The organism is Jatrophihabitans sp., assembly GCA_036389035.1.
In the GTDB taxonomy this organism is placed as follows: domain Bacteria; phylum Actinomycetota; class Actinomycetes; order Mycobacteriales; family Jatrophihabitantaceae; genus Jatrophihabitans_A.
Map to the genome: position 1 here is coordinate 1 of DASVQQ010000027.1, position 114,716 is coordinate 114,716.

At 70.2% G+C, this 114,716-nt stretch carries 108 protein-coding genes and 1 pseudogene (1 of these 109 running past the window's edge); 54 read left to right on the forward strand and 55 right to left on the reverse strand.

The window, feature by feature from the left end; translation table 11 throughout:
• The first annotated feature begins 1 nt into the window (after nt 1).
• The 5 genes from gap (at nt 2) to VF557_15595 (ending at nt 3,929) form a co-directional block, all read left to right on the forward strand.
• Nucleotides 2-1,003, forward strand: a complete 1,002-nt coding sequence (gene gap / locus VF557_15575) for a type I glyceraldehyde-3-phosphate dehydrogenase (protein HEX8081630.1) — start codon at nt 2-4, stop codon at nt 1,001-1,003.
• A 112-nt stretch (nt 1,004-1,115) separates the two neighbouring features.
• Complete coding sequence (locus VF557_15580; GenBank protein HEX8081631.1) at nt 1,116-2,342, forward strand: phosphoglycerate kinase; 1,227 nt, start codon at nt 1,116-1,118, stop codon at nt 2,340-2,342.
• A complete protein-coding gene (gene tpiA, locus VF557_15585) occupies nt 2,343-3,146 on the forward strand; it encodes a triose-phosphate isomerase (protein HEX8081632.1) in 804 nt (267 codons plus the stop codon).
• A 106-nt stretch (nt 3,147-3,252) separates the two neighbouring features.
• Nucleotides 3,253-3,489: a preprotein translocase subunit SecG gene (gene secG, locus VF557_15590; protein ID HEX8081633.1), complete on the forward strand. Its 237-nt coding sequence runs from the start codon at nt 3,253-3,255 to the stop codon at nt 3,487-3,489.
• Nucleotides 3,490-3,584: 95 nt separating this feature from the next.
• A complete protein-coding gene (locus VF557_15595) occupies nt 3,585-3,929 on the forward strand; it encodes an RNA polymerase-binding protein RbpA (GenBank protein ID HEX8081634.1) in 345 nt (114 codons plus the stop codon).
• Between the two features lie 345 nt (nt 3,930-4,274).
• Here the strand turns inward: VF557_15595 and pgl are convergent, their stop codons facing one another.
• From pgl to VF557_15635, 8 genes are all read right to left on the reverse strand, one after another.
• On the reverse strand, nt 4,275-5,057 hold the full coding sequence (gene pgl, locus VF557_15600; protein ID HEX8081635.1) for a 6-phosphogluconolactonase: 783 nt from the start codon (nt 5,055-5,057) through the stop codon (nt 4,275-4,277).
• A 5-nt stretch (nt 5,058-5,062) separates the two neighbouring features.
• Nucleotides 5,063-6,037, reverse strand: coding sequence for a glucose-6-phosphate dehydrogenase assembly protein OpcA (locus tag VF557_15605; protein HEX8081636.1), 975 nt, complete (start codon nt 6,035-6,037; stop codon nt 5,063-5,065).
• 25 nt (nt 6,038-6,062) lie between these two features.
• Nucleotides 6,063-7,661, reverse strand: coding sequence for a glucose-6-phosphate dehydrogenase (zwf, locus tag VF557_15610; protein HEX8081637.1), 1,599 nt, complete (start codon nt 7,659-7,661; stop codon nt 6,063-6,065).
• A 9-nt stretch (nt 7,662-7,670) separates the two neighbouring features.
• On the reverse strand, nt 7,671-9,419 hold the full coding sequence (locus VF557_15615; GenBank protein ID HEX8081638.1) for a glucose-6-phosphate isomerase: 1,749 nt from the start codon (nt 9,417-9,419) through the stop codon (nt 7,671-7,673).
• A complete protein-coding gene (tal, locus tag VF557_15620; GenBank protein HEX8081639.1) occupies nt 9,416-10,597 on the reverse strand; it encodes a transaldolase in 1,182 nt (393 codons plus the stop codon). Before tal ends, VF557_15615 begins: the two co-directional genes overlap by 4 nt.
• 44 nt (nt 10,598-10,641) lie before the next feature.
• Complete coding sequence (gene tkt, locus VF557_15625) at nt 10,642-12,762, reverse strand: transketolase (GenBank protein ID HEX8081640.1); 2,121 nt, start codon at nt 12,760-12,762, stop codon at nt 10,642-10,644.
• 432 nt (nt 12,763-13,194) lie between these two features.
• Nucleotides 13,195-14,580 (reverse strand): hypothetical protein, encoded by a 1,386-nt coding sequence (locus VF557_15630; GenBank protein ID HEX8081641.1) that lies wholly within the window; start codon nt 14,578-14,580, stop codon nt 13,195-13,197.
• Nucleotides 14,580-15,080 carry a sigma-70 family RNA polymerase sigma factor gene (locus tag VF557_15635; protein ID HEX8081642.1) on the reverse strand — a complete coding sequence of 167 codons (501 nt, stop codon included), beginning with the start codon at nt 15,078-15,080 and terminating at the stop codon, nt 14,580-14,582. The genes VF557_15630 and VF557_15635 overlap by 1 nt, the downstream gene beginning before the upstream one ends.
• 180 nt (nt 15,081-15,260) lie before the next feature.
• Between VF557_15635 and VF557_15640 the strand changes: the two genes are divergently transcribed.
• The 4 genes from VF557_15640 (at nt 15,261) to VF557_15655 (ending at nt 20,482) form a co-directional block, all read left to right on the forward strand.
• On the forward strand, nt 15,261-16,190 hold the full coding sequence (locus VF557_15640) for a heme o synthase (GenBank protein HEX8081643.1): 930 nt from the start codon (nt 15,261-15,263) through the stop codon (nt 16,188-16,190).
• A gap of 97 nt (nt 16,191-16,287) precedes the next feature.
• Nucleotides 16,288-17,163: a hypothetical protein gene (locus tag VF557_15645; protein HEX8081644.1), complete on the forward strand. Its 876-nt coding sequence runs from the start codon at nt 16,288-16,290 to the stop codon at nt 17,161-17,163.
• Nucleotides 17,163-18,548 carry a DUF445 domain-containing protein gene (locus VF557_15650; protein HEX8081645.1) on the forward strand — a complete coding sequence of 462 codons (1,386 nt, stop codon included), beginning with the start codon at nt 17,163-17,165 and terminating at the stop codon, nt 18,546-18,548. Before VF557_15645 ends, VF557_15650 begins: the two co-directional genes overlap by 1 nt.
• 164 nt (nt 18,549-18,712) lie before the next feature.
• Complete coding sequence (locus tag VF557_15655; GenBank protein HEX8081646.1) at nt 18,713-20,482, forward strand: serine/threonine-protein kinase; 1,770 nt, start codon at nt 18,713-18,715, stop codon at nt 20,480-20,482.
• Between the two features lie 62 nt (nt 20,483-20,544).
• Here VF557_15655 and VF557_15660 read toward each other — a convergent pair whose 3' ends face one another.
• From VF557_15660 to VF557_15675, 4 genes are all read right to left on the reverse strand, one after another.
• On the reverse strand, nt 20,545-21,537 hold the full coding sequence (locus VF557_15660) for a COX15/CtaA family protein (GenBank protein ID HEX8081647.1): 993 nt from the start codon (nt 21,535-21,537) through the stop codon (nt 20,545-20,547).
• A gap of 13 nt (nt 21,538-21,550) precedes the next feature.
• Complete coding sequence (locus VF557_15665) at nt 21,551-22,315, reverse strand: ABC transporter permease (GenBank protein ID HEX8081648.1); 765 nt, start codon at nt 22,313-22,315, stop codon at nt 21,551-21,553.
• Entirely contained in the window at nt 22,312-23,253 is a 942-nt protein-coding gene (locus VF557_15670; protein ID HEX8081649.1) for an ABC transporter ATP-binding protein, read from the reverse strand. Before VF557_15670 ends, VF557_15665 begins: the two co-directional genes overlap by 4 nt.
• A 74-nt stretch (nt 23,254-23,327) precedes the next feature.
• Nucleotides 23,328-23,999 (reverse strand): lysophospholipid acyltransferase family protein, encoded by a 672-nt coding sequence (locus tag VF557_15675; protein HEX8081650.1) that lies wholly within the window; start codon nt 23,997-23,999, stop codon nt 23,328-23,330.
• Nucleotides 24,000-24,188: 189 nt separating this feature from the next.
• Here VF557_15675 and VF557_15680 point away from each other — a divergent pair, with 189 nt between their 5' ends.
• The 8 genes from VF557_15680 to VF557_15715 all read left to right on the forward strand — a co-directional run bounded on the left by VF557_15680 (nt 24,189) and on the right by VF557_15715 (nt 31,016).
• On the forward strand, nt 24,189-25,028 hold the full coding sequence (locus VF557_15680; protein ID HEX8081651.1) for an HTH domain-containing protein: 840 nt from the start codon (nt 24,189-24,191) through the stop codon (nt 25,026-25,028).
• Nucleotides 25,012-26,442 carry a Fe-S cluster assembly protein SufB gene (gene sufB / locus VF557_15685; protein HEX8081652.1) on the forward strand — a complete coding sequence of 477 codons (1,431 nt, stop codon included), beginning with the start codon at nt 25,012-25,014 and terminating at the stop codon, nt 26,440-26,442. The genes VF557_15680 and sufB overlap by 17 nt, the downstream gene beginning before the upstream one ends.
• 77 nt (nt 26,443-26,519) lie before the next feature.
• The gene (sufD, locus tag VF557_15690) at nt 26,520-27,665 is read left to right on the forward strand and encodes a Fe-S cluster assembly protein SufD (GenBank protein HEX8081653.1); all 1,146 of its coding nucleotides are present in this window, start codon (nt 26,520-26,522) and stop codon (nt 27,663-27,665) included.
• Nucleotides 27,665-27,973 carry a non-heme iron oxygenase ferredoxin subunit gene (locus VF557_15695; GenBank protein ID HEX8081654.1) on the forward strand — a complete coding sequence of 103 codons (309 nt, stop codon included), beginning with the start codon at nt 27,665-27,667 and terminating at the stop codon, nt 27,971-27,973. Before sufD ends, VF557_15695 begins: the two co-directional genes overlap by 1 nt.
• Nucleotides 27,974-28,057: 84 nt before the next feature.
• On the forward strand, nt 28,058-28,813 hold the full coding sequence (gene sufC / locus VF557_15700) for a Fe-S cluster assembly ATPase SufC (GenBank protein HEX8081655.1): 756 nt from the start codon (nt 28,058-28,060) through the stop codon (nt 28,811-28,813).
• A gap of 88 nt (nt 28,814-28,901) precedes the next feature.
• Entirely contained in the window at nt 28,902-30,161 is a 1,260-nt protein-coding gene (locus VF557_15705) for a cysteine desulfurase (GenBank protein HEX8081656.1), read from the forward strand.
• Nucleotides 30,158-30,622, forward strand: coding sequence for an SUF system NifU family Fe-S cluster assembly protein (locus tag VF557_15710; GenBank protein ID HEX8081657.1), 465 nt, complete (start codon nt 30,158-30,160; stop codon nt 30,620-30,622). The genes VF557_15705 and VF557_15710 overlap by 4 nt, the downstream gene beginning before the upstream one ends.
• Nucleotides 30,623-30,671: 49 nt before the next feature.
• The gene (locus VF557_15715) at nt 30,672-31,016 is read left to right on the forward strand and encodes a metal-sulfur cluster assembly factor (GenBank protein ID HEX8081658.1); all 345 of its coding nucleotides are present in this window, start codon (nt 30,672-30,674) and stop codon (nt 31,014-31,016) included.
• Between the two features lie 142 nt (nt 31,017-31,158).
• On the opposite strand, the gene VF557_15720 is transcribed toward VF557_15715, so the two are convergent.
• A complete protein-coding gene (locus tag VF557_15720; protein HEX8081659.1) occupies nt 31,159-32,496 on the reverse strand; it encodes a hypothetical protein in 1,338 nt (445 codons plus the stop codon).
• Nucleotides 32,497-32,696: 200 nt separating this feature from the next.
• Nucleotides 32,697-33,623: a neutral zinc metallopeptidase gene (locus VF557_15725; protein ID HEX8081660.1), complete on the reverse strand. Its 927-nt coding sequence runs from the start codon at nt 33,621-33,623 to the stop codon at nt 32,697-32,699.
• Between the two features lie 186 nt (nt 33,624-33,809).
• On the opposite strand from VF557_15725, the gene VF557_15730 reads away from it, so the two are divergent.
• The 7 genes from VF557_15730 (at nt 33,810) to VF557_15760 (ending at nt 40,794) form a co-directional block, all read left to right on the forward strand.
• Entirely contained in the window at nt 33,810-35,192 is a 1,383-nt protein-coding gene (locus VF557_15730; GenBank protein ID HEX8081661.1) for an MFS transporter, read from the forward strand.
• Nucleotides 35,193-35,281: 89 nt separating this feature from the next.
• Nucleotides 35,282-36,886, forward strand: a complete 1,605-nt coding sequence (locus tag VF557_15735; protein HEX8081662.1) for an ABC-F family ATP-binding cassette domain-containing protein — start codon at nt 35,282-35,284, stop codon at nt 36,884-36,886.
• A gap of 119 nt (nt 36,887-37,005) precedes the next feature.
• On the forward strand, nt 37,006-37,221 hold the full coding sequence (locus VF557_15740) for a helix-turn-helix domain-containing protein (protein HEX8081663.1): 216 nt from the start codon (nt 37,006-37,008) through the stop codon (nt 37,219-37,221).
• 59 nt (nt 37,222-37,280) lie between these two features.
• Nucleotides 37,281-38,030 (forward strand): enoyl-CoA hydratase/isomerase family protein, encoded by a 750-nt coding sequence (locus tag VF557_15745; GenBank protein ID HEX8081664.1) that lies wholly within the window; start codon nt 37,281-37,283, stop codon nt 38,028-38,030.
• Between the two features lie 200 nt (nt 38,031-38,230).
• Nucleotides 38,231-40,147 carry an ABC transporter ATP-binding protein gene (locus VF557_15750; protein HEX8081665.1) on the forward strand — a complete coding sequence of 639 codons (1,917 nt, stop codon included), beginning with the start codon at nt 38,231-38,233 and terminating at the stop codon, nt 40,145-40,147.
• Between the two features lie 90 nt (nt 40,148-40,237).
• The gene (locus VF557_15755) at nt 40,238-40,516 is read left to right on the forward strand and encodes a type II toxin-antitoxin system Phd/YefM family antitoxin (GenBank protein HEX8081666.1); all 279 of its coding nucleotides are present in this window, start codon (nt 40,238-40,240) and stop codon (nt 40,514-40,516) included.
• Nucleotides 40,513-40,794, forward strand: a complete 282-nt coding sequence (locus VF557_15760; GenBank protein ID HEX8081667.1) for a type II toxin-antitoxin system RelE/ParE family toxin — start codon at nt 40,513-40,515, stop codon at nt 40,792-40,794. The genes VF557_15755 and VF557_15760 overlap by 4 nt, the downstream gene beginning before the upstream one ends.
• Before the next feature lie 42 nt (nt 40,795-40,836).
• Here the strand turns inward: VF557_15760 and VF557_15765 are convergent, their stop codons facing one another.
• From VF557_15765 to VF557_15790, 6 genes are all read right to left on the reverse strand, one after another.
• Nucleotides 40,837-41,265 (reverse strand): hypothetical protein, encoded by a 429-nt coding sequence (locus VF557_15765; GenBank protein HEX8081668.1) that lies wholly within the window; start codon nt 41,263-41,265, stop codon nt 40,837-40,839.
• 17 nt (nt 41,266-41,282) lie between these two features.
• Complete coding sequence (locus tag VF557_15770) at nt 41,283-42,494, reverse strand: ROK family transcriptional regulator (GenBank protein HEX8081669.1); 1,212 nt, start codon at nt 42,492-42,494, stop codon at nt 41,283-41,285.
• Nucleotides 42,495-42,538: 44 nt separating this feature from the next.
• Nucleotides 42,539-43,912: an ABC transporter permease gene (locus VF557_15775; protein HEX8081670.1), complete on the reverse strand. Its 1,374-nt coding sequence runs from the start codon at nt 43,910-43,912 to the stop codon at nt 42,539-42,541.
• Nucleotides 43,909-44,706 carry an ATP-binding cassette domain-containing protein gene (locus VF557_15780; protein ID HEX8081671.1) on the reverse strand — a complete coding sequence of 266 codons (798 nt, stop codon included), beginning with the start codon at nt 44,704-44,706 and terminating at the stop codon, nt 43,909-43,911. The genes VF557_15775 and VF557_15780 overlap by 4 nt, the downstream gene beginning before the upstream one ends.
• A 130-nt stretch (nt 44,707-44,836) precedes the next feature.
• A complete protein-coding gene (locus tag VF557_15785) occupies nt 44,837-46,030 on the reverse strand; it encodes a substrate-binding domain-containing protein (protein ID HEX8081672.1) in 1,194 nt (397 codons plus the stop codon).
• A gap of 162 nt (nt 46,031-46,192) precedes the next feature.
• Nucleotides 46,193-49,036 (reverse strand): aconitate hydratase, encoded by a 2,844-nt coding sequence (locus VF557_15790; protein ID HEX8081673.1) that lies wholly within the window; start codon nt 49,034-49,036, stop codon nt 46,193-46,195.
• A 230-nt stretch (nt 49,037-49,266) separates the two neighbouring features.
• Between VF557_15790 and VF557_15795 the strand changes: the two genes are divergently transcribed.
• The 8 genes from VF557_15795 (at nt 49,267) to VF557_15830 (ending at nt 57,837) form a co-directional block, all read left to right on the forward strand.
• Nucleotides 49,267-50,784 (forward strand): NlpC/P60 family protein, encoded by a 1,518-nt coding sequence (locus VF557_15795; protein ID HEX8081674.1) that lies wholly within the window; start codon nt 49,267-49,269, stop codon nt 50,782-50,784.
• Between the two features lie 33 nt (nt 50,785-50,817).
• Entirely contained in the window at nt 50,818-51,867 is a 1,050-nt protein-coding gene (gene moaA, locus VF557_15800; protein HEX8081675.1) for a GTP 3',8-cyclase MoaA, read from the forward strand.
• A gap of 97 nt (nt 51,868-51,964) precedes the next feature.
• Complete coding sequence (locus VF557_15805; protein ID HEX8081676.1) at nt 51,965-53,131, forward strand: MoxR family ATPase; 1,167 nt, start codon at nt 51,965-51,967, stop codon at nt 53,129-53,131.
• Nucleotides 53,128-54,168 (forward strand): DUF58 domain-containing protein, encoded by a 1,041-nt coding sequence (locus tag VF557_15810; GenBank protein ID HEX8081677.1) that lies wholly within the window; start codon nt 53,128-53,130, stop codon nt 54,166-54,168. Before VF557_15805 ends, VF557_15810 begins: the two co-directional genes overlap by 4 nt.
• Nucleotides 54,168-55,124 (forward strand): VWA domain-containing protein, encoded by a 957-nt coding sequence (locus tag VF557_15815; protein HEX8081678.1) that lies wholly within the window; start codon nt 54,168-54,170, stop codon nt 55,122-55,124. Before VF557_15810 ends, VF557_15815 begins: the two co-directional genes overlap by 1 nt.
• A gap of 64 nt (nt 55,125-55,188) precedes the next feature.
• Nucleotides 55,189-55,893 carry a 3-oxoacyl-ACP reductase FabG gene (gene fabG, locus VF557_15820; protein ID HEX8081679.1) on the forward strand — a complete coding sequence of 235 codons (705 nt, stop codon included), beginning with the start codon at nt 55,189-55,191 and terminating at the stop codon, nt 55,891-55,893.
• 41 nt (nt 55,894-55,934) lie between these two features.
• On the forward strand, nt 55,935-56,702 hold the full coding sequence (gene fabI / locus VF557_15825) for an enoyl-ACP reductase FabI (GenBank protein ID HEX8081680.1): 768 nt from the start codon (nt 55,935-55,937) through the stop codon (nt 56,700-56,702).
• A 25-nt stretch (nt 56,703-56,727) separates the two neighbouring features.
• The gene (locus VF557_15830; GenBank protein HEX8081681.1) at nt 56,728-57,837 is read left to right on the forward strand and encodes a ferrochelatase; all 1,110 of its coding nucleotides are present in this window, start codon (nt 56,728-56,730) and stop codon (nt 57,835-57,837) included.
• Here the strand turns inward: VF557_15830 and VF557_15835 are convergent.
• Complete coding sequence (locus VF557_15835) at nt 57,823-58,578, reverse strand: hypothetical protein (GenBank protein ID HEX8081682.1); 756 nt, start codon at nt 58,576-58,578, stop codon at nt 57,823-57,825. The genes VF557_15830 and VF557_15835 overlap by 15 nt on opposite strands.
• A gap of 78 nt (nt 58,579-58,656) precedes the next feature.
• Here VF557_15835 and VF557_15840 point away from each other — a divergent pair, with 78 nt between their 5' ends.
• Entirely contained in the window at nt 58,657-59,481 is an 825-nt protein-coding gene (locus VF557_15840; GenBank protein HEX8081683.1) for a DUF3097 domain-containing protein, read from the forward strand.
• Nucleotide 59,482: 1 nt separating this feature from the next.
• Here VF557_15840 and VF557_15845 read toward each other — a convergent pair whose 3' ends face one another.
• From VF557_15845 to VF557_15870, 6 genes are all read right to left on the reverse strand, one after another.
• On the reverse strand, nt 59,483-60,748 hold the full coding sequence (locus VF557_15845) for a GNAT family N-acetyltransferase (protein HEX8081684.1): 1,266 nt from the start codon (nt 60,746-60,748) through the stop codon (nt 59,483-59,485).
• Between the two features lie 116 nt (nt 60,749-60,864).
• Nucleotides 60,865-61,761 (reverse strand): CPBP family intramembrane glutamic endopeptidase, encoded by an 897-nt coding sequence (locus tag VF557_15850; GenBank protein HEX8081685.1) that lies wholly within the window; start codon nt 61,759-61,761, stop codon nt 60,865-60,867.
• A complete protein-coding gene (locus VF557_15855; protein ID HEX8081686.1) occupies nt 61,762-62,253 on the reverse strand; it encodes a DUF4395 domain-containing protein in 492 nt (163 codons plus the stop codon).
• A gap of 76 nt (nt 62,254-62,329) precedes the next feature.
• The gene (locus VF557_15860; protein ID HEX8081687.1) at nt 62,330-62,956 is read right to left on the reverse strand and encodes an MBL fold metallo-hydrolase; all 627 of its coding nucleotides are present in this window, start codon (nt 62,954-62,956) and stop codon (nt 62,330-62,332) included.
• A gap of 165 nt (nt 62,957-63,121) precedes the next feature.
• The gene (locus VF557_15865) at nt 63,122-64,219 is read right to left on the reverse strand and encodes an S-(hydroxymethyl)mycothiol dehydrogenase (GenBank protein ID HEX8081688.1); all 1,098 of its coding nucleotides are present in this window, start codon (nt 64,217-64,219) and stop codon (nt 63,122-63,124) included.
• A gap of 77 nt (nt 64,220-64,296) precedes the next feature.
• Nucleotides 64,297-65,595 carry a citrate synthase gene (locus tag VF557_15870; protein HEX8081689.1) on the reverse strand — a complete coding sequence of 433 codons (1,299 nt, stop codon included), beginning with the start codon at nt 65,593-65,595 and terminating at the stop codon, nt 64,297-64,299.
• A 93-nt stretch (nt 65,596-65,688) separates the two neighbouring features.
• Here VF557_15870 and VF557_15875 point away from each other — a divergent pair, with 93 nt between their 5' ends.
• Both VF557_15875 and VF557_15880 read left to right on the forward strand, forming a co-directional pair.
• On the forward strand, nt 65,689-66,162 hold the full coding sequence (locus VF557_15875; GenBank protein HEX8081690.1) for an SRPBCC family protein: 474 nt from the start codon (nt 65,689-65,691) through the stop codon (nt 66,160-66,162).
• Between the two features lie 12 nt (nt 66,163-66,174).
• Nucleotides 66,175-66,648, forward strand: coding sequence for a DUF5709 domain-containing protein (locus tag VF557_15880; protein HEX8081691.1), 474 nt, complete (start codon nt 66,175-66,177; stop codon nt 66,646-66,648).
• Between the two features lie 94 nt (nt 66,649-66,742).
• Here the strand turns inward: VF557_15880 and VF557_15885 are convergent, their stop codons facing one another.
• The 4 genes from VF557_15885 to VF557_15900 all read right to left on the reverse strand — a co-directional run bounded on the left by VF557_15885 (nt 66,743) and on the right by VF557_15900 (nt 70,821).
• Nucleotides 66,743-67,474 (reverse strand): hypothetical protein, encoded by a 732-nt coding sequence (locus VF557_15885; GenBank protein ID HEX8081692.1) that lies wholly within the window; start codon nt 67,472-67,474, stop codon nt 66,743-66,745.
• 254 nt (nt 67,475-67,728) lie between these two features.
• Nucleotides 67,729-69,240 (reverse strand): M4 family metallopeptidase, encoded by a 1,512-nt coding sequence (locus VF557_15890; GenBank protein ID HEX8081693.1) that lies wholly within the window; start codon nt 69,238-69,240, stop codon nt 67,729-67,731.
• Nucleotides 69,241-69,587: 347 nt separating this feature from the next.
• Nucleotides 69,588-69,974 (reverse strand): DUF3037 domain-containing protein, encoded by a 387-nt coding sequence (locus tag VF557_15895; GenBank protein ID HEX8081694.1) that lies wholly within the window; start codon nt 69,972-69,974, stop codon nt 69,588-69,590.
• Nucleotides 69,975-70,056: 82 nt separating this feature from the next.
• On the reverse strand, nt 70,057-70,821 hold the full coding sequence (locus VF557_15900; GenBank protein HEX8081695.1) for a HipA family kinase: 765 nt from the start codon (nt 70,819-70,821) through the stop codon (nt 70,057-70,059).
• A gap of 170 nt (nt 70,822-70,991) precedes the next feature.
• Between VF557_15900 and VF557_15905 the strand changes: the two genes are divergently transcribed.
• The 3 genes from VF557_15905 (at nt 70,992) to VF557_15915 (ending at nt 74,124) form a co-directional block, all read left to right on the forward strand.
• Nucleotides 70,992-72,602 carry an alpha-amylase family protein gene (locus VF557_15905; GenBank protein HEX8081696.1) on the forward strand — a complete coding sequence of 537 codons (1,611 nt, stop codon included), beginning with the start codon at nt 70,992-70,994 and terminating at the stop codon, nt 72,600-72,602.
• Between the two features lie 146 nt (nt 72,603-72,748).
• Nucleotides 72,749-73,609: a hypothetical protein gene (locus VF557_15910; GenBank protein ID HEX8081697.1), complete on the forward strand. Its 861-nt coding sequence runs from the start codon at nt 72,749-72,751 to the stop codon at nt 73,607-73,609.
• Nucleotides 73,606-74,124: a hypothetical protein gene (locus VF557_15915; protein HEX8081698.1), complete on the forward strand. Its 519-nt coding sequence runs from the start codon at nt 73,606-73,608 to the stop codon at nt 74,122-74,124. Before VF557_15910 ends, VF557_15915 begins: the two co-directional genes overlap by 4 nt.
• A 39-nt stretch (nt 74,125-74,163) precedes the next feature.
• On the opposite strand, the gene VF557_15920 is transcribed toward VF557_15915, so the two are convergent.
• Nucleotides 74,164-75,096 carry a hypothetical protein gene (locus VF557_15920; GenBank protein HEX8081699.1) on the reverse strand — a complete coding sequence of 311 codons (933 nt, stop codon included), beginning with the start codon at nt 75,094-75,096 and terminating at the stop codon, nt 74,164-74,166.
• 168 nt (nt 75,097-75,264) lie between these two features.
• Here VF557_15920 and VF557_15925 point away from each other — a divergent pair, with 168 nt between their 5' ends.
• On the forward strand, nt 75,265-76,437 hold the full coding sequence (locus VF557_15925; protein HEX8081700.1) for a 5'-3' exonuclease H3TH domain-containing protein: 1,173 nt from the start codon (nt 75,265-75,267) through the stop codon (nt 76,435-76,437).
• A 1,107-nt stretch (nt 76,438-77,544) separates the two neighbouring features.
• On the opposite strand, the pseudogene VF557_15930 reads toward VF557_15925, so the two are convergent.
• The 7 genes and pseudogenes from VF557_15930 to VF557_15960 all read right to left on the reverse strand — a co-directional run bounded on the left by VF557_15930 (nt 77,545) and on the right by VF557_15960 (nt 85,123).
• Nucleotides 77,545-77,967 (reverse strand): annotated as a pseudogene (locus VF557_15930) (SRPBCC family protein).
• A 12-nt stretch (nt 77,968-77,979) separates the two neighbouring features.
• A complete protein-coding gene (locus tag VF557_15935) occupies nt 77,980-78,837 on the reverse strand; it encodes a xanthine dehydrogenase family protein subunit M (GenBank protein ID HEX8081701.1) in 858 nt (285 codons plus the stop codon).
• Complete coding sequence (locus tag VF557_15940; protein HEX8081702.1) at nt 78,834-81,338, reverse strand: xanthine dehydrogenase family protein molybdopterin-binding subunit; 2,505 nt, start codon at nt 81,336-81,338, stop codon at nt 78,834-78,836. The genes VF557_15935 and VF557_15940 overlap by 4 nt, the downstream gene beginning before the upstream one ends.
• Entirely contained in the window at nt 81,335-81,874 is a 540-nt protein-coding gene (locus VF557_15945; GenBank protein ID HEX8081703.1) for a (2Fe-2S)-binding protein, read from the reverse strand. Before VF557_15945 ends, VF557_15940 begins: the two co-directional genes overlap by 4 nt.
• A gap of 99 nt (nt 81,875-81,973) precedes the next feature.
• The gene (locus VF557_15950; GenBank protein HEX8081704.1) at nt 81,974-83,104 is read right to left on the reverse strand and encodes an XdhC family protein; all 1,131 of its coding nucleotides are present in this window, start codon (nt 83,102-83,104) and stop codon (nt 81,974-81,976) included.
• On the reverse strand, nt 83,097-84,218 hold the full coding sequence (locus VF557_15955) for a VWA domain-containing protein (GenBank protein ID HEX8081705.1): 1,122 nt from the start codon (nt 84,216-84,218) through the stop codon (nt 83,097-83,099). The genes VF557_15950 and VF557_15955 overlap by 8 nt, the downstream gene beginning before the upstream one ends.
• Nucleotides 84,215-85,123, reverse strand: a complete 909-nt coding sequence (locus VF557_15960; protein HEX8081706.1) for a MoxR family ATPase — start codon at nt 85,121-85,123, stop codon at nt 84,215-84,217. Before VF557_15960 ends, VF557_15955 begins: the two co-directional genes overlap by 4 nt.
• A gap of 146 nt (nt 85,124-85,269) precedes the next feature.
• Between VF557_15960 and VF557_15965 the strand changes: the two genes are divergently transcribed.
• From VF557_15965 to VF557_15985, 5 genes are all read left to right on the forward strand, one after another.
• The gene (locus VF557_15965; GenBank protein HEX8081707.1) at nt 85,270-86,034 is read left to right on the forward strand and encodes a lysophospholipid acyltransferase family protein; all 765 of its coding nucleotides are present in this window, start codon (nt 85,270-85,272) and stop codon (nt 86,032-86,034) included.
• A 71-nt stretch (nt 86,035-86,105) separates the two neighbouring features.
• Nucleotides 86,106-87,824 carry a hypothetical protein gene (locus VF557_15970; GenBank protein HEX8081708.1) on the forward strand — a complete coding sequence of 573 codons (1,719 nt, stop codon included), beginning with the start codon at nt 86,106-86,108 and terminating at the stop codon, nt 87,822-87,824.
• Between the two features lie 100 nt (nt 87,825-87,924).
• Entirely contained in the window at nt 87,925-88,398 is a 474-nt protein-coding gene (locus VF557_15975; protein ID HEX8081709.1) for a transcriptional repressor, read from the forward strand.
• Nucleotides 88,399-88,955: 557 nt separating this feature from the next.
• Complete coding sequence (locus VF557_15980; GenBank protein ID HEX8081710.1) at nt 88,956-89,657, forward strand: helix-turn-helix domain-containing protein; 702 nt, start codon at nt 88,956-88,958, stop codon at nt 89,655-89,657.
• An 89-nt stretch (nt 89,658-89,746) separates the two neighbouring features.
• Nucleotides 89,747-90,391: an RES family NAD+ phosphorylase gene (locus VF557_15985; protein ID HEX8081711.1), complete on the forward strand. Its 645-nt coding sequence runs from the start codon at nt 89,747-89,749 to the stop codon at nt 90,389-90,391.
• A 34-nt stretch (nt 90,392-90,425) separates the two neighbouring features.
• Here the strand turns inward: VF557_15985 and VF557_15990 are convergent, their stop codons facing one another.
• From VF557_15990 to VF557_16005, 4 genes are all read right to left on the reverse strand, one after another.
• A complete protein-coding gene (locus tag VF557_15990) occupies nt 90,426-91,649 on the reverse strand; it encodes an MBL fold metallo-hydrolase (protein ID HEX8081712.1) in 1,224 nt (407 codons plus the stop codon).
• Nucleotides 91,646-92,200: a hypothetical protein gene (locus tag VF557_15995; protein ID HEX8081713.1), complete on the reverse strand. Its 555-nt coding sequence runs from the start codon at nt 92,198-92,200 to the stop codon at nt 91,646-91,648. The genes VF557_15990 and VF557_15995 overlap by 4 nt, the downstream gene beginning before the upstream one ends.
• Before the next feature lie 36 nt (nt 92,201-92,236).
• On the reverse strand, nt 92,237-93,601 hold the full coding sequence (locus VF557_16000) for a patatin-like phospholipase family protein (GenBank protein ID HEX8081714.1): 1,365 nt from the start codon (nt 93,599-93,601) through the stop codon (nt 92,237-92,239).
• Between the two features lie 90 nt (nt 93,602-93,691).
• On the reverse strand, nt 93,692-94,354 hold the full coding sequence (locus tag VF557_16005) for a GPP34 family phosphoprotein (protein ID HEX8081715.1): 663 nt from the start codon (nt 94,352-94,354) through the stop codon (nt 93,692-93,694).
• Between the two features lie 122 nt (nt 94,355-94,476).
• Here VF557_16005 and VF557_16010 point away from each other — a divergent pair, with 122 nt between their 5' ends.
• Nucleotides 94,477-95,028 carry a 2'-5' RNA ligase family protein gene (locus tag VF557_16010; protein ID HEX8081716.1) on the forward strand — a complete coding sequence of 184 codons (552 nt, stop codon included), beginning with the start codon at nt 94,477-94,479 and terminating at the stop codon, nt 95,026-95,028.
• On the opposite strand, the gene VF557_16015 is transcribed toward VF557_16010, so the two are convergent.
• The 6 genes from VF557_16015 to VF557_16040 form a co-directional block, all read right to left on the reverse strand.
• Complete coding sequence (locus VF557_16015; protein HEX8081717.1) at nt 94,947-95,861, reverse strand: metal ABC transporter permease; 915 nt, start codon at nt 95,859-95,861, stop codon at nt 94,947-94,949. The genes VF557_16010 and VF557_16015 overlap by 82 nt on opposite strands.
• Nucleotides 95,858-96,805, reverse strand: a complete 948-nt coding sequence (locus tag VF557_16020) for a metal ABC transporter permease (GenBank protein HEX8081718.1) — start codon at nt 96,803-96,805, stop codon at nt 95,858-95,860. Before VF557_16020 ends, VF557_16015 begins: the two co-directional genes overlap by 4 nt.
• A complete protein-coding gene (locus tag VF557_16025; GenBank protein HEX8081719.1) occupies nt 96,802-97,626 on the reverse strand; it encodes an ABC transporter ATP-binding protein in 825 nt (274 codons plus the stop codon). Before VF557_16025 ends, VF557_16020 begins: the two co-directional genes overlap by 4 nt.
• Complete coding sequence (locus tag VF557_16030; protein HEX8081720.1) at nt 97,623-98,555, reverse strand: zinc ABC transporter substrate-binding protein; 933 nt, start codon at nt 98,553-98,555, stop codon at nt 97,623-97,625. Before VF557_16030 ends, VF557_16025 begins: the two co-directional genes overlap by 4 nt.
• A 111-nt stretch (nt 98,556-98,666) precedes the next feature.
• Nucleotides 98,667-99,125 (reverse strand): SRPBCC family protein, encoded by a 459-nt coding sequence (locus tag VF557_16035; GenBank protein ID HEX8081721.1) that lies wholly within the window; start codon nt 99,123-99,125, stop codon nt 98,667-98,669.
• 82 nt (nt 99,126-99,207) lie between these two features.
• Entirely contained in the window at nt 99,208-99,954 is a 747-nt protein-coding gene (locus VF557_16040) for a GAF and ANTAR domain-containing protein (GenBank protein ID HEX8081722.1), read from the reverse strand.
• A 416-nt stretch (nt 99,955-100,370) separates the two neighbouring features.
• Here VF557_16040 and VF557_16045 point away from each other — a divergent pair, with 416 nt between their 5' ends.
• The 4 genes from VF557_16045 (at nt 100,371) to VF557_16060 (ending at nt 105,167) form a co-directional block, all read left to right on the forward strand.
• Complete coding sequence (locus VF557_16045) at nt 100,371-101,927, forward strand: trehalose-6-phosphate synthase (protein HEX8081723.1); 1,557 nt, start codon at nt 100,371-100,373, stop codon at nt 101,925-101,927.
• A gap of 277 nt (nt 101,928-102,204) precedes the next feature.
• On the forward strand, nt 102,205-103,050 hold the full coding sequence (locus VF557_16050; GenBank protein HEX8081724.1) for an FKBP-type peptidyl-prolyl cis-trans isomerase: 846 nt from the start codon (nt 102,205-102,207) through the stop codon (nt 103,048-103,050).
• 210 nt (nt 103,051-103,260) lie between these two features.
• Nucleotides 103,261-103,539, forward strand: coding sequence for a hypothetical protein (locus tag VF557_16055; protein HEX8081725.1), 279 nt, complete (start codon nt 103,261-103,263; stop codon nt 103,537-103,539).
• Nucleotides 103,536-105,167, forward strand: coding sequence for a RecQ family ATP-dependent DNA helicase (locus tag VF557_16060; GenBank protein ID HEX8081726.1), 1,632 nt, complete (start codon nt 103,536-103,538; stop codon nt 105,165-105,167). The genes VF557_16055 and VF557_16060 overlap by 4 nt, the downstream gene beginning before the upstream one ends.
• A 36-nt stretch (nt 105,168-105,203) precedes the next feature.
• On the opposite strand, the gene VF557_16065 is transcribed toward VF557_16060, so the two are convergent.
• A complete protein-coding gene (locus tag VF557_16065) occupies nt 105,204-105,407 on the reverse strand; it encodes a hypothetical protein (protein ID HEX8081727.1) in 204 nt (67 codons plus the stop codon).
• Between the two features lie 174 nt (nt 105,408-105,581).
• On the opposite strand from VF557_16065, the gene VF557_16070 reads away from it, so the two are divergent.
• Entirely contained in the window at nt 105,582-107,081 is a 1,500-nt protein-coding gene (locus VF557_16070) for a CoA-acylating methylmalonate-semialdehyde dehydrogenase (GenBank protein HEX8081728.1), read from the forward strand.
• Between the two features lie 16 nt (nt 107,082-107,097).
• Nucleotides 107,098-108,084, forward strand: a complete 987-nt coding sequence (locus VF557_16075) for a GNAT family N-acetyltransferase (protein ID HEX8081729.1) — start codon at nt 107,098-107,100, stop codon at nt 108,082-108,084.
• An 88-nt stretch (nt 108,085-108,172) separates the two neighbouring features.
• Here the strand turns inward: VF557_16075 and VF557_16080 are convergent, their stop codons facing one another.
• The 4 genes from VF557_16080 to VF557_16095 form a co-directional block, all read right to left on the reverse strand.
• On the reverse strand, nt 108,173-108,358 hold the full coding sequence (locus VF557_16080) for a hypothetical protein (GenBank protein ID HEX8081730.1): 186 nt from the start codon (nt 108,356-108,358) through the stop codon (nt 108,173-108,175).
• Between the two features lie 167 nt (nt 108,359-108,525).
• The gene (locus VF557_16085) at nt 108,526-109,209 is read right to left on the reverse strand and encodes a DUF6766 family protein (GenBank protein HEX8081731.1); all 684 of its coding nucleotides are present in this window, start codon (nt 109,207-109,209) and stop codon (nt 108,526-108,528) included.
• A gap of 83 nt (nt 109,210-109,292) precedes the next feature.
• Complete coding sequence (locus VF557_16090; protein ID HEX8081732.1) at nt 109,293-109,688, reverse strand: hypothetical protein; 396 nt, start codon at nt 109,686-109,688, stop codon at nt 109,293-109,295.
• A 98-nt stretch (nt 109,689-109,786) separates the two neighbouring features.
• Nucleotides 109,787-110,473 carry an ANTAR domain-containing protein gene (locus tag VF557_16095; protein ID HEX8081733.1) on the reverse strand — a complete coding sequence of 229 codons (687 nt, stop codon included), beginning with the start codon at nt 110,471-110,473 and terminating at the stop codon, nt 109,787-109,789.
• A gap of 405 nt (nt 110,474-110,878) precedes the next feature.
• Here VF557_16095 and VF557_16100 point away from each other — a divergent pair, with 405 nt between their 5' ends.
• The 3 genes from VF557_16100 to VF557_16110 all read left to right on the forward strand — a co-directional run bounded on the left by VF557_16100 (nt 110,879) and on the right by VF557_16110 (nt 113,806).
• Entirely contained in the window at nt 110,879-111,604 is a 726-nt protein-coding gene (locus tag VF557_16100; protein HEX8081734.1) for a TetR/AcrR family transcriptional regulator, read from the forward strand.
• Between the two features lie 97 nt (nt 111,605-111,701).
• Entirely contained in the window at nt 111,702-113,591 is a 1,890-nt protein-coding gene (gene malQ, locus VF557_16105; GenBank protein HEX8081735.1) for a 4-alpha-glucanotransferase, read from the forward strand.
• Entirely contained in the window at nt 113,588-113,806 is a 219-nt protein-coding gene (locus tag VF557_16110; GenBank protein ID HEX8081736.1) for a CDGSH iron-sulfur domain-containing protein, read from the forward strand. Before malQ ends, VF557_16110 begins: the two co-directional genes overlap by 4 nt.
• 2 nt (nt 113,807-113,808) lie before the next feature.
• On the opposite strand, the gene VF557_16115 is transcribed toward VF557_16110, so the two are convergent.
• Nucleotides 113,809-114,716, reverse strand: the 3' portion of a protein-coding gene (locus tag VF557_16115) for a hypothetical protein (GenBank protein HEX8081737.1). The gene runs 61 nt beyond the window's last position; only the last 908 of its 969 coding nucleotides appear in the window; its start codon lies off the right edge, out of view; it ends in the stop codon at nt 113,809-113,811.

A 114,716-nucleotide genomic window follows, 5' to 3' on the forward strand; every position in this document is an offset into this window, starting at 1 on the left:
CATGGCAGTCAAAGTCGGCATCAACGGATTCGGGCGCATCGGGCGCAACATCCTGCGCACGGCGCTGGGCGACGCCGAGATAGATTTCGTCGCGGTCAACGACATCACGGACACGAAGACGCTCGCGCACCTCCTGAAGTACGACTCCGTGCTCGGCAACCTCGAAGATGAGGTCGTGGCGACCGAGACGGGAATCCGCGTCGGCTCGGACGAGTTCCGCGTCTTCTCGGAGAAGGACCCGGCGCTCATCCCGTGGGAGGAGGCCGGCGCGGAGGTCGTCATCGAGTCGACGGGGCGCTTCACCAACCGCGAGGACGCGGCCAAGCACCTGCGCGGCACCGTCAAGAAGGTCATCATCAGCGCGCCCGCCAAGAACGAGGACATCACCATCGTCCTCGGCGTCAACGAGAACTCGTACGACCCGGCGGCGCACCACGTCATCTCGAACGCCTCCTGCACGACGAACTGCCTCGCGCCGATGGCCAAGGCCATCCACGACGAGTTCGGCATCGTCAAGGGCCTCATGACGACGATCCACGCCTACACCCAGGACCAGAACCTGCAGGACGCCCCGCACAAGGACCTGCGCCGGGCCCGGGCCGCCACCCTCAGCATCATCCCGACCTCCACGGGCGCGGCCAAGGCGATCGGCCTGGTGCTGCCGGAGCTGAAGGGCAAGCTCGACGGCTACGCGATGCGGGTGCCGGTGCCGACCGGCTCGGTCACCGACCTGACCGTGACGCTGTCGCGCGAGACCACCGTGGACGAGGTCAAGGCCGCGTACAAGGCCGCCGCCGACGGCCCGCTGAAGGGCTACCTGGTCTACACCGAGGACCCGATCGTGTCCGCCGACATCGTCACCGACCCGGCGTCCTGCATCTTCGACGCCACCCTGACCAAGGTGATCGGCGACCAGGTGAAGGTGGTCGGCTGGTATGACAACGAGTGGGGCTACTCCAACCGGCTGGTCGACCTGATCGGCTACGTCGGCGCCAGCCTGTAAGACCGGCCGAGCCCGACCAAGCCGACCGAGCAGGATCAAGGCCGACCAGACCTGCCGAGCAGGACCCAGACCGACCAGCAAGGGACCGCCGAGACCGGGGGAGTAGAGCTGTATGCGCACGGTGGACGATCTGATCAAGGTCGGGGTGGCCGGGCGACGCGTCCTGGTTCGCTGTGACCTGAACGTGCCGCTGTCCAAGGACGATCCGCCGGTCGTCACCGACGACGGCCGGATCCGAGCATCGCTGCCGGTGCTGGTGAAGCTGCTCAACCGCGGCGCCCGGGTGATCGTGGTGGCGCACCTGGGCCGGCCGAAGGGCGCCCCCGAGGACAGGTACTCGCTGCGCCCGGTTGCCGACCGGCTGGCGGCGCTGCTGGGCACCCCGGTGGAGTTCGCGCTGGACACCGTGGGCGAGAGTGCCCGGCTGCTGGCCGACGGACTGGGGAACGGCCACCTGCTGCTGCTCGAGAACGTCCGGTTCAACCCGGGCGAGACCGCCAAGGACGAGGCCGAGCGGGCCCACTTCGCCCGGGCACTGGCCCAGCTGACCGGCGGTGAGGACGACGGCGGAGCCTATATCGACGACGCCTTCGGAGCGGTGCACCGCGCGCACGCCTCGGTCTATGACGTGGCGCGGCTGCTGCCGCACTACTGCGGCGAGCTGGTCCGCGACGAGCTGCAGGTGCTGCGCCGGTTGACCGGTGAGGCCGGCGAGGTGCAACGGCCCTACGTGGTGGTGCTCGGCGGGTCCAAGGTGTCGGACAAGCTGGGCGTCATCTCAGCGCTGCTGCCCAAGGTCGACCGGCTGCTGGTCGGCGGCGGCATGTGCTTCACCTTCCTCAAGGCGCAGGGCCACGAGGTGGGCGACTCGCTGCTGGAGGCCGACCAGGTGCAGACCTGCCAGCAGCTGCTGGCCGAGGCCGGCGACAAGATCGTGCTGCCCACCGACGTGGTAGTCGCGGCCGAGGTCTCCGACGACGCCAGCACCGAGACGGTGCCGGCCGAGGCGATCCCGGCCGGGATGAAGGGCCTGGACATCGGCCCGGACTCGGTGGCCCGGTTCGCCGAGGCCCTGGCCGGCGCCGGCACGGTCTTCTGGAACGGCCCGATGGGCGTCTTCGAGGTGGCGCCGTTCGCGGCCGGCACCAAGGGCGTCGCCGAGGCGGTCGCCGGTTGCGACGGGCTGACGGTGGTCGGCGGCGGTGACTCGGCCGCCGCGGTGCGGGCGCTGGGCATCGACGTGAACCGGTTCAGCCACATCTCCACCGGCGGCGGCGCCTCCCTGGAGTACCTGGAAGGCAAGACGTTGCCCGGTGTCGCCGTACTCGAGGAGAGCTAGATGGCCCGCACGGCGGCAACGCGCACGCCCCTGATCGCCGGCAACTGGAAGATGAACCTCAACCACCTCGAGGCGCTGGCCCTGGTGCAGAAGGTCGCCTTCAGCCTCAAGCCGCAGCACTTCGAGGCCGTCGAGGTGGTGGTGCTGCCGCCGTTCACCGACATCCGCTCGGTGCAGACGCTGGTGGACGGCGACAAGCTGGCGCTGCGCTACGGCGGCCAGGACCTGTCCCCGCACGCCAGCGGCGCCTACACCGGTGACATCTCCGGCGGCATGCTGGCCAAGCTGGGCTGCAGCTACGTCGTGGTCGGGCACTCCGAACGCCGCGAGTACCACCAGGAGAGCGACGAGCTGGTCAATGCCAAGGTCCTCGCGGCCTACGCCAGCGAGCTGACCCCGATCCTGTGCGTCGGCGAGCGGCTGGACGTCCGCGAGGCCGGTGGGCAGGTGGGGCACTGCGTCGACCAGTTGTGCGCCGCGCTGGCCGGCGTCTCCGCCGAGCAGGCGGCCAGCGTCGTCATCGCCTACGAGCCGGTGTGGGCGATCGGCACCGGCAAGGTGGCCACCCCGGCCGACGCCCAGGAGGTCTGCGCGGCGGTCCGGGCCCGGCTGGCCGAGCTGTACAGCCCCGAGCTGGCGGCCGGCGTCCGGATCCTGTACGGCGGTTCGGTGAAGTCCACCAACGCCGGTGAGATCGTGGCCCAGCCGGACGTCGACGGCGCCCTGGTCGGCGGCGCCAGCCTGGACGGAGCCGAGTTCGCCGGAATCTGCATCGCGGCCGGCGGCGGTCCGTTTCCGGCTTGAGGACCTGGTTTGCGCACCGAGCGCCAGCCGCGGCAAGTCGAGCAGGTATTCTCTTGACACCATGCCGCGTCAACCCGTCGAGATCTGAGCGAGGCCTTCGAACCACATGATCATCACGTTGCTGTCGATTGTCCTGATCGTCGCGAGCCTGCTGTTGATGGTTCTGGTGTTGCTGCACCGCGGCAAGGGCGGCGGCTTGTCCTCGATGTTCGGCGGCTCGATGTACTCCAGCCTGTCAGGCTCCTCCGTGGTCGAGCGCAACCTCGACCGGCTCACCGTCATCGCGGGCCTGGTCTGGTCCATCTGCATCATCGGCTTGGGGCTGCTTTACAAGGCGAGCTGAAACCACCTGCGGCGGTCATCCCGGCGGCGCGGAGCGCGTCCAGTCGGCTGGCCCAAGCTTCACAGTGACATCGAGTTAGTCAGAGGAGTCAAGAAGTGGCAGGTGGCAGCGCAATCCGCGGCAGCCGGGTAGGCGCCGGGCCGATGGGCGAGCGGGAGCGGGGCGAGTCCGCCCCCCGCCAGTGGGTGTCGTTCTTCTGCGCCAACGGCCACGAGACCAAGCCTGCCTTCGCGATCGAGGCGCTGGTGCCCGACACCTGGGACTGCCCGCGCTGCGGTTACCCCGCCGGCCGCGAATCCGCCGCACCGCCGGCCGCCCCCCGCAACGAGCCGTACAAGACCCACCTGGCCTACGTGAAAGAACGCCGCTCGGACGCCGACGGCGACGCCATCCTCGAAGAGGCGCTGGCCCGGCTGCGGGCCCGCCGCGGCGAGGCCTGATCCTTACCGCCACGCCTCAGCCAGCTGTTCGCCGCGCCATTACGCTTTGCGCGCCGTCGTGGGGCGCGACTAGCTGATCGTTGGCCGCTGAGCAGGGCGACTCGCCGGGCAACCCGCTGCACCGAGGCCAACCTTCGCGCCTCCGCTGGTATGACGGATTGGCGCGATCAGACATCGCGTATTTAGCGCTCGCCGCCGCGATTAGGTGATCGTTGGCCGCTGAGCAGGGCGACTCGCCGAGCAGCCCGCTGCACCGAGGCCAACGTTCACGCCTCCGCTCATAGCATCGCGCCGTCGCTCAGAGCATCGTCCCTCAGCGCATCGACCGCCTAAACAGCGACCGCCTCAGAGCATCGGCCGGCCGTCGGGATGCCGTGGCAGCCCGGCCGCGGCCTCCCGGTCCACCAACCAGAGCGTCCGGAACCGGCCACGCGGGCCGGCGGCCGGCACCTGCACCCGGCCGGCCCCGCTGAGCGCCAGGGCGACCGCCCGTGCCTTGCCGGCGCCGGAGGCCACGAACCAGATCTCGTTCGCCGCCGCAAGGCCTAGAAAGCTCAGTGAGATCCGCAGCGGCGGTGGCTTGGGAGAGTTGCGCACCGCGATCACCGGGCCGGACTCGTCATAGGCGCTGGGGTGCTCGGGGAACAGCGACGCGCAGTGCCCGTCCGGGCCGACGCCCAGCAGCAGCACGTCGAAGTACGGCACCTCGTCCGGGTCGTCCGCCCGGCGCGCGTCCGACAACTGCTCGGCGTAGCCGGCCGCGGCGTCGTCGAGGTTGGCGTACGGGCCGTCACTGGCCGGCATCGGGAACAGCCGGGCGGCCTTGAACGGCGGCTGGGAGAACAGCAGCCGGGTCGCCGGGGCGTCGTTGCGATCGGCCGAGCCGGCCGGGACGTAGCGCTCGTCGGCCCAGAACACATCCACCCGGGACCAGTCGACGGTGTCGCGCAAGGGCGCGGCGGCGATTGCCGACCAGACCTGTTCCATAATCGAGCCCGCGGTCAGCGCCAGCGCCGCCCGGCCCCGGTTCTGCTGGGCGCGGGCCAGCGTGGCCACCGCCCGCACCGCCACATCTCCTGCCAGGCCCTCCGGATTGGCCTGGATGATGAGTTCCGGCTGCGCGGGCATCGGCCTCAGGCCTCCTGCTGCGCCATCGCCGGATCGTGCCAGATGTGGGTTCGGACCGCCGCGCGTTCGTTGAGGCCGGTCAGGCCTGACACCGCGGCAAGCGCCTCGCCGTAGGGCTGGTCGGCGTCCAGGCGGCGCAGCTCCTCGGCCAGCATGTCGCCGGTGGTCCGCTGCGGGAACGGCTGGATGGTGTCGAGCTGCCCGGGCCGGCGCATCAGCAGCTTGTAGCCCTCGTTGGTCATCTTGACCGTCCGGCCGTCGGCGAACTCGATCTCGACCGCGACGATGTACTTGCCCTCGGCCTTGTGCACCGGGACGTCGATTTCCAGCCGGGACGTCAACCAGCCGGCCAGCAGTTGCGCCGAGGGGTCCTGGGGGTTGCCGGACACGATCACCGAGGTGGCCGGTGAGGAGGCGGTGTCGAACGCCGCCGCCAGCGCCGCCCGCCACGGCGTGATCACCGTCCAGGTCAGGTCGGTGTCGCCCGGGGCGTAGTCGGCCGCTCGCTGCTGCAGCGCGGCGGCCGGGTCCCGGTCGCGGATCACGTTGGTGATCCGGCGGTCGGCGAACACCCCGAGCGGGTCGTTGGCGATCACCCTGGGGGTCTCGGAGTACCACCAGGCGACCACCGGCGCGTCCGGCGCCAGCAGCGGCAGCGTCACCGACTCGGCGTGCAGCGCCAGCCGTCCGAACATCCGGAGCACCACGGCTTCACCGGGCCCGCGCCGGCCGCCGATGGTCACCTCGGCGTCCAACCGGGGGACCGGCGCGTCGATGTTGTGCCGCAGCACCATGATCACCCGCATCGGGTGCTTGGCCGCCGCGGTCGCCACGGCCGCCTCGACGTCGTCGACGTCCTTCTCCTCCAGCACCACCACCAGTGTCAGAGCCAGGCCGCTGGTCACCGCGCCGCCCGAGCGCCGCTTGGCGGCCAGCGCCTGCACCACCGCGGTTCCGGTGGTGTCCCAGAGTGTGGTCACCGCGCATCTCCTTCATCGGGGCGGGTCATGGCCGCCGCCAGCGGCGCCCGTCGCGGGCCAGCATCTCATCAGAGGCCTTGGGCCCCCACTCGCCGGCCCGGTAGGCCGCAGGCTCCTGACCGGCCCAGAACTCCTCCAGCGGGTCGATCACCCGCCAGGACGCCTCGACCTCCTCGTTGCGCGGGAACAGCGTCGCGTCGCCGAGCATCACGTCGAGGATCAGCCGTTCGTAGGCCTCCGGGCTGGACTCGGTGAACGCCTCGCCGTACAGGAAGTCCATCGCGACGTCGCGGACCTCCATCATCGAGCCGGGCACCTTGGAGCCGAACTTCAGCGTGACGCCCTCGTCCGGCTGCACCCTGACCACCAGCTGGTTGTGCCCCAGCTCCTCGGTGTCGGTGTGGCTGAACGGCAGGTGCGGCGCCTTCTTGAACAGCACCGCGATCTCGGTCACCCGGCGCGGCAGCCGCTTGCCGGTGCGCAGGTAGAACGGCACGCCGGCCCACCGCCGGGTGTCGATCCCGAGCCGGACGGCGGCGTAGGTCTCGGTCTTGGAGTCCTCCGGCACGTCCTTCTCGGCCCGGTAGGCGGCCACCCGCTCACCGGCCAGCCAGCCCTGCTGGTACTGACCCCGGATGGCGTACGCGCCCCGGTCGGCGGGCAGCCGGATCGCCCGCAGCACCTTCAGCTTCTCGGTGCGGATGGCCTCGGCGGTGAACTCCACCGGCTCTTCCATCGCGGTCAGCGCCAGCAGCTGCAGCAGGTGGTTCTGCAGCACGTCCCGGGCGGCGCCGGTGACGTCGTAGAACCCGGCCCGCCCGCCGATGCCCACGTCCTCGGCCATCGTGATCTGCACCGAGTCGACGTAGTTGGAGTTCCAGACCGGCTCGAAGAGCTGGTTGGCAAAGCGCAGCGCCATCAGGTTCTGCACCGTCTCCTTGCCCAGGTAGTGATCGATCCGGAACACGTCCTCGGCGGTGAACACCTCGTCGACCAGCGCGTTGAGGGCCTTGGCGCTGGGCAGGTCGTGCCCGAACGGCTTCTCCACCACGACCCGGCGCCAGCCGCCGGAGGTGGCGTTGTCGGCCATCTTGGTGCGCTCCATCTGCTTGAGCACGATCGGGAACATGCTCGGCGGGACGGACAGGTAGAAGGCGGCGTTGCCCTTGATGCCGTGGCTCTGGCGCAGGTCGTCCAGCGTGGTGGCCAGCTCGTCGAAGGCGGCGTCGTCGTCGAAGGAGCCGGCCACGAACTTGATGTCACCCGACAGCCGGGTCCAGACCTCCTCGTTCCACCCGGTGCGGGCGTGCTCCTTGGCCGCCTTCTTCGCCAGCGACTCGAAGTCGCCGTCCGCCCAGTCGCGGCGGGCGAAACCGAGCAGCACGAAGTCGGCCGGCAGCAGGCCGCGGTTGGCCAGGTCATAGACGGCCGGCAGCAGCTTCTTGCGAGCCAGGTCGCCGGTGACCCCGAAGACCACCAGGGCGCACGGCTCGGGAACCCGGGGCAGCCGCCGGTCGCGGGGGTCGCGCAGCGGGTTGGAACCCAGTCCCGGCCGGATCTCCGGGCCGTCGCCGGCGTCGATCGCGGGGGACTGGTCCTCGTCCTGGTCCTCGGTCAGACTCACGGATCCTCCTCAGAGCGCTTGCAGTAGCTGCTGGATGCCCGCGGCGCGGTCGGTCAGGTGCAGGTGCAGCACCGGCCGGCCCTTGTCGGCGAGCACCGTGGCGTCGCCGGCCGCCTGCGCGTGCTGCAGCGAGGCGAAGGTGTACGGGCGGTCCGGCACCTCCAGGTCACCGCCCGCCTCGGCCGAGATGTCGCCGGTGAGCTGCAGGAACACCCCGTTGGGATGCCCGCCCTTGTGGTACTGGCCGGTCGAGTGCAGGAACCGCGGTCCCCAGCCGAAGGTGGTCTGCAGGCCGGTACGGCGGGCCAGCGCCGGACGCAGCTCGAGCGCCTCGGTGTCGGCGTGCCGGTCGAGGTAGGCCTGGACGCTGACGTAGCCCCGCTCGGGCGCCGCGGCCAGGAACGCCCGCAGCGCGTCGGCCAGCGTGCTCGCGCCGGCCAGGTCGAAGCCCGCGCCGAAGACCTGGACGGCGCCGTCGGTCAGCGCCGGCTCGTCCTTGCCGGCCTGCTCCGGGGCGTCCAGCAGCGCCCGGGCCTGCTTCTTGGCCTCTTCGACGTTGGGCTGGTCGAACGGGTTGATCCCGATGATCCGGCCGGCGATGGCGGTGGCGTACTCCCAGAGCAGCAGCTGCCCGCCGAGCGGGCCGGAGACCGCCGCGCCCCAACCCGAGGCCGGCTCGGCGGACTGCCGGTCACCGCCCAGGCTGATCAGGATCGCGTCCGGGCCGGCGTCGGCGAATCCCGGCGCGTCCGGGCCCTCCACCACCACCGGCAGCAGGCCGCGGCCGTCCTTGCCCGTCGACTCGGCGATCAGCTGCTCGGCCCAGTCGCCGAAGCCGACGATGCCCGAGCCGAAGTCGGCGAACACCACCTTGTCGCAGCCGGCGCCGTTCGAGCCGGCACCGCCGCCCGAGCCGGCACCGCCGTTCGAGCCGGCACCGCCGCCCGAGCCGGCGTCGTTCGAGCCGGTGCCGTCCGAGCTGGAATTGTGCGCCTGACCCAGCAACGCGCCGAGCCGCAGGCCGGGATTGGCCGCCGAGTCGGCCGACAGCGCCTCGGCCGCCTCGCCGGCCTCGTCCAGCAGCGTGGTCAGGTCGACGCCGGCCAGGCCGGAGGGCACCAGGCCGAACGCGGTCAGCGCGCTGTAGCGCCCGCCGACGTTCGGGTCGGCCAGGAACACCTTGCGGTAACCGGCCTCCTCGGCGGCCTGCTGCAGCGGCGAGCCGGGGTCGGTGACCACCACGATCCGCCGCCGCGGGTCGATGCCCTGCTCGGTGAAGGCCTGCTCGTAGGCCCGCCGGTGCGAGTCGGTCTCGACGGTGCCGCCGGACTTGCTCGAGACCACCAGGACGGTGCGTTGCAGGCTGTCGGCGATGGCGACCCGCACCTGGCCGGGGTCGGTGGTGTCCAGGGTGACCAGCGCGACGCCGGCGGTGGCGCAGATGACCTCGGGGGCCAGCGAGCTGCCACCCATGCCGGCCAGCACCACGTGGTCGACCCCTTCGGCGGCCAGCTCCTCGCGCAGCGCGGCGATCTGGGCGATCAGCGGGCGGGAGGTCAGGGCCAGCGACACCCAGGACAGTCGCTTGGCCGCCTCGGACTCGGCGTCGGCGCCCCACAGGGTCGGGTCCTGAGCGGCGATCCGGCTGGCGACCTGGTCGTGCACCAGCGCGTTCAGGGCGTCGGTGTAGGACCCGACGTCGGGGTACTGCGGTTCCAGCCGCAGCACGTCGTCGTTGGTCGAAGCCGTCTCGGTCATGCCGACGAGCCCTCGCGGTCGTTGTTGCCGGCCTTGCTGGGATCGCCGTTGTCGGCCTTCTTCGCGCCCTCGGTCAGCTGCTTCTGCACGCTCTCGGCCAGGGTGGCCCAGGAGTCCATGAACTTGTCGACGCCCTCGGACTCGAGCAGCTCGGTGACCTCGTGCAGCTCGATGCCCAGCGCCGACAGGTCGGTGACCACCTGGCGGGCCTCGTCGTAGCCGGAGTCGGCGGTCGGGCCGCTGATCACGCCATGGTCGGCGACCGCGTTCAGGGTGGCTTCGGGCATCGTGTTGACGGTGTCGCGGGCGACCAGCTGGGTGACGTACATGGTGTCGTCATAGGCCGGGTCCTTGACGCCGGTGGAGGCCCACAACGGGCGCTGGACGTGCGCGCCGGCCGACTTCAGCTCCTGCCAGTCCGGTCCGGTGAACACCTCCTGGAATGCCTCGTAGGCCAGCCGCGCGTTGGCGATGCCGGCCTTGCCGCGCACGGCCTTGGCCTCGTCGGTGCCGATCTTGTCCAGCCGCTTGTCGATCTCGGTGTCCACCCGGGACACGAAGAACGAGGCGACCGAGCGGATGGTGGACAGCTCGATGCCGGCCTCGCGGGCCTGCCGCAACCCGTCGAGGTAGGCGTCCATCACCTTGCGGTAGCGCTCGATCGAGAAGATCAGGGTCACGTTGACGCTGATGCCGGCCGCCGTCGCCGCCGTGATCGAGGGCAGCCCGGCCTCGGTGGCCGGGATCTTGATCATCACGTTCGGGCGGTCGACCAGCCACCACAGCGCGGCCGCCTCGGCGGTGGTCTTGTCGCTGTCGTGGGCGATCCGCGGGTCCACCTCGATCGAGACCCGGCCGTCCTGCCCGTCGGTCGAGTCGAACACCGGGCGCAGCACGTCACAGGCCCAGCGGATGTCGAAGGCGGTCAGCAGCCGGACGGCTTCTTCCAGGGCCACCTCGCGCACCGCCAGGTCGTGCACCTGCTGGGCGTAGGCCGAGTCCTCCTCGGCGGCGCCCTCCATCGCCTTCTGGAAGATCGACGGGTTGCTGGTCACGCCGACCACGTGCTTGGCGTCGATCAGCTGCTGCAGGTTGCCGCTGACCAGCCGCTCGCGGCTGATGTCGTCGAGCCAGATGGACACGCCTTGGGCCGACAGGTCGGCGAGTGCGTCGCTCATGATGGATCCCTTCTTCGAAGAGCCTGGGAACGTGTGAATGCCGGCTAGTTGCCGGTGGTGGTGCCGGTGATCTCGCCTACTCGCTCGAGGCTGGTGTGGGCGGCGGTGACCACGTTGTCCGGGGTGAAGCCGAACTGCTCGAACAGCACCTTGACGTTGGCGCTGGCGCCGAAGTGGTCCAGCGCGACGATCTCGCCGGCCTCGCCGACGATCTCGCGCCAGCCCTGCGACACGGCGGCCTCGACGCTGACCCGGGCCTTGACCGCCGGCGGCAGCACCCGCTGCTGGTAGGACCGGTCCTGGGCACGGAACCACTCGATGCACGGCATCGACACCACCCGGGTCGGGGTGCCCTCGGCCTCCAGCCGCTCGCGGGCCGCCAGCGCCAGGCTCACCTCGGAGCCGGTGGCGATCAGGATCACCTTGGGCAGGCCCTCGGAGGCCTCTTCCAGGACGTAGCCGCCCTTGCTGGCGTCGACCACCTTGGCCGGGTCGAGCACCGGCAGGTTCTGCCGGGACAGCGCCAGCCCGGCCGGCCGGTCGTTGTGCTCCAGCACCGCCCGCCAGACGACCGCGGTCTCGTTGGCGTCGGCCGGCCGGACCACGTCCAGGCCGGGGATGGCGCGCAGCGAGGCCAGGTGCTCCACCGGCTGGTGGGTCGGGCCGTCCTCGCCGAGGCCGATCGAGTCGTGGGTCCAGACGTAGATGGTGGGCAACTGCATGATGGCCGCCAGCCGCACCGGCGGGCGCATGTAGTCGCTGAACACCAGGAAGGTGCCACCGTAGATCCGGGTGCCGCCGTGCAGCGCGATGCCGTTCATGATCGAGCCCATCGCGTGCTCGCGGATGCCGAAGTGCAGCGTCCGGCCGTACGGGCCGCCCTGAAAGGCCTTGGTCTGCCGGTCGGCCGGCACGAAGCTCGGCTCGCCCTCCATGGTGGTGTTGTTGCTCTCGGCCAGGTCGGCCGAGCCGCCCCACAGCTCGGGCAGCACCCCGGCCAGCGCGCTGAGCACCTTGCCCGAGGCGGCCCGGGTGGCGATCGAGTTCGGCTTGCCGTCCTTCTCGGTGGGGAAGCTCGGCAGCGAGTCGGCCCAGCCCGGCGGCAGGCTGCGCTCGACCATCCGGTCGAACAGCGTCTTGCGCTCGGTGTTGTCGGCGGCCCAGGCGTCGAAGGCCGGCTGCCACTCGGCCCGGGCGGCGCGGCCCCGGTCGACGGCCTTGCGGGTGTGCTGCAGCATCTCGGGGTCGACCGCGAAATCGATCCCGGGGTCGAAGCCCAGGATCTTCTTGGTCTCGGCGATCTCCTCGTCGCCGAGCGCCGAGCCGTGCGCCTTGCCGGTGTTCTGCTTGGTGGGCGCGGGCCAGGCGATGATGGTGCGGACCGCGATGAAGGACGGCCGGTCGGTCTCGGCCCGGGCCGCTTCGAGCGCGGCCTCCAGCGCCACCACGTCCTCGCCGGACTCGACCTGCTGGACGTGCCAGCCGTAGGCCTCGTACCGCTTGCAGACGTCCTCGGAGAAGGCGATGTTGGTGTCGTCCTCGATGGAGATGTGGTTGTCGTCCCAGATCAGGGTCAGGTTGCCCAGCTGCTGGTGGCCGGCCAGTGAGGACGCCTCGCCCGAGACGCCCTCCTGCAGGCAGCCGTCGCCGGCGATGACATAGATCTGGTGGTCGAACACCGACTCGCCGGGCGCGGTGTCCGGGTCGAGCAGGCCGCGCTCGCGGCGGGCCGCCATCGCGAAGCCGACGGCGTTGCCGACGCCCTGGCCGAGCGGACCGGTGGTGGTCTCGACGCCCGAGGTGTGGCCGTGCTCGGGATGCCCCGGGGTCAGCGAGCCCCAGGTCCGCAGCGACTTGATGTCTTCGAGCTCGAGCCCGTAGCCGGCCAGGAAAAGCTGGATGTAGAGGGTCAGCGAGGAGTGCCCGTTGGACAGCACGAACCGGTCGCGGGCGACCCAGTTCGGGTCGGTCGGATCGTGGCGCATGGTTCGCTGGAAGAGCAGGTACGCCAGCGGCGCCAGGCTCATCGCCGTGCCGGGATGGCCGTTGCCCACCTTCTGCACGGCGTCGGCCGCCAGCAGCCTGGCGGTGTCCACCGCTCTGGAATCGAGTTCGGTCCACCAGTCCGGGTGGGTCTGAACGATGCCGGGTGCGGTCTCGGTCACGTGCCTCTCCTGCTCTCAGAGTCTCGGTAGGGCCTGAACTGGAGCCTAATCGCTTTCAGTCTGGTGTTTGATCAACACCGACGGCGCCCGGGAAGGGGCTTCGCGGGCGGGTTGCGGTGTCGGGTTGCGGTATCGGGTGGCGGTGCGGGTGGCGGTGTCGCGAGGCCGGTCAGCGACGCCGGATGCGGTGGCGGCCGTGGTTTCGGCCGGGCGTTACGCGGGGCCAGTGACGCAGACTCCGGTCGCCCCCCACTCGATCGGGTGACCCGGATGTCGGCTACTAGCTCGGCGATGACCTCGATACGAGCCTACGTGGCCCTGACCGAGCCACGCATCATCGAGTTGCCGCTGGTCACCGAGAGCGGACCCTCGACCGCTCATCCGGTGCCGCTCGTTTCGACGCGCAGGCCAGCCGCTGGGTTCGACGCGCGGTCAGCAGCGGGTGGCCGGCAGGGCCGTCAGGGGCACCCGGTGCACGGTGTCCTGGCGGTCGCCGGTGACCGTGATCAGGTCGCCGCCGGCAACCAGCACGAACCTCAGCCCGGCCGGCAACCGCAGCAGGGTGCCGTTGCGGGTGTCCATCATGGTGCCCTCCTGCGGCGAGCCGGTGAATATGTCGGCAAACGGTCCGACGAACGGACCGTTCAAGGGTCGGGCAAGACCGGTCCGGCTGACCGTGGACTGGCCGGGCCGCCAGCTCACGATGGCCTGGTCGGTCTGCCAGCGCAGCGACGTCCCGTCCGAACTGAACCACCTGCCGCCGGCCCACTCGAGCACCTCGGCAGGCACTGTCAGGCCGGGCCCGGCCGCCAGGGTGGTGGCAAGAATCGGGAAATGGTCGGGGCCGGTGCCGAGCAGCAGCCCGACGCCGGTGCCCACCGCGACCAGCCGGCCCACGTCTGCCACCGGGCGGGTGTGCCGCTGGCCGTAGGGCAACTGCTGGCTGACCAGCGTCTGGTAGGCGGTGTCGTTCCGTTTTTGCTCGATCCAGTAGGCGGTGTCACCGGCCACGATCGGGTCGAAGGCGATCACCAGGTCGGCCTCCTGCTCCGCCGGGCTGAGCAGGCGCACCGTGCTCAGCCGGCCGGCCGCCCGGTCCCAGGCGGCCACCCCGTACGCCGCCAGGTTCTGCGTCCGGGCCAGCGCGAAGACCGCCCAGCCGGCCGACAGGGCCGAGTCAGGGCTGACACCGACGAGGTCATGCTGTGGTTCGGCGGCCAACCAGATAGTGGTGCCGTGCCCGTCCCGGTCGAAGAGGGCCAGCTCCCGGTGGGTGATCGACGAGGCCGGCCTGTCGGTGAAGGCGTTCGACTGCTCCATCAGGAAGCTGCCGTCCGGGCCGGCCGCGAGCGGCCGGTTCAGCGGCTGGTCCACTGCCACCACGCCTGCCTCCAGCGCGGTCAGCCACTTCGCCGGCAGCGGGCAGGCGGCAGCCAGGGACGTCCGGGTGGCCGACGGGGTGGGTGACGGGGTAGGCGACGGAGTGGTCGACGGGGTGGGCAGCGATGTACTGGCGGCCGGGCTGTTAGGCGCTCCGACGGGCGGGTCGTCGTGCGTCAGGCCGCGCACCGCGAGCGTCGTGCTGAGCATCAGCAGGGCCACCACGCTGGCCGCCAGCAGGGTGCCGGTCCGGCCGCCGGGCAGCTCGGTGACCCGGTGCACCCAGCCCGGGATGGGTGTCACCGGTAGTTCGCCGTCCGTCCGGGGCTGGGCAGCTTCGGTGATGTCGGCTTCGCGCCGGATCAGCACCTGGCGCAGCTCGTCCTCCAGCTCGTCGGCCGGCTGCCCGGCGTTGAACGGGTCTTCGAAGCGGGTCATCAGTACTCTCCTGCGAGTTCGGTGACCGCGCGGTTGGCGCGCAGGTCGGCTAGTGCACGGGCGGCCAGGCTGCGGACGGTGGCCCGCCGGCAGCCCAGCGTCTCGGCGATCTCCTCGTCGGCGCAGCCGTAGCGGTAGCGCAGCACCAGCACGCAGCGCTGCCGATGGCTCAGCCCGGCCAGCAACTTCCAGAGCTGGTCGGAGTCGGCCGGATCGGTCGCCGGCGCTGGGCGGTCGGGCAGTTCGGCGGTCGGCCGTTCGACGAACTGCCGCCGGCGCCCCTGCCTGATCTGGGCTCGGACGATCGCGGTCCGGGCATAAGCGGCAGGCAGGTCGGGCGGCAGCGCGTCGCCGAACCTCCGGTACAGCGCCAGGTAGGTCTCTTGCAGCAGGTCCTCGGCCCGGCCGCGGTCGCCGGCCACCAGGTAGGCGAACCGGGTCAGCGCCATGCCGTGCTCGGCGATGTAGCGCGTCAGCGGCATGCTCTGCTCGCCGGACATCAGCACTCCCTCCGGTCTCACGGCCTTCCCTTCCGCAGTGTGGCGGGGTCAGCGGTTCGGAGCTGCCCTGTACGGCTAGATAGCCGATATCGGTACGTTCTGTTGCATGCGACTGTTAGCTGCCCCGCAGCCCGCCGAGCCGGGCGGATGAGCAGCATCGGTCGGGTTTAGGGTGAGAGGGTGACGCAGACCCCGGTTGCCCGCCCTGGCTTGGGCGAGCCGGATGTCGCTGCTCGCTCGGCGATGACCTCGGTGCGCGCCTACGTGGCCCTGACCAAGCCGCGCATCATCGAGTTGCTGTTGGTCACCACGCTGCCGGCGATGGTGCTGGCCGCGGACGGCCTGCCGCGCTGGCAGACGGTGCTGGTCACCCTGATCGGCGGCACCCTGGCGGCCGGATCGGCGAACGCGCTGAACTGCTACCTCGACCGCGACATCGACGCGCTGATGCGCCGCACCGGACACCGCCCGCTGGCCACCCACGACGTCTCGCCGACCGGCGCGCTCAGGTTCGGCGTGCTGCTCGGGGTGGTCGCGGTGGCCCTGATGGGGCTGGGCGCGAACTTGCTCGCCGCCGGGCTGACCGCGCTGGCGATCGCCTTCTACGTCCTCGTCTACACCATGCTGCTCAAGCGGCGGACCCCGCAGAACATCGTCTGGGGCGGCGCGGCCGGCTGCATGCCGGTGCTGATCGGCTGGGCGGCGGTCACCGGGTCACTGGCCTGGGCGCCGGTGGTGCTGTTCGGGGTGGTGTTCTTCTGGACGCCGCCGCACTTCTGGGCGCTGGCGATCCGCTACAAGGACGACTACGCCCGGGCCGGTGTGCCGATGCTGCCGGTGGTCGCCTCGCCGGTGAAGGTGGCTCGCCAGATCGTCGGCTACTCCTGGCTGACGGTGGCGACCTCGCTGGTGCTGTGGCCGCTGGCCACCGGCTGGGTGTACGGGGTGCTGGCTCTGGGGGCCGGCGCGGCGCTGCTGGCCGAGGCGTACCGGCTCTACGCGGCTGCCCGGAGTGGTTCGGCGGGCAACCCGATGCGGCTGTTCCACCTGTCCAACAGCTACCTGGCCTTCGTGTTCCTGGCCGTCGCGGTGGACACCTTCCTGCGCTGAGCCGGGCCGGCCGCCAGGTGCTGCGCGTGCCCGTTGCGGCGCTCGCGTGCTGAGGGCGAGACCTCGAGCCCGGTGGGGCAGCACCTAGGATCGGGGAGTGAGCAGACGCATCGCCCTCGCCACCTGCCTGCCGATGCCGACCGGCGACGATGACGAGCTGCCGCTGTTGCCGGCGCTGGCCGAGCTCGGTCACGAGGTCAGCATGCTGCCGTGGGACGAGCCCGGCGTCGACTGGGCGGCCTTCGACGCGACGGTGATCCGGGCAACCTGGAACTACACCTTCCGGCGCGAGGATTTTCTGGCCTGGGCTGCCTCGATCCCGAGGCTCTACAACCCGCTGTCGGTGATCGAGGCCAACAGCGACAAGAGCTACCTTGTCGATCTCGCCGCCGCCGGGCTGCCGGTGATTGCCACCCGGCTGGTGCCGCCGGGCGCGGAGCCTGAGTTTCCGCAGTCGGGCGAGTTCGTGCTCAAGCCCTCGGTCGGCGCCGGTTCGCGCGGCGCCGGCCGGTTCGACGCCGACCGGCCGGGAGCGCTGGACGCCGCCCGCGAGCATCTGCGGGCGCTGCACGAGGCCGGCCGCACGGTGCTGATGCAGCCGTACCACTCCGGCGTCGACACCGCCGGCGAGACCGCGCTGATCTTTTTCGACGGCGCGTACAGCCATGCGATCCGCAAGGGGCCGATGCTCCCGCCGGAGGCCCGGCACCTGGTGCACGGCCGGGCCTATGTCTCGGAGGACATCACCGCGCGCCAGCCGTCCGAGGAGGAGATGGCACTCGCTGAGAAGGTCCTCGCGCACGCCAACGCCGGCCTGGACGAGAACCTGCTGTACGCCAGGGTCGACCTGCTGCCCGGCCCGGACGGCCCGGTGGTGGGCGAGCTGGAGCTGGTCGAGCCGTCGCTCTACCTGACCTACTCCGACGCCGCGGCCGGCCTGCTCGCCGCCGCTATCCACGCCCGGGTCAGCTGATGGCCGCGCCAACCGGCTCGCCGCAGCCGTCCGACCACCAGCCGTCCGACCACCGGAAGCCGGCAGACCACCAGCCAGCCCCCGAACAGCCGTCGGGTAACCAGCCGTCCGACCTGCCGCCGTTGCTGGACGTGCCGGTGCTCTCGCTGGCCGGTGACGCCGAGAAGCAGGTGGCGCTGCGGCGGATGAAGGTGGTCGCCACCGGCGGCCTGGTGTTCGCCGCCCTGGTCTTCGTGTTCTGCAAGCTGGTCGGCGACGACCGCGGCATCTGGCCGTTCATCCAGGCGGCCAGCGAGGCGGCGATGGTCGGCGGGCTGGCCGACTGGTTCGCGGTGACCGCGCTGTTCCGGCACCCGCTCGGGCTGCCGATCCCGCACACCGCGATCATCCCGCGCAAGAAGGACCAGATCGGTGAGAGCCTGGGCGACTTCGTCCAGCAGAACTTCCTGACGCCCGAGGTGGTCGGGCCCCGGCTGCAGGCGGCCCAGATCCCGCGCCGGGTCGGGGAGTGGCTGGCCACCGGCGACCGGCCCGAGCGGCTCTCGCACGAGATCGGGGTGGCGCTGGCCGGAGCCAACACGGTGCTGGCCGACGAGGAGATCCGGCAGGCCATTGAGAACTTCGCCGACGCGCAGCTGCGCCGGGTGCCGGCCGCCCCGGTGGTGGCCAAGGTGCTCGACCTGGCGGTGGAGGGCAACCAGCACCAGATCCTGCTCAGCGAGGGACTGCGGTCGCTGATGCGCTTCCTGGACGACAACCGGGACGTCTTTCGCAAGCGGGTCGCCGACGAGTCGCCCGAGTGGGTGCCGGAGTGGGTGGACGGTAAGGTCTTCAACAAGCTGTTCAGCAGCGTCCAGAGCTTCCTGGCTGACGTGGCCATCGATCCCGAGCACGCGCTGCGCCAGCAGTTCGACGAGCGGCTGCGGTTGTACGCGGTGCAGCTGCGCACCGATCCGGGGGCCGCCGCGAACCTGGAGCAGTGGAAGGCGGACCTGCTCGACCACCCGGCGGTGCGCAACGCGCTGGCCTCGCTGTGGCTGCCGCTGAAGAAGGCGGTGCTCGAAGCCGCGCTGGACCCGAACTCCGAGCTGCGCCGGGTCACCGCCTCGGTGATCCGGCAGACCGGGACCGCGCTGCGCGATGACCCGAGCCTGCAGGCCAAGTCCGAGCGCTGGCTGCTGGGCGTGATGAGGCACGTGCTGGCCCACTACTCCGGCGAGCTGACCGATGTGATCAGCCACACGGTCTCGCGCTGGGACGCCGAGTCGACGGCTCGCCGGCTGGAGTTGCAGGTGGGCCGGGACCTTCAGTTCATCCGGATCAACGGCACCGTGGTGGGGTCGCTGGTGGGGCTAGTGATCTATTCCGCCAGCCGATTCCTGTGAGGCCAGCTAGCCTATAGGCGGATCGCTGAGCCAACAGCGTCTCTTTTGTGCTGGCTGGGGGACCTATTTCCAACGACCCGGGCACTGGCGCTGACGCCGGTGCTGACAGAGCTGCCGGCGACGATCTCGGTCCGGCGACCGAGGCATTGCCGATCCCAGCGGCAGTGCCGTCCCCGCCACAGCCCGGCCAGCCCGGTTGGCTGCTGGGCGGCCGTTACCAGGTGGTCGAACGGATCGGCGCCGGTGGCATGGCCGAGGTGTTCCGGGCGCACGACCAGCTGCTGGCCCGCGATGTCGCGGTCAAGGTGTTTCGCACCCACACCGACCCGGACGAGGTCACCGGCGGCGTGCAGCGCCAGGAGCTGGAGCTGCAGACGCTGGCCCGGTTGAGCCACCCCAACCTGATCACCCTGTTCGACGGCTCGATCGGCTCCGACGGCGAGCCGGCCTTCTTGGTGATGGAGCTGATCGACGGCCCCAGCCTGGCCGCCCAGATCGCCCAGGCCCCGCTGGCCGAGCCCGAGACCCGCGAGATCGCCGTCCAGATCGCCGGCGCGCTGGCCTACGTGCACGCCCAGCACATGGTGCATCGCGACATCAAGCCCGCCAACATCCTGCTCGGAGCCGACGGCGCCATCGGCGACACCGTCCGGGCCCGGCTCTCGGACTTCGGCATCGTCCGGCTGCTGGGCAGCGAGCACCTGACCAGTGCCGACTTCATGATCGGGACGGCGTCCTACCTGGCCCCCGAGCAGGCCCGTGGCGCCGAGGTCGGCCCGGCGGCCGACATCTACGCGCTCGGCCTGGTGCTGATCGAGGCATTCACCGGACGGCGGTCCTTCGAAGGCCCGGCGCTGGAGGCGGTGCTGGCCCGGCTGGATCGCTCACCCGAGATCCCGGCCGGCCTGCCCCAGCCGTGGCCGGAGCTGTTGCAGGCGATGACAGCGACCGATCCGGAGCAGCGGCCGGGCGCGGCCGAGGTGGCCCGTACGCTGCGCGACGGCATCGCGATGCCGACTCCGATACTGGCCGTCGCCGGCACCGAGCTGCTCGCCGGGGACGCGGTGCTGGCCGGCGGCGCGCCGCTGGCCGCCGCCTCCGGGGCGGCCGCTGCCACCGGAGTGGTCGCTGCCACCGGGGTGGCTGCCGCGTCCGGAGCGGTCGGGGCGGCAGCGCTGGCCGACGGCGCGGGTTTCACCGACGGCGGGGGTTTCACCAATGGCGCGGGTTTCACCGACGGCGGGGGTTTCACCGACGGCGGGGGTTTCACCAACGCTCCTGGCGGGATGGCGCCGGCAGATGCTGCCAGCCCGGACATGCCGACCTCCTTCATCAGCAGCGGCCTCTCGCCGATGCCGCCACCGGTCGACGACGAACCCTACGAACCTGCCGAGCCACACCGGCGACGCGCTGCCAGCGCCAGCCGGGGACCGCTGGTCGGCGCCGCGGCTGCCGCGGCAGTCCTGATCACCGCCCTGACGGCCGGCGGGCTGCTGCTGGTGCGGGACCCGGCCCCGAGAGATCCGTCGAATGTGTTGCCCGGGCAGGCGGTGTCCAGCAGCGTCAACCCACAGGCCAGCGTCAAGCCCTCGAACACGCCGACCTCGCTGGCCCCGATCGGCTCGGTCCCGAGCGCGGGCACCGGGGGCACCACGGCCCGGACCAGCGCCGCGCCGACCAGCAGCGCGCCGCCGTCCAGCAGCAGTGCCGCGCCGACCAGCAGCGCGCCGCCGTCCAGCACCAGCGCGCGGCCGTCCAGCAGCGCGCCGCCCACCAGCAGTGCGCCGCCGACCAGCAGCGCACCGCCGTCCTCGGCGAGCAGCACGCCGACGAGCACCTCTGTCAGCCCCACCGCCACGAGCACCCCGACCACCAGCAGCTCGGCAGCTCCAGCGGGCGGCACCCCGCCGGCCACAGGCACCACCAAGCCGTAGGGCTGATCGGCTCAGCCGCTGGTTGGCTCACCCGCGCTGAGCGACTCCAGCGTGGTCCGAGGTCAGCGCCGCTGGCCGGCCAGCGGCTTGACCGGCACCGGGTCGGTGCGGGCCGGCGTGGCCAGGGCGTGCGCCAGGACCGCCAGGGCAGCCAGCCACACCAGGCAGGCGCCGAGCATGTGGATGCCCACCAGCAACGCCGGAACGTGCGTGAAGTACTGCACGAACCCGATCAGGCCCTGGGCGAGTTCCACCCCGACGAGCAGCCAGGCGGCCCGTTGCAACCGTGGTGAGGCGCCGGCGGCCCGGGCCAGCACCGCGAAGCCGAGGCTGACTCCGATCAGCAGCAGCACCACGTCGGCGTGCAGCTGTGACACCGAGGCCGGGTCGAAGTCGATCCGGTTGGTCGCTCCCTCGTCACCGGCGTGCGGGCCGCTGCCGGTCACCACCGTGCCGATGGCCAGCACCGCCGCGGTGAGCACCACGATCACCATGGCGGCGGCACGCAGCCCGGCCTGACCCGCCGTGCGCAGTCCGGCCGGACCCGCCGCCGGCAACCCGGACGGACCCGCCGCCGGCAACCCGGCCGAACCCGCCACCGGTTCGGGATCCTCGCGCAGCTGCCACCAGAGCGCGAAGGTGATCGCGATTATCACCATCGACAGCAGGAAGTGCGCGGCCACCGTCCACGGATTGAGGCCGGTCAGCACCGTGATGCCGCCCAGCACCGCCTGAGCGGGGATGCCGATCGCCGCCAGCGCCGCCAGCTTGGCCTGCCGGCGGACCAGCACGGCCACCACCAGGGTTGCCAGCACCACCGCGCTCAGCACGAAGGTCAGCTGCCGGTTGGCGAACTCGATGACGCCGTGCGCCGCGTACTCCTTGGTCGGGGTCAGCGAGTCCTCGGTGCAGGACGGCCAGGTCGGGCAGCCCAGCCCTGACCCGGTCAGCCGGACCGCGCCGCCGGTCACCACGATCAGCACGTTGGCCAGCATCGAGACCAGCGCCAGCCGGCGCAGCGTGGCCGGTTTGCGCAGCCGGCTCGTCTCGCTCACCCCCACCGAACCCTCACTCCCAACGGAACCAGCGCGCCGCGGCCGGCAACGCCACCGCCGCCCACAGCAGCAGGACCAGCGCCGGGCGCACCGGCAGCCCGGCGCCCTGTTCGAGCACCTGGTGCAGGCCGTCGGACAGCGCGGCCGAGGGCAGGTAGCGCAGCACGTCGGCCACCGCCTGCGGGTAGCGCGACAGCGGGATGGCGATGCCGCCGGCGAACAGCAGCACCAGCCAGATCAGGTTCGCCGAGGCCAGCGTGATCTCGGCCCGGACGGTGCCGGCCAGCAGCAGGCCCAGGCCGCCGAAGGCGAAGGTGCCGAGCACGATCAGCACGGCCGCCGACACCGCTCCGCCGCTCGGACGCCAGCCCAGCGCCAGGCCGAACAGGCAGATCAGCACGGCCTGCAGCAGCTGCAGGATCAGCACCGCGAGGGTCTTGCCGAGCAGCAGCACCCGGCGGGGCAGCGCGGTGGCCCCCAGCCGCTTGAGCACCGCGTACTTGCGCTCGAAGCCGGTGCCGATGGCCAGGCCGGTGAACGAGGCGCTCATCACCGCCAGCGCGAGCACCGACGGAACCACGAAGTCGATCCGCCGGGGGGTGTCGAGTGAGTACAGCAGCGGCAGGTTGAAGAAGAACAGCAGCAGCAGCGGGATCACCAGCGTGAGCGCGACCTGCTCGCCGTTGCGCAGCAGCAGCCGCAGCTCCATCCGGGTCTGGGCGGCCAGCATCCGCGACGCCGGCGCCGCGCCGGGGGCCGGCGCGAAGCTGGCGGTCATCGGCCGGTCCGCGGCAGCGACGACGGCACGGTCAGGGCCAGAAAGACGTCCTCCAGGCTGCGCCGCTCGACGTTGAGCCCCTCGGCCAGCACGTCGCGCGCCGCGCACCAGGACGTGATCGCGGCCAGCAGCGCCGGGGTCACCTCGCCCGCCACCAGGTAGCGCCCGGCGGCCGGCTCGCTGACCTGGGCGCCGGCCGGCAGCGCGGCCCGCAGCTCCTCGATCGGCAGGCCGGCCGGCGCCGAGAACCTGACCTGGCCCGTGGAGCCCGCCTGGGTCAGCTCGGCCGGGCTGCCCTCGGCGACGATCCGGCCGGCGTGCAGCATCACCACGTGGTCGGCCAGCTCCTCGGCCTCGTCCAGGTAGTGGGTGCTCAGCACGATGCTGACGCCGTCGCGGCGCAACCGGCGGATCAGCTCCCAGGCGGAGCGCCGGGCCTGCGGGTCCATACCGGTGGTCGGCTCGTCCAGGAACAGCAGCTCCGGACGTGAGATCAGCGCCATCGCCAGCGACAGCCGCTGTTGCTGGCCGCCGGACAGCCGCCTGACCTGGGTGCCCGCCTGTTCGGCCAGGCCCACCTCGGCGAGCAGGTCGGCGGCGTCGAGAGGATCGGCGGCGTAGCTGCCGAACAGCCGCAGCAGCTCCAGGGCGCGGGCTCCGGTGTAGCCGCCGATGCCGCCCTGCAGCATCACCCCGACCTTGGGACGCAGCGCGCCGCCATCGGTCGCCGGGTCCAGTCCGAGCACCCTGACCCGGCCGCTGTCGGCGCGCCGGAAGCCCTCGCAGATCTCGATGGTGGTGGTCTTGCCGGCGCCGTTGGTGCCCAGCAGCGCGAGCAGCTGACCACGCGGCACGGTCAGTGAGATGCCGTCCACGGCCGGCCGGCCGGCATAGCGCTTGACGAGATCGGTGATCTCAACGGCTGCGGCGGCGGGCACTGGTCAAGTCTAGGTATTGCCGGGCCCGGACACGCACTGGCAGCCCCGCCGGGTGACCGGCGGAACTCGCCGGCTCACTCGCCGGACTTCACCGCGCTGCCGTAGGTGTCGACGTAGTCCTGGCCGGACAGCTTCTGGACGGCCTCGCGGATGGTCTCGGCCACCTCGCGCAGCACCCGGGACGAGCGCTCCTCCTCGGCGCGGCCGGAGAAGTCCAGCGCCGGGCCGTAGTGCACCTCGACCGGTTGCCGGTACCAGTGCCGGTCGCCCTCGATCAGCACCTTGTCGGTGCCGATCAGCCCCACCGGGATGACCGGGGCGCCCGAGCGCAGGGCCAGCCGGGCGACCCCGGTGCGGAACTTGTGCAGCCGGCCGTCGGGGGACCGGGTGCCTTCGGGGTAGATGCCCAGGGCCTTCTGCTGGGCCAGCAGCTCGACGCCGACGTCGATGGTGTTGGCGGCGGCCCGCGGGTTGTCCCGGTCCACCGGCACGTGGCCGAACTCCCGGAAGCTCCAGGCGGTGATCCTGCCGCGCAGGCCGGGGCCGTTGAAGTACTCGGCCTTGGCGAAGTACAGCACCTGGCGCCCGGCGGTGATGGGGGTGAACACCTCGTCCGCGGCCGACAGGTGGTTGGCGGCCAGGATGGCGGGACCGGTGCGCGGCACGTACTGCTGGCCGCTGACCTGCGGCCTGAAATAGGCGCGAATCAGCGGTGAGACGAATAGTTCCGCGGCGCGGTACAGCACTCCGCGAACCTACCGCTTCGGCCGGCGCCTGCTGTCCCGCCCTCCTGGCCGTGGCATCCGGCACGTAAGCGTCCAAACCGCCCGGCGGACTCGTTTCTGGGGGAGGATGAGAGCAACGCCACGCGACACTTCGCCCGCCTGGGCAGGCCCCGGCTGGGATCGGGTCAGGAAATACGTCATACTTATCTTGTGAAATTCGCTGGCTCAGCCGCCCCGACACCGGTGCCCGCACCGGCTGCCGGCGTGGACCCCGGCGAGGGCCGCACCCGGGACGCGGTGACCCGGCTGGTGCAGGAATCGGGCCCGCTGACCGCCGCCGCGCTGGCCGAGCGCCTGCGGCTGTCCGCCGCGGCCGTCCGCCGGCATCTGGACGCGCTGGTCGCCGACGGGATCTTCGTCGAGGTGCAACCGCGCGCGTCCAGCCTGCGCCCGCGTGGCCGGGGCCGTCCGGCTCGCGCCTACGCCCTCACCGACGCCGGCCGCGCCGGCTTCGGACACGCCTACGACGACCTGGCCTCCACGGCGCTGCGCTACCTGCGAGACACCGGCGGCGAGGCGGCGGTGGTGGCCTTCGCCGAGCACCGGGCCAGCACGCTGGTCGCCCGGATCGGCGCCCAGATCACCGAGCCGGAGTTCGCCGAAGCCGATCCGCGCGACAAGGCCGGCCTGGTCGCCGCGGCGCTGACCGCCGAGGGCTACGCGGCCAAGGTCACCCCGGCCGGCAACGCCGGGCAGGGCAGCCAGATCTGCCAGCACCACTGCCCGGTGGCCCACGTCGCCGCCGAGTTCCCGCAGCTGTGCGAGGCCGAGACCCGGGCGCTGGCCTCGGTGCTCGGCGCCAACGTCCAGCGGCTGGCCACCATCGCTCACGGCGACGGCGTCTGCACCACCCACGTCTCGCACGCGATCCCGATGCCGACCGCCACGAGACCGCCGACCACCACCAGTTCCACGACCACCGCGAGATCCACGAGTTCCACGACCACGGTTTCCAAGACCGAGAGGCACATAGATGACCACAGCAGCTGAGCGCGCTATCACCCAGGGCGAGCAGATCGAGGCGCTCTCGACCTACAAGTTCGGCTGGTCAGACACCGACCTGGCCGGCTCCACCGCCCGGCGTGGTCTGAGCGAGGACGTCGTGCGCAACATCTCGGCCCTGAAGAACGAGCCGGCCTGGATGCTGGAGCGCCGGCTCAAGGCGCTGGAGATCTTCCGCAAGAAGCCGATGCCCAACTGGGGCTCGGACCTGTCCGGAATCGACTTCGAGAACATCAAGTACTTCGTGCGCTCGACCGAGAAGCAGGCCGCCTCCTGGGACGACCTGCCCGCGGAGATCAAGAACACCTACGACCGGCTCGGCATCCCCGAGGCCGAGAAGCAGCGGCTGGTGTCCGGGGTCGCGGCGCAGTACGAGTCCGAGGTCGTCTATCACAAGATCCGCGAGGACCTGGAGACCCAGGGCGTGCTGTTCCTCGACACCGACACCGCGCTGCGCGAGCACGAGGACCTGTTCAAGGAGTACTTCGGCACGGTGATCCCGTCCGGTGACAACAAGTTCGCGGCGCTGAACACCGCGGTGTGGTCGGGCGGCTCGTTCATCTACGTCCCCAAGGGCGTGCACGTCGACATCCCGCTGCAGGCCTACTTCCGGATCAACACCGAGAACATGGGCCAGTTCGAGCGCACCCTGATGATCATCGACGAGGACGCCTACGTGCACTACGTCGAGGGCTGCACCGCGCCGATCTACTCCTCGGACTCGCTGCACTCGGCGGTCGTGGAGATCATCGTGAAGAAGGGCGGCCGGTGCCGCTACACCACCATCCAGAACTGGTCGAACAACGTCTACAACCTGGTCACCAAGCGCGCCGTCGCCCAGGAGGCCGCGACCATGGAATGGGTCGACGGCAACATCGGCTCGAAGGTGACCATGAAGTACCCGGCGGTCTGGATGACCGGTGAGCACGCCAAGGGCGAGGTGCTCTCGATCGCCTTCGCCGGCGAGGGCCAGCACCAGGACGCCGGCGCGAAGATGGTGCACGCCGCGCCGCACACCTCCTCGACGATCATCTCCAAGTCGGTGGCCCGCGGCGGCGGCCGGACCTCCTACCGCGGCCTGGTCCAGGTCGAGCCCGGCGCCCACCACAGCAAGTCCACCGTCAAGTGCGACGCCCTGCTGGTCGACACCATCAGCCGGTCCGACACCTACCCCTACGTCGACGTCCGCGAGGACGACGTGTCGATGGGTCACGAGGCGACCGTCTCCAAGGTCAGCGACGACCAGCTGTTCTACCTGATGAGCCGCGGGCTGTCCGAGGACGAGGCGATGGCGATGATCGTGCGCGGCTTCGTCGAGCCGATCGCCCGCGAGCTGCCGATGGAGTACGCCCTGGAGCTGAACCGGCTGATCGAACTGCAGATGGAAGGAGCGGTCGGCTAAGCACCTCCACAGGTTCTCGGGCGGGCCAGGCACATCTGGCCGGCCCGAAGCTGTGGGGGAGCAGTCGGAACGCACATATGACGACACTCCTCACGCCCACCAGCGGGTCACCCTCCGAACGCTTCACCTCCCGCGATCCCGATGACTTCGCCGTGCCCAACGGCCGCGAGGAGGAGTGGCGGTTCAGCCCGCTGCGCAAGCTGCGCCCGCTGTTCCAGCCGTTCACGTCACAGGACTCGTTCCGCTTCGAGACCGAGCTGCCGGCGGGCGTCACCGTCCAGGTGGTCGGCCGCGATCACGAGCTGGTCGGCACGGCGCTGACCCCCGCCGACCGGGTCAGCGCGCTGGCCGCGGCCAACGTCGGGCAGGTGGTGCTGGTCACCATCCCCGCCGAGACGCGGCTGTCCGAGCCGGTGACGCTGCGCTCGATCGGCAAGCCCGGCCTCAACTACGGCCACTTCGTCATCGACGCCCGCGCCTACAGCTCGGCCACCGTGGTGATGGACCACCTCGGTGAGGCGACCGTGGCCGCCAACGTCGAGGTGCTGGTGGGCGACGGCGCGGACCTCAGCCTGATCAGCGTCCAGGACTGGGACGCCGAGGCCATCCACGTCGCCGCGCACGCCGCCCGGCTGAGCAGGGACGCCCGCTACACCCACATCGCGGTCAACCTCGGCGGCGCCGTGGTGCGGCTGAACCCGACGGTGAACTTCGCCGGGCCGGGCGCGGCAGCCGAGCTGTACGGCCTGTCCTTCGCCGGCCAGGGCCAACACCACGAGTCGCGGCTCTACGTCGACCACTCGGTGCCCCAGTGCAGCTCGCACGTGGTCTACAAGTCGGTGCTTGACGGCGACACCTCGCGCACGGTGTGGATCGGCGACGTCCGGATCAGGCCGGCGGCGGTGGCCACCACGACCTACGAGCTCAACCGCAACCTGCTGCTGACCGACGGGGCCCGCGCCGACTCGGTGCCCAACCTCGAGATCGAGACCGGTGAGATCGCCGGCGCCGGCCACGCCAGCGCCACCGGCCGCTTCGATGACCTGCAGCTGTTCTACCTGCAGTCGCGGGGGATTCCCGAGGACGAGGCCCGCCGGCTGGTGGTGCGCGGCTTCTTCGCCGACGTGATCGACCACATCAAGGTGCCGGCCCTGCACGACCGGCTGATGGCCAGCATCGACGTCCGCCTCGGCGGCACGCCCGCGGGCTTGGAGGAGAGCTGATGGCGACCAGGCTGTGCGCGCTGGCCGAGCTGAGTCCGGGCGTCCCGCTGCGGGTCGAGCTGGACGACCTGGAGGTCGCGGTCGTCCGGGTGGGCGATGAGGTGTTCGCCATCGAGGACGTCTGCTCGCACGCCGACTTTCCGCTCTCTGACGGCGAGGTCGAGGACTGCACCCTGGAGTGCGCGCTGCACAGCTCGCGCTTCGACCTGCGCACCGGCAAGCCGACCGGACCGCCGGCCACCCGGCCGGTGCCGGTCTTCGAGACCACGGTGGTCGACGGCGACGTCTACGCCGAGCTGGACAAGTGACCCGGCCCGCGGCGGCTCCGGCTGCCCAAGCTCCCGTGGCGGCTCCTGCTGCCCGAGCACACGTGAAAGAGGAGAACTGAGAAGATGTCCATGCTTGAGATCCGCGACCTGCACGTCGGCGTGGACGGCACCCCCATCCTCAAGGGCGTCAACCTGACGGTCGAGTCCGGCCAGACGCACGCCATCATGGGGCCCAACGGCTCCGGCAAGTCCACCCTGGCCTACTCGATCGCCGGCCACCCGAAGTACACGGTCACTTCGGGCCAGGTGCTGCTCGACGGCCAGGACGTGCTGGCGATGGCCGTCGACGAGCGCGCCCGGGCAGGCCTGTTCCTGGCCATGCAGTACCCGGTCGAGGTCCCCGGGGTGTCGGTGTCGAACTTCCTGCGCACCGCCGCCACCGCGATCCGTGGCGAGGCCCCCAAGCTGCGTCACTGGGTCAAAGAGGTCAACGCCGCCATGAGCGAGCTGGAGATGGACAAGGCCTTCGCAGAGCGCAACGTCAACGAGGGCTTCTCCGGCGGTGAGAAGAAGCGCCACGAGATCCTGCAGATGTCGCTGCTCAAGCCCAAGATCGCCATCCTGGACGAGACCGACTCCGGCCTGGACGTCGACGCGCTGCGGACGGTCAGCGAGGGCGTCAACCGGGTCCGCGAGACCGGCATCGGCACCCTGCTGATCACCCACTACACCCGGATCCTGCGCTACATCAAGCCCGATTTCGTGCACGTCTTCTTCGACGGCCGGATCGTGGACTCCGGTGGCGCCGAGCTTGCCGACGAGCTCGAGGCGCACGGCTACGCCCGCTACGGCGTGAACGAGCCGGCGGCCGTGCAGTAAGTCCCGCGGTTTCACCGGCGCTGGTATCGCCGGAACCCGGTTCGTTGTTGTTCAGAGTGTGGAAAGAAAGCTCAGTGAGGCGGTGCAGGTGACCAGCTCGTTCGATGTCGAGGCGATCCGCAAGGACTTCCCGATCCTGTCCCGGCAGGTGCACGGGGTGCCGCTGGTGTACCTGGACTCTGCCAACACCTCCCAGAAGCCGCGGCAGGTCCTGGACGCGCTGGAGGACTACTACTCCCAGCACAACGCCAATGTCGCGCGCGCGGTGCACACCCTCGGTTCTGAGGCCACCACGATGTTCGAGGCGGCCCGTGACAAGGTGGCGGCGTTTATCAACGCGCCCAGCCGCAACGAGGTGATCTTCACCAAGAACATCTCCGAGTCGCTCAACCTGCTGGCGTACTCGCTGTCCAACGCCAGCACCTTCCCGGGCGCGGAGAAGTTCCGGATCGGCCCCGGCGACAACATCGTGGTCACCGAGATGGAGCACCACTCGAACCTGGTGCCGTGGCAGTTGCTGGCCCAGCGCACCGGTGCTGAGTTCCGCTACATCCCGATCGACGAGGACGGCCGGCTGGTCACCTCGGCCATCGAGGAGCGGATCGACGAGCGCACCAAGGTGGTCTCCTTCGTCCACCAGTCCAACGCTCTGGGCACCGTCAACCCGGTGGCCCGGATCGTGGCCAGGGCCAAGGCGGTCGGCGCGCTGACCATCCTCGACGCCGCCCAGTCCGTGCCGCACCGGCCGGTGGACGTCCAGCAGCTCGGGGTCGACTTTCTCGGCTTCACCGGCCACAAGCTGTACGGCCCGACCGGGGTCGGCGTGCTGTGGGGGCGTTACGAGCTGCTTGCCGAGTTGCCGCCGTTCATGGGCGGCGGCGAGATGATCGAGACCGTCGACCTGACCGGCACCACCTACGCCCCGCCGCCGCACCGGTTCGAGGCCGGCACCCCGATGATCGCCGAGGCGATCGGGCTGGGCGCGGCCATCGACTACGTCAGCGCGATCGGGATGGACAACATCCAGGCGCACGAGGACGAGCTGACCCGCTACGCCCTGCAGGCCTTCGCGGCCGTGCCGGGCCTGAAGGTGATCGGCCCGACCTCACCCGAGGACCGGGGCGCCACCATCGCGTTCACCGTCAAGGGCATTCACCCCCACGACGTCAGCCAGCTGCTCGACGAGCAGGGCATCGCGGTGCGCGCCGGGCACCACTGCGCCCGCCCGGTCTGCGTGCGCTACGGCGTCCCGGCCACCACCCGGGCGTCCTTCGGCATCTACACCACCACCGCCGAGATCGACGCGCTGGTGGCCGGCCTGGCCCGAGTGCAGGAGATGTTCGGATGAGCTTGCCGATGGACTCCATGTACCAGCAGATCATTCTCGATCACTACAAGCATCCGCAGAACCGCGGCCAGATCGAGCCGTTCGACGCCGAGGTGCATCACGTCAACCCGACCTGCGGTGACGAGGTGACGCTGCGGGTGCGGCTGTCCGACGGCGAGATCGCCGAGCTGGGCTGGGTCGGCGAGGGCTGCTCGATCAGCCAGGCCTCCACCTCGGTGATGAGCGACCTGGTGGTCGGCAAGCCGGTCTCCAACGCGCTGCACCTGCAGGAGAAGTTCCTGGAGCTGATGCAGTCCCAGGGGCAGAGTGAGCTGACCGACGACGAGGCCGAAGCGTTGGATGACGCGGTGGCTTTCGAGGGAGTGTCGAAGTACCCGGCGCGGGTCAAGTGCGCGCTGCTGGGTTGGATGGCGATGAAGTCGGCCGTGGCCGAGGCTTCCTCCGCGAGCGCGCCGGCATGACCAGGTGTCAGAATTCAGACCGTCAGGACCGTACCGAAGGAGCGCACCGATGACCGAAGCCGGCACCATCCCCAAGCCGTCGCATGACGATGTCGAAGAGGCGCTGCGCGACGTGGTGGACCCCGAACTGGGCATCAACGTCGTCGACCTCGGGCTGATCTACGGCCTGGACATCGCCGATGACGCCACCGTGACCGTCGACATGACGCTCACCTCGGCGGCCTGCCCGCTGACCGACGTGATCGAGGAGCAGGCCGAGGCCGCGCTGACCGGCGGACCGAAGCCGCTGGCCAGCGCCATGAAGATCAACTGGGTCTGGATGCCGCCGTGGGGCCCGGACAAGATCACCGACGACGGCCGGGAGCAGCTGCGGGCGCTCGGCTTCAACGTCTAGGGTCGACAGTAGCGGTCGTCCGGCGAAGACGGCTAGCTCCCCTGTGTACTGGACTTATCGGTGAGTTAACGAATAACGATACGGGCCCGGCAATCCAGTCGCTCTTAGTTGTCGGACGCCTGACATGGTGCTGCCAGCGTCGTTAGGCGTGTGGCTTATCTTCTAGCGGTGGTTCGGGAATGTTACGGCTTAAATACCCTAGTAGCCCGAAGAGATCCCATCCAAGAGTAGCGAGTCGCCGAGCGACCTCGTCGACTGATTCGCGGTATTCAGTAGAGAATCGTGTTGCGAACTGGTCTGCTTGCTTACGCATATCACCGATCGTATCCATGGCTGTTTGATCGTATCGGCTTTCTCTATAGCCGAAAAATATGGTCACGACCAATACAAGGACTATCAGCGCTGCAGAGAACCCTGCTGCTACTTGTAAAAACCCTGCCAGTGCACCCTTCGGAACAATTTCGGAAACCTGACTGACATACATGCTATAAAATGTGTAATGAGCGAATAGCGCATGACTCGTGCCAGCCGATACTGAAAATTCTTGTGGAGCGGCTTTGAATAAAGCAAGATTAACAAAAGTAAATATGATGAGGGCCTGAACCATCAATCCAATAATTGCTATGAACCCAAATAGGTAAGATGCAGGGCTTCGGCGATACTCGTCAATACGATACGCCCAAAACTGACTCGCTCGGTACGCGGCAAGGCCTGTGCCGACCTTCATTAGTGCTTGGTTAGATTGCTCAGGGGTGAGCTTCACTATGTCTGTGCTACGCATAGAGGGATCGACCGAGACGAACTTCCAAAAATTTTTGCTTCCCAAGATTTTCTTTAGTAGTAGGTTTTGAGATCGAACGAACCGAGCTTGAGTAAAGGCGTATCTCACAGCGCGGTAAAGGTATGCGGTCCAGAGAATGAGTAAGAGTACTCCGCAGGTGTAGAGCGGGAACTGCGTATCCGAAACTATAATAATGACGATAGCTATTGCGGCAAGGGTCGTAGCGATTAAGGTGAACTTGAAGCCTCTAATGAGGGTTACTACGACTTGTAAGGCACCGAGCACCAAAACCCAGCTCCGCCGCTTATAGAAAAAGCGCGGAATCTTCCATGCCACGAAAATTATGGGAAAGAAAAGCAGATAAAGTGGAATCCAAAAGTATTTACGCTTGAATACTACAGTCACTATGGAGAGTAACCCAAGCAACACAAGAATTCGATAGTCGACAAGCCAGCGCATGCTGGGTGCTATCGCATCGACAAGCACTCGGTCTACGTCAGCGACAAATAACTTTATAAAGCTAAATACCCAAATTCCCGCACAGAGAAGGTCGAGAATCCACCAAGCTGTTTTGATTGCCCACCGTGGGGCCGTCTTCTTAGGTTTCTTTTCCGCCGGCTCTTCGCTGCTCGACTGTTGGGTCTGAACCTTGCCGAGGTCGATCTTCTTCCATAAGTCGAGCCCGGCTTCCTCCGTCATGTCAATGCCCCTCCACAGTCTAGGCAGGACCTTAACCAAGCCAAGAGGATCCGTTGGTGCAAAGCGCAGCGTGTCGTGGTTGGGACACGGCAGCTCGTAGCGGAGTCCTTAACTATCCGTTGCTAGCGTGGCAACCCCTGTGCGCTGACTTGTCGCCCTCAGCCCTTTGCCTGGGACTTCGTGTCATAGGCGCCTACGGCTCAGCCGAGGTTGGACGCCTTGAAGGTGTCGCAGCTGCCCGGGTCGCCGGTGCGGTAACCGGTGCCGAACCACTTCTGCCGCTGCGCCGAGGTGCCGTGGGTGAACTTGCTCTCATCCACCCCGCCGCTGCCCAGGTTGGACTGGATCCAGTCGTCGCCAATCCGCCCGGCGGTGTCCAGCGCGGCGTCGATGTCTTCCTGGGTGAGGTTCTCGATCAGCGGCCGGCCGTTGGCGCCCGGCACCGTGGTGGCGTGGTTGGCCCAGGCCCCGGCGTAGCAGTCGGCCTGCAGCTCCAGCCGCACCGCGCCCGAGGTCGGACCGCTCTGGCGGTGGTCCACCCGGTCGGAGGTGCCCATCAGGTTCTGCACGTGGTGGCCGTACTCGTGGGCGATCACGTAGGCGTTGGGGAACGCCCCGCCGGTCGCGCCGAACTTGGTCCTGAGCTCCTCGAAGAACGACAGGTCGATGTAGACCTTGCGGTCGGCCGGGCAGTAGAACGGCCCGACGCCTGAGTCGGCCGCGCCGCAGCCGGTGTTGACGCCGCCGTTGAAGAACACCGTGGGGGACTTGCTGTACCGGACGCCCTCGCGGGGCAGCGCGGTCGCCCAGAACGACTGCACCGAGTCGATGTCGGCCACGATCGCGCAGTCCGCGCGCTCATTGGCGTCGGCGCCGGTGCGGCATTCTGTGCTGAGCTCGCTGTTGTCGATCGAGGTGGGGTTCGAGCCCTGGCCGAGGCCGCTCAGCCCGCCGAGGCCGCCGCCGCCATCGCCACCGCCGCCGAGGACGTTGAACAGCACCACCGCGATCAGGCCGACCAGCCCCAGCCCGCCGCCACCGACGGCCAGGCCACCGCGGCCCATCCCGCCGCCACGGGCATCCTGCACTCCCGAGGTGTCCAGCTGAGCGTCGTCGTTGAACTGCATCGTCACCATCCCCGCACGAGCGGTCCCCGCTGCTGGAGCCGCCTGGCATCGCCCTGAACGGTACCGGTGCGATCCAGTCACGGACCGGACCTACCGAATAACCCTATTTTGGGTTGGTCTGCTGTTAGCCTGCTCGGCGTCAGTGACGATCCAGTCGGGGGGCTGCAATGAGGGTGGCTGGGTTTCGTGCAGCCTGACGCGGAAACGCCCGACCCCAGTTTCCGGGGCGCCTTGCGGGTGCGGGAGTACCGGCTGCTGTGGCTGGCGGCGGCGCAGTCCAGCACCGGTGATCAGCTGGCCCGGATCGCCATCGTGCTGCTCGTCTACGCGCGCTCCGGCTCGGCAGTGATCAGCGCGACCACCTACGCGCTGACGTTCCTGCCGTCGCTGCTGGGGGGAGTCTTCCTGTCCGGGCTGGCTGATCGGTATCCGCGGCGGACGGTGATGGTGACGTGTGACCTGATCCGGTTGCTGCTGCTCCTGGTGCTGGCATCGGCCAACCTGAGCACGCTGGTCATCGATGTGGTCCTCGTCCTTCTCGTGCTGGCGGGAGCGCCGTTCTCGGCGGCGTCGGTGGCGGTGCTGCCCGAAGTGCTGCCTCCCAAGCATTACGTCGCGGGCGTCTCGCTGAATGTGGTCACCGGGCAGTTGGCGCAGCTCGTTGCCTTCGGCGCCGGCGGGCTGTGCGTCGCCTTCCTCGGAGTGCGGACGACGCTGCTAATCGATGCCGTCACCTTCGGTGTCTCGGCCGCTCTCATTCGTTACGGCATGGCCAACCGGGCCGCGCCGGACGCCTCGGCGGCCGGCGACGAAACCGTGGGTAAGTCCTACCTCGGCAGGCTCAGGGGCGGCCTGCGGGTGATCTATCGTGACCCGCTGCTGCGCTACCTGGTGCTCTTCGCGTGGATGCCGGTGTTCTACATCGCACCGGAGGCGATCGCCCCCGCTTACGCACGCTCGCTCGGCGGCGGCGCCACCGCGACCGGGCTGATGATGGCGGCGATGCCGGCCGGCACCGCGATCGGGGCCTGGGCGTTCGGACGGCGCGGTTCGGATGCGGCTCGAGCCCGGGCGGTGCCCTACCTGGCTGCCGCTGCCAGCGCGATGCTGATCGTCAGCTGGATGTCGCCGACGCTGCCGCTGTCGTTCGCGCTATGGCTGCTGTGCGGGGTGTTCAGCGCGTATCAGGTCTCGGTCGTGACTCGCTTCGTCCGCCGCACGCCCCTTCACCTGCGTGGTCAAGCGGTCGGGCTGGCCAGCGCCGGCCTGATCGCGATCCAGGGCGTCGGTTCGGTGGCCGCGGGAGTGCTGGCGACACTCTGGTCGCCGTCCGCCGCTGTCGGTATCGCAGGCATCGCCGGCGTGCTGTGTGTCGCGGCACTTCTGGCGCCGCTGCGCCGGGCCGAAAGGCTTGTTGCCCAGGAACAGCCCGACCAGGGCAACCCAGGCCAGGGCCACCCGGGCCAGGGCCACCCGGGTCAGGGCCACCCGGGCCAGGGCCAGCCCGCCCAGGGCCACCCGGGCCAGGGCCAGCCAGGCCCGATCGCGGCACAGGAGGCGACCGGCTGATGCGGTAATCTGGGTGGTGTGAGCACCGTTCCGCGCTGAGCCCGGCCTGTTCATCTGCCCATCAGCCATGTACCGGAAAGTGCCTTCACATGATCACCGCGACCGATCTCGAACTGCGCGCGGGCGCGCGGCTGCTGCTGCAGCCCACCACGCTGCGCGTCCAGGCCGGCGACCGGATCGGCCTGGTGGGCCGCAACGGGGCGGGCAAGACCACCAGCCTCAAGGTTCTGGCCGCCGAGACCCTGCCGCACGGCGGCCAGATCAGCAGCAACGCCCCCGTCGGCTACCTGCCCCAGGACCCCCGCACCGGCGATCTGGAGCAGACCGCGGGTGATCGCGTCCTGTCCGCCCGCGGCCTGGACGAGATCCTGCACGAGCTGACCTCGGTCGGTCACCGGCTGGCCGACGAGCACGCCGACCAGGCGTTGGTGCGTCGCTACGGCCACCTCGAGGAGCGGTTCTCAGCGCTCGGCGGGTACGCCGCCGAGGCGGAGGCGGCCCGGATCTGCGCCCACCTGGGCCTGCCCGAGCGGGTGCTGGCCCAGCCGCTGGGGACCCTGTCCGGCGGGCAGCGCCGGCGCATCGAGCTGGCCCGGATCCTGTTCGCCGACTCGGCCGGCGAGCCCACCACGCTGCTGCTGGACGAGCCCACCAACCACCTCGACGCCGACTCGATCACCTGGCTGCGCGACTTCCTCAAGGGTCACCGCGGGGGGCTGATCGTGGTCAGCCACGACGTCGAACTGTTGGAGGCGGTGGTCAACAAGGTCTGGTACCTCGACGCCAACCGCAGCGCGGTCGATGTCTACAACGTCGGCTGGAAGGCCTACCTCAAGCAGCGCGAGGCCGACGAGCGCCGGCGGGTCCGCGAACGGGCCAACGCCGAGCGCAAGATCGACTCGCTGCGCGGCCAGGCCGACAAGATGCGGGCCAAGGCCACCAAGGCCAAGGCGGCCCAGCAGATGCTGCGCCGGGCCGACGCGCTCAACGCCGGGCTGGCCGAGGTGCGGGCCCAGGACAAGGTGGCCCGGCTGCGGTTCCCCGACCCGGCGCCGTGCGGGCGCACCCCGCTGACCGCCGAGGGCCTGTCCAAGTCCTACGGCTCGCTGGAGGTGTTCACCGGCGTCGGCCTGGCGATCGACCGTGGCACCCGGGTGGTGGTGCTCGGCCTGAACGGGGCGGGCAAGACCACGCTGCTGCGGCTGCTGGCCGGGGCCGAGAAGCCCGACACCGGCGAGGTGGCCCCCGGCCACGGCCTGCGGCTGGGCTACTACGCCCAGGAGCACGAGACGCTGGACACCGAGCGCACGGTGCTGGAGAACATGCGCAGCGCCGCCCCTGACCCCGCCGACCTGCAGCTGCGCAGCGTGCTGGGAGCGTTCCTGTTCTCCGGTGAGGACGTCGACAAGCCCGCCGGGGTGCTCTCCGGCGGTGAGAAGACCCGGCTGGCCCTGGCGATGCTGGTGACCAGCGCGGCCAACGTGCTGCTGCTGGACGAGCCCACCAACAACCTGGACCCGGCCAGCCGGGAGCAGGTGCTGGACGCGCTGCGCCACTACGCCGGCGCCATCGTCCTGGTGACCCACGACGAGGGTGCGGTCGAAGCGCTCAATCCGGACAAGGTGATCTTGCTGCCGGACGGGGTCGAGGACTCCTGGAGCGCCGATCTGGCCGACCTGATCGCGTTGGCCTGACGTTGGATGATCACGTTGGCATTGCTATGCGGTGGCCGGCCTGCTAGCAAGAGGAGGCGTGCAAAAAGGATCACTGCAACCACGGTGCTGCGCCGCGTTATCCAATGAGAGGACTGACGGTGGCTGATCTTAAGAAGGGTGCCCGGATCACGGGATCCGACCGGAACAAGTTGGCGATTGAAGTGAAGAAGCAGTACGAGAAGGGCCGCAGCATCCGCGAGCTGGCGGACAGCCACGGCCGCTCCTACGGCTTCATCCACCGGCTGCTGAGCGAGAACGAGGTGTCGCTGCGCAGTCGGGGCGGGGCCACGCGGGGAAAGAAGAACGTCTCCTGATCCCCGAGAGCGGCTACCGGCCGGCTGAGATCCCGGCCGTCGCCGGGTTCGCCGTCGAGCTGTCCTCCTCCGGTCAGGTCGCCACCTTCACCCTGAACCGGCCGGCCAAGCGCAACGTGCAGAACCCGCTGACCTGGGCCTGGCTGAGCCGGACGGTCAACGCGCTGCCCGGCACGGTGCGGGTGCTGGTGGTCCGCGGCGAGGGGCCGTCCTTCTCGGCCGGCCTGGACCGGGCCATGTTCACCCCGGAAGGCATCGAGGGGATCCCGACCGTCCTGGACCTGGCCCGGGCCGATCACGACGAAGCCAGCGCCGAGATCGCCGGCTACCAGAACGGCCTGGCGGTGTTCGCGCGCCCCGGGGTGGTCAGCGTGGCGCTGGTGCAGGGACATGCCGTCGGAGCCGGCTTTCAGCTCAGCCTGGCGTGCGACATCCGGATCGCGGCTGAGGACGCCCAGTTCAGCATGGCCGAGGTCAGCCTGGGGCTGGTGCCCGACCTGGGCGGCACCAAGCGCCTGGTCGAGCTGGTGGGCTACTCCCGGGCGGCCGAGATCTGCCTCACCGCCCGCCGGGTGGACGCCGCCGAGGCGTTGCGGATCGGGCTGGTCAGCACCGTGGTCAACGCCGCCGAGCTGGCGGCCACGGGGGAGCGGTTCGTGTCCCGGATCCTGGAGCAGCCGGTGGCGGCGGTCACCGAGATCAAGGCGCTGCTGCTGGCGGCGTCGGGCCGGTCCCAGGCCGAGCAGGAGCGGGCCGAGCGGGAGGCCCAGCACCGCGTGCTCCGAGCGCTGGCCGGCCTGGACGAATAGCGGTTCATCGCTGCGTTTCGCGACGCGTATCGGTTTGGCACGCCCAGGCGGTCACCAGCGATACGCGTCGAGCGACATGCTCGAACGAGCAACCCGGCGCCCTCGCACGGCGCTCGGAGCGGTTGCGCTGCCAGCGAATAAGGCAGGCGAGGCTGAGAGCGGCTTGTCCGGGGCGTTGATAATCAACGGGTGATGACCCGATGATGCCCGGCGGCGGCAACTACTCCGTGATGCGCTCGATGCGCCGGGACTCGACGCTGTCCAAGCGGCCGCTACGGGCCGGCACCTGGCGCCGGGTGATCGGCTTCGCCAAGCCCTACCGCAAGGAGTTGTCGTTCTTCCTGGCGATGATCGTGCTCGACGCCCTGCTCGGAGTCGCCACCCCGGTGCTGGCCGGCCGGGTGATCAACGAGATCACCAGCCGCGGCGAGGTCCGGGTGGTGGTCTGGATCGCGGTGATCATCGCCGGCCTGGCGGTGGTCAGCGCCGGCCTGTCACTGGCGCAGCGCTGGTACTCGGCCCGGATCGGCGAGGGCCTGATCTTCGACATGCGCACCGGCGTCTTCGACCACATCCAGCAGATGCCGCTGGCCTTCTTCACCCGCACCCAGACCGGGGCCCTGATCAGCCGGCTCAACGGCGACGTGCTGGGCGCCCAGCAGGCCTTCACCTCCACCCTGTCCGGCGTGGTCAGCAACATCTTCGGCCTGGTGTTCACGGCGGCGGTGATGTTCACGCTGTCCTGGCAGATCACCGCGCTGGCCCTGACCCTGCTACCGGTGTTCGTCCTGCCCGCCAAACGGATCGGCAGCACGCTGCAGGTCATCACCCGGGAGTCCTACGGGCTGAACGCCTCGATGAACAACACCATGACCGAGCGGTTCAACGTCTCCGGGGCGTTGCTGGTCAAGCTGTTCGGCAGGCGCTCGAACGAGTCGGAGTCCTTCCGCGCGCGGGCCGCCCGGGTGCGCGACATCGGGGTGCGCTCGGCGATGTACGGCCGCACCCTGTTCGCCGCGCTGGGCCTGGTGGCGAGCCTGGCCCAGGCGCTGGTCTACGGGTTGGGCGGCTACTACGCGCTGACCGGGCAGCTCTCGACCGGAACCGTGGTGACCCTGGCGCTGCTGCTGACGCGGCTGTACGGCCCGCTGATGGCGCTGTCCAACGTCCGGGTCGACGTGATGAGCGCCCTGGTCAGCTTCGACCGGGTCTTCGAGGTGCTCGACCTCGCCCCGCTGATCGACGACGCCCCGGACGCCAAGCCGATCGACCTCAAGCCCGAATCGGCGACCGTGGAGTTCGACGACGTCTGGTTCTCCTACCCCACCGCCTCCGAGGTCTCGCTGGCCTCGCTGGAGGACGTGGCGGTGCTGGACCAGACGCCGAGCCAGGACGTGCTGCGCGGGGTCAGCTTCACCGCCCAGGCCGGCCAGATGGTCGCCCTGGTCGGGCCGTCCGGCGCGGGCAAGACCACCATCAGCCAGCTGGTTCCCCGGATCTATGACGTCCGGTCGGGCGCGGTGCGAGTCGGCGGGCACGACGTCCGCTCGGTCACCCAGCAGTCGCTGCGCGACGTGATTGGCGTGGTCAGCCAGGACGCCCACCTGTTCCACGACACGATCGCGGCCAACCTGCGCTACGCCCGGCCGCAGGCCAGTGACGCCGAGCTGTGGCAGGCGCTGCTGGCCGCCAACATCGCCGACAAGATCGCCGAGCTGCCCGACCAGCTCGAGACGGTGGTCGGTGACCGCGGCTACCGGCTGTCCGGCGGTGAGAAGCAGCGGATCGCGATCGCCCGGCTGCTGCTCAAGGCGCCGCCGATCGTGATCCTGGACGAGGCCACCGCCCACCTGGACAGCGAGAGCGAGCGCGCGGTGCAGCAGGCGTTGGCGGTGGCGCTGCACGGCCGGACGTCGCTGGTGATCGCGCACCGGCTGTCCACCATCCGGGCCGCCGACCAGGTGCTGGTGATCGACGAGGGGCGGATCGTGGAGTCCGGCACCCATGACGAGCTGCTGCGGGCCGGTGGGCTGTACGCCGAGCTGTACCGCACCCAGTTCGCGCCCGGCAAGCAAGAACGCGTGGAGGACGTCGAAGAAGCAGAGGTAGTCAGCTAGTTCGGTTAGTCCACAGGCCGGAGGAAAGTTCGAGCATCGGGCTTGATTCAGTCCTATCTAAGACCGAAATTCAGGTCTATGCTGAATCACATGCAGACGACGTCACTGTCCGATCTAAAAGCACACCTGTCGGAGTATGCAGAGCGTGCCGAGGTGGAACACGAGCAATACACCATCACGCGCAACGGCCGACCTGCCGTGGTGATGGTGTCAGCCGATGAGTGGGAGTCGATGCAGGAGACGCTGTTCTGGCTGTCGCAACCACGAATCCACGAAGATCTCGCCGAGGCCGAAGAAGACATTGCCGCAGGGCGACTCTATGACGAAGCCCAGGTTCGCCAGGCGTTGAACTTGCCGCCCCGGCGGTGACACGCGATACGCCGGGTTACCGGACGGTGCTCACCGCCGCCGCGCTGCGCAGCCTGCAGGCGGTCCCGCCGCGGATCGCCGAGCCATTGGTAGCTTTTGTTTTCGGCAGCCTCGCCGAGGATCCGAAACGTCGCGGGAAGCCCCTGCAGGGCGAGTTGACCGGACAATGGGCTGCCCGCCGCGGTGATTACCGCATCATCTATCGGCTCGACGCCGACACCAAGGCGATGTACGTCGTCAAGGTCGCCCGAAGGGCCGATGTGTACCGCTCGCGTTGAGGTTTGAGGTGTGCTGCTCGCGCCTAGTGAATAGGTAGGCGCTCAGGTGGTGGCACGGGCTGGCGTGGCCTGGGCGCCGAGTGCCGTGTCCGGCGCTGCTCCAGCGATCAGCTGGGCGGCCCGTTGGTGTGACACCCCAAGCATTGCCCCGATGTCGCGGACGGTCAGTCCCAGGTTCGCCAGTGCCAGGGCTGCCGTCCGAGCCTCCTTGGCGGCCTCGGCCTGGGCACGCGCTGATTCCTCACGCAGTTTCGCCGCTCGGGTCCAGTGCTCGTAGGCCACCGAGGGAAACACGATGTCCGGCTTCAACTCGAACGACTGCGGATCCACCTGCTGCATGACGGCAATCAGATCCCGAGCCATCGGCTCGACCTCACGAAGGGTGCTGGCCTGGGTGGTGCGCTGGATCTCCGGGATCGTGACGAGCCAGAACTGCTCGCCCCGTTCCACCCGCGCGGTGTAAGCAGCCATCGGCTCAGTCTTCCCCATCAGGTCGCGGCGAGTGAAACCACCAGCGAGTCCGGCGAGGTCAGCAGGGTCTGAAACGCCAGCTCGGCGGCGCCGATCAGCGCCGAGTCCTGGTCCAGCCCCGGCAGCAGCACCTGCACGCCGGCCCGGGCTGCGGCCATCGCGCGCCGGTCCAGCTCGCCCTCCACCGTCGCCCGGTCCAGCCGGACCACCTCGGCCAGCGAGCCGCCCACCACGATCGCCTGCGGGTTGAAGCAGTTGACGACGTTGGCCAGGCTGCGGCCAAGCCACAGGGCGACCGTGCGCACCGCGGCCGCCGCCCGCTCCTCGCCGGTCGCCGCTGCCTCGAACACCGCGGCGACCGCCTGGGGGCCGTGCCGGTCGGTGACGCCGGCCGCCCGCAGCAGGGCGTGCTCGCCGATGTAGGTCTCGATGCAGCCGGTGCTGCCGCAGTGGCAGGGCGGGCCGTCCGGGTTGATGGTCATGTGGCCGATCTCGCCGGCGTAACCGCCGACGCCGTGCAACTGGTTGCCCTCGGCGATGATGCCGCTGCCGACGCCGACGCTGCCGTTGAGGTAGACCATGTGGTCATAGCCGATCGCCACCCCCCGCTGGTGCTCGGCGACCGCCCCGAGGTCGGCGTCGTTGCCGGCCTGCACGTCCAGCTGGTTCGGCATCCGGGCGGCGAGCAGTTCGGCGAACGGCACCGCCCGCCAGTCCAGGTTCGGGGCGTGCTCGACGAAGCCGTCCCGGCGACGCACGGTGCCCGGGATGCTCACCCCGACGCCGACCGGGCCCTGCGAGCCGGGCAGCCGGTCGGCCAGCCAGGCGGCGTCGGCGACGATCTGGCCCACCACCGCCCGCGGCAACCGGTCCGCGCCGTCGATGGGGGTGTCCCGCCGCTCGTGCACGGTTCCACCCAGGCCCACCGCCGCGGTCACGATCCGTTCGACGGCGACATCGACAGCCAGCACGTAGGGCCCGTCCGGCCGCGGCGCCACCAGGTGCGATGGCCGGCCGGCCCGGTCACCGCCGGACGGCACGAACTCGGTGACCAGCCCCAGCGCGACCAGGTCCGAGACCAGGGCGCCGATGGTGCTGCGGTTGAGCCCCATCGCCGCGGTCAGGTCTGCGCGGGTCAGCTCGCCGTGCTGGTGGATGGAGCGCAGCAGCCGGCTGAGATTGTGCCGGCGAATCTCCTCCGGTCGAACGGCGACCCGCTGCGCGGCCAACGGACCACCCTTCTCTCGAACGTCGATGGAGCGGACACGTCAGATCAACCCAGCCCGGCCGCGCCGGCTCGCCTGCGCGACAGCGCGTCGATCGCCGCGGCCAGCATCAGCACCAGGCCGGTCACGACGTACTGCACCGCCGAGCCGTTGGTGCCCCTGACCAGGTCGGCCATCCCGTTGTAGATCACCTCGACCACCAGGCCACCGATGATCGCGTCGATGACCCGGCCCTTGCCGCCGAACAAGCTGGTGCCGCCGATCACCGCCGCGCCGACCGCCAACAGCAGGGTGTTGCCGCCGTAGTTGTCGACACTGACCGACTTCACGTTGCTGGCGATCAGGATGCCACCGATGGCGGCCATGAAGGAGCTGATCACGAATACCGAGATCCGGATCCGGTCGACCGGCACGCCGGCCCGCCGTGCTGCCTCCTCGTTGCCGCCGACGGCGTAGACATGCCGGCCGTATCGGGTCCGGGTCAGCACGAACGTCCCGATCACCAGCAGCGTCACCACCAGCGGGATCACCCACGGCACGCCCTCCAGCCGGGGCGGCGGCACCCGGACCAGCCGGCCGTTGACGTTCTCGATCGAGGCGGTCTTGACGATCGCCCGGTTCTGGTTGAGCACGTAGACCATGCCGAACACCAGCACCGCCAGGCCGGCGATCTTCAGGCCCAGCACCGAGGTCGGCTCGGCGGACAGCCCGGCCCGGCGGCGGCTGCGGCTGCCCGAGAGCTTGACGCCGGCGTAGAGCAGCACGCAGAGCACCGCGAACAGCCAGCCGGCCCACAGCGGCATCTGGCCGTTGTTGATGCTGTTGACCACGTTGTCGGTCACGCTGACGTTGCCCTGCTGGCCCTTGCCGTTGTTCAGGATGTAGAGCGCCACGCCCTGGAAGGCGAGGAAGAAGGCCAGCGTGACGACGAAGGACGGGATCCGGAGCTTGGCCCGCAGCAGCCCGATCAGGGTGCCGATCACGATGCCGGTGAGCAGCGCCAGCCCGATCGAGACCGGCCACGGCGCGTTGTAGCCGACCATCACCCGCACCATGACCGCGGCGCAGACACCGGCGGCGTAGCCGGCCGACAGGTCGATCTCGCCGAGCAGCAGCACGAACACCAGGCCCATCGCGATGACGATCGGCCCGGAGCCCTCGGTGAGCAGCACCGCGGTGTTGTAGAGGCTGGCGAAGGACGGCTGCAGGATGCTGAACAGGATGATCAGCGCCACCAGGCCGGTGATGGCCGGCAACGAGCCCATGTCGCCGCCGCGCAGCCGGGACAGGTAGTTGCGGGTGTAGTCGCCGATGTTGTTGCCGACCGGGGCGGTCGAGGCCAGCACGGCCAGGCTGTTGGCATCCTGCGACTCGTCCGGGTCGGGCGGGGCCGCGGTGGCCGAGGACGTTCCGGTGGTCATGCCAGGGCTCCTGTCGCGCCGGAGGAAGCCGGAACGCCGGTGATGCCGTCGGATCGTCCGGTGGTGATCAGCTCGACGAGCTGGGTCTGGTTCACCGACGAGCGGTCGACGATGGCGACCAGCTGGCCGAGGTAGAGCGCGGCGATCCGGTCCGAGACCTGCAGCACGTCGAGCATGTTGTGCGAGATCAGCACGACCGCCAGGCCGCGGTCGGCCAGCCGGCGCACCAGCTCGAGCACCTGGGCGGTCTGGGCCACCCCGAGCGCGGCGGTCGGCTCGTCGAGGATGACGACCTTGGAGTTCCACAGCACCGACTTGGCGATGGCCACCGTCTGGCGCTGGCCGCCGGACAGGCTCGACACCCGCTGGCGCACCGACTTGACCGTGCGCACCGACAGCGAGGCCAGCGTCTCGGCGGCCGCCTTCTCCATCGAGTTCTCATCCAGGGTGAGGCGCCGCCTGCGCTCGCGGCCCAGGAACATGTTCTGGACGATGTCGAGGTTCTCGCACAGCGCCAGGTCCTGGTAGACGATCTCGATGCCCAGCGCGGCCGAGTCGCGGGGCGAGCGCACCTGGACGGGCGCGCCCTCGAACAGGTACTCGCCGGAGTCGACGGTGTACGTCCCGCCGATGCACTTGACCAGCGTCGACTTGCCGGCGCCGTTGTCACCGATCAGCGACACCACCTCACCGGCCCGGGCTTCGAAGCTGACGTCGTGCAGCACCTGCACCGGGCCGAAGCTCTTGTTCACATTGCGTAGCTGCAACAGCGGCGGGTCGAGCTGAGCGGTCAAGGGTCTCAAGTCCTTTCGCATCCGACCTTGGGAGGCATTCGACGGGTGAAGCCGGCGCCGCGGTCGAACAGCACGGCCGCGGGCCGGAGCGGGCGGCCGGCAGGTTTGCTGCCGGCCGCCCGTCACGGACCTACTTGACGCCCGCCGCGGTGCACAGGGCGGCGTAGCGGCCCGTGCACACCTGGTCCTTGGCGGTGTAGCCGTCGTTGATCGGAAGGGCGACGTTCTCCTTGGTGATCACGACCGGCTCGGCCAGGATGGCCGGCACATCCTGGCCGGTCTTCGGGTCCTTGATCGTCTGGGTGGTCTGCGGGATCTCGCCGTTGGCCAGCTTGGCCGCCGCCTCGACCGCCGGGCCGGCCTCACCGGTGGACGGCTTGTAGATGGTGAAGCACTGGTTGCCCGCCAGGATCTGCTGCAGGCCTGCCGGAGAGGCGTCCTGGCCCGAGACCGCGACCTTGCCGTTGAGGCGCAGGTTGGTCAGGTTGGTGATCACGGCGCCGGCCATGGTGTCGTTGGCGACCATCACCGCGCCGAGGTCGGGGTTCTTCTGGATGAAGGAGTTGAACACCCGACCGGCGGTGGTGGCGTCCCAGTTGCCGGTCTGCTTGCCGACCCGGGTCCAGCCGGGGGTCTTGCCCAGCACGCTGTCATAGCCCTGGGCGAACAGGGTGGCGTTGTTGTCGGTCGGCGCGCCGTCGATGTCGACGTACTTGACGGCGGGCTTGCCCTTGACCTGCGGGCACTCGGTCAGCGCCTTGCCCTGCAGCTCGCCGACCTTGGTGTTGTCGAAGGACACGTACAGCGCCGCGCCGCCGCCGGGGGTGAGCCGGTCGTAGTCGATGGTGATGACGCCGTTCTGCTTGGCCTCCTGCAGGATGGTGGCGCCCGATGCCGCATCGAGGTTGACCAGCATCAGCACCTTGACGCCGCCGGCTGCCATCTGCTGGGCGATGGTCTTCTGCTTGGCGGCGGACCCGCCGGCGTTCTGGATGTCGCATTCGAGGTTGACCCGCTCGCAGTTGGCCTTCAGCGCCTCGGGGTCAGCCGCCACCCAGCGGTTGGAGGACTGGGTGTCGGGAAGGATGATGCCGACCTTGGCGCCCTTGCCGTCGACGGTCGCGCCCGCCGCGCCCGAGCTGGAGCCGGACGCGCTGGGGCTGGTTCCGGCGCTCGCGCTCGAGCTGGGAGTCGTGCCGGCGCTGGAGTTCGTGTTGTCGCCCGCGGGGGCGGAGTTGTCATTGGTGTCGTCCGAGGAGCACCCGCTCAGCGCGAGCGAGAGCGCTGCCCCGACGACTACCAGACCGATTGCGCTTGTGCGCATGGGCAATTCCGCCTTTCGCGATGCGGGATCGACGACGCGGCTGTGCAGCGGACCCGTCGACCACCGAAAATGTTGTCGTCGGGAACATATCCCCACCGCAACGTGCGGGCAAAGACTTCGACATCGAGTTGTTACCCAGCGGCCCCAGCCGCGCCGCTGCTGTCAGTCCAGCAGCGAGCGCAGCACGTACTGCATGATCCCGCCGTGCCGGTAGTACTCGGCCTCGCCGGGGGTGTCGATCCGCAAGGTGGCGGTGAAGCTCTGGTCGCCGGCCCGGACAGTGACCTCGCGCGGCACCTGGCCCTCGTTCAGCGCGGTGACCCCGCTGACCGAGATGACTTCCTGGCCGGTCAACCCCAGCGACTCGGCGTTCTCGCCGGCCGGGTACTGCAACGGCAGCACGCCCATCCCGATCAGGTTGGACCGGTGGATCCGCTCGTAGGACTCCGCGATCACCGCGCGGACGCCGAGCAGCGCGGTGCCCTTGGCCGCCCAGTCGCGCGACGAGCCGGAGCCGTACTCCTTGCCGGCCAGGATCACCAGCGGGGTGCCGGCCGCGGCGTAGTTCACCGAGGCGTCATAGATCGTGGTCTCCGGCGCCTCGGCCGGGTCCTCGGCAGCGCTGAAGTCCCGGGTGAAGCCGCCTTCGGTGCCCGGCGCGATCTGGTTGCGCAGCCGGATGTTGGCGAAGGTGCCCCGGATCATCACCTCGTGGTTGCCGCGCCGCGAGCCGTAGGAGTTGAAGTCCTGCCGTTGGACGCCGTGCTCGGCCAGGTAACGCCCGGCCGGTGAGTCCGCCCGGATCGAGCCGGCCGGGCTGATGTGGTCGGTGGTCACCGAGTCGCCGACCTTGACCAGCACCCGGGCGCCGTCGATGTCGGTGACCGGCGACGGCTCGCGCCGCATGCCGTCGAAGTACGGGGGCTTGCGGACGTAGGTGGACTCGGGGTCCCAGGTGAAGGTCTGACCCTGCGGGGTGGGCAGCGACTGCCAGCGCTCGTCACCGGCGAAGACGTCGGCGTAGTCGGTCACGAACATCTCGCGGGCGATCGAGCTGCTGACCACCTCGTCGACCTCGGCGGTGCTGGGCCAGATGTCGCGCAAGTAGACCTCGGCGCCGTCCGAGTCGGTGCCCAGCGGCTCGTTGTACAGGTCGATGTCCATCGTCCCGGCCAGCGCGTAGGCCACCACCAGCGGCGGCGAGGCCAGGTAGTTCATCTTGATGTCGGGGTTGATCCGGCCCTCGAAGTTGCGGTTGCCCGACAGCACCGCGGTGACGGCCAGGTCGGCGGAGTTCACCGCGGCGCTCACCTCGGGGATCAGCGGGCCGGAGTTGCCGATGCAGGTGGTGCAGCCGTAACCGACCAGGTTGAACCCGAGCTTGTCCAGGTACGGGGTCAGGCCGGAGCGGTCGTAGTAGTCGCTGACCACCTTCGAGCCGGGCGCCAGGGTGGTCTTGACCCACGGCTTGCGGGTCAGGCCGCGCTCGACCGCCTTCTTGGCCAGCAGCGCCGCGCCCACCATCACCGAGGGGTTGGAGGTGTTGGTGCAGGAGGTGATGGCCGCGATCGTCACCGCGCCGTGGTCGAGGTCGAACTCGGCGCCGTCGGCCAGCCGCACCCGGGTGGGGGAGCTGGGGCGGCCGCTGACGCCGGCGGTGGCCGGGATCAGCTCACCGGGAGCCGCCTCGCTGTCGCCCTCGGCCTGGCTGGGCGGGTCACTGGCCGGGAAGGACTCCATCGACGCCTCGTCCTGCCCGGTGGCGCTGCTGGCGGCGACCGGGTCGATCGGGTCATCGACGTAGGCGCTGAGCGCGGTCCGGAACGCCGACTTGGACTCGGTCAGCGACACCCGGTCCTGCGGGCGCTTGGGCCCGGCGATCGAGGGCACCACGGTGCCCAGGTCGAGTTCGAGGTACTCCGAGTACCGCGCCTCCTGGCTGGGGTCGTGCCACAGGCCCTGGGCCTTGGCATAGGCCTGCACCAGCGCCAGCTGCTCCGGGCTGCGTCCGGTCAGCTCGAGGTACTTCAGCGTCTCGTCGTCGATCGGGAAGACCGCGATGGTGGAGCCGTACTCCGGACTCATGTTGCCGATGGTGGCCCGGTTGGCCAGCGGGACCGCCGGCACCCCGGTGCCGTAGAACTCCACGAACTTGCCGACCACGCCGTGCCGGCGCAGCATCTCGGTGATGGTCAGCACCAGGTCGGTGGCGGTGGTGGCCTCGGGCAACTCGCCGGTCAGCTTGAAGCCGACCACCCGGGGGATCAGCATCGACACCGGCTGGCCGAGCATCGCCGCCTCGGCCTCGATGCCGCCGACGCCCCAGCCGACGATGCCGAGCCCGTTGATCATGGTGGTGTGCGAGTCGGTGCCCACCACGGTGTCCGGATAAGCCATTAGTAGCTCACCGTCGGCTGTCGTGACCGTGCGGCCGAACACCACGCGGGCCAGGTGCTCGATGTTCACCTGGTGCACGATCCCGGTGCCCGGCGGCACCACCTTGAACTCGTCGAAGGCGCTCTGGCCCCAGCGCAGGAACTGGTAGCGCTCGAAGTTGCGCTCGTACTCCAGGTCGACGTTGCCGGCGAAGGCGTCCGGGCCGCCGAACAGGTCCGCGATCACCGAGTGGTCGATGACCAGCTCAGCGGGGGCCAGCGGGTTGATCCGGGCCGGGTCACCGCCCAGTTCGGCGACCGCCTCGCGCATGGTGGCCAGGTCGACCACCGCCGGAACGCCGGTGAAGTCCTGCATCACCACCCGGGCCGGGCTGAACTGGATCTCGGTGTCGGGCTCGGCGTCCGGGTTCCATTGCGCCACCGCCCGGACCTGGTCGGCGGTGACGTTGAGGCCGTCCTCGGTGCGCAGCAGGTTCTCCAGCAGCACCTTCAGGCTGTACGGCAGCTGGTCCGAACCGGGCACCTTGTCGAGCCTGAAGTAGGTGTAGTCAGTGCCGCCGACCTGGAGCCGGTCCTTGGCGTCGAAGCTGTTCGGGTGAGGCGCAGGCACGATGTTCTCCCTCGATCCGGTCCTTCCCGCCATTCTTCCGCACCGCCGGCTAAGGCCTGCCATCGGTAGGTCGATAGGAACTGGCTGGGTGGACCCGCTCTGGTCTGCCGCCCCTTCACAGGGGACGGGTATGCCCAGTGGTGGGACCTATGTGACTGGCGTGACCACTGGCGCTTATGTTGTTCAACTGGCAGTGTGTCCGACAGCACTGGCAAACAGAGGGGTTGACTGTGTTCAGTAAAGCCCAGCTGCGCGCCGTGCTGTGCGTCGCCGCGGTGACCGGGTCGCTGCTGTGCGCCCCCGGCGCGGTGCAGGCCGCGCCCCGCCCGCCCAACCCCTCCGACGCCCAGCTCGCGGCCGCCCGCTCGGCCAAGGCGTCCCTGGCCCACACCGTGGGGGTGCTGTCCGGCCAGATCGTGCAGGCCCAGGCCGCGCTGCGCTCCCTGGACGCCAAGCTCGCGCTGGCCGAGCAGAAATTCGCCTTCGCGATCTTCAAGCTCAACAAGGCCAAGGTCGAGGCCGCCCAGGCGCAGGTCGCGGTGAGCACCGCACAGAAGGGCGTCGACACCGCCCGGGCCAAGCTGACCGCGTACGTGCACGACAGCTACGTCTCAGCCACCGTGGGCTCCTCGACGGCGGGCCTGCTCAGCGCCAAGGACCCCAGCGCCCTGCTGCAGGGCGGGGACTACCGCAACTACGTCTCGTCCCGGCACCTGGACGTCATGAGCGGCCTGGACCGGGCCACCGTGGCCAAGTCCAACGCCGAGGCCAAGGCCAAGTCGCTGGTCACCCTGCAGCAGCAGCTGACCGTCGCCGCCGAAGCCGCCCAGCGGGCCGCCCAGCAGGCCTACGCCAACCAGAAGGCCCAGGCCTCCCAGCTGCGGACCAGCGAAGCCGGCTACCAGCGGCAACTGCTCGCCGCCCAGACCCAGCTCGCGGAGCTCAACGGCCAGCGGGCCAAGTTCGTTGCCTACCAGCAGGAACAGGCCCGGATCGCCGCCGAGCGAGCCCGGCAGGCGGCGCTGGCCCGGGCCCGGGCTGCCGCGGCGGCCGCTGCCGCGCAGGCCCGCCAGGAGCAGGAACGCCAGCAGCAGGCCCGCCAGGAGCAGGAACGCCAGCAGCGCGCCGAGCGGGAACGCCGAGAGCGGCAGGAGCGGGAGCAGCAGAACAACGGCGGGAACTCTGGCGGCAACAACAACAACGGCGGGAACAACAACAACGGCGGGAACAACAACAACGGCGGCAGCTCCCCGCCACCACCGCCCCCGCCGCCACCGCCGCCACCACCGGCCGCCTCGACGGGCAGCTGGACGGCCAGCAAGGGCCAGGCCGCGGCCAACCGCGCGCTCAGCCAGCTGGGCGTCCCCTACTCCTGGGCCGGCGGCGGCTACAACGGTCCGACCTATGGCGTCAACTCGCCGGGCACCGCCGGAGCCAACGACAGCAAGGTGCTCGGCTTCGACTGCTCCGGCCTGATGATGTACGCCTGGTCGCCCCAGGGTCTGTACATGGACCACTTCGCGGCCTCGCAGTACTACGCCGGCTCGGTTCACCCGCAGCCCGGTCAGTTCCTGCCCGGCGACCTGCTGTTCTGGTCCGAGGGCGGCATCGGCGACATCCACCACGTCGCGCTCTACATCGGCGGCGGCAATGTCGTGCACGCTCCGCGCTCCGGCGACGTGGTGCGGGTGGCGCCGTGGGACCAGATGGGGGCCACCTATCTCGGGGCCACCCGGCCGCTGACCTGACCGCACCGGCCCGGCACCGTCTAGGCTGAACCGATGAGTCCGGCGACCGAGTCGACCCCGTCCGACGGGGTGCTGCTCGACACGTTCGGGCGGCGGGCCGAAGACCTGCGCATCTCCCTCACCGACAAGTGCTCGCTGCGCTGCACGTACTGCATGCCCGCCGAGGGACTGGCCTGGCTGCCGGCCACGGCGGTGCTCTCCGATGACGAGATCCTCCGGCTGGCGACGGTGTTCCTCGGCCTGGGCGTGCGGACGATCCGGCTGACCGGTGGCGAGCCGCTGGTCCGGGCCGGCGTCGCCGGGCTGATCAGCCGGCTGGCCCAGCTGCGGCCCAGGCCCGAGCTGTCGCTGACCACCAACGCCATCGCGCTGGCCGACAAGGCAGAGGAGCTGGCCCGGTCGGGCCTGAACCGGGTCAACGTCTCACTCGACACCCTGGACCGGGAGAGGTTCCACAGCCTCACCCGGCGCGACCGGCTGGCCGACGTGCTGGCAGGGCTGGCGGCTGCCCAGGCCGCCGGCCTCAGTCCGGTCAAGGTCAACGCGGTGCTGATGCGCGAGCAGAACCTGGCCGAGGCGCCGCGGCTGCTGGCCTGGGCGCTGGGGGCCGGTTACCAGCTGCGCTTCATCGAGCACATGCCGCTGGACGCCGAGCACCTGTGGACGATGGAAGGCATGGTGACCGCCGACGAGGTGCTCGAGGTGCTCGGACGAGACTTCGAGCTGCGGCCGGTGGCCCATCGCGGTCACGCCCCGGCCGAGGAGTTCGAGGTGCTGGACGGCCCGGACCGGGCGGGCTGGGTAGCGGCGCCGGGCGGGCACCGGGTCGGCATCATCGCCTCGGTCAGCCGGCCGTTCTGCCGCGACTGCGACCGGTTGCGGCTCACCGCCGACGGCCAGTTGCGCACCTGCCTGTTCGGGCACCAGGAGACCGACCTGCGCTCGGCGCTGCGGCAGGGCGCCACTGACGCCGAGCTGGCCGAGCTGATCCGGGTGGCGGTGCGCGCCAAGCCCGCCGGTCACGGCATCAACGCTCCGGGGTTCCGCCAGCCGGAGCGGCCGATGTCGGCGATCGGCGGCTGAGACCGCACAGGATGCTCGGTTACCGTTGCGGGCGACAGTCACCGGCACATCGACGTGCCGGTGGGCGCAAGGACGAAAGACCAGTGCGAGGAGACACATGACCGAGCGGGTTGTGACACCCACCCCGGCCGCCGACGCCAGCGCGCTCGAACGGGCGATGTTCGAGGTCAAGCGGGTGATCGTCGGCCAGGAGCGGATGGTCGAGCGGTTGATGGTCAGCCTGCTGGCCCGCGGGCACTGCCTGCTCGAAGGCGTGCCCGGGGTGGCCAAGACGCTGGCCGTGGAGACCCTGGCCCGCACCGTCAGCGGGACCTTCGCGCGGCTGCAGTTCACCCCGGACCTGGTGCCCTCCGACATCGTCGGAACCCGGATCTACCGCCCGGGCGCCGAGAAGTTCGACACCGAACTCGGACCGGTGTTCGCCAACTTCGTGCTCGCCGACGAGATCAACCGGGCGCCGGCCAAGGTGCAGTCGGCGCTGCTCGAGGTGATGGCCGAGCGCCAGGTGTCCCTGGGCGGCAAGCGCTACCCGCTGCCCGAGCCGTTCCTGGTGCTGGCCACCCAGAACCCGATCGAGAGCGAGGGCGTCTACCCGCTGCCCGAGGCCCAGCGCGACCGCTTCCTGATGAAGATCTCGGTGGACTACCCGTCAGCGGCCGAGGAGCGCGAGATCGTCTACCGGATGGGGGTCGAGCCACCGGTCGCGCAGGCGGTGATCAGCACCGACGAGCTGATCGAGCTGCAGCGCCGCGCCGGCCGGGTCTTCGTGCACCACGCCGTGGTCGACTACGTGGTCCGGCTGGTGATCGCCACCCGGCAACCTGCCGAATTCGGCATGGCCGACGTGGCCGGCTGGGTCGCCTACGGCGCCAGCCCGCGGGCCAGCCTGGGGCTGATCGCGGCCGGCCGGGCGCTGGCGCTGCTGCGCGGGCGTGACTACGTCCTGCCCCAGGACGTCCTGGACCTGGCGATCGACGTCCTGCCGCATCGGATGGTGCTGTCCTACGACGCGATCGCCGACGGGGTCTCCGCCGCGCAGGCGGTGTCCCGGGTGCTGCAGACGGTGCCGCTGCCGCAGGTGGCGCCCCGGCAGCGGGCCGCCAGCGGGTTCATCCCGGCCGCCACCACCGCCGCCCCGAACGCCAGCACCGCCGGTTACCCCAACGGGGCGCACGCCATGCCCGCCGGACAGCCGACCAACCAGTACCCGAACCAGCAGGCCGGCCAGCCCCGGCAGTCCGGAAACTGGGCGCCGCCGGCGTGAGCAGGCACGGTGCCCCAGCCGCCGACCCGGGCCGCTCCGCGGTCCCCGGCCAGCCGGTGTCGTCCGGCAAGGCGGTGCCGTCCGGCAAGGCGGTGCCGTCCGGCCAGCCGGGGGCACCCGGCCAGACCGAGGCTGTGCTGCGCCGGCTCGAGTACGCGGTGCGCAACAAGCTCGACGGCCTGCTGCTGGGCAGCTACCTCGGCCTGGTGCCCGGCCCGGGAAGCGAGCCGGGGGAGTCGCGCCAGTACTACCCCGGCGATGACGTCCGGCGGATGGACTGGCCGGTCACTGCCCGGACGATGACCCCGCACGTCCGCCAGACGGTCGCCGACCGTGAGCTGGAGACGTGGCTGGTGGTGGACCTGTCGCCGAGCCTGGACTTCGGCACCGTGAACATGGAGAAGCGCGAGCTGGTCTTCGCCGCCGCCACCGCCATCACCCACCTGACCGCCAAGGCCGGCAACCGGATCGGCGCGATCATCACCACGGGCGAGCAGACCTACCGGATCCCGGCGGTGGCCGGCTCCAACCACGCCCGCTACGTGATGCGCAAGCTGGCCGGCACCCCGCGCGCGACCGAGGGCCGGCGCGGCGACCTGGCCAGGGCGCTGGAACAGGTCCGGCGGCCGCCGCGCCGGCGCGGCATGGTGGTGGTGATCTCGGACTTCCTGGGCGACCAGGACTGGGAGCGGCCGTTGCGCGGCCTGGGCGACCGCCACGAGCTGCTCGGCATCGAGGTGCTGGATCCGCACGAGCTGGAGCTGCCCGCCGCCGGCCTGGTGACCTTCGTCGATCCCGAGACCGGCGAGCAACTGGAGGTGCAGACCTCCGACGCCGAGCTGCGGCTGCGCTACGCCCGGGCCGCCAGCGAGCAGCGCGAGCAGATCGCCTCGATGCTGCGCCGGGCCGGCGCTGACCAGCTGCGGCTGCGCACCGACTCCGACTGGCTGTCCGACATCGTCAAATTCGTCGTCACCCGTCGCCGGGGAGTGGCCGTACGACCACCCTCGCGCGCCGGAATGATCGGGGTGCACTGATGCATTTCAGGTCGCCGTACTGGCTGCTGATCCTGCTGGGCGTCGCCGCTGTGGCGCTGGCCTACCTGCTGGTGCAGCTGCGCCGCCGCAAGTTCGTGGCCCGGTTCAGCAACACCGAGCTGCTGGCCAGCGTGGTGCCCCGCCGGCCGGGCTGGCGCCGGCACCTGACCTTCGCCCTGCTGCTGCTGTCGCTGACGGTGCTGTCGCTGGGGGTGGCCGGCCCGACCGCCTCGGTCCGGGTGCCGCAGGAGAAGGCCACCGTGATGCTGGCCATCGACGTCTCGCTGTCGATGCAGGCCACCGACGTGCTGCCCAGCCGTCTGGAAGCCGCCCAGCAGGCCGCCCAGGAGTTCGCCGACCTGCTGCCCACCCGGATCAACCTCGGACTGGTCAAGTTCGGCCGGTCCGGCAGCGTGGTCGTGCCGCCGACCCTGGACCGCGAGGTCGTCAAGCGCGCGATCGCCGGCCTGCAGCTGGAGCAGTACACCGCGATCGGCGAGGGCGTCTTCGCCAGCCTGGACGCGCTCACCACCTTCAGCCGGTCGAGCACCGTGACCAACGAGGAGCCGGCGCCCGGGCGGATCGTGCTGCTCAGCGATGGCTACAACACCGTCGGGCGCAAGGTGTCCGAGGCTGCTGACGTGGCCAAGAAGGCCAGCACGCCGGTGTCGACCATCGCCTTCGGAACGGACAGCGGAACGGTCGAGGTGCAGGGCACCGTCCAGGCGGTGCCCTCGGACAAGGTCACCCTGCGTGGCCTGGCCCAGGCGACCGGCGGCTCGTTCCACACCGCGGCCTCGGTGGAGGAGCTCAGAACGGTCTATGAGGACATCGGCTCCCAGATCGGCTACACCACCGCCCAGCGCGACATCAGCTGGCGGTTCATGCTGGCCGGCCTGCTGCTGGCGATGGCCGCCGGCGCCAGCTCGCTGCTCTGGTCGGGCCGGCTCAGCTGACGCTGCGTCGCGGATGCCCGGACCCTGAGCCGGATCGGCTGAGCCATCGGCTAGCGTGAGCCGAGTGAGTCGATCTGTGCTGGTGACTGGTGGTAACCGCGGAATCGGCCTGGCGATAGCCCGGGCGTTCAGCGAGGCGGGTGACAAGGTCGCGGTGACCCACCGTGGCAGCGGCGCCCCGGACGGGCTGTTCGGAGTGCGCTGCGACGTGACCGACGAGGCGTCGGTGGATGCCGCCTTCAGCGAGGTCGAGGCCGAGTACGGCCCGGTCCAGGTGCTGGTGGCCAACGCCGGCATCACCGACGACAAGCTGTTGATGCGGATGAGCGAGGACTCCTTCAGCCGGGTGCTCGACGCCAACCTGACCGGCGCCTACCGGGTGGCCAAGCGGGCCACCGCCCACATGGTCAAGGCCAAGGGCGGCCGGATGGTGTTCATCTCCTCGGTGGTGGCGCTGACCGGCGCGCCCGGGCAGGCCAACTACGCCGCCAGCAAGGCCGGCCTGATCGGGCTGGCGCGCTCGATCGCCCGCGAGCTGGGCAGCCGCAACATCACCGCCAACGTGGTGGCGCCGGGCTTCATCGAGACCGATATGACAGCGGCGATGACCGAGGCCCGCAAGAGCGAGGTGCTGGCCAGCGTGCCGCTGCGCCGGTACGGGTCGGTGACCGAGGTCGCCGACGTGGTCCAGTTCTTGGCCTCCGAGGCGGCCGGCTACGTCAACGGAGTGGTCCTGCCGGTCGACGGCGGCCTGGGCATGGGCTTCTGAGCGCGATCGGCTCATCACCACCTGAGGAGAGAGTGACTGACATGGGACTTCTGGACGGCAAGCGGCTGCTGATCACCGGCGTCATCACCGAGTCCTCGATCGGCTTCGCGGTCGCCAAGGTGGCGCAGGAGCAGGGCGCCGACGTGGTGCTGACCGGCTTCGGCAGGTTGTCCCTGGTCGAGCGGGTGGCCCGCCGGCTGCCCAAGCCGGCGCCGGTGGTGGAGCTCGACGTCACCTCGCCCGATGACCTGGCGGCCCTGGCCGACCGGGTCCGCGAGCACGTCGACGGCCTGGACGGGGTGCTGCACTCCATCGGCTTCGCCCCGCAGTCCTGCCTCGGCGAGGGTTTCCTGGACGCCCCGTTCGCCGACGTGGCCACCGCGTTCGAGGTGTCGGCCTACAGCTTCAAGTCCCTGGCGGTGGCGGCGCTGCCGCTGTTCGGCCCGTCCGGCGGCTCGATCGTCGGAATGGATTTCGACGCCACGGTAGCCTGGCCCGCCTACAACTGGATGGGGGTGGCCAAGGCCGCCCTGGAGTCCACCTCGCGCTACCTGGCCCGCGAGCTGGGCCCGCGCCGGATCAGGGTCAACCTGGTGGCGGCCGGCCCGGTGCGCACGATGGCGGCCAAGAGCATCCCCGGCTTCGTCGAGTTCGAGCAGGCCTGGGAGGGACGGGCCCCGCTGGGTTGGGACATCGAGGACGCCACCCCGGTCGCGATGAGCTGCGCTGCCCTGCTGTCGGACTGGTTCCCCGCCACCACCGGCGAGATGATCCACGTCGACGGCGGTTTTCACGCGATGGGCGTCTGAGCCGGCACCGACTAGCTTGCTAAGGGTGACCGAAGCACCCGTCGACTCGTTCCTGCTGCTGTCCTTCGGCGGCCCGCAGGGGCCCGATGAGGTGATGCCGTTCCTGCGCAACGTGACCGCGGGGCGCGGGGTGCCCGACGAGCGGTTGGCAGCGGTCGCCGAGCACTACCAGCACTTCGGCGGCGTCTCGCCCATCACGGCGCAGAACCAGGCGCTGCTGGCGGCGCTGGGCGCGGAGTTCGGCCGCCGCGGCATCGACCTGCCGCTGTACTTCGGCAACCGCAACTGGCGCCCCTTCCTCGCTGACACCGTCCGGCAGCTGGCAGCCGATGGCCGCCGGCACGCGCTGGTGCTGGCCACCAGCGCCACCGGCTCGTACTCCGGTTGCCGGCAGTACCGCGAGGACCTGGCGCGCGCCGCCGCTGAGCTGACCGGGCCTGAGCTGGCTGAGCGCGCGCTGGCCGGGCCTGAGCGGGCCGGCCTCCCGCCGGACGGCGGCGCTGCCCGGTTCACCAAGCTGCGGCACTACTTCGACCATCCAGGTTTCATCGCCGCCAACGCCGCGGCCGTCCGCGCCGCGCTGGCAGCGCTGCCACCGCAGGCACGCGAGGTCGCCCGGCTGGTGTTCACCGCGCATTCGATCCCGGTGTCGATGAACGACAGCGCCGGGCCCGAGGGCGGGCTCTACCTGGCCCAGCACCGCGAGACCGCCCGGCTGGTGGCCGAGGCGGTCCGCGGGCCCGGCGCCGCCTTCGATCTGGTGTGGCAGTCCCGATCCGGGCCGCCGCAGGTGCCGTGGCTGGAGCCGGACGTCAACGACCAGCTGCGGGTGCTGGCGGCCGCGGGGGTGCGGGCCGTGGTGGTGGCGCCCACCGGCTTCGTCTCCGACCACCTCGAGGTGCTCTGGGATCTGGACAACGAGGCCCGGGGCACCGCCGACGAGCTGGGACTGGAGTTCGTCCGGGCCAGCACGGCCGGCACCGACCCGGCGTTCGTGGCAGGGCTGACCGACCTGGTGGAGGAGCAACTGACCGGCCGCTCGCCGGCCTACCTGGGCGAGCTGGGGCTGTGCGGGCAGAACTGCCCCGCCGGCTGCTGCCCGGCGCCGGCCCGGCGTGGCTCAGGGGCCGGCTGAGACCTCGGCCGCCGCGTTGTAGCCGGCCAGCAGCGCCCGGCGGACCGTCAGCCGCAACGGGGCCAGCGCCAGGTCACGCTCGGCCATGGCCGTGGCGGTGAGCTGGGCGGTGTCGTCGGAGTCCACCACGACCAGCACCGCAGACAGCCGCTCGGCCTGGGCGATCAGCCGGACCGCCCGGGGCGGGTGGCTGGACGGCAGGTGCAGCCGCTCACCGGCCCGCCTGGCGTCCGAGAGCGCCGGTGCGATGTCGGTCAGCCAGCTGGTGACACCGCGGCGGGCGAACAGCGAGGCCGTCTCGCGGATCGACTCGGTCAGCTCGTGCTCGGCGTCGGCCATGCTGACCGGGTCCGGCGGCAGCTCGCTGACCTCGGCCCGGTGCCAGATCAGCTCGCGGCCGGCGCTGCTGGGGGTGTCGCGGCCCGCCAGCACGGTGAGCCCGAAGTCCCTGCCGTAGACCGCCTCACCGGCCGCCAGCGCGGTGGTCCGGAACGGCGCCGGGCCGGCCAGCCCGCGGACGTCACCAGGCACCGGCAGGGCCAGCGTCAGGACCGACGTGCCGGCCCGCTTCCACTCGGCCAGCGCCGCGCCGACCGGGTTCGGGCCGGGCCCGAAGCCCGGGCCGCCGACATGGCGGCCGGAGCCGGTGACAGCGTCGAGGACGTCGTCGAACGCTGCGACTCCGGCCAGCCAGGCAGAGCCCCAGGCGGCGAGCTGGGCACATCGGCGTTCGTTGGACACAGCTGCCTACGGTACCTAACGGTGGTGACAGGCGTGGGCTTCCCCGCTGCTGCCGTCGCAGATCCTAAGCTGCTCGGCGTGTACCCCGACGACGTCCTGGCTTCGAGCTCCACCCGTGGACGTAAGGCTGTTCGGCAGGTCCCGGCCGAGCCGGAGCTGGCGGTGGAGACGCTGGACGGCTACTGCGGCGCGGTGGTCGCGCTGGGCCGGACGGTGGTGGCCGGCGAGCAACGCGACACCGTCACCCTGGCCGACCGCTCCGACCGGCGCCGGGAGTTTCCGATGCTGCCGGCCAGCTTCCTGCTCGAGGGCGAGCTGGTGACGCTGGTCCGGCCGACGCCGGCAGCGACCGGCCCGGCCCGGCCGGGTCGCACCGCGTCCGGTTCGGTCGCCGTGGCCGGGGTCAGGGCGCAGGTGGCCAAGGCCAGCCGGATCTGGGTCGAGGGGGTGCACGACGCGGCCCTGGTAGAGCGGATCTGGGGTGAGGACCTGCGGATCGAGGGGATCGTGGTGCAGCCGCTGGGCGGCATCGACGACCTGGCCGAGCAGGTCCGGCAGTTCCAGCCGGGCCCCGGCCGGCGGCTCGGGGTGCTGGTGGACCACCTGGTGCCCGGCTCGAAGGAGACCCGGATCGCCGCCGGCGTCACCTCACCGCACGTGCTGATCAACGGCCACCCCTACGTCGACATCTGGCAGGCGGTCAAGCCCACCGCGCTCGGCATCAAGGCCTGGCCGGTGGTCGGCCGCGAGGTCGAGTGGAAGGACGGCATCGCCGCCGCGCTGGGGGTCTCGGACACCCGCGAGATGTGGCGGCGGGTGCTGGCCTCGGTGAACAGCTTCGCTGACGTCGAGGTGCCGTTGCTGCGCTCGGTCGAGGAGCTGATCGACTTCGTGACCGGCTGACTCAGAACGGGGTGGCGTTCCAGGGCTGCTGCGCGGTCCAGAACATCGACTCCAACCGGGCGGCCGCCCCGGGCGTCTCCTCGTCGACCAGGCCGGCCAACTGCTGGGCGGCCACCGTGACGCCGCCGAGGTAGATGCCGGCCAGCGCCCGCTGTGACAGCCGCAGGTCCGCGGTGGCCGCCGGGGTGGCCCGGCACTCGGCGTGCGTCGGGCCGCCGTCCAGGGTGAACCGGCCGGCCGCCCAGCCGCCGTCACGGTCCACCACCTCCAGCACCAGCCGATCGGTGCTGGCGTAGCGGCGTGCCGACAGCGCCGCCGGGACGTCCAGCAGCCGCAGCCACTCGTTGTCGCCGACCCAGGTGCGCTGCGCGGCCCGGCCGTCGGAGAGCAGCCACTCCAGCGGCTCGTCCACGGCGTAGCCGTTCAGCTGCAGCACCCGGACCAGGTCGAGGTTGAGCAGGTAGTGCCACAACGCCCGGTAGGCGTCGTCGGTGGCGGCCAGCACCTCGTCGACGGTGGCCTGCGCCTGGTCCTCCGGGTGCAGGAACCAGTCGCCGTCATTGGCCCGCCACATGGCGTAGCCGTCCACCCTGCCTTCGGCGTTGCGGGCCACCACGCACACCGGCTCGTGAGCGCCTGGTGGACGCAGGCCGTTCAGGCCCAGCCGGCGCTGCCAGTCGACGGCGGCCCGGTCGATCTGGCCGGCGCGCCGCCGCCGCGCCCGGCGGTGGACGTCACTGGCGGGCCCGGGCAGCTGGTCCAGTTCGATGCCGATCAGCTGGTGGGCGGTCTCGGGCGGCCGGATCTGCGGCCGGCGCACCGACAGGATCCGGTAGTTGGCGCCCATCACGGCCGGCCAGTACCCGAACCGGCCGTAGATCTGCCATTCGGCGGCCTTGAGCAGGCTGGCCACCTCGCCCCGGTCCTTGGCGTCCTGCAGCGACCGGGTCAGCATCCCGGTGAGCAGCCCCTGGCGCCGGTGGGTGCCGGCGACCGTCACCTGGGTGAGCGCGTCGATCGGCAGCTCGGCGTGCTCGGCAGTCCCGGACGGGATCGTCATGGTGGTGGGAAACGTCCGCAGGGTGGCCACGCAGCGACCTTCGACGTAGCCGCCGAACGTCCGCTCCGGATTCCACACCTGCTGCCACCAGGGCAGCGACTGGCCACCGCCAGCAGCGGGGTTGACCAGCAGGGTGGTGCGCATGGCTCGCAACCACGGGGTGATCTCGTCCTGCTGGACGTTCCGGATCTCGGGTTTCGACATCATGTCCCGACCCTGTCACAGGCCTTCGCCGCCGGTCGTGCGATTCAGGCCAGTCGCGCGCCGTGTCTGCCAGAGCCGCCCGGGATCTCAGCCAGCCGAGCCTCAGAGCCAGTTGAGCCTCAGAGCCAGCTGAGCCGGTCGTGCAGCGCGGCGTAACCGACGAAGCTCACGATGTCGATCACGCTGTGCGCGATGACCAGCGGCAGCACCCGCTTGGTCCGGGTGAACCACCAGCCGAACAGCAGCCCCATGATCAGGTTGCCGACGAAGCCGCCGAGGCCCTGATAGGTGTGGTAGCTGGCCCGGATGAGGGCGCTGACCAGGATTGCCCAGCCGGCCGTCCAGTTCATCGCCCGCAGCCGGGTGAGCAGGTAGCCGACGATCACGATCTCTTCGAGCACGCCGTTCTTGATGGCCTCCAGGATCAGCACCGGGTAGCGGTACCAGATCTCGGCCAGGCCGGAGGCTTGCAGCTCGGCGTTGAGCCCGAAGTGCCGGGCCAGGATCAGCAACCCCAGGCCGGGTAGCCCGATCAGCGCGGCGATTCCCAGACCCTGCAAGGTTTCGCGGGGGAGCCGCAGCCGGTCCAGGCCGATCCCGAAGCCGGCCAGGCCCGGCACCCGGCTCAGCAGCAGCAGCGCCAGCAGCGCCGGAATGATGCCGTTGAGCAGCCCGAGCAGCTGATAGGACAGGTCGACCCAGGCTCGCGGGCTCTCGGCCGGGTTGAGCGTGGCGGTGGCGCCGCGAAAGCCGCCCCGGGTCTGGATGTCGAGGAAGTTGACCCAGGAGTAGAGGGCCGAGATGCCCAGCGACACCCCGAGCACCAGCAGCACCTCGAGGCCCAGCCGGTCCACGCGCCTGGCCGGGCCCGTCCCGGCAGCCGACGTGCCCGTACCGGCAGCCGACGTGCCCGTATCGGCAGCCGAGGCGCTCGATTGGGCAGTCGTGCCTGAACCGGCGGCAGGGATCGGCTCGGGTCCGAGGTCGGCTCCGGGTACCGGCGAGGCGGAGGTCACCTAACCATTCTGGCCGTAACGCAGGCCGACGTCGCCACAGGCCTGGCAGACCTCGGCAGGGATGACACCGGCGCGCATCAGTTGGCCGAACACCACGCAGCCCAGGCAGAGCGCGAACACCGACTCCAGCAGCGCGGCGAGCGCGATCGCGGCCAGCAGCACCCGGGCCGACCCGGTAGCGCCGAAGCCGAGGTGCGCGAGCGCGGCGGCCGTGCTGAGGGTGGCGCCGATGGCTTGGGCGAACCGCTTCGGCGGTCCGGGCACCAGCTTCGGCGCTCCCAGCTTCGGCGCGACCAGCCGGGTCGCCAGCAGCCCCAACGGGCTGTATCGGGGGCCGGAGGCCACCCGCAGCGCGAAGCCGACCGCGATCGGCAGTGCCAGCCAGGTCAGGCCGGGAAGCAGGGCCAGCAGGCACAGCACCACAACGCCGGCGGCGACCACCCGGGCCGCTTTCTCGTTCACCGGGTTGGGAAAGCTGAGCAGCGCTGTCATCGGCTAAGGATAACCAGCCGATCCGACATTTCCGACCAAAAGTCGCAGGTGGGGACCAACAGCTGAACCGGGGCTGTCAGTGGCCGCGGGCGATCCACTCCTCCAGCTGCGGCGCCTCTTCACCGATCGTGGTCGAGTCGCCGTGGCCGGTGCGCACCACGGTGTCGGCCGGCAGGGTGAAAAGCTCGGAGCGGATGGTGTCCAGCAGCGTGCCGAAGTTGGAGTAGGACCGTCCGGTGGCGCCGGGGCCGCCCTTGAACAGCGTGTCGCCGCTGAACACCGTTCCCAGCTCGGCGGCGTAGTAGCAGACCCCGCCCGGCGAGTGCCCGGGGGTGTGCCGCGCCTCGATGGTGACACCGGCGGCCTGCACCTGCTCGCCGTGAGACAGCGGCACGAACTCGAAGTCCGGATAGAGCTGGCGCCACAGCATCTCATCGGCCGGATGCAACCGGACCGGAGCCCCGGTGGCCACGTGCAACTGCCGGGCGGCCGTCACGTGATCGTCGTGGGCGTGGGTGCACAGGATGGCGGTCAGCTGCCGGCCGTGGATCAGCTCCAGGATCGGCGACAGCTGATGCGGAGCGTCGATGACGACGCACTCGGTGTCATTGCCCACCAGCCAGACGTTGTTGTCCACCTCCCAGCTGCCGCCGTCGAGGTTGAACGTCCCCGAGGTGGTGGTGTGCTCGATGCGAGCGCTCATCGGTAGTCTCCGCTCTTCGCGCTAGCGCTCATCGCCAGCTGAGGTCCGCTCCTCGGCGCTGCGCGCCTGCGATGCTCCCTCATCCGTTGTCTCCGCTCTTCGCGCTAGCGCTCATCGCCGGCTGAGGTCCGCTCCTCGGCGCTGCGCGCCTGCGATGCTCCCTCATCAGGCCTCCTCGTCGAAGACGACCACCGAACGCAGCACGTCGCCGTTGTGCATCTTGGTGAACGCCGCCTCGATGTCGCCGATGCCGATGGTCTCGGTGACGAACCTGTCCAGCGGCAGGCGCCCTTGCAGGTAAAGCTCGATCAGCATCGGAAAGTCGCGCGAGGGCAGGCAGTCGCCGTACCAGGAGGACTTCAACGCGCCACCGCGGCTGAAGACGTTGAGCAGTCCCAACTCGATCTTGGCCTGGGGTTCCGGAACGCCGACCAGCACCACCGTGCCGGCCAGGTCGCGGGCCAGGAATGCCTGCTTGTAGGTCTTGGGCGTGCCGACCGCGTCCACCACCACGTCGGCGCCGAAACCGCCGGTCGCCTCCCGGATCGCCTCCACCGGATGGGTGGTCGTGGAGTTGATCACGTGGGTGGCGCCGAATTCGCGGGCGGCCACCAGCTTTCGCTCGTCGATGTCGACGCCGATGATGGTCGTCGCGCCGGCCAGTCGCGCCCCGGCGATCGCCGCCATTCCCACCCCGCCACAGCCGATCACGGCGATCGAGTCACCCCGGCCGACCCCGCCGGTGTTGATCGCCGCGCCCAGGCCGGCCATCACGCCGCAGCCGAGCAGGCCGGCCACCGTGGCCGAGGCCTGCGGATCGACCTTGGTGCACTGACCGGCGGCGACCAGCGTCTTGTCGGCGAACGCGCCGATGCCCAGCGCCGCCGAGAGCTCCGTGCCGTCTTCCAGGGTCATCTTCTGGGTGGCGTTGTGGGTGTTGAAGCAGTACTGCGGCCGACCCCGGCTGCAGGCCCGGCACTGGCCGCAGACCGCCCGCCAGTTCAGGATCACGAAGTCGCCGGGGGCCACCTCGGTGACGCCCGCGCCGACGCTCTCGACGACGCCGGCGGCCTCATGCCCCAGCAGGAACGGAAAGTCGGCGCTGATGCCACCGTTGCGGTAGTGCAGGTCGGTATGGCAGACCCCGCAGGCGCCGATCTTGACCACGGCTTCGCCCGGACCGGGATCCGGGACGTTGATCGTGACCAGTTCGACCGGCTGGTCCTTGCTGCGGGCGATGACGGCGCGGACTTGTTGGCTCATGCCTACTGTTTACCGGACACCGGCGCGCGACCGCATCACGGGCAGTGCTACGCAGGCAGCGCTATGCGCGGGCAGTGCTACGCGCCGGGGTAGTGGCGGCTGGTGGGTCCGGTGTAGAGCTGGCGCGGCCGGCCGATCTTGGTGTGCGGGTCGTTGATCATCTCGTGCCACTGGGCGATCCAGCCCGGCAGCCGTCCGATCGCGAACAGCACCGTGAACATCTTGGTCGGAAAGCCCATCGCCCGGTACAGCAGGCCGGTGTAGAAGTCGACGTTCGGGTACAGCTTGCGACTGACGAAGTAGTCATCGGCCAGCGCGTAGCCCTCCAGCTCCATCGCGATGTCGAGCAGGTCATCGCGCTTGCCCAGGGCGGACAGCACCTCGTCGGCGGTCTTCTTGATGATCGTGGCGCGGGGGTCGTAGTTCTTGTAGACCCGGTGCCCGAAGCCCATCAGCTTCACGCCGTCTTCCTTGTTCTTCACCCGCTCGACGAACCGCTTGACGTCGCCGCCGTCCTGGCGGATCGCCTGCAGCATGTCGAGCACCGCGCTGTTGGCGCCGCCGTGCAGCGGGCCGAACAGCGCGTTGATGCCGGCCGAGACCGAGGCGAACAGGTTGGCGTTGGACGAGCCGACCAGCCGGACCGTCGAGGTCGAGCAGTTCTGCTCGTGGTCGGCGTGCAGGATGAACAGCAGGTCCAGGGCACGGACCACCGCGGGGTCGGCCTGGTAGGGCTCGGCCGGAAAGCCGAAGGTCATCCGCAGGAAGTTCTCGACCAGGCCCAGCGAGTTGTCGGGGTAGAGGAACGGCTGCCCGACCGATTTCTTGTAGGCGTAGGCCGCGATGGTGGGCAGCTTGGCCAGCAGCCGGATGGTGGACAGGTCCACCTGCTCGGGATTGAACGGGTCCAGGGAGTCCTGGTAGAAGGTCGACAGCGCCGACACCGCCGAGGACAGCACCGGCATCGGATGTGCGTCGCGGGGGAAGCCGTCGAAGAACCGCTTGAGGTCCTCGTGCAGCAGGGTGTGCCGGTTCAACCGGGAGGTGAAGGCGTTCAGCTCGTCGGGCGAGGGCAGCTCACCGTAGATCAGCAGGTAGGTGACCTCGGCGAAGGTGGACTTCTCGGCCAACTCGTCGATCGGGTAACCGCGGTAGCGCAGGATTCCCGCGTCGCCGTCGATATAGGTGATCTTGGACGCGCACGAGGCGGTGTTGGCGAAACCTGGGTCATAGGTCACCAGCCCGGTGCGCGAGAGCAGCTTGCTCACGTTCACGCCGGCCGAGCCCTCGCTCGACGGCTCGATCGGCAATTCCAGGTTCTCGTCGCTGCCGGTGCGCAGCACCGCGACATCGGCGCTCGTGACGGTCTCGGTCATGTCAGACTCCCTTGTCCTGGTGTGCCTAAACCCTACTTCGCGTGCCATCACGAGCCCGAACCGCCAACCCGAGACCGGCCATAGGATCGAGGAATGGCCCGAATCCGAACCGAGCTGACGATCGACGCCCCGGCCCAGGAGGTCTGGGCGCTGGTCACCGACTGGCCGGCGCAGAGCCGCTGGATCCCGCTGACCACCGTCGCCCTGGATCGGCACAGCCCGGCCGGCTCGGGCCTCGGCGTCCGGTTCACCGGCCGCAGCCAGCTCGGACCGATCGGTTTCGACGACCCGATGGAGGTCACCGAGTGGCAGCCGGTGACCGAGGGGGCACCTGGCCACTGCCGGATTCGCAAACTCGGGCCCTGGTTGACCGGCGGGGCCGAGATCGACGTCCGGCCAGCGGGCGCCGGCACCCTGGTGACCTGGTCGGAGGACGTCCGGCTGCGCTGGATGCCCCGCTTCGCCGACCGGCTGCTGGGCCCGGTGATCGGGGCGCTCGGTTCGGCGCTGTTCGGCCGCACCTTGCGCAAGATGGCCGCCGAACTCGCACGATCGCGTCCGGAGTGATGTAGTGAAGTCATGACCGAAACCGATGACACCGCCTTCGGCGACGACGTCTACGCCGCGGGCGACGATGACGCCGAGTACCTGGACCAGGCCGAGACGCTGACCGGCGAGGGCGCCGAACTCGACGAGCCGCTGGACACCAGCTACTCACCGCCCGACAACAGCCCGGTCGCCACCCGGTTCGGCAACACCGCGGCCGAGCAGGCCGAGGGCGAGAGCCTGGACCAGCGGCTGGCGCAGGAGATCCCCGACATCACCCCGGACGACATCACCGAAGAGGCTGCCCCCCGCGCCGGCCGGCTGATTGCCCCGGACGAGGGCGTCCACGAGCTCACCGAAGCCCCGGTCGCGTTCGACGCGGGCAAGGCCGGTAGCGCCGCCAGCGCCGAAGAGGCTGCCATGCACATCGTGGACGAGGACGAGCTGAACCAGCAGGCCAGCAACGAGGACGACCTGACCGCGGACCCGGTGGACGAGTTCCGCTGAGGCGGGTACGCGCCTGAGCTGCTCTGAGAGTCAGGAGTTCTGGGCTAGGGCAGCGCCAGGTGCTGCTGCTGCCCTAACCCAGGGCAGAGGCAGGCTAGGCCTGGTGCTCGTGGCCGCCGCCACCGCCACCGCCGCCCTCGGCGGGGCCGATGTCCTCCTCGCCGCCGGGGTAGACGAACGAGTCGCGCGGGGCGTAGAAGGACGAGCCCGTCACCACATTCAGCGGCGAGGCCGGACGCAGCGCGTACACCGGGTGGTCGGCGTCCAGGAACTCGATGGACTGCACCTCGAACGAGCTCACGAGCTCTCCGATGTAGGGGTAGTTCCCGGCGATCAGCCGGTTGCCCACCCGGGTCACGTAGCGCAGGTGCCCGCCCAGGACGATGTCCGCGGTGTCGCCCACCTGCGCCCGGGTGCGGATGATCGGCCGCCCGTCCACTGACGTGGTCGCCGTCGCGATGCCGCCCTCCACCTCCAGGGTGGTCGAGCCCGAGGCCGCCGGGACGCCCCGCTCAGCCGCGTACTCCCGCATCACCTCTGAGGAGTTGAAGTAGTGGGTGAAGAAGCGCGCCGGCGTCACTCCGTCCGGCGCGAACAGGTCCAGCAGGTCCAGCCCCAGGTAGGTGAGCGAGTACGCCCCGAAGCCTGTCGTCTGCTCCGCCGAGTCCACCACGTACTGGTTCATGTACACGGCGCGGTTCGCCGCCGGATCCAGGGCCCGTGGCAGGAGCTGCGCGCACGCTTGCAGGTCCTCGGGTATCCAACTGGTATAGAGCATCCGGCTGTTCAGAACGAGCTGGGGTGCGGCGAGATTGCTGGTTGCCACGGCGGTGTCCTTTCCGAATCTGCAACCTGTGGAAGGGTTCGGCTAACCCGTCCCGACATACTGTCGCTCCCGCCGGTCGCCCCGCAAGCGGTCGCAAGTGGGCGCAACTGGTCGCCACCGGGCGGACCTCATGACGAACCGGGCGGCAAGCCATCGCTGGCTTGCCGCCCGGTCGCGACTCAGGTCATGCGCCGAGGGTCAGGAGTTGATGATCAGGTGAGACTCCCGCTCGGGTTACTCGGGTCGTCCACTGCTCACGGGCAGGTCGGCTCCCCGGTCTGCGCCCCCAGGCTGACGGCGTTCCAGGCCGCCTTGATGACGTTGAAGTTGGTGCAGTTGCCGGGGGTGAGGCTCTTGGCGGCGTTCAGGGTGGCGATGCGGTACTTGGCGTAGGTCATCCGGGAGGTCTTCTGCAGCATGGCGTTGTAGAAGATCTTGCCGACCGTCTGGATGCCGATGCCGGTGATGGTGGAGCCGTTGCAGGTGGAGCTGGCCGGCTGGCCGTTGGTCGGGTTGCTGCCCTCGGAGGCCAGGTAGAACCAGTGGTTACCGGGACCAGCCGCCGCGTGCGTCTCCATGCGGTCAACCGACTTGGAGTAGCAGTTCGGGTCGCCAGCGGCCGCCGGGTTGTACATGTTGCGGATCGGGCCGCTGCCCACCAGGTTGACCTCTTCGCCGATCAGGTAGTCCGGCTCGTCGTAGGTGGCGGACTGGTTGGCGTAGAACTCGGTCAGCGTGCCGAGGACGTCGCCGGTGAACTCGGCGACCGCGGAGGAGCCGATGCCGCCGGGGGTGTTGGCGTCGAGGCCGTGCCCGAACTCGTGACCGACCACGTCCATCGAGGAGATCCACTCACCGGCCTGGTTGTGGCCGATCGTGACCGAGGAGCCGTTCCAGTAGGCGTTGAGGTCATTGAGGCCCACGTAGATCGGGAAGCCGCCGCCGGAGCCGTTGATGCCGTTACGGCCGAGCCAGCTGGCCAGCATGCTCCACTGGGTCTTGAGGCCGTAGAGGCTGTCCACGCAGCCGGTCTCGACGTTGCTGCCGACGCCGTTGCCCCACACGTCATCGCTGCCCGAGAGCACCGCCCGAGAGGTGTAGTCGCGGCAGGAGACGTTCGAGCGGATCGGGTCGGTCATCGTCCAGGTGGTGGTGGTGGGGTGGCTGGTGTCGATCGCCAGCGGGCTCGGGCCGTTGTAACGCCCGGTGCCGGTTCCCTCGTGCACCTCGTCGAAGGAGTGCAACAGCGCGCCGGTCCTGGCGTCGGTGAACACGTGCAGCTTGCTGGGCTGGGCGCTGGAGCGGCTGGAGACCACGGTCTCGTAGGCCAACCGCGGCGTGCCGTAGGCGAGCACGACCTGCCGGGTGCCGGCGACCTTCTCGACGGTCTTGTACTTGGCATGGGCCCGGGCGGCGGCCGCGGCCTGGGCCGGGTTGCGGGTGGCGGTGGTGGCCACGTTGATCGTCTGCTCCTGGGCCACCGAGGTGGACAGCACCTTGCCGGTGGCGTCGGTGACCACCACGAAGTCGCCGCCGACTACCGGCAGGCCCTTGTAGGTGCGGTTATAGGGGACGTACTGCAGGCCCTCCGGCGTGGAGATCACCTTCGAGGCGATGAACGCGTCATGGTTGCTGATGTGCAGGGCGGCTGCCCTGGACGCGACCAGGGCGGCGGCCGATTGCGCGGCCAGCGCGCTGGGTGAGGCCTTGGGGCTGGGCGCGGCGGTAGCCGAGCCGGTGGTAAGTGCGATGCCGGTGACGGCCATGGCCGCCAAACCCGTGAGGGCGGCAATCGCGGTAAAGCGACGAGGTCGCTGGGCAAGAACCATGGGTGGGTTCCTTCAGGGTCGGTGAAGCAGGGAGTGATGGGATGAACGGGCACGGCTATGGCCTGGCTGTCACAGCGACTTGCAGGCGCGCGCCCACCCCGACTCTGCTGACGGATGAGGGCCCCCCGCGCGTAACTACTGCCCGTAGCGGACGTTAGCCAGGTCTGCAGACAATTTCAATGGAAGTTCTTATTTTTCGGTCAATGGGTCGAAAGTGGCTGGCGAGGCTGGAGGGGTGATAGTCGCCCGCTGGTACGACAGGGCTTGGAGCTTTTGGTGGTGTGTCAGCCGACCAGCGTCTCCAGCAGGTGCTGTAGTTGCCTCGCCGGGTCCCCGGTCACGCCGCCGTGGATCGGCCCCGGTTGGATGACGGTGCTGCGTGGAGCGGCCAGCCAACCGAACCGCTGGCCCAGGCTGATCCCGGCCCCGGCGACCGGATCGGCCTGACCGCAGCAGTGCGCCTCGATGGCCGCCAGCGCCGACCGGGTCGCCTCCAGGTCGAGCTCGGGCGCCAACGCCAGCAGCCGGGCCTCCTGCAGCCGGCTACCGGCGCACAGATAGTCGGCGCTCTGGCTGTAGAGCACCACCCCGACGTTGACGAACTCCTCCCGGTCCACCCGCGGCACGCAGCGCAGCACCACGTACTGGAACCCGTGCCGGCTCATGGTCATCGGCTCTTCGCGCAAGCGCTCATCGCTGCCACTCGCTCCGGTCCTCGCTCATGCCGCTCGCTGCGATCCTCGCTCATGCCGCTCATGCCGCGACCGCCCTCGGCAGCCAGTTGCGGTCGCCGGCCAGCCGGGCCAGCAGGTAGTCCAGGTAGCGCTGGCGCACCGCGGCGGGCTCGGCGTTCTCCGGCTCCAGCCACTCGTCCGGAACCTGGGCCAGCACCTCTTCGAGCAGCCGGCGGTCGACCAGCGGCGCCAGCGCCCGGTCGGCCTCGGCCACTCCGGCGACATGGGAGACCAGCGCGTGCTCCGATGCGTCGTAGGGCTGCCGGGCGAAGCGCTGCGGATCGGCGCCCGGCCGGGACCAGCCGTGGTGGAAGTACAGCGCGGCGCCGTGGTCGATCAACCATAGCCGGCGGTGCCAGATCAGCAGGTTCGGGTTGCGCCAGCTGCGGTCGACATTGGCGGTGAACGCGTCCAGCCACAGGATGCGGGCCGCCTCCGCCGGGTCGGCCGGATAGCCGGCGTCCCAGCCGAACGAGCCGGGCAAGAAGTCGACGGCCAGGTTCAGCCCGACGCTGGCGTTGAGCAGGTCCTGCACCTCTTGATCCGCCTCGTAGCGGGCGATCACCGGGTCCAGCTCCAGGGCTCGCAGCTCGGGGACGCGCAGGTCCAGCCGGCGGGCGAGTTCGCCGACCACCACCTCGGCCACCAGCGCCTTCAAGCCCTGACCCGCGCCCCGGAACTTCACCACGTAGGTGCCCAGGTCATCGGCCTCGACGATGCCGGGCAACGAGCCGCCCTCGCGCAACGGGGTCACGTAACGGCTGGCCTGCACAGTGCCAATCACGCCTGCAGCCTAGGGCAGTCCCTCGCGCGGCCAGGACTGTCAGTGGCATCGCCTAACTTCGGCCATCTCGACCAGTTGGAGCGTTGACAGCTGTGATGCAGGTCACTAGTAAAGGAACGGGTAGCCGGCCGTCGTCGCCCGCGCTGCTGAACTCCATCGAAAGGACAGTCATGAAAAGAGCAAACTCCGCCGGGTCCACCGTGCCCGCCCGCGGCAGGAGCAGGGTTCGGCGTCGGATCTGGGCGGCGGTCGCGATCGCGGCCGGCTCGGTGACGGTGGCCGCGGCGTCGGTCACCGCTGTCAGCAGCGCCACCCCGAGTGCGACCGCGAACCAGACCGCGAACCAGACCGTGAGTCAGGCCGTGAGCGCGAACCGGGGCGGCGGCCAGGTCAAGCGCGACGTGATCGTCAACCTGTGGGAGTGGAACTGGGTCTCCATCGCCCGCGAATGCAAGACGGTGCTGGGCCCGAAGGGCTTCGGCGGCGTGCAGGTGGCGCCGCCGCAGGACTCCCTGTCCAAGACCGATGGCCCGGTGCATCCGTGGTGGGAGGTCTACCAGCCCGTCAGCTACAGCCTCACCAGCCGGATGGGCAACGAGGCGCAGTTCAAGTCAATGGTGGCCACCTGCCGCAAGGCCGGGGTCAAGGTCTACGTCGACGCGATCATCAATCACATGACCGGCCAGGGCAACCTGTCCTACGGCGGGCGCAGCTACACCAAGTACGAGTACGAGGGCCTCTACACCCGCGAGAACTTCCACCGGACGCCCACTGACTGCCCCAGCCCGAGCGGCAATATCGAGGATTTCAACAACATCCTGCAGGTCACCAAGTGCGAGCTGGTCAGCCTGTCCGACCTGCGCACCGAGACCAGCTACGTCCGCAACCGGGTGGCGGGTTACCTGAACAAGCTGCTCAGCTATGGGGTTTCGGGATTCCGGGTGGACGCCGCCAAGCACGTCGGCCAGGCCGATCTGGACGCCATCAAGCGGCTGCTGCGCAAGACCGTGGACGGCACCCGTCCTTTCTGGGCCCTCGAGGTGGTGCCCGGCGGTCCGGGCAAGCTGTCCCCGTGGGCCTTCCTTGGCCAGGGCCACCTGTTCGGCTTCGACTACGCCGGCCAGCTCCGCGACGCGTTCAAGAGCTACACCACCCCGCCGGGCGGCAACATCACCGCTCTGAAGGTCTTCGGCGAGCAGGCCGGCCTGCTGCCGAGTGAGAAGTCAGTGGTGTTCGTGCAGAACCACGACACCGAGCGCAACGGTTCGACCCTGAACTACAAGGACGGCGCCGCCAACATCCTGGCGCACGAGTTCATGCTCGCCTACCCCTACGGCACCCCGCAGGTCTACTCCAGCTTCGCCTGGACCGACCCCGAGGGCTCGCCGCCCGCCGACGCCCGGGGCTTCGTCACCAACACCGACTGCGACGCGGGCTGGATCTGCACCCACCGCGCCAAGGGGGTTCTCAACATGGTCGGCTGGCACAACTACGTCGGTGACGCCAAGCTCACCAACTGGGCCGACGACGGGGTCAACCTGATCGCCTTCAGCCGCGGTCACCGTGGCTGGTTCGCGGTGAACAACGGCGCAGTCGACAAGACCATGAGGTTCCAGACCGGACTGCCGCGCGGCACCTACTGCGACATCATCCACGGCAGCTTGAACGGTGGGGACTGCACGGGACGCACCTTCACGGTCGACAACCAGGGCTACGCCAGGGTGCGGGTGCCTGCCAAGGACGCGGTTGCCTTCACCGCGAAGGACCGGGAACGCCGCTAGCGACGCGCCGCTAGCCACGGCCGGTCGGCCGAGCCTTGACACCGGTTCTCACATCAAGGCTCGGCCGGCAAGGCTGCGACTCTGAGGTTATCCACAGTTCCGCCGCCTTCGAGGCGTCAAAACAACAGCTCGGGTAGAATAGGTATATGGATTCCAGCTCCGGGCGCGGTGGCCAAGGCGGTGGGGTCGCCTTATGGCCGCTCGCCGGACGTGACCAGCTGCTGAATGTGTACCGGCCCGGCGCGCAGCCCAGCGAAGGCCCGCTGCGCACACTTCGCTCACATCATTTGCTCTCAGACGGCGTGCGCATCCCCTTCGTTGAGCACAACCGGTTGAGTGGCCAGATGAGGATGTTCTGCTCGCTCAACCTCGACGCTGTTCGATGGGCCCGGCACGGTGAAACCGCCGCAGCCGCTGCTGCCGCCGCCGCTGCGGCTGAGATCGAGCAGGGCACTGATTTCGGAAGTCTGTGCAAGCTGTTGTCCACGCGTAGCCCGGCGGAGATCCGCCTTGTCGGGGCCGGCAGCGTCGGAGCAGCCGCAATCGATGGCGAACTCGGCGCGCTACTTCGGCGCATCGCCGTCAAGACTGAGCGGTTACGAACGGAGGTGCACAACCGCTGGCAGACGTCATGGGAGCACACGACCGTCGGGTGGGTCCTGAGACGTCAGGATGATTTCGTGTTGATGGCAACGAACGAGGGCTTTCGGACCCAGGTGCCGTTGCACTGGGCACTGAGGATTCATCGCGCCGATGCCGGGCAGGCACTCGTGCTCATCATCGAAGACTTGGACCACGTCGCGATCCATAGCGTTTTTCCGGGCTTGTGGCTCAGCGACCCGGGGCTTGCCGAGCAGCCGGTGACCAGAGTTGAACGCCCAGGTTCGGTGGATGTGGTGTTCGGCGGTCCTCGTACACCGCGTGTCTCCATCTCCGACGCAGACGCTGACCGTCTGGAGAAATCTGAGCCGTTGCGAGTGCTCGTGCCCGTGTCCGTATCTGAATGAGCCCGCCGTGGCAGGTGCGAGCCGCATGTGCTGAAGACGCGGAGCTGGTCAAGGCCTTTCGATGCGCTGATCCGCGAGCCGCGTACGAGCTGGAGGCCGAACGGTTCATCACCACAACGGTGTTGGCCTGGGGGCTCGATCCGTATGCCGCCAGCGGCGACCCCAGGCTGTTGCTGCTCTTCGACAAGGCAAGCGGTGCGCTGGTGGGCCTGGTGGCCCACGAGCAGTCCACTTTAGCTGCGAACGATGGTCGTGAATTCTTGGCCAGCAAAGTCGAGGTCGCCGCGGTGGCCTCGGCTTGGCAGGGCAAGCGATTCAGCGACGGCACCCGCGTCAGTGACGTCTTGATGTCTGCCTTGGTCGCCGATATCACTGCTCGGGTCCCTGGGCGCGACGCCCGCATGTGGGCGTACGTGCACACCGAGAACGTCCGATCCATCGCGATGTGTCGACGTGCCGGAATGCTCAATGAGCTGGCTGGCGCCCCTGACGGCTACCTGCTGCTTTCCAGCTGATTGGTCTCGTGATCCCAAACCTCACCGGCGATGCTGAGCTCAGCGCACCTCGTCGGGGGAGCGGGGCGGGTCGTCCTTGGCCAGCCGATGCTGGTCCTCGATCTCCTGACGTTCCTCGACCCGCTTCTTGATCCGGCCCAGCCCGGGCAACGAGCCGAGGATCTCGTTGAGTTCCTTGCTGGTGTCGAGCAGGTCGCGAAGGTCCGGCGCCACCGTGCCCATGGTCTTCATGATCGGCAGGACGTCGTTCTCCACCGCCCGCACCAGCTCGGGCAGCGTGTCGATGAGTTGGATGGCGGCGTCGACCTCGGCCGGGCTGGTCGATTCGGCCAGCCGGTTCAACACTGGCTCCAGGCCGCGCAGCGACGGCTCGAACCGCTCCAGCAGTCCGTCGGCGCGGCCCACCAGCTCGCCGGCCCGCTCAACCAGCGGGTCGGTCTGACCCAGCGCCGCGCCGGTGCGTTCCATCAGGGGTTCGGTGCTGTCGAGCACCGCGCCGGTGCGTTGGATGAGGGGTTCGGTGCTGTTCAGCACCGCGGCGGTCCGTTCGATCAGGGGTTCGGTGCTGTCGAGCACCGCGCCGGTCCGCTGGATGAGGGGCTCGGTGCTGTCGATGACCGCGCCTGACCGCTCGATCAGGGGTTCGGTGCTGTCGAGCACCGCGGCGGTCCGTTTGATCAGCGGTTCGGTGCTGTCGATGACCGCGCTCGATCGCTCCACCAGGGCGCCGGTCCGCTCAATCAGCTGCTCGCTGCCAACCAGCACCCGATCAGCCCGCTGGACGATCGTGCGGGCCTGGCGCTGGGTTTCATCGACCTCGCTCATGACCACGTTCACCTTTGCCACCACGCCCTCGATCTGGCCGATCAGGGTGATGACCCTGGGCACCAGGGCGATGGCCTGCTCGATCGCCTCATAGCCGCCCTCGGCCAGCCGCAGCAGATCCCGCGGTCCAGGAACACCAAGCCGCATCCAGACACCTCGTCACCTTCTCAGCCACGCCGCTCGAAGGCCGAGCGCCGCGGAGCCGGGAGAATCGCGCCAGCCACCTGGCGGTGCTGCCACCCTAACGGTGAGCCGGGCGTGGCTGTCGGTTGTCGCAGTGCCGCCCAGGAGCTTGCGACGTTTACAGTGGTGCCCGTGCAGGATTCTCCGGTGCTGCTGGCCGTCGATGGCAATTCGCTGGTCCACCGCAGCTTCCACTCCCAGGCCGGCACCGGGCTGCGCGCAGCCGACGGCCGGCCGCTGTGGGCGATCCGGGGACTGCTGACCCAGTTGGTGGCGGCGGCCGAGCGGATCTGCCCCACCGCCATCCTGGTCGGCTTCGACGATCCGGTCGCCAGCGTGCGGCGCACCCGCTGGCCCCAGTACAAGGCCAGCCGCACCGAGAAGCTGCAGAACCTGGTCTCCCAACTGGACGGCGCTGCCGAGGTGCTGCGGCGCATGGGCGTGGCAGTAGTGGTGCCTGAGGGGCTGGAAGCCGACGACGTGCTGGCCTCGGCCGCCCGGCTCGCTCCGCAGGTGGGCGCCCGGACCGTCATCATGACCTCTGACCGGGACTCCTTCGCCCTGATCGACGAGCACACCCGGGTGCTGCGGATCATCAACGGCGGAGTGGACGCCTCACCGCTGCTGACCCCCCAGCTGCTGGCCGTGATGCTCGGCATCCGTCCCGAGCAGTACTGCGACTACGCGGCGTTGCGGGGCGACCCTTCGGACAACCTGCCCGGGGTTCGCGGCATCGGCCCCAAGACGGCAGCCAGGCTGCTGACCACCCTGGGCACCGCCGCGGCGGTGTTCGACGACCTGGCCGCCGGTGGAGCCCGGGTGAGGGCGGCGGTGGGCAGCGCCGCTGCCAAGCGACTGGCCCAGCCCGAGGCGCGGACGGCCTGGGAACTGAATTGTCAGGTGATGCGGATGCACTGCGATGTCGAACTGGGCCTGGATCTCAGCGACATCAGCGGCGGCCCCGGCATGCTGCCGTTGGACCCGGCCGCGGTCGGCGCCGCCTTCCGGGACCACGAGCTGACCTGGACGACGCCGGCCGCACTGCAGTTCCTGGCTTACCAGAACCCGCCGGAGCGCCCCGTCGAGCAGGCCTGGTCCTCGGAGCGGACCGGCTGGTCCTCGGAGCCGCCCGACCTCAGCGGAGCCGAATCACCGCGACGTCCGGCCCCTTCCGGCGGCAGGACGGCCGGGGCGGCCCGGACGCCATCCGAGCACGGCCGACCGGGTGGACGCCGGTTCGGAAAGCTGGCCAAGCACGCCAGCCAGCCGAAGGACGCGGCCGTCCAGTTGTCGCTGTTTGATTGAGTCCCGCCGCTGGGCCGCCAGCTGCCTCTCGGCCGCGGCCCAGCGTTGGACGGCGGCCCAGTATTCGGTTGCAGCCTGCCGTTCGGCCGTACGGGAAGCGGAGCGCCGGCGACGGCGCAGCAGGAGCAGCAACACCAGCAGCGTCCCACCGGCGGCCACCGGAGCCAGCCGCTTGGCGATGGCCGGGCCGGCCGAGCCCAGCAGGTCGATCGGCTCGACGTCAGCGACCGCCGGTCGGTGTGCGGGCGGCGAGGCCAGGGTGGGCCCCGGCGCCGGCTGAGCCGGCCTGCCGGTTGATGCCACATCGATATCGTTGAGCCGCTGAGCCGGCGGGGCGGCCTCGGCGGCGGCCGCCGGTTCGACGGCCTGCTCATCCGAGGCCGCGCCGGGCAGTGCCACCACCGTCTCATCGACGGTGGGATCGGCGGCGGTGTCCGTCAGCGCGGCAGCGGGCTGAGCCAGCCCCGGGCCGGCGACGGCAGAGTCAGGCGCCACCGCCGGGGCGGTCCGCAGCTCGGCCAGGCCGGCTTCGACCACGCCCGGCTCGGCAAGCCCCGGCCCGCCGGCAGCCGGCCGGTCCGGAGCGGGCGAGCCGACGCCGGAGTCCACCTCACCGGCTGACCGGGCGAGGTCCGGTCCGGAGGCCCCCAGCTCCGCGGTGTCGAGGTCCGGGGTGTCGAGGTCTGCGGTGCCCAGCTGCTCGGCACTCTCGAGATCGGCACTGGCCAGCCGCTCCACGATGTCAGGATCGGCGGCGTCGAGCTGGCTTGCGGGGTCCAATCCGGCGGCGCCAACCCCGCCAGCGCCGATCCCGCCAGCGCCGATCCCGCCAGCACCAATCCCGCCAGCGCCGATCCCGGCGACGCCAACCGCGGCGCCAACCCCAGGGACGCCAACTTCCGCGATGCCGACCCGGTCAGCGCCAGCCCCGCCGGCACCGACCTCGCCGGCGCCGACCTCGCCAGCGCCGACCTCAGCGCCGACCTCGCCAGCGCCGGCGCCGACCTCGCCAGCGCCAGCCCCAGCGCCGACCCCGCCGGCGCCAACTCCGGTGCCTACCTCGGCTGCGTCCTGACTGCCGGCCTCGGACCCGGTCAGCTTGCCGGCCAGGCAGTCGGCGAACTGCCCGATCAGCTTGTTGCCGACGTCCACCATCACGCCCCGGCCGAACTGGGCGGGCTTGCCGGTGATGTTGAGGTCGGTGACGACGTTGACCGCGGTCTCGCTGCCCTGCGAGGTCAGCGTCGCGGTGATGATGGCCTTGGCGGTGCCGTTGCCGCGAGCGTCCTTGCCCTGGGCGTCGATCACCGCCCGGTGCCCGACGGCGTCCTTCTCGACGAAGCTGGCCTTGCCCCGGTAGGTGAGACCGATCGGGCCGAGCCGCACCTTGACGGTGCCGGTGAAGTCGTCGCCGTCCACGGTCTCGATCGCCGCACCCGGCATGCACGGCGCTATTCGTTCGATGTCGAGCAGCACCTTCCAGGCCTGGTCGATCTCGGCCGGCACCGTGAAGTTGTGGGTGAGCTGCATGCCGGCCCGCTCTCAGATCCCGGCCGCGTGCTGCACGGCGCGCTTGGTGAGCACCGTGACCAGGTGCTCGCGGTAATCGGCTTTCGCCGACAGGTCACTCGGCGCCGAGGTGCCCTCGGCGGCTGAGCCGCTGGCACTGGCCACCGACTCGGCAGTGGCCGGCGCCCCGGCCAGCGCCCGTTCGGTGGCCGAGGCGCGCAGTGGGGTGGAACCCATGTTGGTGAGGCCGATCCGGGCCTCGGTGATGACGCCGTCGGAGCGGTGCACCGCCGCGGCGACCGCCACGATCGACCACGCCTGGGCGACCCGGTTGATTTTCTCGTAATGGGTCGACCAGCCCTCACCCAGCTTGGGAACCCGGATCGAGGTCAGGATCTCGCCCGGCTGCATCGCGGTGGTCAGGTAGTCGAGAAAGAAGTCCCGGGCCGCGATCGAGCGCTGGCCGTTCGGGCCGTGCACCCGCAACTCGGCGTCCAGGGCCAGCGCCACGGCCGGCAGGTCACCGGCCGGGTCGGCGTGCGCGAGGGAGCCGCCGAAGGTGCCGCGATGGCGGACCTGCCGGTCGGCGACCGTCTCGGTGGCCTGGGCGATCAGCGGCGCGTGCCGCTTGACCAGCTCGTCGCCGACGATGTCGGCGTGGGTGGTCATCGCCCCGATCACGATGCCGTCGCCGTCATCGCGCACCCCGGTCAACTCGGCGATGCCGCCGAGGTCGACCACCAGCTCCGGATAGGCCAGCCGCAGCCGCAGGATCGGCAGCAACGACTGCCCCCCGGCCAGGATCTTGGCGTCCTCGCCGGCCGCGGCGTAGACCCGGACCGCCTCCTCGATCGAGGACGGCTTGACGTAGTCGAACGACGCGGGGATCACAGCTGGTCTCCTTCGGCTGCGGAACCGGCTGTGCCCGAACCGTCGGAAGATGAGGTGCTGGCGCCGCCCCACGAGACGGTGCCGCCGGGGTCGCGGCCGGATTTCTCCGCACCCTGGTGGATCGCCCGCCAGACCCGCTCGGGCGTGCACGGCATCTGCACGTCGTTGATGCCCCACGGCCGCAGCGCGTCGACGATCGCGTTGACGACCGCCGGGGTCGAGGCGATGGTGCCCGCCTCGCCGACGCCCTTGACGCCCAGCGGGTTCGAGGTGGCCCGGCTGACCGTCCGGTCGGTGGTGAAGCTGGGCAGGTCGGCCGCCGAGGGCACCAGGTAGTCCACGAAGGAGCCGGTGGTCAGGTTTCCCTCGTCGTCATAGACGGCCTCCTCGTAGAGGGCCTGCGCGATGCCCTGGGCCAGGCCGCCGTGCACCTGGCCGTCCACGATCAGCGGGTTGATCACCTCGCCGATGTCATCGACGCAGGTGTACTTGCGGATGGTGGAGAACCCGGTCTCGGTGTCGACCTCCACCGCGCACAGGTGGGTGCCGTGCGGGAACGAGAAGTTCTCCGGGTCGAAGGTGGCGTCGGCGTCCAGGCTGGGCTCCATGCCGTCCGGCAGGTCGTGCGCGGCGAAGGCGGCGAAGGCGATCTCGGCCATGCTCTTGCTGTTGCCGGGGGCGCCGCGCACCGAGAACGTGCCGCCGGCGAACTCCAGGTCGTCCTCGCTGGCCTCCAGCATGTGCGCGGCGATCCGGCGGGCCTTGGCGACCACCTTGTCGGCCGCGTTGACCACCGCGATCCCGCCCACCGCCAGTGACCGGGACCCGTAGGTGTCCAGGCCCTTGGGCGAGGACTGGGTGTCGCCGTGGATCACCTCGACGTCCTCGAACGGCACCCCGAGCCGGTCGGCCACGATCTGGCTCCAGGCGGTCTCGTGGCCCTGGCCGTGCGGGCTGACGCCGGTGACCACCTCGACCTTGCCGGTGGCCAGCATCCGGATCGAGGCGTTCTCCCAGCCGCCGGCGGCGTAGGACAGCGCGCCGAGCACCCGGGACGGGGCCAGCCCGCACATCTCGGTGAAGGTCGAGATGCCCAGCCCCAGCTGCACCGGGTCCTTGCGGGTCCGCCGCTCGGCCTGCTCGGCCACCAGCTCGTCCCAGCCGATCAGCTCCAGCGCCCGGTCGGTGGCCGCCTCGTAGTTGCCGCTGTCATAGGTCAACCCGGCCACCGTGGTGAACGGGAACTCCTCGTGGGAGATCCAGTTCTTGCGCCGAAGCTCCATCCGGTCCATGCCGAGCTCGGTCGCCAGCTCGTCCATGATCCGTTCGATCGCGAAGGTGGCCTCGGGACGTCCCGCGCCCCGGTAAGCGTCGGTGGGGGTCTTGTTGGTGAACACCCCCTCACACACGAACCGGTAGGCGTCGAACTTGTAGATGCTGTTGAACATGAACGCCCCGAGCACCGGGACGCCGGGAGAGACCAGCCGCAGGTAGGCGCCCATGTCGGCGTAGAGGTGGACGTCCAGGCCGGTCACGGTGCCGTCGCGCCGGGCGGTGATGGTGATGTCCTGGATCTGGTCGCGGCCGTGGTGCCCGCTCATCAGCGACTCCGAGCGCGACTCGGTGTACTTGGCCGGCTTGCCGAGCTTGCGGGCCACCAGGGCGGTGATCACCTCTTCGGGCGTCACCTGCAACTTGCCGCCGAAGCCGCCGCCGACGTCGGGGGCGATCACCCGGACCTTGTGCTCGGGCACGTTGAGGGTCAGGGCCAGCATGGTGCGCAGGATGTGCGGCACCTGGGTCGAGGACCACATGGTGAAGCCCTCGCCGTTGGGTTGCACCACGGTGGAGCGCGGCTCCATGAATGCCGGGATCAGCCGCTGCTGCAGGAACCGCCGGCTGACGGTCACCTCCGCCTGGGCGAGCACGTCATCGATCGGCGCGCCGGTGCCGGCCGTGCCGGAGTCGAAGATCCAGGTGAAGGACCGGTTGGACTCGATGTGGCTGTGCACCAGGTCCGCGTCCGGCGCCAGCGCCCGCTCCATGTCCAGCACCACCGGCAGTTGCTCGTAGTCGACGTCGATGGCTTCCAGCGCGTCCTGGGCCGAGGCCTTGTCGCGGGCGACCACCACGGCCACCGCCTCGCCGACGTGGTTGACCTGCTCGACGGCCAGGCTCGGATGCCCCGGGTTCACCATCTCCGGGGTGACCGGCCAGGCACACGGGATGCTGCCCTGGATGTCGGCGAAGTCCCGGCCGTTGTAGGCGGCCAGCACGCCCGGCCGGCTGAGCGCCGCCGAGACGTCGATCCCGGTGATCCGGGCGTGCGCCATCGGGCTGCGCAGGATCGCCAGGTGCACCATCCCTGGCATGGTCATGTTGTCGGTCCAGGTGGTCCGGCCGGTGATCAGGTGCGCGTCTTCCTTGCGCTTGCGGGCCTGGCCGATCTCGCCGGACGGCCCGCCGACGGCGACCTCGGGACGGTCTTCGGTGGTGGTCATGCCGAGGCCTCCACTGTCGAGTCGGACGCGATGGGGTCGGAGGAGGCCGGGTCAGCCGGATTGCGCGCGGCCGCCATCGCCGCGCCGGCGGCCTGCACCGCGGCCACGATGTTCTGGTACCCGGTGCACCGGCAGAGGTTGCCCTCGATGCCCTCGCGGACCTCGTCCTCGGACGGGTTCGGGTTGTCCCGCAGCAGGTCGCAGGCCGCCAGCATCATGCCGGGCGTGCAGAAGCCGCACTGCAGGGCGTGCTTGTCATGAAATGCCTGCTGCACCGGGTGCAGGGCGCCGTCGGCGCCGGCCAACCCCTCGACGGTGGTCACGCTGGCGCCGTCGGCCTGCACCGCGAGCACCGAGCAGCTCTTCACGCTCAGCCCGTCCAGCAGCACCGTGCAGGCGCCGCAGTTGCTGGTGTCGCAGCCGATCACCGTGCCGACCTTGCCGAGCCGGTCACGCAGGTAGTGCACCAGCAGTAATCGAGGCTCCACCTCGTCGGAATAGGCCGTCCCGTCGACATTCACGTTGACCCGGGTCATGAAACCTCCAACTCGCATCGGATGGCGCTCGGACAATCCCTCAGCTCAGACAATCTCTAAAACCGGAATACCGCAAGGCTCTACCAGGACGCCCGGCCCTCATCGCGCGAGCTCCTTGGCCAGCGCGGCGTGGATCGGCCCGTCGGCGCTGCGCAGCGGCTGGCCCGAGCCGCCCCAGCGCGCCGCGATGATCTCCGCCGCCACTGAGACGGCGGTCTCCTCGGGGGTCCGGGCGCCGATGTCCAGGCCGATCGGCGCCCGCAGCCGGGCCAGCTCGGTCTCGGTCAGCCCCAGCTCGCGCAGCCGTTGCAGCCGATCGTCGTTGGTCCGCCGGGAGCCCATCGCGCCGATGTAGGCCAGCGGCATCCGCAGCGCCAGCTCCAGCAGCGGCACGTCGAACTTCGGGTCGTGGGTGAGCAGGCAGACCACCGTCCGCTCGTCCACCTCGGTCGAGGCCAGGTAGCGGTGCGGCCATTCCACGATCACCTCGTCGGCGTCGGGAAAGCGCCGCCGGGTGGCGAAGATCGGGCGGGCGTCGCAGACGGTCACCCGGTAGCCGAGGAACGAGCCGATCCGGGCCACCGCCGAGGCGAAGTCGATCGCGCCGAAGACGATCATCCGGGGCCGGGGCGCGTACGAGGCGACGAAGACGGCGATGTCGTCCACCCGGCGCTCGCCGTCGTGGCCGTAGTGCAACACCCCGGTCCGGCCTTGCGCCAGCAGGCCCAGCGCGTCGTCGCGGAGCGCGTCGACCAGCCGTTGCGAGCCGTCGGTCACCAGGTCGCCCGACACCGCGCCGGGCCGGATCACCAACCGCCGGCCAAGCAGGTCCGCCGACGCCTCGATCACGGTGGCCACCGCCACCGGCCGGCCGGCCCGGATGTCCTCGGCGACCTCACCGAACTCCGGAAAGCTGGCCGGGCCGACCCGCTCGAGGAAGATGTCGATGATGCCGCCGCAGGTCAGCCCGACCGCGAACGCGTCGGAGTCACTGACCCCGTAACGCTGCAGCACCGGCTCGCCGCCGTCGCGGACCTCGGTGGCCAGCTCGTAGACCGCGCCCTCGACGCAGCCACCGGACACGCTGCCGGCCGCGCTGCCGTCCGGCCCGACCAGCATCGAGGCGCCGGGCTGCCGTGGCGCCGAGCTCCAGGTCGAGACCACGGTGGCCAGCCCCACCTCGGCCCCCTGCGCCCACCAGTCCTGCAGTTGGTCCAGCACGTCACGCATCGGCGATCACCTCGACCAGCTCCTCCAGGGCCGCGAAACTGTGCCCGGCCACCAGCGCGTCCAGGTGCGGCAGGGCCGCCACCATGCCGCCGGTGACCGGCGCGAAACCATCCTTGCCCTTGTGCGGGTTCACCCACACCACCGCGTGGGCCAGCCGGGACAGCCGGGCCAGCTGGTTACCCAGCTCGGCCGGGTCACCGCGCTCCCAGCCGTCCGAGCACAGCACCACCACCGCGCCACGCGCCACCCCGCGCTGGCCCCAGCGGTCAGAGAACGCCTTCAGCGCCTCACCCAGCCGGGTGCCGCCCCGCCAGTCCGGAACGGCCCGGCCGGCGGCGGCCAGCGCCCGGTCCGGATCGCGCAGCCGCAGCTCCCGGGTCACCCTGGTCAGCCGGGTGCCGACCGTGAACACCTCGGTGCTCAGCGGCGCGCGCCTGGTGGCGGCGTGCCCGAAGCGCAGCAGCCAGTCGGCGTAGGGCGACATCGAGCCGCTGACGTCGATCAGCAGCACCAGCCGTCGCGGCTTGAGCCGGCGGCGCTGGCGGATCAGCTCGGTGGGCTCGCCGCCGTCGCGCAACATCTGGCGCACCGACCGGTCCAGGTCCACCCGGCCCCGGTGGGCCCGGGTGTAGCGCAGCGAGCGCCGGCCCGAGGCCCGCGGCGCCAGCAACCCGAACAACCGCTGCAGCTGCTGGCGCTCGGTCACGCTGAGCGCCGTGACGTCCTTGTGCCGCAGCACCTCGTGCCGGCTGGCGTGCACCGCGAAGCCCGGGCTGTCCTCGGCGTCCTGCCGCTCGCCGTCCTGGTCCGGCTCGAAGGGCGCGGGCCGGCGCACCAGCGGCGGCTCGCTGACGGTCCTGGAACCACGCTGCCGGCGGCCGCCGAAGTACAGCGCGAAGGCGGCGTCGTAACGGTCGAGGTCCTCCGGGTCGGCGCACAGCGTCACCCGGCCGGCCCAGTACACCTGCGCCGGGTCCAGCACGTCCAGGTGCCCGAGCGCGCTCAGCATGGCCTGCACCCGGTCCGGGCCGGCCGGCACGCCGGCGTGCCGCAACGTCCGGGCGAAGCCCAGCACCACGTCGGTGAAGTCACGTCGCTGGACAGCTCCGCTCATCCGGCCAGCTCTGCCAGCACCGTGTCGCGGATCCGCACGGCGTCCTCCTGGTACTTCAGCACCGCGCCCAGCGTCGCGGCGGCCCGGTCGGCGTCCAGGGCGTCGGCGCCGAGCAGGTGCAGGGCCTGCGCCCAGTCGATCGACTCGGCGACGCCGGGCGGCTTGAGCAGGTCGGCCTCGCGCATCCGGCGCACCGCCGCGGCCACCTCGCGGGCCAGCCGCTCGCTCACCTCGGGCAGCCGGCGGCGCAGGATCGCCACCTCGCGCTCGTAGGACGGGTGCGCCACCCAGTGGTAGAGGCAGCGCCGCTTCAGCGCGTCGTGCACCTCGCGGGTCCGGTTCGAGGTGAGCACCACCAGCGGCGGCGTCTCGGCGCGGATGGTGCCCAGCTCGGGGATGGTGACCGCGTTGTCGGCGAGCACCTCGAGCAGGAACGCCTCGAACTCGTCGTCGGCCCGGTCGATCTCGTCGATCAGCAGCACCGACGGGTGGTGCTCCAACGCCCGCAGGATCGGCCGGGCGATCAGGAACCGCCGGTCATAGAGCGAGCGCTCCAGCTCCTCGGCGTCGCGGTAGCCCCCCGCGCCGGCGGCCAGCCCGCCGGCGCTCTCGGCCGCCCGCAGGTGCAGCACCTGCCGGGGAAAGTCCCAGTCATAGAGGGCCTGCGAGGCGTCGATGCCCTCGTAGCATTGCAACCGGACCAGCTCGGCCCCGGTCACCTCGGCAAGCGCGTGCGCCAGGCTGGTCTTGCCGACGCCGGCGTCGCCTTCCAGGAACAGCGGCCGGTGCATCCGCAGCGCCAGGAACGCCGCGGTGCTGAGCCCCTCGTCAGGCAGGTAGCCCACCCGCTCGAGGGCGTCGCCCAGGCCGTCCGGGTCGAGGGTCTGCAGGTCCACGGGCGCCATCGACCCAGCATGGCCTCTTACCGCCGGACGCGCCACGTCGCCCCCCGGCCCCTGCCACGTCGCCTGCAACGTCGCCCCCGGCCCCCTGCCACGTCGCCTGCAACGTCGCCCCCGGCGCCTGCCACCGGGCCGCTACGGTATGGCAGATGGAGCCGGTGTACTCATCAGTCATCGCATTCGCCCGGGGCGTGTTCGCCCTGCAGGGGTTGCGCTTCACCATCAACGGCGTCGAGAACGTGCCATCCGCCGGCGGCGCCGTGATGGCCATCAACCACACCGGCTACATGGACTTCACCTACGCCGGCCTGGCCGGCCTGCAAGCGGGCCGGCTGATCCGGTTCATGGCCAAGGAGCAGGTGTTCCGGCATCCGGTCAGCGGGCCGCTGATGCGCGGCATGCACCACATCCCGGTCGATCGCGACGCCGGCGCCGCCTCCTACCGGGCCGCCGTGCAGGCGCTGAAGGCTGGCGAGATCGTCGGGGTCTTTCCGGAGGCGACGATCTCGCGGTCCTTCGAGCTGAAGGAGTTCAAGACCGGGGCGGTCCGGATGGCGGCCGCCGCCGGCGTCCCGCTGCTGCCGATGGTCATCTGGGGCTCGCAGCGGGTCTGGACCAAGGACCATCCCAAGCGGCTCGGCCGCACCCGGACCCCGATCATCGTCAGCATCGGCGCCGCGATCCCGGTCAACCGCAAGGACGCCCCGGAGGTGGCGCTGCACGCGTTGCGCAAGGCGATGACCGAGTTGCTGCACGCGGCCCAGGACGCCTACCCGCCGCTGACCGGTGCTGAGCTGAAGTTCCTGCCGGCCCGGCTCGGCGGCGCCGCGCCGACCCCGGAACAGGCCCAGCGGCTCGATGAGGTCGAGTCCGCCGCCCGGGCCGCCAAGCGAGCCGGACCGGCCCCGGACTAGCGCCTGCCGCTGGCGAATGCGCAGTCATCAGTAAGGCGTGCCACGGCGCCCGCCCCTTAAACTGGCCGGAAATGACCAGTCAGCAAGACCTCGAACGGGTCCTCTCGCGCGAGCCTTCCCCGGTCGTGGTCGGCCGACCACAGCCCTGGACGGCTCCTCGACGCCTGGTGCCGCCCGGCCTGGTGTTGCGGGTGCTGACGGTGCTGGGGCTGGTGCTGACCCCGATCGCGGCCGGCCTGACGGCGGTCTCCTGGGCGCCGCCGGCCCAGGTGCGCGACATCGGCCTGGACGGGCTGAGCGCCCAGGTGGACGTGGGGATCGGCAGCAACACCATCGCGATCGACTCCGGGCTGCTCGGCGGCCTGCGCCGGCCAGGTCCGGTGGTGCTGGGCAAGCACGTGGGCATGACCGTCCGGCCCAGCAACCTGAACCTGTCGCTGTTCGGCCCTACCGGCGCGCTGGACCGCTCCACGATCGACGTGGCCGGCCACCTGTTCGCCGACGAGCAGGCCCGCCGCGATGAGCTCAACGAGGTCACCGCCGCTGTGCTGCGCCACTACGGCGCCATCGGCTTCGGCACGGCCTACCTGGTGGCGATGCTGGAGATCCTCGGCTACGCCTACCTCAAGCACCGCCGGCGGATGGTGGCCCGGCTCGCTCCGCAGCAGCGGGCAGCGGTGCTCGCCGACCGCCGGCCGGAGCGGACGGTGGCCCGGCCGGTGGCCGTCGTGGCGATGCTGGCCGTGCTGATCCCGGCCGGCTACCTCTGCTCCCCGCTGTCGGACCGCCACCAGCCGATCAGCCCGGACAGCCAGCTCCAGGACACCTTCCTGTCCGGCTGGCAGATCACCGGCCCGTTCAAGTACCTGATCACCCAGGCCGCCACCACCGTCGACTCGCTGAGCAAGACCGAGCAGGCCTTCTACGACCGGGTGTCGGCCAACCGGGACATCGCCTTCGAGGCCCGTTTCGGCATACCCACGCTGCCCAGGGACCCGAACCTGATCCGGATCGCGGTGCTCGATGACCTGCAGGGCACCAGCGGGATGGCCCGGGTGGTCGGTGAGAGCGCCCAGCACATCTCGGCCGACGCCATCCTGAACCTGGGTGACCTGACCGCGACCGGAACGGCCCAGGAGGCCTACCTGTCCTACCTCAAGAGCTACACCGTGGACGTGCTGGCCCGCTACGCCGGCGACATCCCGGTGTACACCTCGCTGGGCAGGCATGACACCCCGGCGGTGAAGGCCTACGCCAAGAAGGTGAAATTCTCCGTCGCCGACGGCACCGCGCAGAAGATCGCGGGTGCTGAGTTCCTCGGCGCGAACAGCCCCTACGTCTCCCATTTCGGCTCGGCGGCCGAGCTGATCGACCCGGCGATCACGACGGAGACGGTGGCCGCCGGGCTGCGCCGGATCGCCTGCGCCGACCCGCCGCTGGCGGTCTACGCCCACGACAAGGAGCTGCTGGACGAGGTGACCGACAGCGGCTGCGTCCCGATCGTGATCGGCGGCCACGACTACACCGGCAGGCCGAGCGCCGACGTGAGCACCCCGAACGGCGTGGTGCGCCGGATCATCCTGGGCAGCACCGGCGGCCACGGCGCCGGCGACGGCTTCGGCGGCCTGTCCACCCCCCGCAACAACGCCCCGTTCGTGCTGCTCACCATCGACCGCACCTCCGGGGCGGTCACCGCCGACACTGTGACCGTGCATCCCGACGCCTCGGTCATCATGACGACCAGCAACCTGGCGCCGCTGAGCGTCGAGCAGCTGGCCCTGCTGGATTGATCATCACCGCCGGGCATGACCGGCCAGGGTGGATAAGGGACACTGGTGCGGACGGCAGGCGGAAAGTCAACAGCCGGGGAATCCACAGGAGGGAAAAAGCATGACGGCAGGACGGACAAGCCCACCGACGCCGGCCGGCCCGCCGACCACCCGGTTGCGCAACACCCGCCAGGCCGAGGCGGTCGAGTCGATCATGCGCGAGGCCGATGGTTTCCGGACGGCGCAGGACCTGTTCGCCGAGCTGCGCCGGCGCGGTGACCGGATCGGCCTGACGACGGTGTACCGGCACCTCAGCACGCTGGCCGAGCAGGGCAGCGCCGACGTCGTGCACACCGCCGACGGCGAGTCCCAGTACCGGCTGTGCGGGGTGCCGGCCGGGGCCGGCGAGCCGGCCGAGGATCACCACCATCACCTGGTCTGCCGGCAGTGCGGTCGCAGCGTCGAGGTCAGCGGGCCCGAGGTGGAGGCGTGGGCCGAACGGGTGGCAGCCGCCGCCGGTTACACCGAGGTCAGCCACACCCTCGAGGTGTTCGGGCTGTGCCCGCAGCACTCCAATGATGCAGTCCAAAGCTGAGCTTGCAGGGTAGACGACAAGCAATGCGGGAAGCTGTCTTCTGACATGCTGATCGGGCCGCCAGGGGCCCGTCCTAGGGCTAAGCTTGTAAAGCTTGCAGCGCTTGCGTTACTTGCATTGCTTGCTGACGCTGTACCGTTGCTGCTGTGACTCGCCGCTCGGAATCTGGACACGCCGCCTCAGCCTCGACTGCCAGCGCCAAGGCTTCTGCACGTAAGCCCACTCGAAAGGCGGCAGTGAAAGCCACCAAAACGTCTGCCCTTCCTACAGCCAAACAGAAGGCCGTGGGAGCTTCCTCAGCTAAACCCGCTGCTAAGGCGGCGTCGGCGATGAGGTCAACAGTCAAGCAAGCTCCTACCAAGAAGGCGGCTACAGCGGATAAGTCGACCGCCGCGAAGTCGACCGCTGCGAAGTCGACCGCTGCGAAGTCGACCGCCGCAAGTAAGACGGCGGCAAGTAAGACCACCGCGCCGCGTTCGGTCGGGAAGGGGGTCGTCCGCGGAAGGCACTCAAGAGTCGCGATCTCTGGGCGTTACGTCAGCGAATCTCGGGCCCGGGTGGCAACTACCCCTGGACCTCGCGCCAGTCGTGCGGCCGTAGAAAGCCGTACTGATGAGTCGGTTCTTCAGCGGCGGCAGACGGGAAATGGAGCTGGCGCCGCCCTCACTGTCTCCAAGGACATCCTCACCTTCCATGCCAGCGAGAAGGGAACGCTGGAGGCAGCCCGCCGGTTTTTGGGCTTGCTTTCCGAGGCCCGCGGACCTGACCGGGTCGCGTTGGAGGATGCGGTTTTTAGGGTAGTCGATGTCAGTGACGACGGTCTTGACGAATCGTTGTGGGGTCCTACGCCAACACCTCAGCAGGGCGCGGCGGCGGCATTGGAGACGGTCGCCACGCGTTTTGCCGAACGGAACCGACTCGCGGATCATTCATGGTCACGAGAGCAAGCGGCCGACATCCTTGGCGTCACGCCGCAATCAATAACTCTGTGGTTGGACAAGGGCGATCTAGTGGGGTTTAAGAGCCACGGCAGTTGGCGCATCCCCCTGTGGCAGTTCGAACCGGACTGCGAGCGTGGCGTGCTGCCGGGAGTTGCGGCGCTGAAACGCGCTTGGCCTGGCGGAGTGGTCTCACTGTCGCACTGGGTGACACGTCCGAGCGCCGACCTGGACGAGCGAACCCCGCGCGACGCGCTGGCAGCCGGACAAGTGAAGGATGTCGTCACCCTCGTCGGCAGCCTTACCGCCGCCGGGTGGTAGTTCAACTCGGTCCGCCGCCAAACCCGCTACCACGGGGCGGTGCCACATGGAGGTGGATACGCACGCCAGGCTCCTGGCACTGGTGTCGTGTGTACCACCTCGGTAGTCACGCGTCCAACGGTCACACCCCACGCAGGTGGGGGCCGCTCGCCCGATTCGACCCGCATAGACCTGACGGCGGCGGAGCTCCACAGCTCGACCCGGATGGCCGGTCGGTGTTGTACGTCGGCGTCAACCTGGTCACGAGCATGTGCGAGGTGTTTGGCGAGACCCGAGAAGCGCTCTTCTGTCCTCGATGGCGCGTCGCCATCCTCCAGCCCACTGACGCAGCTGGCATCGACGTGTTCGATTTGACCATTCCTGGGTCCGCTATGGCGATCGGCGCGCTGCCGGCTCTCGCGGACGGCGCGCTGCCGCGCGCACTCACCCAGCAGTGGGCGCGCGCCGTCTACGAGCAGCAGCCAACCTACCCGCCGACACACGCAGCGGGTATCCGCTATCGCTCGGCCTACAACGGTGATCTAGCTCTGGCGATCTGGGACACCGCTGGCGGGGCAGCAATAACCACCGTGAGTGCCGCCGGAGTAGCGGAAGATCTTCCACTTAACGATCCCCGCATTCAGTTTCGCGTTCAGACCCAACTGCTCAAGCGGCGAATTGACATGCGCGTGATCGACTCCTCGGCCTGTTCGTTTTGTGATAGGGATCCGTTCCGTAGACCGACCGGTAGGTAGCTAGCCCGATGCGCGGTCGGGGCCGGATGACCGGTCACTTCGACTTGGCCGGCTTGGGTCGCAGCACCTCACGGGCGGCGGCCAGCTCGATCGGCGTCCCCGGGGCGTCACCCAGCCGGAACAGCCGGATCGCCCGTCCGGGCACCCGGGAGAGGACGGCGGCGATCGACCCCGCGGGGGCGCCGCTGTCGAGGTCGCTGCCGGTGACGTGGATGCCGAGTCGCTGGTCGGACTCGCGGGCGGTGCCCTTGGTGGTGGTGGCCTGGCGGGCCTCGCGGGCCGCGTCCATGGCCAGCTGGTGCGGAAAGCCGTACTTGCCGCCGCCGCCCACCGATGAGACCAGCGCGATGGGTGCGGCGACCCGTTCCAGCAGTTCGAGGTTGACCCCGTGCTTGGACGCGTGGTGGGAGATCTTGAACAGGTCGGCGCTGAGGTCGTCCCTGCCGTGAGCGCCGCGCAGTTCCTTGGCCAGCGCGGCATTCTGGGACTGCTGCAGGTCGGGAAAGTCCACGGTGGTCTGGGCCCATGACCTGAACTGGGCATCGGCGCCGAGCAGCAGCCGCCTGGAGGTTTGGGACGAGGCTCGCCGGTTGGTGCGCGGCGCGGTGTCCGGCTGGGCGAACAGCTGAGCCGCGGGGTAGTCGACCATGATCGTTATGGAGGAGTCGTTGATGTCGACGCCATAGGTGTCATACCGGTTGCGCAGGCCGACACCCGGGCCCAGGACGGTGAGCCGCAGCCAGTCGAGGGTCAACCGGGTGCCGGCGGTGGGTTGCAGCCGGCGGATCCACGGGCTGCTCTCCAGAGCGACCATCAGGTTGTGGAACGACGGCGTCGGAAAGAAGTAGCCGGGCTCCCAGAACTGGTCGACGCAGCCGGACGGCCCGTTGTAGCGCTTGAGCAGGTCGGTCATGCCACCGATGTGATCGTGATGCGGATGCGTCGCGACCAGTAGCTGAATCTGCCCGGCCGTGCCCGGCGCCTCGATCAGCCCGGCGGCGTGCAGCGACTCGATCAACGCGGGAAGCTTGCCGGGGGTCGCCACGTCGACGATGACCAGCCGGCGGACCCGGTCATTGCTGTTGGGCGGCAGCAACAGCAGCTGGGTGTCGCCGTCGCCCACGTTGAGCAAGAAGTACACCAGCGCGTCGGGGTCCTCGGCGATCGCTGCCAGCAGCGAACCCGGCGGGGCCGCGACGGCGTCGAGACTGGACTCGGGAACCGGGCCGACCGCGATCCCGCCGGCGTGAACGGTCATCGGGGCCCGCGTGGCGGGGCGGCGACCCGCAGCGCCCGCAGCTGCCGGGCGGTCCGCGATCGCAGCGTCTTGGCCTGCTCGGCGTGGACCTGCTCGTCCACCGATTCCGCGGGCGGCACCGCGCCGAGCGCGGCGTGGTAGGCCAGCTTCGCCGCCTCCCGGGCATCGGCTGAGATGTCATAGAGCGAGCCGGTGAACAGCTCCCGCAGGTCGTTGACCTGGTGCTCGGCCTGCCCGCCGGATTCGGCCCAGCTCCGCACGGCGAAGGCGTCGCCGCAGCGTGGGCGGCGCCTGAGCCCGTTCGGTGAGTACAGCTGAGCGCGCAGCAGCTCGACCGTGACCGCGGCGGCGTCGCTGTCATATTCGTTGTCCGCCACCCAGATCAGGCGACCGTGCTGGTCGACCTCGGGCCAGGGCCAGCGCCGCAGCAGCGCGAGCGGGCCGACCACCTCCTCCACCACGACATAGCTGAAGGCGGCCAGGTCCTCGGCCTGCGCTTGCAGGTCCTCAGGAACCCAGACGACCGTGCTTCCTGGCGGTGTCGCGGTCATGGCCGCCTTCCTTCAGTGGCGCTGAGATGAGCGTGGTCAGTCCATCAAGGATTGGAACCGCTGCTTGGACGGCAGGTCGTACAGCGGGGCGCCGGCGAAGACGTGCAGGTTGGCCATCGTGAGCACGTACCCGTGCCACAGCAGGGCCGTCGCGTTCTCGCGTCCCAGCTTCGCCAGCGTGGTAGGCACCGCCATGGACCTGGTCCGAGCCTCGTCGATCCAGGACTGGTTCGCGAACGCGCTGAGCTTCGCGGCGACCTGCGCGCAGGCGGCCTGCTCGGCGGCCGAGGACAGGGTGACGGTGCTGGTCCACCGGGGCGTCGAGGCGATGTGGGTCAGCGCCCCGCTCAGGCCGGCGGCTGTGAGCAGCTGGTCGCGCTGCGGGCCGGCCGGCAGCGTCCGAGCGGTCCGGACGGTGTCGAACTGATGTATCAGCCCGGATCGCCGGTTGGTGGTGCCGACCTGGTAGAGGATGCCCTTCTCCTTGAGCATGGTGATCAGCTCGCCCAGCAGCGGCACCCGCATCAGGGCCGGGGCGCTGGACCAGCCGCTCCGGGCCGAGGCGTTGACGACCAGCAGGTTCTGCGGCTGCTGACCGGCCAGGCCGGCCAGCTCGGGACTCTGCGCCACCCGCCCGGTGAAGCCCTGCGCCCACTGATCACCCATGTTGTCGTACACGCCGCCGTCGACCAGCCACAGCGACTTGCGCGCCTTCGCCGTGAAGCCCAGCTTCTGCGCGGACAGCGAACGAGCCGGAAAGCCGCCGGGAAAGCACGCCGATGCCTGCACCGCGGTCGACAGCTGCAGGTCACCGGCGCCGGTCGAGGCGCCGTACTCGTAGCTGTAGGCGAAGGCCCGCGAGAAGTAGGCGTGCACCTTCGACTGGACCTCGGTCGCGCACAGCACGTGCGTCACCGAGGCGTTGAGGTCCTTCAGACGGATCGCCTGTCCTGCCGGTGTCCTGAACAGCAACCGCCGGAACACCCGGTCGGCGATGAGGCTGCGTGCCTGGGTGAGCCCCAGCGCCACGATCAGGCCGAGGACGCACAGCGCGGCCTGGAGCCAATCCGGGCCGGGGATGAACCAGGCCGCGATCGCCAGCACCAGTCCCAGCACGATGCCGGCCAGCAGGGCCACGGCCTCCGGCGCCCACTGCACGGTGCCCTCGACGGCGCAGCGCTTGACCAGCGGCCTGGCGGCGTCGCAGAACTCGGGACCGGTGACGGCGGTGTAGTCGAGGTGGGCTCCGACGAAGCCGTTGGTGAGGGAGCCGCCGGACACCGACGAGATCGAGGTGACCTCGGCATTCAACCCGGAATCAGCCAGGTAGATGAGCGCGCCGAGGCCGAAGAGGCTGGCACGGTGTCCACCACCGGAGATCGCAATCGACCAACTCGCCATCGGCGCATTCTCGTTGCCGGGGAGCGACATCACCGTAAGGCACACCGGCCTATAGCGTCATGAAAGGACTTCGCACGCAGTTAACACGACTCAGCTGCTGGTGGCGGCCGACGTGGCGGCGACCGTGGCTCCGGCAGCGGCCGCTGCCTGCATCTCGGCGATCACCTTCCTGACCACCGGCGCCACCGGGGTCAGCTCGGTGGCCATCTTGACGCGCTGCCTGGCGTGCCGCCGGTCCGCGCGGTCCGGCGCGATGACCCCCAGCAGCCGGGACGGCCCGGCCAGCGCCAGCAGCACCGCGGTACGCGCTTCCAGGCCGTTGTCCCCGGTGGCGGCCAGCCGCACCCGCTGCAGCGGGTCCTCGCGCGCGGCGGGCTGAAGCACCGGGTGGCGGGTCACCGTGAAGAACAGCAGCCGGTCCTGGCGGCGTCCCAGCACGCCCTGCTCGATCAGGCCGTCGACGAGCCGGGGCCAGATCCCACCGACCGCCTTGTCGACCCGCCGGAGCTGGCCGGGGGCGTGGCGGCGGGTCGGTTCGGCGAGCAGCTGGTGCGTCCGGGCCAGCAGCGGGTGCTCCGGCGCCGGTCCGACCGCGACGAAGCGCTTGCCGGAGAAACCCACCGCGCCCACCAGGGCGAGCTCGCCGATCAGCGCCCCGGCCAGACCCACCAGCAGTTGCTGCCGGGCGCCGTTGATGATCGTCCCCTTGATGGGATCCAGCCCCAGCAGCAGCAGTTCCTCGGCAAGCAGCATGAGCTGAGTATGGCGGGCCGACGCCGATGCCGTCGCGCCTTTTTCGCCGACCCCGGCAGCTGACATTGCCGACCCCGGCAGCTGGCACGATTGCCGACCCGGGCAGCTGACACGATGGATCCGTGGCTCCGGATGCTCAGCAGAGCGCTCCCTTCGTGGTGACGCTGGAGATCGACGACCAGGCGCAGGCTCGCTTCGATCGCGAGCGGGCCGCGTTGTTCGCGCCCGGGCGTACCCAGGTGGGCGCGCACGTGACGCTGTTCCACGCCGTGCCGGCCGCTCAGGAGCCGGCGGTGTTCGCCGCGCTGACGACCGCCGCCGCCCGCGAACCGTTTCCGGTCGAGGTCTTCGAGCTGATGCCGCTGGGCCGCGGGGTGGCCTACCGGTTGCGCTCGGCCGAGCTGTTAGCGCTGCACCGGGAGCTTCAGCGCAGCTGGTGGGACGGGTTGAGCCCGCAGGACCGGCAGGGCTTTCGACCGCACGTGACGGTGCAGAACAAGGTGAGTCCCGAGGAGGCCGGCCGCACCCTGGCACGGCTGCGGCAGGCCTTCGCGCCGTTTGAGATCACCGCCCGGGCGTTGCGGTTGTGGCGTTACGAGGGCGGGCCGTGGACCGGCCTGGCCCGGTTTCCGCTGGGCGCGGCGAGCCAGCCGGGCGCGCGCAGCCTGCGGTAGCCGGCGGCCAGGGCGAATTCGGCGGCAGCGAAGGCGATGATGGCGAAGCTGGGCGGCAGCACCGGGGCCGCGTAGGACAGGCACAGTCCCGCCCACATCGCGAGCACCGCCAGCGCCGCGGCCAGGCCCAGCGCCCGCCACGGATCGGGGGTCAGCCGCTGGGCCGCCGCGGCCGGCGCGGCGAGCAGGCCAAGCAGCAGCAGCGCGCCGACCGCCTGGCTAGCCTCGCCGACGGTGGCGCCGAGGATCGCCAGGAACAGTGGTCCGAGCAGCCGGACCGGCACCCCGCGGGCGGCGGCCACCGCGGGGTCGACGCTGGCGAACAGCAGCGGCCGGGCGATCAGCAGCAGCGCCGCGATCAGGCCGGCCGCGATCCAGGCCGCGGTGCGGGCCGCCGCCGCGGTGATCCCGAAGATCGAGCCGAACAGCACGTTGACGTTGGCGGTGCCGTTGCTGGCGCTGCTGTGGGTCGTGTACAGCGCCAGGAACAGCACCCCCAGGCCCAACACCCAGGCGAAGACGGTGCCGATCACCACGTCATCGGTGACGGCCCGGCCACCGAGTGACCCGAGCAGCAGCCCGACGCCGATGGTGGCGGCGAACAGGCCGAGCCGCAGGTCCAGGCCGGCTGCCAGGGCGGCCAGCGCGCCGGCGTAGGCCACATGCGACAGCGCGTCGCCGGCGAAGACCTGGCCGCGCAACACCACGAAGTAGCCGACCAGGCCCGACAGCGCGGCGATCGCCGTGCCGGCCAGCAAAGCGTTGCGGACGAAGGGCTGGGACAGCATGCTCGCGAGCCCGGTCACCGGGTCACTGGCCAGCAGCACGATCACGGCGCGCTCCCGCCGGCCGGACTGCCGGCCCCGGACAGGCTGCCGGACAGCGCGAGCCGGCCGCCGAGCCGCCGCCGGCCCAGCTGGTCCAGGCCCCAGCGGTAGCCGGCAGCCAGCAGGAAGGCCGCGAACGCCAGCGTGGTGACCCAGAAGCCGATCGGGTACGGCGAGAAGAACGCGATGCCCTCACCCAGCCAGGTCACCGCCACCGCGATCAGCACCGACAGCAGTAGGCCCAGTCCGGGGCGCGCGGTCAGCCGGCTGGCGGTGGCGGCCGGAGTCACCAGCAGCGCGAACACCAGCAGGCTGCCGGTGATCTGGCTGGCGCCGGCGGCCGCGACGGCCAGCAGCACCAGAAACGCGGCGCCGACCAGTCGCACCGGCACGCCACGGGCCTGGCCGACGTCGGGATCGACGCTGCTGAACAGCAGCGGGCGTCCCAATGCCAGCAGCACCAGCAGGCAACCGGCGCCGGCCACCAGCAACGCCAGCACCTGGCCGTCGGACACGCCGGTGATGGAGCCGAACAGCAATCCGGTCAGCCCGCTCAGAAAACCCTGGTAGAGGCTGACGAACAGGAACCCGCAGGCCAGCGCCACTGCCTGCACGGTGCCGATCACGGCCGACTCGTCGCCGTAGCCACCCAGGCCGGAGCTGCGCCGGCCGGTCCTGGGCAGGGCCGCGATGACCAGCGCGCCGGCGATGCAGAATCCGAAGTACCCGACGCTGGCGCTCAGCCCCAGCCAGGTCGCGCCGGCCGCGCCGGGAAAGCCGATCACCGCCAGGGTGTGCCCGGCGAAGCTCTGCTTGCGCAGCACCATGAAGTAGCCGATCGCGCCGCACAGCACCGCGACGATGGTGCCGGCCCGCAGCGCGTTGAGCATGAAGTGGTAGCTGAGCAGTTGCTCGATGTTCTCGAGCAGGTTCCAGCTCAGCCCCGTCACGGCACGGACCGGTGCTCGGCGTGGCTGTCGGGCTGGCCCACCACCACCAGCCGGCCGGTGCGGTCGCGCAGCACGTCCACCGCGGTGCCGTAGAGCATGCTCAGCGTGTCCGCGGTGATCACCTGCTCGGGCGGGCCCATCACGGCGCCGCCGTGCGCCAGGTAGATCACCTGATCCAGGTAGGGCAGGATCGGGTTCACGTCGTGGGCGACCAGCATCACCGCCACCCCGTGGCTGCGGCAGACGGACTGGACGAGCGCGCTCACCGAGGCTTGATTGGTCACGTCCAGGCTGTCCAGGGGCTCGTCCAGCACCAGCAGCTCCGGCCGTCGGATCAGGGCCTGGGCGATCAGCAGCCGCTGCTGCTCACCGCCTGAGCACTGGCCGATCGGCCGGTGGGCGTACTCCTGCGCGCCCACCAGGGCGATCACCTCGCGGACCCGGTCCCGGGCCTCGCGCCCGGACCGGCCGGCCAGCCGCCCTGGCAGCGCGATGCCCCAGCGGTCTCCGTCCCAGCCCATCCGGACGAGGTCGACGCCGCGGATCCTGGTGGCCGGGTCGAAGGCGCGTCGCTGCGGCAGGTACCCGATCCGGGAGTTGTGCCGTCCGGGCGCCGCGCCCAGCACTTCGATCTCGCCGGCGCTGATCGGCAGCAGTCCGAGGATCGCCTTGAGCATCGTGGACTTTCCGACGCCGTTGGGCCCCAGCACCGCCACGAACTCCCCGGCCCGCACCCGCAGGCTGACGTCGGAGAAGATCGCCCGGCCGCCGACCGCTCCGGTGACGCCGGTGAGCCTGAGTACCTCGGCCGGCTCGGTCATCGCCCGCTCGCCTGCTCCAGCGCCGCTTGCAACGCTCTCAGCTGGCTGATCTGCCACTGCTGAAAGCTGGCCTCGGGCGGGTTGAGCGTTTCGGTGACCGGCACCACCGGCACGCCGGCCCGCCGGGCCGAGGCCAGCTGGGCCGCCACGTCCGGCGTGGCGTTCTGGCTGTTGTAGACGTAGGCCTTGACCTCGCGACGGCTCAATTGCGCTTCGCTGGCGGCCTTGTCGGCGGCGCTGGGGTCGATGCCCTCGCTGATCGCGTGCAGAAAGCCGGCGGGGGTGGCCAGCTTCAGGTCGAGGGCCTCGGCCAGCGGCTCGAAGATGCTCTCACTGGCGCCGACCCGGGTGCCGGCGTAGCGCGACTTGATCTCGCTGATCAACCGGTGGTACTCGGCCAGGTCGACCGTCTCGAATTCGCGCCGCCGGCTGTCGTAGTAGTCGGCGTGGGCGGGGTCGGCCCGCTTCAGGGCGACGGTGATCGCCTCGATGACCTCGGTGATGTCGGCGGGGGAGTACCAGCGGTGCGGGTTGCCACCCTCTTTCGCCCCGACCAGTTCGCCCACGTCGATGACCGCCCGGCCCTCGTCGGGACTGGCCGCCAGGCTTCGCGCTGCCCACGGGTCGTAGTCGGCCCCGTTCTGCACGAAGACCCGGGAGTTGGCGATCGTGCGGCCGTCGGCCGGAGTCGGTTCGTAGGCGTGCGGATCGGTCTGCGGGTTGGAGATGATCGAGGTGGCCCGGACGTGGCTGCCGCCGAGCTGGCTGAGGATGCTGCCCCAGACATTGGTGCTGGCTGCCACCTCGATCGGGCCACCGGATGCCTGCTGGGCGCCGGTGGAGGTGGCGCAGCCGGTCAGCGTGCCGGTGAGCAGCACGGCGGCCAGCAGCGCCAGCAGTCCTCGCCGGGTATGGGCTGGAGCGGGCATCGGATCTCCTGGCGTGCGGGGTTGAGCGGGGGACAGGCGGCGGGTGGGGAAGCCGCTGACAACCAGGGAATCGTTAATGACATTGATTGTCAATTTCGATAGTACCCGGGTTCAGTCCTCCGGTTCCACGCGCACCCGGCCGCGCGCCAGGTAGTCCAGCCGCCGCAGCGACTCGCGGTTGCGCGGCGCCAGTGCCAGCTGTCGTAACGCGGGCAGCACCAGCAGCCCCGGACCGCTGACGGTGTCCTCCCGCATCGTCACCGTGCAGGCGCCCAGGCCCGGACGGTCGGTGAGCTCGATCTCGACCAGTGACTCACCCAGCGGCCGGGTTCTGGCCAGCAGCCGCAGCAGCTGCCCCGGCCGGCAGGTCAGCACCTCGGTGTCGTCGTCGAGCAGCAGCGGCCAGCTGCCGACCGAGTGCGAGATCGTCGAGCCCACGGCCGGCCAGCGCGGATCGACCTCGCGGATCCGGGAGGCGCCGACCACCCAGGCGGCATACAGCCAGCCGTCGCTGAGCACCGCCCAGACCTGGTCACGGGTCGCCTCGATGGGCCTGGATGTCGAGAACATCGTTCCACCGTAGGCCGCGGACCACTGCCGCGCGTAGCGCCGGGCCGCGGCGCCGGGCCGTGCCGCCGCCGAATCCTTCCCGTTACGCCGAGGTGGCTTGGACCGGCTGCGGAAACTCCAGGATGCCGGTCTCGGACACGTCCATCGCGATGTCGGCCAGCTTGCGGTGGGTGTGCTGGCTGGCGATCCGGAGCAGGTCGAAGGCCTGCTGCTTGGTGACGTGCTGGCGGCTCATCAGCACTCCCATCGCCACCCCGATCTGCCGGTTGGACTCCAGCGCCAGCCGCAGGTGCTCGGCCTGGTTGCGGTGCTGGGCGCCGGACATCGCGATCGCCGCGTGGGTGGCGATGATCCCGCCGGTCAACTCGGCGGTGCTGTCGAAGGCATCGCGCTGGGTGGAGTACAGGTTCAGCCCCCCGATGGTGTCGTTGTTCTCCAGGTACATCCGGAACCCCAGCATGCTGAACACGCCTTGCTCGTGGGCGGCCCGGTGGCCGAACTCCGGCCACCGGGGATCGCAGGAGAGGTCGCCGGTGCGGAAGACGCACTGCTGCAGGATGGCGTCGACGCAGGGCCCCGACGTCAGCTCGTACTGGATGGCGTCGACCTGGCGGAGAAAGTCACTGCTCGGCGCCACGGTGGAGAACTTGCCGCCGCGCAGGATGGTGATGTCGGCGTCCTCGGCGCCGGGAACCGTCCGCAGGGCTGCCTTGACGATCGCGGTCCAGGTGTCGTTCTCGCTGTGGTGCCCGGCCAGCTCGCGGGCCAGTTCGGCGAAGCTGGCGGCCAAGGCGTGCGGGCTCAGCAGTTGGGGCTGGTCAGTGGTCATGCGATCCCTCTGCGGTGCCTACAGGGCCGTAGCCGGACGAGGTGATGAGCTAACGGCCGTCGTGCCGAGAGGACCCCTCAACAGTAGCCCCCAACCAGCCCTACCCGGCAGGACTTGGCGCGTCGTGAGTGAAGTCGGCCCGAACGGCTCTCGGTTTGAGCCGGACGGGCCTGAGCCGCGACAGCGCTGCAGCGACGCGCGACCTGAGCGTCACTGTGCCCGGGCGTGCGGTATCACCGCAAGCCGAAGCGGATCAGGGTACTTCTACCTGCCCTACCGGGCCTCACAACGGCTGGCCCGCGCCCCCGTCCGGCCATCGGGGGTGAGCCGGCACGTATGGTCGAGAGGGCTAAGCCAGCCAGGTAGCTGTCGCGTTAACGGAGGCGGCGGATGCGCCGCATGGAGTCAAAGGCCTGATGAGCAGCACAACGCAGGAGCACCGCGGCCGATCCTCGGCGCCGTCGAGCGGGAACTATGACTTCGTCGTCGTCGCCAACCGGCTGCCGCTGGACCGGGTCGAGGAGCCGGACGGCCAGGTGTCCTGGCGGCGCAGTCCTGGCGGGCTGGTGAGCGCGCTCCAACCGGTGATGCAGCAGGCCGACGGCGCCTGGATCGGCTGGACCGGAGCTCCCGGCGAGCCGCCGGAGCCCTTCGACGAGGCCGGCATGCGGTTGGTCGGTGTGGGCCTGTCCAGCGAGGAGATCCGCGATTACTACGAGGGATTCTCCAACGACACGTTATGGCCGCTGTATCACGACGTGATCGCCCCGCCGAGGTTCAGGCGAGCGTGGTGGGACGCCTACGTCAAGGTCAACCAGCGGTTCGCCCGGACTGCTGCCGAGCAGGCCGCCGACGGGGCGGTGGTGTGGGTGCAGGACTACCAGTTGCAACTGGTGCCGGGCATGCTGCGGGCCGGGCGTCCGGACCTGCGGATCGGGTTCTTCAACCACATTCCCTTTCCCGGGTACGAGATCTTCGCCCAGTTGCCATGGCGGCGCCAGATCATCGAGGGCCTGCTGGGAGCTGACCTGCTGGGATTCCAGCGCCACGGCGATGCCACCAACTTCTTGCGGGCCTGCCGCCGGGCCGCCGGGCTGACCACTCGTGGCTCGCTGGTGCGGGTTCCGCGGGACTGGCCCGGTGACGGGTCTCGCGGCCCGGTCGGCAACTCCGCGGGCCGGCGGCGAGCCGGTCCGGCGGCGGCCGAGGACGACCGGACGGTGCGGGCGGCGACCTTTCCGATCTCGATCGACTCGGCCGGCTTCGAGGCGATCGCCCGCCGGCCCGAGGTCAAGGCCCGGGCGGCGGAGATCAGGCAGGCCCTCGGCCACCCGCAGACCGTGCTGCTCGGCGTGGACCGGCTGGACTACACCAAGGGAATCGCGCACCGGCTCAAGGCTTATGGCGAGCTCTTGCAGGAAGGCCGGCTGACCTCGCCGCAGGACATCCTGGTGCTGGTGGCCAGTCCCAGCCGGGAGCGGGTCGAGCAGTACCGCAAGCTGCGCGACGAGGTCGAGGTGACCGTCGGCCGGATCAACGGCGAGTTCGGCGAGGTGGGCAGCGCCCCGGTGCACTACCTGCACCACTCCTACCCGCAGGAGGAGATGGCGGCGCTCTACCTGGCCGCCGACGTCATGCTGGTCACCTCGCTGCGCGACGGCATGAACCTGGTCGCCAAGGAGTACGTGGCGTGCCGCTACGACGAGTCCGGCGCCCTGGTGCTGAGCGAGTTCACCGGCGCCGCCGACGAGCTCGGCAGCGCCTTCCTGGTGAACCCGCACGACATCGCCGGGCTCAAGGACGCGATCGTCCGCGCCGCGCGGATCTCGCCGCAGGAGGCCCGGCGGCGGATGCGGTCGTTGCGGCGGCGGGTTCGGGAGTATGACGTCGCGCACTGGGCCCAGACCTTCCTGGACGCCTTGCAGGGCGAGCCGGCCGCCGAGCCGGAGTTCGAGCACCCGAACCACCTCTGATCCGACCCGGGCGGGCGCCGGCCGGCAGCGAGAAGTCGGGCCGCACAGCAATCCGGGTTAGGCTTGTCGGGTTTGCTCAGTCACTGTTCACCCGGTTGGGGTTTTTGTGCTTTCTCGTTCGCGCCTCCTGCTCGCCTCCTTGGTCCTGCCTATTTCACTGCTCACCGCCTGTGGTTCCGGCGACGAGCCTGACGCTGCGCCTTCCACCTCAGGCTCTGCCGCTGCCTCTGCCTCGACGTCAGGATCCGCGTCCCCGGCCACCAGCGCGGTGCAGGGCGTGGCCGACGCGTCGGTCAAGGGCGGCTTCGGCGTCAAGCCGGTCGTCACCGTGGCCGACAAGCCGGCGCCCAGCCAGCTTTCCGAGCAGGTCCTCACCTCCGGCACCGGCGCGACCGTGGCCAAGGGCGACACCCTGGTGGCCAACTACACCGGCCAGACCTGGGTGCCCAAGGGCGGCAAGGCGAAGGTCTTCGACAGCTCCTTCGACCGGGGCAAGCCGGCCGCGTTCGTGATCGGCGCCGGCGCGGTGATCCCCGGCTGGGACAAGACCCTGGTCGGTAAGAAGCTCGGCAGCCGGGTGCTGCTGGCGATCCCGCCGGCCGACGGCTACGGCAGCCAGGGCCAGTCCCAGGCCGGCATCACCGGCACCGACACGCTGGTCTTCGTCGTCGACCTGATCGCGACCTACCGGCCGGACGCCTCGGCGCCCGGCACCGCTGTGAGCAAGCTGCCCAGTGGGCTGCCCAAGCTCACCAATGTGCCTGCCAAAGCGCCGGCGGTGACCAGCACGGCCGGCGTCAAGATCGGCACGAAACCCACCAGCACGCTGCTGGTGTCCGGCTCCGGGGCCAAGATCGACCCTGCCAAGACCCTGGTCCTGCAGGTCGTGCAGACCGACGCCGCCACCGGCAAGAACACCCAGTCGACCTGGGGCAAGGCGCCGCAGACGGTGGAAGCGCGCAACGTGCTCACGGTGGCGAACGTGCTCAACGGGCGCAACATCGGCAGCCGCGCGCTGATCGTGGTGCCGGCGATCGCGGCCAAGCCCGCCGCCGGCGGCCAGCAGGCCCAGCCCGCCTCGCCGGCCCAGCTGCTGCTCGTGGACGTGGTCGGGCAGTTCTAGAGCGCTACCGACCGGCGGGCTGAGCCGGGACGCTCCGCCCGCCGCCCGCTCACGCTTCGTTGTCAATGCCGCGTGAATCAGTTACCGTGGTATCACAGGCTGGGAACGCAGCCTCGGCGTCCCACGGTGGCCGGCGGGTAGCTCGCATTCAGCGTTCTTGCCAGCACAGCAGCTGACTACCAAGGTGACGATCCGCAGAGTGGATCAGCCGTGACAACCTTGCTGCCAGCACCTACCAAGCACCTGTCCACAACACCAGTCCTTTCAGCGTCCCCGACGCTGTCGCAGCCGACGAGCAGCCTGCTCGCGGGCGTCGTCGAACGGCTCTATCGCGAGTACGAATGCTGCCTGCCGCTGACCACCGTCATCGAGGTGGTGGCCAGCTGCCTGGATGACATCCAGGCGCCTCGGGTGGAGGCGCTGCCCGAGCTCACCGAACGGCTGGCCAGGCATCGGCTCGCGGAGATCGGCCACCCGGGCTGGACATGACCCGGACCGCACCCACCGAGCGCGAAGTATCGGCCACGGTCCGGGAGCTGCTCGGCGACGTCGAACTGCGGCCCGGGCAGGCCGAAGCGCTGCAGGCCGCCCTCGAACGAGACACCCTCGCCGTGCTGGCCACCGGCACCGGAAAGTCGCTGATCTACCGGGTGGCCGGTCAGCTGCTGCCTGGGGCAACGGTGGTCATCTCGCCGACGGTCGCCCTGCAGAAGGACCAGCTGGTGGCGCTGTCCACGGCCGGGCCACCGGCGGCTGCCCTCAACAGCCTGCTCACCCCGGCGCAGCAGCGCTCCGTGCTGGAACGGATGGCGGCGGGGGAGTTGGAGTTCCTGCTGCTCTCACCTGAGCAACTGGCGCGCGAGGAGGTGATGCGAGCGCTGAGCGCGACCAGGGTGTCGCTGTTCGTCGTGGACGAGGCGCACTGCGTGAGTTCCTGGGGTCACGACTTCCGACCGGACTACCTCACCCTGCCGGCGGTGATCGCCGCCCTGGGCCGGCCCCGCGTGCTGGCGCTGACCGCGACCGCCTCGCCGCGGGTTCGTAGCGAGATCGTCGAGGCGCTCAAGATGACCGAGCCGGCAGTGATCGTCGGCGAGTTCGACCGTCCGAACATCTGGCTGAGCAGCCGGTTGGTGACTGACGCGCCAGCAGCCGACGCCGAGGTTCTCCAGCTGTTGCAGGACAATGCGTCTACCCGGGCGGGCGCTGCCATCGTCTACGTCGCCAGCCGTCGACGCAGCGAGGAGCTGGCCGAGGCGGTGACCGGGCTCGGGATCGCCGCCGCGCACTACCACGGCTCGATGGCGCGCAAGCTGCGCGAGGCCACCCATGCCGCGTTCCTGGACGGTTCGACACCGGTCGTGGTGGCCACCAACGCCTTCGGCCTGGGCATCGACAAGCCGGACGTGCGGCTGATCGTGCACGCCGACCCGCCCGAAGACCTCGACGCCTACTACCAGCAGATCGGGCGCGCCGGACGCGACGGTGAGCCGGCCCGCGCGATCCTGCTGAGCCGGCCCAACGGCTACGGCCTGGCCCGCTACTTCAGCGCCGGCCAGGGCCCGTCCGCCGATGACCTGGCAGCGGTGCTGGCCGCGCTGGACAGCCGCCCTACCAGGCTCAGCGTGGTGGCCGGTCAAGCCGGCCTGTCGACCGCCCGGGTTCGGCGGGCCGCCAACGCCCTGATCGCCGTGGGCGCGGTGGCCGAGCAACGCGGCAGCCTGCGCCGGGTCTGCGAGCCCCACGTCGCCGGGAACGCCGTCGAGGCCGCCCAGCACTCGGTCCGGCAGCGCCGCGTGCAGGCCCAGACCGCGGTCGAGCTGGTCCGCCGCTACGCCGAAACCGATGACTGCCGCCGCCGGCTGCTGCTGCAACTGCTCGGCGAGGATCGGACGGAGCCCTGCCAGAACTGCGACAACTGCGACGCCGGCACCTCCACCACCGTCGGGGATCAGCCCTTCGCCCTGAGCCAGCGGGTCCGGCACGCCGAGTGGGGCACCGGCATCGTCCAGCAGTACGAGCCGGGCCGGGTCGTCGTCCTGTTCGAGGACATGGGCTTCCGGACCCTGGCGCTGGACGTAGTCGAGGAGCGCGGGCTGCTGAAGCCGGCGAGCTGACACCGCTCAGAAGCCCAGGATGGCAACCGCGAGCTGTCAGCCGACCTGGACCTCGACCTCGCCGCAACGGCGGCACTGGCGGAACTCGATGATCACCCGCTGGGTGCTCATCCGGTAGTCCCAGCGGTGCCCGTACCACCAGCAGCGCTGGCGCATGCTGGGTCCCTGCCGCTGGTCGGGGGTAGGCCGGCGACGCGGGGGTGGAAAGCCTGCCGGCGGGTAGTGGAAGGAAGAGATCATGGCCAGCATCCGGGTTCGGAGAAACCAGGCTGCTTTTCCAGCTCATTCGACTTTAGCCGCGCGGATCAAGCGGGTTCAAGCAGTGACTGGCTGTGACGCTCGGAGGTGGCTGCGGTTGACATGAGCCGAAGCCGGGAGGTTTGCTGAGCGCCACGACGCGGCGAAGGGCGGACGATGAGCATAACGATCGAGCACTGGGTCGGCGGCAAGCGGGTCGCCGAGCCCGGAGGCCGCCGGGCGCCGGTGTTCAACCCGGCCACCGGCCAGCAGCACGCCCAGGTCGCGCTGGCCTCAGCGGCCGAGGTCCAGGACGCGGTGCAGGTGGCCGGCGCGGCCTTCCTCGACTGGTCCCAGAGCTCGCTGAGCCGGCGTGCCAAGATCCTCTTCGCCTTTCGGGAGCTGGTGAACAACCACATCGAGGAACTGGCCGGACTGATCACCGACGAGCACGGCAAGGTTCTCAGTGACGCTCGCGGTGAGGTGCAACGCGGCCTCGAGGTCATCGAGTTCGCCTGCGGCATCCCGCACCTGCTCAAGGGCGAGTACTCAGACCAGGTCTCGGCGGGCATCGACACCTACTCCTTCCGTGAGCCGCTGGGCGTGGTCGCCGGCATCACCCCCTTCAACTTCCCGGTGATGGTCCCGATGTGGATGTATCCGGTCGCGATCGCCTGTGGCAACACCTTCGTGCTCAAGCCCAGCGAACGCGACCCGTCCGCCTCGTTGCTGGTCGCCGAGCTGTGGCAGCAAGCGGGACTGCCCGACGGCGTGTTCAACGTGGTGCACGGTGACAAGGAAGCCGTGGACGCGCTGCTGGACTCAGCCGACGTCGCCGCGGTCTCCTTCGTCGGGTCCACCCCGATCGCTCGCTACATCCACCAGCGGGCCAGCGCGAGCGGCAAGCGGGTGCAGGCACTGGGCGGTGCCAAGAACCATGCCGTCGTGCTGCCCGACGCCGACCTCGACTTCGCCTCCGACCACCTGGTGGCGGCCGCCTTCGGCTCGGCCGGTGAGCGTTGCATGGCGATCTCGGCGACCGTGGCGGTGGGTGCGGCAGCCGACCAGCTGGTCGAGGCCGTCTCTGAGAGGGCCCGGGCGATGAAGGTCGGCCCGGGCCGCGAGAGCGGCAGTGAGATGGGCCCGGTGATCACCCAGGCCGCCAAGGACCGCATCGAGGGGCTGATCGGCAGCGGCGCGGAGCAGGGCGCCCGGCTCAGCGTCGACGGCCGGGGGTTGCGGGTGGAAGGCGGCCAGGACGGCTTCTTCGTCGGCCCGACGGTGATCGACGGGGTGACCACCTCGATGGACGTCTACCGCGAGGAGATCTTCGGCCCGGTCCTGTCGGTGCTGCGGGTCGAGACGGTCGAGGAGGCGATCGAGCTGATCAACGCCAATCCCTACGGCAACGGCACCGCCATCTTCACCTCCAGCGGCGATGCCGCCCGCAGGTTCCAGCGAGGCGTCAAGGTCGGGATGATCGGCATCAACGTCCCGATCCCGGTTCCGATGGCCTACTACTCCTTCGGCGGCTGGAAGGACTCGCTGTTCGGCGACAAGCACGTGCACGGCGCTGAGGGCGTCTCCTTCTACACCCGCGGCAAGGTCGTCACCTCGCGCTGGCCCGAGCACCAGTCCAGCTCGGCGGCCAGCTACTCCTTCCCGACCTCCAGCTAGGCAGGCAGCGGCAGCCGTGCGAACCGAGCGGCTGGTGATGCGCCGCTGGCGGCCGGCCGACCGCGAGCCGTTTGCCGCCATGAACGCTGATCCGCAGCTGATGGCTCACTTTCCGGCGGTTCTGGACCGTAGCGCCAGCGATGCCTTCGTGGACCGGATCGAGGCCGGTTTCGAGGCCGACGGCTTCGGCCTGTGGGCGTTGGAACGCATCGACACCGGCGAGTTCATCGGCTTCACCGGTCTCAGCGTCGCGCGCTTCCGGGCGCACTTCACCCCTGCTGTCGAGGTCGGCTGGCGGCTGAGCCGGCAGGCCTGGGGTCAGGGGCTGGCCACCGAGGCCGGCCGGCAGGCACTGCGGGTGGGCTTCGAGCAGTTCGGATTGCCGGAGATCGTCAGCTTCACCGCAAGCGGCAACGCCGCTTCGCGGGCTGTGATGCGACGGCTGGGCATGAGACACGATCCGGACGAGGACTTCGAGCATCCGGCGCTGCCACCGGGGCATCTGTTGCGCCACCACGTGCTGTACCGGTTGGGCCGGGCCGGCTTCGACACCGGCACGGGGCGCCGCCACGGCCAGCGCCACGACCCGGCACAATCACCTTCCATGGCAGCCGAATCCAGGCATCTCGGCATCCGGATCGACCGGCCGGCCGCCGAGGTCTATGACTACGTCTCACAGCCGGCGAACCTGCCGCAGTGGGCCGCCGGGCTGGGCAGCTCGATCGAGTTGATCGATGGCCAGTGGGTCGCGGAGTCACCGCTCGGGCGGATCGTGGTGGCGATGGTCGAGCAGAACCCGTACGGGGTTCTGGATCACTGGGTCACCCTGGCCACCGGCGAGCGCTTCTACAACCCGATGCGGGTGATCGCCGACGGCGACGGGTGCGAGCTGGTCTTCACGTTGCGACGGCAGCCGGGCGTCAGCGAGACCGATTTCAAGCGGGACGCCGGAGCGGTGGCTGCCGATCTGGCGGCGGTGCGGCGGTTGCTCGAATCGCGCTGACCCGCACCGGCAGCGGCGCCCGCCCCTCACCCGCCGCGGATGACCGGTGGTCTCACCCGCCGCGGATGATGGTGCTCACCGCCGCCGATCAGCCGCCGGCGAGTTCCTCACCCGATGCCTTGGCGGCCTCGACGTCGGTCGTGGCGCCCTCGGATTCCCGCTCGAAGACGTCGCTGTACTTGAGGTCACTGGCGGTCTGACCCGCCACCTGCCGGACCATTTCCTCATCGCTGAGGCCTTCACCTGCCGGGTGCGTGTTCGACTCGTCGCTCATCTGCGCTTGCTCCTCTCGGGGTCCTGCCTTCGAGGCTAACCTCAACGCCGGCGCCGCCGTTGAGCAGGTCCTCCAGTCAGGCGGGCAGCCGCGAAGGCATCGTGAACGGGCCGATCGACCCGCTGACCGCGCCCCTGTCAGCGGCCAGCTGCGACTGCTAGCAGGGCTCAGGGATCCTCGGCGGTGGCGTCATGCGGGGCGCCCACCAGCTTGGACTCCGGTGATCCGCGCTGCCGAAGGTAGATCGCGAAGGCAGCCATCGACGCGACCGCCAGGAATTCCGACTGCCAGTTCTGAAAGGTGCGGTTCCAGAAGTCGGCTGAGGTGATGTAGTCAGACCAGCTCAAGGTGTCCTGGTAGCGCTCGAGCAGCTGGCCGTTGAACGCGGCCCGGCCGGCGATCGACTGCGCCAGCATGGACATGACGAAGAAGAAGGTCATGATGAAACCGAGGGATCGCCCGTAGAGCGCCGTTCGCCAGCCCCCGGCCCGGGCCCAGGCCGGCGAGTCAGATTCGGCGTAGCGGCCGACCTTCTGCTCCTTGTCGCTGTCCGTGCCGACCTGGTCGAGCTTCTTGGACTCGCTGGACCCGCGCTGGACCAGCCAGGTGGTGGCAACGATGTAGAGCGCGAATTGCAGGTACTCCGATTGCCAGTTCTCCGCGACGTCGACCGCGAACTGGGACGACAGCAGGTACTCGACGAGGCTGAGCGTCGCGCCGCCCGTTGCCCGCTGCTCGCCGTTGAGCTCGGTGACGCCGGCGAACGCCTGTCCGACCAGCGCTGCCAGCAGCAGCCCCACGAAGGCCAGGGTCAAGCCGTTTTCCTTGAAATAGCGGCTCGGCCGGCTCACCGGTGCAGCACCCCGATGACGATGAGGTAGACCAGGCTTAGAAAGACGAATGACGCGATGCCGAAGAAGGTCGTCCTCATCGCTCAGCCTTGGATTTCGCAGTCATACGCCGCTCCTGGCCGGGACTGGCAACCGGCGGCCTGGACCTGCCAACCAGCAGGCATCCGTCGCAGGAACACGGTGTCGCTTCCCAGCTTCACCTGCGCGGCGTCACCCCAGATCTGGGTGCCGTGCACCTGGTTGCCGCTCTCTTCGATGTTGAGGACCGCTGTCGTGCAGGGCACGTCGGTGGCGCCGGACGCTGACTCCTCGGCTTCAGAGGTCAGCAGCGCGCAGGCTGCCGAGCCGTTGCGATCCTGAACCGCGGTGACGAACTCGGCGGCGACCGACTGCACCTCGGATCGCTCGGTGCTGGATACGCAACCGGCCATCGCACCGGCAAGCGCGAGCAGCGCCAGCGTCAGGCTTCGGCCAGCCATGCTCACTCCATCCGGTGGACTCGGGCAGGATCTTGCCCAGTGCACACCAGCAGGAACGGTCGAGGACTACGACACGCCGAAGTTGGGTCGAGCTCGGCTCAGCGTGCCAATCGCAGGTGCTGCCCGCGCCGCGGCGGTCGGGGTGTCGGACGCTGCTCCAGCAATTCGACACCGGGCGGCAGCTCGAGCAACCCGGTCTCGATCACCTCGGTGGCGATGGCGACGATCTTGCGGTGTGCCCGCTGGCTGGTGCGGCGCAACAGGTCGAAGGCCTGGTCGCTGGTCAGCGTGTGCCGGGCCATCAGGATGCCCATGGCGGCGCCTATCTCACGGTTGGTGCTGAGCGCGCGGTGCAGGTTCTCGACCTTGGCTGCCAGCTGTTCGCGTTGCACCAGCGCGATCGCACGCTCGACCAGCAGGTGCCCGATCAGCAGATGCGACAAGGTCGGCCGTGGGCCGTGAAAGCTCATCGTCAGCACGCCGCGGTAGTCGACCTGCCCGATGACGGTCGAGGGGTTGATCGGCACGACCACGGTGTCATCACCGGCCAGGCCCGCGGGCCAGGTCGCGCCGGGCTCGCCTGGCGTGATCGCGTCCGGGCCGGCCCATTGCTCGTAGCCGTCGCTGTCTGCCACCCGAAAGCTGATCTGGCTGGGCCGCTGCCCGGCGGTGGCGAGCCAGACCGTGCTGGAATCGCAGAGCAGCGGAACCAGTACCCGGGTCAAGCTCTTGAAGACCGCTGCCGGATCAGCCGCCGGCTCGAGCCGGCGCATCAACCCCGTCAAGTCTGCTGTGGACGAGGTGATCGACGGGCGAGCTGTGGCAGATAGCAGTTCCGTCAGGGGAGTGGATAGGACTGGCATGGTTACCTCCGGAGCGGTCCGTGTTTCGGACGTATCTGCACTTGGCTCAGCGCCGAGCGCAAGGGCTATCCGGTTCGAACCCAGGCAAAGTGTAGAGCGCTTTCAGTGAGCTGCGGGTAAATGGTGGCAATGTATTAGCGCCAGAACCCGGATCACCTGAACCACATGCGAGGTGCTGAGGCCCTGATTTTGATTACTAGACGGGCACGAGTGGTCACTCTCTGACACAGGTGCTCACCTCCCCGCAGGGCGCCTGTTGAACGAGATCGGTGCTCTTGTTTGTTGCCAGTGCTCGCACTCTGGTGCATAGTGGGAGGGGTGGTGAGGGTGAGGGCGAGCGCGCGGGTCAGGGTTCGCGAGGAGCTGATCCGCGAGATCAAGCTGACCGCCCGGCGCCAGCTCGCCGAGCACGGCCCGGCCGGGTTGTCGCTGCGCGCGGTGGCACGAGAGCTGGGCATGGTGTCTTCCGCGATGTACCGGTACTTCCCCAGCCGGGACGAGCTGCTCACCGCGTTGATCCTCGATGCCTACGACGCGCTGGGCGACGCCGTCGAGGCTGCCGAGTCGGCGGTCCGGCGCCGCAACCTGATGGGCCGCTGGCTGGCGGTGGCCACCGCTACCCGAACCTGGGCCCTGGCCCAGCCGCGGCAGTACGCGCTGATCTTCGGCAGCCCCGCCCCGGAGTACCGGCTACCCACCGGCACGATCGATCCCGCAGCGCGGATTCCGCTGTCGCTGGCGCAGATCCTGACGGACGCGGCGCTGGCCGGTCTCGGCCCGGTGGCCGATGACCGTGCGATCCCTCGGGCCTTGCGGGCTGATCTCAAAACGTGGCGCGACAGCGTGGCGCCGGCCCTGACCGAGTTCCAGCTCGCCCACCTGGCGCTGGCCTGGACCGAGCTCGTCGGCAGCGTCAGCTTCGAACTCTTCGGACAGTTGCGCACCGTCGTCAACGACTACCAGAGCTACTTCGACTACCAGATGCGCGGCGTCGGCCACCGGCTCGGATTGAGCGCCGCACACCCTCGGACCGCCGGGCCTGCCACCGGTTGAGCCTCGCCTTCGGCGGCGCCAGGCATACTGCTAGTGCCGGCCCGGCCCGCAAACCCCGGTAGCTGTCCGGCCAGAGCGATCTTCGAGGCCGCGACAGATGATCCTGCAAGAGCCGAGTCAACCCATCGCGCAGACCTACCTGGACTCCGGTGGCGCGCCGCACAGCATCGCGGCGGCGACGATCGAGCGACTGAACCGTTCGCTGGGCGTGCCGCCGGACGACGCGCGGGACAGCGGGCCGATCGTCGCACGCCGCGGTCAACCGGTGCCGGCAGCGGGCCGGCTGCTGCTGGAAGGCGGCGGCTCGCTGGCGATCGACGGCGTCGTTCCGCAGGACTGCCCACTGGGCTACCACGCCCTGATCGGGCCGGCCGGCCGGCAACGGCGGCTGATCGTGGGCCCGGGCCGCTGCCACCTGCCCGACGGGCGCGCCTGGGGTTGGACCGTCCAGCTGTACGCCGCCCGATCCCGGCTCAGTTGGGGGATCGGAGACCTGGGCGACCTTCGCGCGCTGACCGAGTGGGCGGCCGAGCAGGGCGCCGGCTTCGTGCTGGTCAACCCGTTGCACGCGGTCGCGCCGACCTTTCCGCAGCAGGCCAGCCCGTACTTCCCGACCAGCAGGGCCTTTCGCAATCCGATCTACCTGCGGGTCGAGGACGTGCCCGGCGCTGACCGGGTGGACCTGCGCGATTTCCAGCAGGCCGGCCGCGCCGCCAACACCGGTTCGTTGATCGACCGGGACGCGGTGTGGCGGATCAAGCGCTCGGCGCTGCACCGGGTGTTCGCCCAGGCGGGCTCGGATCATCGCTTCGCCACCTGGCGGGCCGGCCAGGACCATACCCTCGAGCGGTTCGCTACCTGGTGCGCGCTGGCTGAGGCGCACGGACCCGAATGGCGGGACTGGCCGGTGGAACTGCGCCGGCCGGACGGCCCCGCGGTGCTGCGGTTCCAGGATGAGGCCGCCCCGGCCATCAGCTTTCACGCCTGGTTGCAATGGGCGCTCGCCCTCCAACTGGCCGACCTGGCACCGGGCGTCGCGGTCATCCAGGACCTGCCGATCGGGGTCGACCCCAACGGCGCGGACGCCTGGTCCTGGCAGGAGGTGATGGCCGAGGGAGTGGCGGTGGGCGCCCCGCCGGATCCGTTCAACCTCAGCGGGCAGGACTGGGGGCTGCACCCGTTCGTGCCGTGGCGGTTGCGGCAGGCCGGCTACCAGCCCTTCATCGAGGCCATCCGGTCCACGCTGGCACAGCACGGCGGGCTGCGCATCGATCACGTCATGGGGCTGCTCAGGCTCTGGTGGATTCCGCGGGACTGCCCGCCGACGGAGGGTGGGTACGTCCACTATCCCGTGCACGACCTGCTCGAGATCGTGGCGCTGGAGAGCCACCGGTTCCAGGCGGTGGTGGTGGGAGAGGATCTGGGAACCGTGGCGCCGGGGCTGCGCGAGGAGATGGAAGCCCGCAATATCCTGTCCTACCGGCTGTTGTGGTTCGAGCAGGAACCGCCCGCGGCCTGGCCGGTCACGGCGCTGGCGGCGGTGAGCACCCATGACCTGCCCACCGTGGCCGGCTTGTGGACCGGGACCGACCTCGCCGATCAGCGCGCTAACGGCCTGGACGCCGACGCCGCGAGCACCGAGCAACTGCGCGATCACCTGGCCGAGCTGACCGCCATGCCGGCCGACGCCAGCGCCGAGGACGTGATCGGCGCGGCGTACCGGGTGTTGGCGCAGGCGCCGTCACGGCTGCTTGCCGCCACCCTGGAGGACGCGGCCGGCGTCGAGTTGAGGCCGAACCTGCCCGGAACCATCCGGGAGCAGAACTGGTCCGTGCCGCTGCCGTTGACCCTGGAGGAGCTGCGAACGGCGCCGGGAGCGGCGGTCATCGCCCGGACGTTGGACCGGGCCTGCCGGGCGGGCGCCCCTGCGCGTCCGGTCGACTACGGTGACATGAGCGCACCGGAACGAGTGAAGGGAAACCCATGACGGAGCTCAGCGAACCGCCGGTGACCATCACGCCGTATCCGGACGGGCCGCTGATCGTGCGAGGCGCCTTCGAGCTCTGCGAGCTGGACGGCACCCCCATCCCACGCAGCGGCAAGACCGTCGCGCTGTGCCGGTGCGGCCGCTCGGCTCTCAAACCGTTCTGCGACGGCAGTCACAAGCTGGCGGCGACCATCGGCCGCGCCGGACCGGGCTGAACTCAGTCGGCCCGCTGGTTGCCGCGCTGGCGTAACTCAGAGACCGAGTGCGCCGCGCGCCAGATCCGCCCGCCGGAATAACGCACTCCGCCGAACAGCACCCGGGTGGCCAACGCCAGCCACGAGCAGACCGAGCGTTCGGCAAGCCATGCCGGGGTGAACCAGACCGAGCCGGGCGCGAAGACGGCCCGGCCCTGGTCCCGGCGCCGGCCGATCTCGGCCAGACCCACCGCCGCGCCCAGCAACGCGGCCAGCGGTAGTGGCCGCCGCCGGAGCAGCACGAAGGCCGGCAGCAGCGCCAGCTCGAGAATCATCCGACCGGGTTGGGCAAAACTGTCATAGGCCTGCCTGACCCGCTGCCGGGCGAAGTGCCGGGTGCTCGGCGGCAACCGCCGCACGTACAGGTCGAGCATCAGCCGTTCCCGGCCACCGGCAGCGCGGACCGTGCGGATCAATTCCAGGTTCTCGAAGAGCACATCGCCGTCGTAGCCGGCCGCTCGCAGCTGCGGGCTCAGCCGCAACGCCAGCGTTCCGGGAAAGTCAGCACCGATCACCGCGCGATTCAGCAGCGAACGAGCGGTGTCCCAACGGGCATGCCAGGGCAGCGGCCGGAAGTAGTTCTGCGGGCGTACCAGTTCGGCGGTGTCCAGAGCCAGCTCCACCCGGTGAAGCTGGGCCGGCTCGTAGCGCACGTCGTCGTCGGCGATGACCACCTTGTCCGAACCGCACAGCCGAAACCCGGTGACCACCCCGTTCACCTTGCCGTTGCGAAACCGAACGTCGTCAGCGGGACGGACATGGGTGACTGCAGAATTCAGCAGCGCGCGGTGAGCGTCGAAGACCTCCGGCGGCGATCCGTCGACCACTATCACCTGCGCGGATTCGCTCAGCTGATTGAGATAGCCCGCCA

Excerpts from the sequence above, each read along its gene's own strand:
- VF557_15875 (HEX8081690.1), top strand. The coding sequence starts at position 65,689 with ATGGCCCGAATCCGAACCGAGCTGACGATCGACGCCCCGGCCCAGGAG.
- VF557_15970 (HEX8081708.1), top strand. The coding sequence starts at position 86,106 with ATGACCAGTCAGCAAGACCTCGAACGGGTCCTCTCGCGCGAGCCTTCC.
- VF557_15630 (HEX8081641.1), bottom strand. The coding sequence starts at position 14,580 with ATGACCCGCTTCGAAGACCCGTTCAACGCCGGGCAGCCGGCCGACGAG.
- VF557_15880 (HEX8081691.1), top strand. The coding sequence starts at position 66,175 with ATGACCGAAACCGATGACACCGCCTTCGGCGACGACGTCTACGCCGCG.
- VF557_15945 (HEX8081703.1), bottom strand. The coding sequence starts at position 81,874 with ATGACCCGGGTCAACGTGAATGTCGACGGGACGGCCTATTCCGACGAG.
- VF557_16040 (HEX8081722.1), bottom strand. The coding sequence starts at position 99,954 with ATGACCACTGACCAGCCCCAACTGCTGAGCCCGCACGCCTTGGCCGCC.
- VF557_15750 (HEX8081665.1), top strand. The coding sequence starts at position 38,231 with ATGATGCCCGGCGGCGGCAACTACTCCGTGATGCGCTCGATGCGCCGG.
- tal (HEX8081639.1), bottom strand. The coding sequence starts at position 10,597 with ATGAGCGACGCACTCGCCGACCTGTCGGCCCAAGGCGTGTCCATCTGG.
- VF557_15765 (HEX8081668.1), bottom strand. The coding sequence starts at position 41,265 with ATGGCTGCTTACACCGCGCGGGTGGAACGGGGCGAGCAGTTCTGGCTC.
- VF557_16000 (HEX8081714.1), bottom strand. The coding sequence starts at position 93,601 with ATGGCGAGTTGGTCGATTGCGATCTCCGGTGGTGGACACCGTGCCAGC.
- VF557_15775 (HEX8081670.1), bottom strand. The coding sequence starts at position 43,912 with ATGACCACCGGAACGTCCTCGGCCACCGCGGCCCCGCCCGACCCGGAC.
- VF557_16110 (HEX8081736.1), top strand. The coding sequence starts at position 113,588 with ATGACGGAGCTCAGCGAACCGCCGGTGACCATCACGCCGTATCCGGAC.
- VF557_15940 (HEX8081702.1), bottom strand. The coding sequence starts at position 81,338 with ATGACCACCACCGAAGACCGTCCCGAGGTCGCCGTCGGCGGGCCGTCC.
- VF557_16035 (HEX8081721.1), bottom strand. The coding sequence starts at position 99,125 with ATGTTCTCGACATCCAGGCCCATCGAGGCGACCCGTGACCAGGTCTGG.
- VF557_16070 (HEX8081728.1), top strand. The coding sequence starts at position 105,582 with ATGAGCATAACGATCGAGCACTGGGTCGGCGGCAAGCGGGTCGCCGAG.
- VF557_15995 (HEX8081713.1), bottom strand. The coding sequence starts at position 92,200 with ATGACCGCGACACCGCCAGGAAGCACGGTCGTCTGGGTTCCTGAGGAC.
- VF557_15855 (HEX8081686.1), bottom strand. The coding sequence starts at position 62,253 with ATGACAGCGCTGCTCAGCTTTCCCAACCCGGTGAACGAGAAAGCGGCC.
- VF557_15975 (HEX8081709.1), top strand. The coding sequence starts at position 87,925 with ATGACGGCAGGACGGACAAGCCCACCGACGCCGGCCGGCCCGCCGACC.
- moaA (HEX8081675.1), top strand. The coding sequence starts at position 50,818 with ATGAGTCCGGCGACCGAGTCGACCCCGTCCGACGGGGTGCTGCTCGAC.
- VF557_15845 (HEX8081684.1), bottom strand. The coding sequence starts at position 60,748 with ATGATGTCGAAACCCGAGATCCGGAACGTCCAGCAGGACGAGATCACC.
- VF557_16065 (HEX8081727.1), bottom strand. The coding sequence starts at position 105,407 with ATGATCTCTTCCTTCCACTACCCGCCGGCAGGCTTTCCACCCCCGCGT.
- VF557_15920 (HEX8081699.1), bottom strand. The coding sequence starts at position 75,096 with ATGCGGCTTGGTGTTCCTGGACCGCGGGATCTGCTGCGGCTGGCCGAG.
- VF557_15990 (HEX8081712.1), bottom strand. The coding sequence starts at position 91,649 with ATGACCGTTCACGCCGGCGGGATCGCGGTCGGCCCGGTTCCCGAGTCC.
- VF557_15755 (HEX8081666.1), top strand. The coding sequence starts at position 40,238 with ATGCAGACGACGTCACTGTCCGATCTAAAAGCACACCTGTCGGAGTAT.
- VF557_15715 (HEX8081658.1), top strand. The coding sequence starts at position 30,672 with ATGACCGAAGCCGGCACCATCCCCAAGCCGTCGCATGACGATGTCGAA.
- VF557_15785 (HEX8081672.1), bottom strand. The coding sequence starts at position 46,030 with ATGCGCACAAGCGCAATCGGTCTGGTAGTCGTCGGGGCAGCGCTCTCG.
- VF557_16090 (HEX8081732.1), bottom strand. The coding sequence starts at position 109,688 with ATGGCTGGCCGAAGCCTGACGCTGGCGCTGCTCGCGCTTGCCGGTGCG.
- VF557_15805 (HEX8081676.1), top strand. The coding sequence starts at position 51,965 with ATGACCGAGCGGGTTGTGACACCCACCCCGGCCGCCGACGCCAGCGCG.
- sufD (HEX8081653.1), top strand. The coding sequence starts at position 26,520 with ATGACGACACTCCTCACGCCCACCAGCGGGTCACCCTCCGAACGCTTC.
- VF557_15695 (HEX8081654.1), top strand. The coding sequence starts at position 27,665 with ATGGCGACCAGGCTGTGCGCGCTGGCCGAGCTGAGTCCGGGCGTCCCG.
- VF557_15960 (HEX8081706.1), bottom strand. The coding sequence starts at position 85,123 with ATGGCGCCCGTGGACCTGCAGACCCTCGACCCGGACGGCCTGGGCGAC.
- VF557_15950 (HEX8081704.1), bottom strand. The coding sequence starts at position 83,104 with ATGCGTGACGTGCTGGACCAACTGCAGGACTGGTGGGCGCAGGGGGCC.
- VF557_15580 (HEX8081631.1), top strand. The coding sequence starts at position 1,116 with ATGCGCACGGTGGACGATCTGATCAAGGTCGGGGTGGCCGGGCGACGC.
- VF557_15905 (HEX8081696.1), top strand. The coding sequence starts at position 70,992 with ATGAAAAGAGCAAACTCCGCCGGGTCCACCGTGCCCGCCCGCGGCAGG.
- VF557_15895 (HEX8081694.1), bottom strand. The coding sequence starts at position 69,974 with ATGACCATGAGCCGGCACGGGTTCCAGTACGTGGTGCTGCGCTGCGTG.
- VF557_15870 (HEX8081689.1), bottom strand. The coding sequence starts at position 65,595 with ATGACCGAGACCGTCACGAGCGCCGATGTCGCGGTGCTGCGCACCGGC.
- VF557_15665 (HEX8081648.1), bottom strand. The coding sequence starts at position 22,315 with ATGACCGCCAGCTTCGCGCCGGCCCCCGGCGCGGCGCCGGCGTCGCGG.
- VF557_15865 (HEX8081688.1), bottom strand. The coding sequence starts at position 64,219 with ATGAGCCAACAAGTCCGCGCCGTCATCGCCCGCAGCAAGGACCAGCCG.
- sufB (HEX8081652.1), top strand. The coding sequence starts at position 25,012 with ATGACCACAGCAGCTGAGCGCGCTATCACCCAGGGCGAGCAGATCGAG.
- malQ (HEX8081735.1), top strand. The coding sequence starts at position 111,702 with ATGATCCTGCAAGAGCCGAGTCAACCCATCGCGCAGACCTACCTGGAC.
- VF557_15720 (HEX8081659.1), bottom strand. The coding sequence starts at position 32,496 with ATGACGGAGGAAGCCGGGCTCGACTTATGGAAGAAGATCGACCTCGGC.
- pgl (HEX8081635.1), bottom strand. The coding sequence starts at position 5,057 with ATGCCCGCGCAGCCGGAACTCATCATCCAGGCCAATCCGGAGGGCCTG.
- VF557_15635 (HEX8081642.1), bottom strand. The coding sequence starts at position 15,080 with ATGTCCGGCGAGCAGAGCATGCCGCTGACGCGCTACATCGCCGAGCAC.
- VF557_15890 (HEX8081693.1), bottom strand. The coding sequence starts at position 69,240 with ATGGCCGTCACCGGCATCGCACTTACCACCGGCTCGGCTACCGCCGCG.
- VF557_15860 (HEX8081687.1), bottom strand. The coding sequence starts at position 62,956 with ATGAGCGCTCGCATCGAGCACACCACCACCTCGGGGACGTTCAACCTC.
- VF557_16030 (HEX8081720.1), bottom strand. The coding sequence starts at position 98,555 with ATGCCCGCTCCAGCCCATACCCGGCGAGGACTGCTGGCGCTGCTGGCC.
- gap (HEX8081630.1), top strand. The coding sequence starts at position 2 with ATGGCAGTCAAAGTCGGCATCAACGGATTCGGGCGCATCGGGCGCAAC.
- VF557_16005 (HEX8081715.1), bottom strand. The coding sequence starts at position 94,354 with ATGCTGCTTGCCGAGGAACTGCTGCTGCTGGGGCTGGATCCCATCAAG.
- VF557_15710 (HEX8081657.1), top strand. The coding sequence starts at position 30,158 with ATGAGCTTGCCGATGGACTCCATGTACCAGCAGATCATTCTCGATCAC.
- VF557_16045 (HEX8081723.1), top strand. The coding sequence starts at position 100,371 with ATGAGCAGCACAACGCAGGAGCACCGCGGCCGATCCTCGGCGCCGTCG.
- sufC (HEX8081655.1), top strand. The coding sequence starts at position 28,058 with ATGTCCATGCTTGAGATCCGCGACCTGCACGTCGGCGTGGACGGCACC.
- secG (HEX8081633.1), top strand. The coding sequence starts at position 3,253 with ATGATCATCACGTTGCTGTCGATTGTCCTGATCGTCGCGAGCCTGCTG.
- VF557_15915 (HEX8081698.1), top strand. The coding sequence starts at position 73,606 with ATGAGCCCGCCGTGGCAGGTGCGAGCCGCATGTGCTGAAGACGCGGAG.
- VF557_15725 (HEX8081660.1), bottom strand. The coding sequence starts at position 33,623 with ATGCAGTTCAACGACGACGCTCAGCTGGACACCTCGGGAGTGCAGGAT.
- VF557_15615 (HEX8081638.1), bottom strand. The coding sequence starts at position 9,419 with ATGACCGAGACGGCTTCGACCAACGACGACGTGCTGCGGCTGGAACCG.
- fabI (HEX8081680.1), top strand. The coding sequence starts at position 55,935 with ATGGGACTTCTGGACGGCAAGCGGCTGCTGATCACCGGCGTCATCACC.
- tpiA (HEX8081632.1), top strand. The coding sequence starts at position 2,343 with ATGGCCCGCACGGCGGCAACGCGCACGCCCCTGATCGCCGGCAACTGG.
- VF557_15735 (HEX8081662.1), top strand. The coding sequence starts at position 35,282 with ATGATCACCGCGACCGATCTCGAACTGCGCGCGGGCGCGCGGCTGCTG.
- VF557_16060 (HEX8081726.1), top strand. The coding sequence starts at position 103,536 with ATGACCCGGACCGCACCCACCGAGCGCGAAGTATCGGCCACGGTCCGG.
- VF557_15815 (HEX8081678.1), top strand. The coding sequence starts at position 54,168 with ATGCATTTCAGGTCGCCGTACTGGCTGCTGATCCTGCTGGGCGTCGCC.
- VF557_15955 (HEX8081705.1), bottom strand. The coding sequence starts at position 84,218 with ATGAGCGGAGCTGTCCAGCGACGTGACTTCACCGACGTGGTGCTGGGC.
- VF557_16025 (HEX8081719.1), bottom strand. The coding sequence starts at position 97,626 with ATGACCGAGCCGGCCGAGGTACTCAGGCTCACCGGCGTCACCGGAGCG.
- VF557_15650 (HEX8081645.1), top strand. The coding sequence starts at position 17,163 with ATGGCCGCGCCAACCGGCTCGCCGCAGCCGTCCGACCACCAGCCGTCC.
- VF557_16080 (HEX8081730.1), bottom strand. The coding sequence starts at position 108,358 with ATGAGCGACGAGTCGAACACGCACCCGGCAGGTGAAGGCCTCAGCGAT.
- VF557_15965 (HEX8081707.1), top strand. The coding sequence starts at position 85,270 with ATGGAGCCGGTGTACTCATCAGTCATCGCATTCGCCCGGGGCGTGTTC.
- VF557_15910 (HEX8081697.1), top strand. The coding sequence starts at position 72,749 with ATGGATTCCAGCTCCGGGCGCGGTGGCCAAGGCGGTGGGGTCGCCTTA.